This window comes from Streptomyces sodiiphilus (genome assembly GCF_039529215.1).
In the GTDB taxonomy this organism is placed as follows: domain Bacteria; phylum Actinomycetota; class Actinomycetes; order Streptomycetales; family Streptomycetaceae; genus Streptomyces; species Streptomyces sodiiphilus.
In genome coordinates, this window is sequence record NZ_BAAAMJ010000006.1 from 55,673 (window position 1) to 151,560 (window position 95,888).

General features: G+C 71.7%; 81 protein-coding genes (1 of these 81 cut by a window edge). 49 read left to right on the forward strand and 32 right to left on the reverse strand.

Going from position 1 to position 95,888, the window contains the following annotated elements:
- A protein-coding gene (locus ABD299_RS02790; RefSeq protein WP_344258531.1) for a YifB family Mg chelatase-like AAA ATPase crosses the window boundary here: on the reverse strand, positions 1 to 1,087 show its 5' portion. The gene continues 533 nt to the left of window position 1, outside the view; 1,087 of the gene's 1,620 nt are visible here — the first part of the coding sequence; the start codon lies at positions 1,085 to 1,087; its stop codon lies beyond the left edge, outside the window.
- Positions 1,087 to 1,470 (reverse strand): YraN family protein, encoded by a 384-nt coding sequence (locus tag ABD299_RS02795; protein ID WP_344258532.1) that lies wholly within the window; start codon positions 1,468 to 1,470, stop codon positions 1,087 to 1,089. The genes ABD299_RS02790 and ABD299_RS02795 overlap by 1 nt, the downstream gene beginning before the upstream one ends.
- A gap of 381 nt (positions 1,471 to 1,851) precedes the next feature.
- Between ABD299_RS02795 and rpsB the strand changes: the two genes are divergently transcribed.
- The 10 genes from rpsB (at position 1,852) to ABD299_RS02845 (ending at position 13,199) form a co-directional block, all read left to right on the forward strand.
- Entirely contained in the window at positions 1,852 to 2,781 is a 930-nt protein-coding gene (gene rpsB / locus ABD299_RS02800; RefSeq protein WP_344258534.1) for a 30S ribosomal protein S2, read from the forward strand.
- 122 nt (positions 2,782 to 2,903) lie between these two features.
- The gene (gene tsf, locus ABD299_RS02805; protein ID WP_344258535.1) at positions 2,904 to 3,758 is read left to right on the forward strand and encodes a translation elongation factor Ts; all 855 of its coding nucleotides are present in this window, start codon (positions 2,904 to 2,906) and stop codon (positions 3,756 to 3,758) included.
- 183 nt (positions 3,759 to 3,941) lie between these two features.
- Positions 3,942 to 4,712 (forward strand): UMP kinase, encoded by a 771-nt coding sequence (gene pyrH / locus ABD299_RS02810; protein ID WP_344258536.1) that lies wholly within the window; start codon positions 3,942 to 3,944, stop codon positions 4,710 to 4,712.
- A gap of 34 nt (positions 4,713 to 4,746) precedes the next feature.
- Positions 4,747 to 5,304, forward strand: a complete 558-nt coding sequence (frr, locus tag ABD299_RS02815) for a ribosome recycling factor (protein WP_344258539.1) — start codon at positions 4,747 to 4,749, stop codon at positions 5,302 to 5,304.
- The gene (locus tag ABD299_RS02820) at positions 5,261 to 6,283 is read left to right on the forward strand and encodes a phosphatidate cytidylyltransferase (RefSeq protein ID WP_425581237.1); all 1,023 of its coding nucleotides are present in this window, start codon (positions 5,261 to 5,263) and stop codon (positions 6,281 to 6,283) included. Before frr ends, ABD299_RS02820 begins: the two co-directional genes overlap by 44 nt.
- A gap of 55 nt (positions 6,284 to 6,338) precedes the next feature.
- The gene (rlmN, locus tag ABD299_RS02825) at positions 6,339 to 7,445 is read left to right on the forward strand and encodes a dual-specificity RNA methyltransferase RlmN (protein WP_344258542.1); all 1,107 of its coding nucleotides are present in this window, start codon (positions 6,339 to 6,341) and stop codon (positions 7,443 to 7,445) included.
- 184 nt (positions 7,446 to 7,629) lie between these two features.
- Positions 7,630 to 8,697, forward strand: a complete 1,068-nt coding sequence (locus ABD299_RS02830; RefSeq protein ID WP_344258543.1) for a thiamine ABC transporter substrate-binding protein — start codon at positions 7,630 to 7,632, stop codon at positions 8,695 to 8,697.
- Positions 8,698 to 8,786: 89 nt separating this feature from the next.
- Entirely contained in the window at positions 8,787 to 10,394 is a 1,608-nt protein-coding gene (locus ABD299_RS02835; RefSeq protein WP_344258654.1) for an ABC transporter permease, read from the forward strand.
- 29 nt (positions 10,395 to 10,423) lie between these two features.
- Positions 10,424 to 11,449, forward strand: a complete 1,026-nt coding sequence (locus tag ABD299_RS02840; protein ID WP_344258544.1) for an ABC transporter ATP-binding protein — start codon at positions 10,424 to 10,426, stop codon at positions 11,447 to 11,449.
- A gap of 169 nt (positions 11,450 to 11,618) precedes the next feature.
- Complete coding sequence (locus ABD299_RS02845) at positions 11,619 to 13,199, forward strand: family 10 glycosylhydrolase (protein WP_344258545.1); 1,581 nt, start codon at positions 11,619 to 11,621, stop codon at positions 13,197 to 13,199.
- A 79-nt stretch (positions 13,200 to 13,278) separates the two neighbouring features.
- On the opposite strand, the gene ABD299_RS02850 is transcribed toward ABD299_RS02845, so the two are convergent.
- The gene (locus ABD299_RS02850) at positions 13,279 to 14,433 is read right to left on the reverse strand and encodes a hypothetical protein (RefSeq protein WP_344258547.1); all 1,155 of its coding nucleotides are present in this window, start codon (positions 14,431 to 14,433) and stop codon (positions 13,279 to 13,281) included.
- Positions 14,415 to 15,137, reverse strand: coding sequence for an ABC transporter ATP-binding protein (locus ABD299_RS02855; RefSeq protein WP_344258548.1), 723 nt, complete (start codon positions 15,135 to 15,137; stop codon positions 14,415 to 14,417). Before ABD299_RS02855 ends, ABD299_RS02850 begins: the two co-directional genes overlap by 19 nt.
- 347 nt (positions 15,138 to 15,484) lie before the next feature.
- On the opposite strand from ABD299_RS02855, the gene ABD299_RS02860 reads away from it, so the two are divergent.
- The gene (locus ABD299_RS02860; protein ID WP_344258550.1) at positions 15,485 to 16,918 is read left to right on the forward strand and encodes a gamma-aminobutyraldehyde dehydrogenase; all 1,434 of its coding nucleotides are present in this window, start codon (positions 15,485 to 15,487) and stop codon (positions 16,916 to 16,918) included.
- Positions 16,919 to 16,969: 51 nt separating this feature from the next.
- Here ABD299_RS02860 and ABD299_RS02865 read toward each other — a convergent pair whose 3' ends face one another.
- A complete protein-coding gene (locus tag ABD299_RS02865) occupies positions 16,970 to 17,662 on the reverse strand; it encodes a glycerophosphodiester phosphodiesterase (RefSeq protein WP_344258552.1) in 693 nt (230 codons plus the stop codon).
- Positions 17,662 to 18,720, reverse strand: a complete 1,059-nt coding sequence (locus tag ABD299_RS02870) for an adenosine deaminase (RefSeq protein ID WP_344258554.1) — start codon at positions 18,718 to 18,720, stop codon at positions 17,662 to 17,664. The genes ABD299_RS02865 and ABD299_RS02870 overlap by 1 nt, the downstream gene beginning before the upstream one ends.
- 386 nt (positions 18,721 to 19,106) lie before the next feature.
- Between ABD299_RS02870 and ABD299_RS02875 the strand changes: the two genes are divergently transcribed.
- The 8 genes from ABD299_RS02875 to ABD299_RS02910 all read left to right on the forward strand — a co-directional run bounded on the left by ABD299_RS02875 (position 19,107) and on the right by ABD299_RS02910 (position 28,439).
- Positions 19,107 to 19,766, forward strand: coding sequence for a DUF4190 domain-containing protein (locus ABD299_RS02875; protein WP_344258556.1), 660 nt, complete (start codon positions 19,107 to 19,109; stop codon positions 19,764 to 19,766).
- A 103-nt stretch (positions 19,767 to 19,869) separates the two neighbouring features.
- Positions 19,870 to 21,468 carry an MFS transporter gene (locus tag ABD299_RS02880; protein ID WP_344258558.1) on the forward strand — a complete coding sequence of 533 codons (1,599 nt, stop codon included), beginning with the start codon at positions 19,870 to 19,872 and terminating at the stop codon, positions 21,466 to 21,468.
- 791 nt (positions 21,469 to 22,259) lie between these two features.
- Complete coding sequence (locus ABD299_RS02885) at positions 22,260 to 23,957, forward strand: carbon starvation CstA family protein (RefSeq protein WP_344258560.1); 1,698 nt, start codon at positions 22,260 to 22,262, stop codon at positions 23,955 to 23,957.
- Positions 23,954 to 24,211: a cory-CC-star protein gene (locus ABD299_RS02890; RefSeq protein WP_344258561.1), complete on the forward strand. Its 258-nt coding sequence runs from the start codon at positions 23,954 to 23,956 to the stop codon at positions 24,209 to 24,211. Before ABD299_RS02885 ends, ABD299_RS02890 begins: the two co-directional genes overlap by 4 nt.
- Entirely contained in the window at positions 24,202 to 25,191 is a 990-nt protein-coding gene (locus tag ABD299_RS02895; protein ID WP_344258563.1) for an ArsA family ATPase, read from the forward strand. The genes ABD299_RS02890 and ABD299_RS02895 overlap by 10 nt, the downstream gene beginning before the upstream one ends.
- Positions 25,192 to 25,324: 133 nt before the next feature.
- A complete protein-coding gene (locus ABD299_RS02900; RefSeq protein WP_344258565.1) occupies positions 25,325 to 25,678 on the forward strand; it encodes a DUF6247 family protein in 354 nt (117 codons plus the stop codon).
- On the forward strand, positions 25,675 to 25,965 hold the full coding sequence (locus ABD299_RS02905; protein ID WP_344258567.1) for a hypothetical protein: 291 nt from the start codon (positions 25,675 to 25,677) through the stop codon (positions 25,963 to 25,965). The genes ABD299_RS02900 and ABD299_RS02905 overlap by 4 nt, the downstream gene beginning before the upstream one ends.
- Positions 25,966 to 26,477: 512 nt before the next feature.
- Positions 26,478 to 28,439 carry a hypothetical protein gene (locus ABD299_RS02910; protein ID WP_344258569.1) on the forward strand — a complete coding sequence of 654 codons (1,962 nt, stop codon included), beginning with the start codon at positions 26,478 to 26,480 and terminating at the stop codon, positions 28,437 to 28,439.
- A gap of 102 nt (positions 28,440 to 28,541) precedes the next feature.
- On the opposite strand, the gene ABD299_RS02915 is transcribed toward ABD299_RS02910, so the two are convergent.
- From ABD299_RS02915 to ABD299_RS02935, 5 genes are all read right to left on the reverse strand, one after another.
- Positions 28,542 to 29,495: an HNH endonuclease gene (locus tag ABD299_RS02915; RefSeq protein WP_344258571.1), complete on the reverse strand. Its 954-nt coding sequence runs from the start codon at positions 29,493 to 29,495 to the stop codon at positions 28,542 to 28,544.
- A gap of 228 nt (positions 29,496 to 29,723) precedes the next feature.
- The gene (locus ABD299_RS02920; protein ID WP_344258573.1) at positions 29,724 to 30,842 is read right to left on the reverse strand and encodes a TniB family NTP-binding protein; all 1,119 of its coding nucleotides are present in this window, start codon (positions 30,840 to 30,842) and stop codon (positions 29,724 to 29,726) included.
- Positions 30,842 to 32,956, reverse strand: a complete 2,115-nt coding sequence (locus tag ABD299_RS02925; protein WP_344258574.1) for a Mu transposase C-terminal domain-containing protein — start codon at positions 32,954 to 32,956, stop codon at positions 30,842 to 30,844. Before ABD299_RS02925 ends, ABD299_RS02920 begins: the two co-directional genes overlap by 1 nt.
- On the reverse strand, positions 32,953 to 33,720 hold the full coding sequence (locus ABD299_RS02930; protein WP_344258576.1) for a TnsA-like heteromeric transposase endonuclease subunit: 768 nt from the start codon (positions 33,718 to 33,720) through the stop codon (positions 32,953 to 32,955). The genes ABD299_RS02925 and ABD299_RS02930 overlap by 4 nt, the downstream gene beginning before the upstream one ends.
- Positions 33,717 to 35,540 (reverse strand): TniQ family protein, encoded by a 1,824-nt coding sequence (locus tag ABD299_RS02935; RefSeq protein WP_344258578.1) that lies wholly within the window; start codon positions 35,538 to 35,540, stop codon positions 33,717 to 33,719. The genes ABD299_RS02930 and ABD299_RS02935 overlap by 4 nt, the downstream gene beginning before the upstream one ends.
- A gap of 117 nt (positions 35,541 to 35,657) precedes the next feature.
- Between ABD299_RS02935 and ABD299_RS02940 the strand changes: the two genes are divergently transcribed.
- Together ABD299_RS02940 and ABD299_RS02945 are read left to right on the forward strand one after the other, a co-directional pair.
- A complete protein-coding gene (locus ABD299_RS02940) occupies positions 35,658 to 35,897 on the forward strand; it encodes a helix-turn-helix domain-containing protein (protein ID WP_175541444.1) in 240 nt (79 codons plus the stop codon).
- A gap of 23 nt (positions 35,898 to 35,920) precedes the next feature.
- Positions 35,921 to 37,111, forward strand: a complete 1,191-nt coding sequence (locus tag ABD299_RS02945; protein WP_344258582.1) for a TniQ family protein — start codon at positions 35,921 to 35,923, stop codon at positions 37,109 to 37,111.
- Here the strand turns inward: ABD299_RS02945 and ABD299_RS02950 are convergent.
- The 9 genes from ABD299_RS02950 to ABD299_RS02990 form a co-directional block, all read right to left on the reverse strand.
- A complete protein-coding gene (locus tag ABD299_RS02950) occupies positions 37,106 to 37,900 on the reverse strand; it encodes a phosphotransferase family protein (RefSeq protein ID WP_344258584.1) in 795 nt (264 codons plus the stop codon). The genes ABD299_RS02945 and ABD299_RS02950 overlap by 6 nt on opposite strands.
- A 13-nt stretch (positions 37,901 to 37,913) precedes the next feature.
- Positions 37,914 to 38,375 (reverse strand): NUDIX domain-containing protein, encoded by a 462-nt coding sequence (locus ABD299_RS02955; RefSeq protein WP_344258586.1) that lies wholly within the window; start codon positions 38,373 to 38,375, stop codon positions 37,914 to 37,916.
- A gap of 35 nt (positions 38,376 to 38,410) precedes the next feature.
- The gene (locus ABD299_RS02960) at positions 38,411 to 39,997 is read right to left on the reverse strand and encodes a hypothetical protein (RefSeq protein ID WP_344258588.1); all 1,587 of its coding nucleotides are present in this window, start codon (positions 39,995 to 39,997) and stop codon (positions 38,411 to 38,413) included.
- On the reverse strand, positions 39,998 to 41,017 hold the full coding sequence (locus ABD299_RS02965) for a glycosyltransferase family 4 protein (protein ID WP_344258590.1): 1,020 nt from the start codon (positions 41,015 to 41,017) through the stop codon (positions 39,998 to 40,000).
- An 11-nt stretch (positions 41,018 to 41,028) separates the two neighbouring features.
- The gene (locus tag ABD299_RS02970; protein WP_344258592.1) at positions 41,029 to 41,577 is read right to left on the reverse strand and encodes a P-loop NTPase family protein; all 549 of its coding nucleotides are present in this window, start codon (positions 41,575 to 41,577) and stop codon (positions 41,029 to 41,031) included.
- Positions 41,574 to 42,665, reverse strand: a complete 1,092-nt coding sequence (locus tag ABD299_RS02975; RefSeq protein WP_093839565.1) for a hypothetical protein — start codon at positions 42,663 to 42,665, stop codon at positions 41,574 to 41,576. Before ABD299_RS02975 ends, ABD299_RS02970 begins: the two co-directional genes overlap by 4 nt.
- Positions 42,662 to 44,107, reverse strand: coding sequence for a protoporphyrinogen/coproporphyrinogen oxidase (locus tag ABD299_RS02980; protein WP_344258596.1), 1,446 nt, complete (start codon positions 44,105 to 44,107; stop codon positions 42,662 to 42,664). The genes ABD299_RS02975 and ABD299_RS02980 overlap by 4 nt, the downstream gene beginning before the upstream one ends.
- A 121-nt stretch (positions 44,108 to 44,228) precedes the next feature.
- Entirely contained in the window at positions 44,229 to 44,588 is a 360-nt protein-coding gene (locus ABD299_RS02985) for a hypothetical protein (RefSeq protein ID WP_344258598.1), read from the reverse strand.
- Positions 44,581 to 45,051, reverse strand: a complete 471-nt coding sequence (locus ABD299_RS02990; protein WP_344258601.1) for an ATP-binding protein — start codon at positions 45,049 to 45,051, stop codon at positions 44,581 to 44,583. The genes ABD299_RS02985 and ABD299_RS02990 overlap by 8 nt, the downstream gene beginning before the upstream one ends.
- 220 nt (positions 45,052 to 45,271) lie before the next feature.
- Here ABD299_RS02990 and ABD299_RS02995 point away from each other — a divergent pair, with 220 nt between their 5' ends.
- From ABD299_RS02995 to ABD299_RS03015, 5 genes are all read left to right on the forward strand, one after another.
- Positions 45,272 to 46,120 (forward strand): helix-turn-helix domain-containing protein, encoded by an 849-nt coding sequence (locus ABD299_RS02995; protein WP_425581238.1) that lies wholly within the window; start codon positions 45,272 to 45,274, stop codon positions 46,118 to 46,120.
- Complete coding sequence (locus ABD299_RS03000) at positions 46,117 to 46,335, forward strand: DUF397 domain-containing protein (RefSeq protein WP_344258603.1); 219 nt, start codon at positions 46,117 to 46,119, stop codon at positions 46,333 to 46,335. Before ABD299_RS02995 ends, ABD299_RS03000 begins: the two co-directional genes overlap by 4 nt.
- Positions 46,336 to 47,421: 1,086 nt before the next feature.
- Complete coding sequence (locus ABD299_RS03005; protein WP_344258604.1) at positions 47,422 to 47,793, forward strand: hypothetical protein; 372 nt, start codon at positions 47,422 to 47,424, stop codon at positions 47,791 to 47,793.
- A gap of 4 nt (positions 47,794 to 47,797) precedes the next feature.
- Entirely contained in the window at positions 47,798 to 48,046 is a 249-nt protein-coding gene (locus ABD299_RS03010) for a type II toxin-antitoxin system RelE family toxin (RefSeq protein WP_093839572.1), read from the forward strand.
- Positions 48,047 to 48,158: 112 nt separating this feature from the next.
- A complete protein-coding gene (locus ABD299_RS03015; protein ID WP_344258605.1) occupies positions 48,159 to 49,262 on the forward strand; it encodes a TniQ family protein in 1,104 nt (367 codons plus the stop codon).
- Positions 49,263 to 49,390: 128 nt separating this feature from the next.
- On the opposite strand, the gene gabT is transcribed toward ABD299_RS03015, so the two are convergent.
- Together gabT and ABD299_RS03025 are read right to left on the reverse strand one after the other, a co-directional pair.
- Positions 49,391 to 50,740: a 4-aminobutyrate--2-oxoglutarate transaminase gene (gene gabT / locus ABD299_RS03020; RefSeq protein ID WP_344258656.1), complete on the reverse strand. Its 1,350-nt coding sequence runs from the start codon at positions 50,738 to 50,740 to the stop codon at positions 49,391 to 49,393.
- A gap of 164 nt (positions 50,741 to 50,904) precedes the next feature.
- Positions 50,905 to 52,245: an ABC transporter ATP-binding protein gene (locus tag ABD299_RS03025; RefSeq protein WP_344258606.1), complete on the reverse strand. Its 1,341-nt coding sequence runs from the start codon at positions 52,243 to 52,245 to the stop codon at positions 50,905 to 50,907.
- A gap of 231 nt (positions 52,246 to 52,476) precedes the next feature.
- On the opposite strand from ABD299_RS03025, the gene ABD299_RS03030 reads away from it, so the two are divergent.
- The 4 genes from ABD299_RS03030 to ABD299_RS03045 all read left to right on the forward strand — a co-directional run bounded on the left by ABD299_RS03030 (position 52,477) and on the right by ABD299_RS03045 (position 58,401).
- A complete protein-coding gene (locus ABD299_RS03030) occupies positions 52,477 to 54,861 on the forward strand; it encodes an ATP-binding protein (RefSeq protein ID WP_344258607.1) in 2,385 nt (794 codons plus the stop codon).
- A 181-nt stretch (positions 54,862 to 55,042) separates the two neighbouring features.
- Positions 55,043 to 56,611: a PucR family transcriptional regulator gene (locus tag ABD299_RS03035; protein WP_344258608.1), complete on the forward strand. Its 1,569-nt coding sequence runs from the start codon at positions 55,043 to 55,045 to the stop codon at positions 56,609 to 56,611.
- Between the two features lie 83 nt (positions 56,612 to 56,694).
- Positions 56,695 to 58,011: an AAA family ATPase gene (locus ABD299_RS03040; RefSeq protein ID WP_344258610.1), complete on the forward strand. Its 1,317-nt coding sequence runs from the start codon at positions 56,695 to 56,697 to the stop codon at positions 58,009 to 58,011.
- Between the two features lie 15 nt (positions 58,012 to 58,026).
- Entirely contained in the window at positions 58,027 to 58,401 is a 375-nt protein-coding gene (locus ABD299_RS03045; protein WP_344258612.1) for a hypothetical protein, read from the forward strand.
- A 164-nt stretch (positions 58,402 to 58,565) separates the two neighbouring features.
- Here the strand turns inward: ABD299_RS03045 and ABD299_RS03050 are convergent, their stop codons facing one another.
- Positions 58,566 to 59,891, reverse strand: coding sequence for a M14 family metallopeptidase (locus tag ABD299_RS03050; RefSeq protein WP_344258614.1), 1,326 nt, complete (start codon positions 59,889 to 59,891; stop codon positions 58,566 to 58,568).
- 350 nt (positions 59,892 to 60,241) lie between these two features.
- Between ABD299_RS03050 and ABD299_RS03055 the strand changes: the two genes are divergently transcribed.
- Positions 60,242 to 61,696 carry an aldehyde dehydrogenase family protein gene (locus tag ABD299_RS03055; protein ID WP_344258616.1) on the forward strand — a complete coding sequence of 485 codons (1,455 nt, stop codon included), beginning with the start codon at positions 60,242 to 60,244 and terminating at the stop codon, positions 61,694 to 61,696.
- A 142-nt stretch (positions 61,697 to 61,838) separates the two neighbouring features.
- On the opposite strand, the gene ABD299_RS03060 is transcribed toward ABD299_RS03055, so the two are convergent.
- Entirely contained in the window at positions 61,839 to 64,715 is a 2,877-nt protein-coding gene (locus ABD299_RS03060) for a beta-glucosidase (protein WP_344258618.1), read from the reverse strand.
- A gap of 312 nt (positions 64,716 to 65,027) precedes the next feature.
- Here ABD299_RS03060 and ABD299_RS03065 point away from each other — a divergent pair, with 312 nt between their 5' ends.
- From ABD299_RS03065 to ABD299_RS03080, 4 genes are all read left to right on the forward strand, one after another.
- Positions 65,028 to 66,701 (forward strand): extracellular solute-binding protein, encoded by a 1,674-nt coding sequence (locus tag ABD299_RS03065; protein WP_344258620.1) that lies wholly within the window; start codon positions 65,028 to 65,030, stop codon positions 66,699 to 66,701.
- An 86-nt stretch (positions 66,702 to 66,787) separates the two neighbouring features.
- Positions 66,788 to 67,843: an ABC transporter permease gene (locus ABD299_RS03070; protein WP_425581239.1), complete on the forward strand. Its 1,056-nt coding sequence runs from the start codon at positions 66,788 to 66,790 to the stop codon at positions 67,841 to 67,843.
- Positions 67,840 to 68,763: a carbohydrate ABC transporter permease gene (locus tag ABD299_RS03075; protein WP_344258623.1), complete on the forward strand. Its 924-nt coding sequence runs from the start codon at positions 67,840 to 67,842 to the stop codon at positions 68,761 to 68,763. Before ABD299_RS03070 ends, ABD299_RS03075 begins: the two co-directional genes overlap by 4 nt.
- A gap of 118 nt (positions 68,764 to 68,881) precedes the next feature.
- Positions 68,882 to 70,894, forward strand: a complete 2,013-nt coding sequence (locus ABD299_RS03080) for a beta-galactosidase (RefSeq protein ID WP_344258625.1) — start codon at positions 68,882 to 68,884, stop codon at positions 70,892 to 70,894.
- 111 nt (positions 70,895 to 71,005) lie between these two features.
- On the opposite strand, the gene ABD299_RS03085 is transcribed toward ABD299_RS03080, so the two are convergent.
- Positions 71,006 to 73,042 carry a glycoside hydrolase family 31 protein gene (locus tag ABD299_RS03085; RefSeq protein WP_344258627.1) on the reverse strand — a complete coding sequence of 679 codons (2,037 nt, stop codon included), beginning with the start codon at positions 73,040 to 73,042 and terminating at the stop codon, positions 71,006 to 71,008.
- Between the two features lie 117 nt (positions 73,043 to 73,159).
- The gene (locus ABD299_RS03090) at positions 73,160 to 74,206 is read right to left on the reverse strand and encodes a LacI family DNA-binding transcriptional regulator (protein WP_344258629.1); all 1,047 of its coding nucleotides are present in this window, start codon (positions 74,204 to 74,206) and stop codon (positions 73,160 to 73,162) included.
- Positions 74,207 to 74,511: 305 nt separating this feature from the next.
- On the opposite strand from ABD299_RS03090, the gene ABD299_RS03095 reads away from it, so the two are divergent.
- From ABD299_RS03095 to ABD299_RS03105, 3 genes are all read left to right on the forward strand, one after another.
- The gene (locus ABD299_RS03095) at positions 74,512 to 76,446 is read left to right on the forward strand and encodes an acyl-CoA dehydrogenase family protein (RefSeq protein WP_344258630.1); all 1,935 of its coding nucleotides are present in this window, start codon (positions 74,512 to 74,514) and stop codon (positions 76,444 to 76,446) included.
- A 309-nt stretch (positions 76,447 to 76,755) separates the two neighbouring features.
- The gene (locus ABD299_RS03100; RefSeq protein ID WP_344258631.1) at positions 76,756 to 77,940 is read left to right on the forward strand and encodes a helix-turn-helix domain-containing protein; all 1,185 of its coding nucleotides are present in this window, start codon (positions 76,756 to 76,758) and stop codon (positions 77,938 to 77,940) included.
- Positions 77,941 to 78,188: 248 nt separating this feature from the next.
- Positions 78,189 to 78,632, forward strand: a complete 444-nt coding sequence (locus ABD299_RS03105; protein WP_344258632.1) for a hypothetical protein — start codon at positions 78,189 to 78,191, stop codon at positions 78,630 to 78,632.
- 745 nt (positions 78,633 to 79,377) lie between these two features.
- Here ABD299_RS03105 and ABD299_RS03110 read toward each other — a convergent pair.
- The 3 genes from ABD299_RS03110 to htpX all read right to left on the reverse strand — a co-directional run bounded on the left by ABD299_RS03110 (position 79,378) and on the right by htpX (position 81,666).
- Positions 79,378 to 80,040 (reverse strand): GNAT family N-acetyltransferase, encoded by a 663-nt coding sequence (locus tag ABD299_RS03110; RefSeq protein WP_344258633.1) that lies wholly within the window; start codon positions 80,038 to 80,040, stop codon positions 79,378 to 79,380.
- A gap of 101 nt (positions 80,041 to 80,141) precedes the next feature.
- Positions 80,142 to 80,723: a PspA-associated protein PspAB gene (gene pspAB, locus ABD299_RS03115; protein ID WP_344258635.1), complete on the reverse strand. Its 582-nt coding sequence runs from the start codon at positions 80,721 to 80,723 to the stop codon at positions 80,142 to 80,144.
- A gap of 49 nt (positions 80,724 to 80,772) precedes the next feature.
- On the reverse strand, positions 80,773 to 81,666 hold the full coding sequence (htpX, locus tag ABD299_RS03120) for a zinc metalloprotease HtpX (protein ID WP_344258636.1): 894 nt from the start codon (positions 81,664 to 81,666) through the stop codon (positions 80,773 to 80,775).
- A gap of 193 nt (positions 81,667 to 81,859) precedes the next feature.
- Here htpX and dxr point away from each other — a divergent pair, with 193 nt between their 5' ends.
- The 7 genes from dxr (at position 81,860) to ABD299_RS03155 (ending at position 90,708) form a co-directional block, all read left to right on the forward strand.
- Positions 81,860 to 83,128 (forward strand): 1-deoxy-D-xylulose-5-phosphate reductoisomerase, encoded by a 1,269-nt coding sequence (dxr, locus tag ABD299_RS03125; protein ID WP_344258637.1) that lies wholly within the window; start codon positions 81,860 to 81,862, stop codon positions 83,126 to 83,128.
- A 106-nt stretch (positions 83,129 to 83,234) separates the two neighbouring features.
- Positions 83,235 to 84,539 (forward strand): M50 family metallopeptidase, encoded by a 1,305-nt coding sequence (locus ABD299_RS03130; RefSeq protein WP_344258638.1) that lies wholly within the window; start codon positions 83,235 to 83,237, stop codon positions 84,537 to 84,539.
- 118 nt (positions 84,540 to 84,657) lie between these two features.
- The gene (gene ispG / locus ABD299_RS03135; RefSeq protein WP_344258640.1) at positions 84,658 to 85,812 is read left to right on the forward strand and encodes a flavodoxin-dependent (E)-4-hydroxy-3-methylbut-2-enyl-diphosphate synthase; all 1,155 of its coding nucleotides are present in this window, start codon (positions 84,658 to 84,660) and stop codon (positions 85,810 to 85,812) included.
- A gap of 135 nt (positions 85,813 to 85,947) precedes the next feature.
- On the forward strand, positions 85,948 to 87,318 hold the full coding sequence (locus ABD299_RS03140) for an acyltransferase family protein (protein WP_344258641.1): 1,371 nt from the start codon (positions 85,948 to 85,950) through the stop codon (positions 87,316 to 87,318).
- A gap of 111 nt (positions 87,319 to 87,429) precedes the next feature.
- Positions 87,430 to 88,236 carry a GNAT family N-acetyltransferase gene (locus ABD299_RS03145; protein ID WP_344258660.1) on the forward strand — a complete coding sequence of 269 codons (807 nt, stop codon included), beginning with the start codon at positions 87,430 to 87,432 and terminating at the stop codon, positions 88,234 to 88,236.
- A gap of 78 nt (positions 88,237 to 88,314) precedes the next feature.
- Positions 88,315 to 88,893 (forward strand): GNAT family N-acetyltransferase, encoded by a 579-nt coding sequence (locus tag ABD299_RS03150; RefSeq protein WP_344258642.1) that lies wholly within the window; start codon positions 88,315 to 88,317, stop codon positions 88,891 to 88,893.
- Between the two features lie 111 nt (positions 88,894 to 89,004).
- Positions 89,005 to 90,708: a proline--tRNA ligase gene (locus ABD299_RS03155; protein ID WP_344258643.1), complete on the forward strand. Its 1,704-nt coding sequence runs from the start codon at positions 89,005 to 89,007 to the stop codon at positions 90,706 to 90,708.
- 6 nt (positions 90,709 to 90,714) lie between these two features.
- Here the strand turns inward: ABD299_RS03155 and ABD299_RS03160 are convergent, their stop codons facing one another.
- Genes ABD299_RS03160 through ABD299_RS03170 form a run of 3 tightly spaced genes read right to left on the reverse strand, consistent with a single transcriptional unit; the run spans position 90,715 to position 92,724 of the window.
- Positions 90,715 to 91,617 (reverse strand): aminoglycoside phosphotransferase family protein, encoded by a 903-nt coding sequence (locus ABD299_RS03160; protein WP_344258644.1) that lies wholly within the window; start codon positions 91,615 to 91,617, stop codon positions 90,715 to 90,717.
- A 4-nt stretch (positions 91,618 to 91,621) separates the two neighbouring features.
- Positions 91,622 to 92,215, reverse strand: a complete 594-nt coding sequence (locus ABD299_RS03165) for a ferritin-like domain-containing protein (RefSeq protein WP_344258645.1) — start codon at positions 92,213 to 92,215, stop codon at positions 91,622 to 91,624.
- Positions 92,212 to 92,724: a hypothetical protein gene (locus tag ABD299_RS03170; RefSeq protein WP_344258646.1), complete on the reverse strand. Its 513-nt coding sequence runs from the start codon at positions 92,722 to 92,724 to the stop codon at positions 92,212 to 92,214. Before ABD299_RS03170 ends, ABD299_RS03165 begins: the two co-directional genes overlap by 4 nt.
- 270 nt (positions 92,725 to 92,994) lie before the next feature.
- On the opposite strand from ABD299_RS03170, the gene rimP reads away from it, so the two are divergent.
- The 4 genes from rimP to ABD299_RS03190 all read left to right on the forward strand — a co-directional run.
- Positions 92,995 to 93,495, forward strand: coding sequence for a ribosome maturation factor RimP (gene rimP, locus ABD299_RS03175; protein ID WP_344258647.1), 501 nt, complete (start codon positions 92,995 to 92,997; stop codon positions 93,493 to 93,495).
- Positions 93,496 to 93,497: 2 nt separating this feature from the next.
- The gene (gene nusA / locus ABD299_RS03180; protein WP_344258648.1) at positions 93,498 to 94,514 is read left to right on the forward strand and encodes a transcription termination factor NusA; all 1,017 of its coding nucleotides are present in this window, start codon (positions 93,498 to 93,500) and stop codon (positions 94,512 to 94,514) included.
- A 102-nt stretch (positions 94,515 to 94,616) separates the two neighbouring features.
- The gene (locus ABD299_RS03185; RefSeq protein WP_344258649.1) at positions 94,617 to 94,895 is read left to right on the forward strand and encodes a YlxR family protein; all 279 of its coding nucleotides are present in this window, start codon (positions 94,617 to 94,619) and stop codon (positions 94,893 to 94,895) included.
- Positions 94,896 to 95,049: 154 nt separating this feature from the next.
- Positions 95,050 to 95,888 (forward strand): translation initiation factor IF-2 N-terminal domain-containing protein (locus ABD299_RS03190; RefSeq protein ID WP_344258651.1); only part of this gene is annotated, 839 nt, incomplete at its 3' end.

A 95,888-nucleotide genomic window follows, 5' to 3' on the forward strand; every position in this document is an offset into this window, starting at 1 on the left:
GCATCCGCAGCACGCCGGCCGAGCGGGCGACCACCACGTGGCCGGACTCCAGCGGCTGGCGGAGCGCGTCCAGTACCCGGCCGCTCATCTCGGCCGCCTCGTCGAGGAACAGGACGCCACGGTGGGCGAAGGACGCGGCGCCGGGCCGGGGCAGACCGCTGCCGCCGCCGACCAGCGCGGCCATGGTCGCGGAGTGGTGCGGAGCACAGTAGGGAGGGCGGTCGATCAGCGGGCGGTCCGCGGGCAGGGTGCCGCCCACCGAGTGCACCGCGGTCACCTCCAGAGCCTCCTGCCGGGTGAGCGGGGGAAGGATGCCCGGCAGGCGCTCGGCCAGCATGGTCTTGCCCGCCCCCGGTGGCCCGGAGAGGAAGAGATGGTGGCGTCCGGCCGCCGCCACCTCCAGCGCGCGCCGGGCCACCCGCTGCCCGGCCACCTCGGCGAGGTCCGGCGGCCGTCCGTTCCCCGCCGGTCCGCCGGGCAGTGAGAGCCCGGCCGCCTGCGGATGGCCCCAGACGCTGCCGGCCGCGGGTCCGCCACGGCTCCCGGAGAGCGCGGCGGGCTCCTCCGGGACCGGCTCGCCGGCCAGCACCGCGATGAGCTGGCGCAGTGTCCGGACCCCGAGCACGGAGACCTCCGGCACCAGTGAGGCCTCGGCCGCCGTCTCCTCGGGCACGACCACCTGCCGGTACCCGGCCTCGGACGCGGCCAGCACGGCGGGAAGCACTCCGCGGACCGGTCGGACGCGGCCGTCCAGGCCGAGCTCGCCGATCATCACGAGGTCCTCGACCGACTTCGGGTCCAGGCGCTCGGAGGCCGCCAGCACACCGGCGGCCACGGCCAGATCGAAGCCGCTGCCCGACTTCGGTACCGAGGCAGGGCTCAGCCCGACCGTCAGCTTCTTCTGCGGCCACTGGGCCCCGGAGTTGAGCACCGCGGACCGGACGCGGTCCCGGCTCTCGCTGAGGGACTTGTCGGCGAGACCGACCAGGGTGAAAGCGGCGACTCCGGGTTCGAGGTCGGCCTGGACCTCGACCAGAACGCCCTCCATCCCCACCAGGGCGACCGAGCAGGTACGCGCGAACCCCATCACAAAGCTCCCTTGGCGTGTTCCACGACCGGTCCGCCACGGGCGGGCAGCAGCACACCGATCAGATCGATCCGCACTCCGCCGGGGGGCGGGGCGCGGTGGACCGGAAGCCAGCACTCGCCCAGCCATCGCTGGGCGAGCAGGCGCAGACGTTCGGCCTTGTGCCGGGTCAGCGCGGCCATCGGGTGCTGGTAGGCGGCCGCACGGCGGGTCTTGACCTCGCACACCACGAGCGTGCCGCCGTCGGCGGGGTCGAGGGCGACAATGTCGATCTCCCCCGCCCGGCAGCGCCAGTTCCGCGCCAGGACGGTGACTCCCGCGGCCCGCAGCCGGCGCACGGCCAGGTCCTCGCCGTAGCGGCCCAGCGCTCCTCGCTGATTCATGGCTCCACCTCCGGGACCGACTGTCGCCGTGTCGCGGGCGAGGGGTGCGCGGCGGTGGACAGCCGGCCGGCTGTGGACAACCCCGTCACGCGTCCGGGTGGTCTCCCTGGGGCGGTCACCCAAGGTTCCGGGTCTGTCGCCCGGCGCCCTCACGGTCCCGTACACTTCTGGTGGCGGTCCGGGTCACCGGGCCGACCTCGCATGCCCCGCCGTCGGGCGTCCGGGCCTCACCGTCCGGGCCGTCGTGGCGGCCGCGCACCTCGGTCCTCGGAAGCGGTCTGTCGGCAGACCCTCTCCCTGGTACGGCGCGTCGGGGCGTCAGGAGCGCCGGCCGGGCCAACCGGCCGGCGCTGACAACCGAGCACCATAAGGAGAACGGCCATGGCCGTCGTCACGATGCGGGAGCTGCTGGAGAGCGGCGTCCACTTCGGGCACCAGACCCGCCGCTGGAACCCGAAGATGAAGCGTTTCATCTTCACCGAGCGCAACGGCATCTACATCATCGACCTGCTCCAGTCGCTGTCGTACATCGACCGCGCCTACGAGTTCGTCAAGGAGACCGTCGCCCACGGCGGTACCGTCATGTTCGTCGGCACCAAGAAGCAGGCCCAGCAGGCCATCGCGGAGCAGGCGACCCGGGTCGGCATGCCCTACGTCAACCAGCGCTGGCTGGGCGGCATGCTCACCAACTTCTCCACCGTCCACAAGCGGCTCCAGCGCCTCAAGGAGCTCGAGCAGATCGACTTCGAGGATGTGGCCGCCTCCGGCCTCACCAAGAAGGAGCTGCTCGTCCTCTCCCGCGAGAAGGCGAAGCTGGAGAAGACGCTGGGCGGTATCCGCGACATGCAGAAGGTGCCCAGCGCCGTCTGGATCGTGGACACCAAGAAGGAGCACATCGCCGTCGGCGAGGCCCGCAAGCTCAACATCCCGGTCGTCGCGATCCTCGACACCAACTGCGACCCCGACGAGGTCGACTACAAGATCCCGGGCAACGACGACGCGATCCGGTCCGTCACGCTGCTCACCCGCGTGATCGCCGACGCCGTCGCCGAGGGGCTCATCGCCCGCTCGGGCGCCGCCGAGGCCAAGGGCGGCGAGAAGCCGGCCGGCGAGCCGCTGCCGGAGTGGGAGCGCGAGCTGCTGGAGCGGGCCGAGGCCAAGAGCGCGGAGGAGGCGGCCCCCGCCGAGGCCGTTGCCGCCGAGAAGCCCGCCGAGAAGCCCGCCGAGGAGCAGCCGGCTGCCGCCGAGCAGCCGGCCGCCGAGCAGCCGGCCGAGGCCGCGGCGCCGGAGCAGCCCGCCGAGCAGGCCTGACGCACACCGCGACCCGGGGGTACGGCGGGTGCGGGGCCTGACCGGCCCGGCACCCGCCGTACACCCCGTGCAGCGGGTCAAGCGACCAACCGCATCGATTCCGGGAAGAGAATTACGTAACCATGGCGAACTTCACCGCCGCCGACGTCAAGAAGCTCCGCGAGCTGACCGGCGCCGGCATGATGGACTGCAAGAAGGCGCTGGACGAGGCCGAGGGCAGCGTCGACAAGGCCGTCGAGATCCTGCGGGTCAAGGGTCAGAAGGGCGTCGCCAAGCGTGAGAGCCGCACCGCCGAGAACGGCGCCGTGGTGGCCCTGATCGCCGACGACAAGACCTCCGGCGTGCTGGTCGAGCTGAAGTGCGAGACGGACTTCGTCGCCAAGGGCGAGAAGTTCCAGGCGGTGGCCCAGGCCGTCGCCGAGCACGTCGCCGCCACGTCCCCGGCGGACATCCAGGCGCTGCTGGCCTCGGAGATCGAGTCCGGCAAGACCGTGCAGGCGTTCGTCGACGAGGCCAACGCCACGCTCGGCGAGAAGATCGTGCTCGACCGGTTCGCGCAGTTCTCCGGCAGCTACGTCACCTCCTACCTGCACCGCACCAGCCCCGACCTGCCCCCGCAGGTCGGCGTGCTGATCGAGCTGGAGCCCGGCTCCGCCTCGGAGGGGGAGCGGGCGCAGGTGTCCAAGGACATCGCCCAGCACATCGCCGCCTTCTCGCCGCGGTTCCTCACCCGTGACGCCGTTCCCGCCGACGTGGTGGAGAGCGAGCGCCGGGTGGCCGAGGCCACCGCGAAGGAGGAGGGCAAGCCCGAGGCGGCCCTGCCCCGGATCGTCGAGGGCCGGGTCAACGGCTTCTTCAAGGAGAACGTGCTGGTCGACCAGCCCTTCGCGAAGGACAACAAGAAGACCGTCCAGAAGGTGCTGGCCGAGGCCGGCGTCACGCTGAAGGCCTTCGCCCGCTTCCGCGTCGGAGCCTGATTCCTCCGCCGCGCCGTCGGCGGAGGAACGGCCCGGCCCCGTTAAGGTCGGGCAAAGGGCCGGGCGGGTCGTGTCGCGCACGGCTTGGACGACCGCAGTTGTGACGAGGAGGCCATTGCCGACCGAGGAACCGTGAGGGTCCACCGGCAATGGCCTCCTTCGCATGTGCACGAGGAGAGTTCCATGAACCAGGGTGCTGCCGCCGACACACCGACGGCCGACCAGGACAACACGCCCCACCGTTTTCTGCTGAAGCTGTCGGGCGAGGCCTTCGCGGGCGGCGGCGGTCTGGGCGTCGACCCGGACGTGGTGCACGCCATGGCGCGGGAGATCGCCGCGGTCGTCCGGGGCGGCACCGAGCTCGCCGTGGTGATCGGAGGCGGCAACTTCTTCCGCGGCGCCGAACTCCAGCTCCGCGGCATGGACCGGGCGCGTTCCGACTACATGGGCATGCTCGGCACGGTGATGAACTGCCTCGCTCTCCAGGACTTCCTGGAGAAGGAGGGCATCGACTCCCGGGTCCAGACCGCTATCACCATGGGGCAGGTCGCCGAGCCGTACATCCCGCTGCGCGCGGTGCGCCACCTGGAGAAGGGCCGGGTGGTGATCTTCGGTGCCGGTATGGGGATGCCCTATTTCTCCACCGACACCACCGCCGCCCAGCGTGCCCTGGAGATCCATGCCGAGGCCCTGCTCATGGGCAAGAACGGCGTGGACGGTGTCTACGACTCCGACCCGGCGCGCAACCCCGACGCGGTGAAGTTCGACGCGCTCGACTACGGCGAGGTCATCACCCGGGACCTCAAGGTCGCCGACTCCACGGCGATCACGCTCTGCCGGGACAACAAGCTCCCGATCCTCGTCTTCGAACTGCTCGCCGAGGGCAATATCGCCCGCGCGGTAAAGGGTGAGAAGATCGGCACGCTCGTCAACAACCAGGGACGCCGGGCCTGACGGCCCGTCGTATTCATCGAACCAGGAGCACGTGGTGATCGAAGAAGCCCTCCTCGAGGCTGAGGAGAAGATGGAGAAGGCCGTCGTGGTCGCCAAGGAGGATCTCGCCGCGATCCGTACCGGCCGTGCGCACCCGGCGATGTTCAACAAGATCGTGGCGGAGTACTACGGCACGATGACGCCGATCAACCAGCTGGCGTCGTTCTCCGTGCCCGAGCCGCGCATGGCGGTGGTGACCCCCTTCGACAAGAGCGCGCTGCGCAACATCGAGCAGGCGATCCGCGACTCCGACCTGGGCGTCAACCCCACCAACGACGGACACATCATCCGGGTGGTCTTCCCCGACCTGACGGAGGAGCGCCGCCGGGAGTACATCAAGGTGGCCAAGTCCAAGGGCGAGGACGCCAAGATCTCCATCCGCGGTGTCCGGCGCAAGGCCAAGGAATCCATCGACAAGAGCGTCAAGGACGGCGAGGTCGGCGAGGACGAGGGCCGACGGGCGGAGAAGGAGCTCGACGACACCACCGCGAAGTACGTCGCGCAGGTGGATGAGCTGCTCAAGCACAAGGAAGCCGAGCTGCTCGAGGTCTGAGCACCGGGCGGCGAACAGAAAGCAGCTGTCACCTGTGAACGACTTTCCCCGGGGGTCTGGTCCCGTGCCCATGGTGTCCGAGGCCGGCGGCGAGCCGGAAGACGGCCCGGCGGGCCACCGTCAACCGCAGGACCCGGACCGCCGGGCGGAGGGACCCGGCCGCAAGCGGGCCGGCCGGGACCTGCCCGCGGCCATCGGTGTGGGCCTGGGGCTGGGCACGGTCATCCTCGCCTCGCTCTTCGTCCACAAGCCGGTGTTCGTGGTGGTCATCGCCGCCGCCGTGGTGGTGGGGCTGTGGGAGCTCACCTCCCGGCTGGCCGAGCGGTCGCAGCTGCGCGTCCCGTTGGTCCCGCTGGCGGCCGGCGGTGCGGCCACTGTCGTCGCCGGCTACCTGAGCGGAGCCGACGGCGCCCTGATCGCCCTGGGCGCCACGATTCTGGCCATGCTGGTCTGGCGGATGACCCAGCGGCCGGAGAACTATCTGCGGGACGTCACCGCCGGGGTGTTCGTCGCCTTCTACGTGCCCTTCCTGGCCACGTTCGTGGCGCTGATGCTGACCGCCGGCGACGGCCCGCAGCGGGTGCTGACGTTCCTGCTGCTCACCGTCATCAGCGACACCGGTGCGTACGCCGTGGGATGGCGGTTCGGGAAACACAAGCTGGCCCCCCGCATCAGCCCGGGCAAGACCCGGGAGGGCACCGCCGGGGCGGTGGTCTCGGCCATGGCGGCCGGAGCCCTGTGCATGGAGCTGCTGATCGACGGCGGCCAGTGGTGGCAGGGCCTCGTGCTGGGCCTGGCGGTGGCGGTCAGCGCGACCGTGGGCGACCTCGGGGAATCGATGATCAAGCGAGACCTGGGCATCAAGGACATGGGCACGCTGCTGCCGGGCCATGGCGGGATCATGGACCGGCTGGACTCGATCCTGCCCACCGCCCCGGTCGCCTACCTGCTGTTCCTGGCGTTCGTCGGAGCCGGCTGAGCCTCCCCGCACACCGGGCCGGACAGCCCCGGGGGTCTGCGACACTGGGGGCATCATGCCTGCACCCGGAGAACTCACATTCGTCGCGCCGCGCGGAGCGAAGAAGCCGCCGCGGCACCTTGCCGACCTGTCGCCGGACGAGCGCCGCGAGGCCGTCGCCGAGCTGGGGGAGAAGCCGTTCCGCGCCAAGCAGTTGTCGCAGCACTACTTCGCGCGCTACACCGACGACCCGGCCTCCTGGACGGACATTCCCGCGGCGTCCCGGGAGAAGCTGGCCGGGGAGCTGCTGCCGGAGCTGATGACCGTGGTGCGGCACATCAGCTGTGACGACGACACCACTCGCAAGACGCTGTGGCGGCTGCACGACGGGACGCTGGTGGAGTCCGTCCTGATGCGGTACCCGGACCGGGTCACCATGTGCATCTCCTCGCAGGCCGGCTGCGGCATGAACTGCCCGTTCTGCGCCACCGGCCAGGCCGGTCTGGACCGCAACCTGTCGACCGCGGAGATCGTCCACCAGATCGTGGACGGCATGCGGGCGCTCCGGGACGGGAAGGTGCCCGGCGGCCCGGCCCGGCTGTCGAACATCGTGTTCATGGGGATGGGCGAACCGCTGGCGAACTACCGGCGGGTCGTGGGCGCCATCCGCCGGCTGACCGATCCGGAGCCGGACGGCATCGGGCTCTCCCAGCGGGGGATCACCGTCTCCACCGTCGGCCTGGTGCCGGCGATGCGCCGGTTCGCGGGCGAAGGCCTCAAGTGCCGGCTGGCGGTCTCGCTGCACGCCCCGGACGACGAACTGCGCGACACCCTGGTGCCGGTGAACACCCGCTGGAAGGTGCGCGAGGTGCTGGACGCGGCCTGGGAGTACGCCGAGGCGTCCGGCCGCCGGGTGTCCATCGAATACGCCCTGATCAGGGACATCAACGATCAGGCGTGGCGGGCCGATCTGCTCGGGCGGCTGCTCAAGGGGCGGCGGGTGCACGTCAACCTGATCCCGCTCAACCCCACCCCGGGGTCACGCTGGACGGCGTCCCGCCCGGAGGACGAGAAGGCGTTCGTCGAGGCACTGGAGGCCCACTCGGTGCCGGTGACGGTGCGGGACACCCGTGGTCAGGAGATCGACGGGGCCTGCGGGCAGCTGGCGGCCACCGAGCGCTGAGGGCCGCAGGGCCCCTGTTATCGTTGTTCGAACAAACGCACAGTCCGGCAGGGGAGCGCTCGCAGCGCTGAGAGTGCGGCAGATCAGGCCGCAGACCCTCGAACCTCGCCCAGGTCATGCTGGGTAGGAAGTTCGGCGTCTCTCTCGTGTTGCCCGTGCCTGCCCGCAGGGAGAAAGCAGCACGATGAAGCGGACCCTCAACACGGCCCTCGCCGTCACCCTGGGCACGGCGATGCTCGCCGCCTGCGGCAGCGACAGCGGGGACGATCAGCAGGACTCGGCGGGTTCCTCGACCGTCACGCTGGTCACCCACAATTCCTTCGAGATCTCCGACGAGGTTCTCGAGCAGTTCACCGAGGAGACCGGCTTCCGGCTGGAGGTGCTGCGGGCCGGGGACGCCGGGGTGGTGGTCAACCAGGCGGTGCTCTCCCGGGGCAACCCGCAGGGCGACGTGCTGTTCGGAGTGGACAACACCCTGCTCTCCAGGGCCCTGGACGAGGAGATCTTCACGCCCTACCGGGCCGAGGGCCTCGACGAGGTCCCCGCGGAGTTCCAGCTCGACGCGGAGGAGAACCGGGTGACCCCGGTCGACACCGGGGACATCTGCGTCAACTACGACCGCGCCTGGTTCGCGGAGCGGGACGTGGCTCCGCCGCAGACCTTCGAGGACCTGGCGGACCCGGACTACCGGGACCTGCTGGTGGTGCAGAACGCCGCCACCTCCTCGCCCGGCCTGGGCTTCCTGCTGGGCACCGCCGCGGAGTACGGCGAGGACGGCTGGCAGGACTACTGGCAGCGCCTGGCGGACAACGGCGTCGAGGTCGTCGACGGCTGGGAGCAGGCATACTACGAGCACTTCTCCGCCTCGGGCGGTGACCGCCCGCTGGTGGTGTCCTACGCCTCGAGCCCGCCCGCGGAGGTGCTCTACGGCTCGGACCCGGAGCCGGAGGAGGCTCCCACCGGCGTGTCCACCGGCACCTGCTTCCGGCAGATCGAGTTCGCGGGCCTGCTGGACGGCGCGAAGAACCCCGAGGGCGGGCAGGCGCTGCTGGACTTCCTGCTGAGCCCCGCCTTCCAGGAGGACGTGCCGCTGCAGATGTTCGTCCACCCGGTGCGGGAGGGCGTCGAACTGCCGGAGGTCTTCACCGCCTACGGCGAGCAGATCGACGAGCCCGCCGAGCTGGATCCGCAGACCATCACCGAGAACCGGGAACAGTGGGTCAAGGAGTGGACCTCACTGGTCATCAGGTAGCGCACGGCCCGGCCGGGACACCGGCCGCTCCGCCGGCCGGTCACCGGCGGCGGGCCGCCCGGCGGGACCTGGCGGTGCGGCTGGGTCTGATGGCCGTGCCCCTGGGGTTCTTCGGGCTGTTCTTCGCCTATCCCGTGGCGGCCATCGTGGCGCGCGGGCTGCGGCCGGAGGGCGACTGGGCATGGGGCCGGGCGGCCGCGGTGCTGGCCGACCCGCACATCGTGCAGGTGCTGTGGTTCACGGTCTGGCAGGCCGCGGCCTCCACCGCGCTCACCCTCGCGCTCGCGCTGCCGGGTGCCTACGTCTTCGCCCGGCTGGACTTCCCCGGCAAACGGCTGCTGCGCGCCGTCGTCACGGTGCCGTTCGTGCTGCCCACGGTCGTCACCGGTGCCGCCTTCCTGGCACTGGTGGGGCGCGGCGGGCTGCTCGACGGCCTGTGGGGGATCCGGCTGGACACCACGGTGTGGGCCATTCTGCTGGCGCATGTCTTCTTCAACTACGCGATCGTGGTGCGGACCGTCGGCGGGCTCTGGGCGCAACTGGACCCCCGTCAGGAGGAGGCGGCCCGGGTCCTGGGCGCGAGCCGCTTCACCGCGTGGCGGCGGGTCACGCTGCCCGCGCTGACCCCCTCGGTGGCCGCCGCGGCGCTGATGGTCTTCCTGTTCACCTTCACCTCGTTCGGCATCATCAAGATCCTGGGCGGTCCGCGGTACGCCACCCTGGAAGTGGAGATCTACCGGCAGACCGCGCAGTTGCTGGACCTGCAGGCGGCCGCCGTGCTCACCCTGGTGCAGTTCGCCGCGGTGGCCGGGATGCTCGGCGCGCACGCGTGGAGCGTGCGCCGGCGGGAGAGCGCGCTGAAGCTGGTCGATGCCGCGCGCACCGCCCACCGTCCGCGCGGGGCCGCTCAGCGCGCGCTGCTGGCCGGGGTGCTGCTGTCCATCGCCCTGCTCCTGCTGCTGCCGCTCGCCGTGCTGGTCGAACGTTCGCTGTCGGTCTCCGGCGGCTACGGGTTCGCCCACTACCGGGCGCTGGCCTCCACCGAGGGCGGGACCTTCGTGGTGGCTCCGTGGAGCGCGGTGTACAACTCGCTGTCCTACGCGGCCGTCGCCACGCTCATCGCGGTCACGGTGGGAGGGCTGGCCGCGGCGGCACTGACCCGCCGTGCCGGCCGCCTGGTGCGCGGCTTCGATGCCCTGCTGATGCTCCCGCTGGGCACCTCGGCGGTCACCGTCGGCTTCGGTTTCCTCATCGCGCTCGACGAACCGCCGCTGGATCTGCGCTCCTCGTGGATTCTGGTGCCGCTGGCCCAGGCCCTGGTCGGGGTGCCCTTCGTGGTGCGCGTGATGCTGCCGGTGCTGCGGGCCGTGGACCACCGGCTGCGGGAGGCCGCGGCGATGCTGGGCGCGTCGCCCCTGCGGGTGTGGCGCGAGGTGGACCTTCCGCTGGTGCGGCGGGCCCTGCTGGTCGCGGCCGGCTTCGCGTTCGCCGTGTCGCTCGGGGAGTTCGGCGCGACGGTTTTCATCGCCCGGGCCGACGCCCCGACGCTGCCGGTCGCCGTGGCCCGGCTGCTGGGGCGGCCGGGCGAGCTCAACTACGGTCAGGCGATGGCCATGAGTACGGTGCTGATGCTCGTCTGCGCCGTCACCCTGCTGGCGCTGGAACGGCTGCGGCCGGTGCGCTCCCAGGAGTTCTGACCCGACCGGAGACTGTGGGAGATCGCATCATGGCACTGCTGGAGCTGCGCGGCGTCACCGTCCGCTTTCCCGGACACACGGCGCTCGACGCGGTGGACCTGGAGGTCGCCGAGCACGAGACGGTCTGCGTGCTCGGCCCCAGCGGCAGCGGCAAGTCCACGCTGTTGCGGGTGGTGGCCGGACTTCAGGAGGCCGAAGCCGGACGGGTCCTGCTCGCCGGGCGGGACCAGACGGGCGTCCCGGCCCACCGCCGCGGGGTGGGCCTGATGTTCCAGGACCAGCAGCTCTTCCCGCAGCGCGATGTCGGCGGCAACATCGCGTTCGGCCCGCGCGTGCGCGGGGCCGGCCGCGCCGAGGCCGAGCGGCGCACCGCCGAACTGCTGGAGCTGGTCGGGCTGCCCGGGGCGGCCCGGCGGCCGGTCGCCTCGCTGTCCGGCGGGGAGCAGCAGCGGGTGGCCCTGGCCCGCGCCCTTGCCCCCAGTCCCCGGCTGCTGATGCTCGACGAGCCGCTGGGGCAGCTGGACCGTGGTCTGCGGGAGCGTCTGGTCGTCGAACTGCGCGGCCTGTTCCGGCGTCTGGGCACCACGGTGCTGGCCGTCACGCACGACCAGGGCGAGGCGTTCGCGCTGGCGGACCGGGTGGTGGTGATGCACCGCGGCCGGATCGCCCAGGAGGGGCCGCCCGCCGAGGTCTGGCAGCGCCCGGCCTCGGAGTTCGTGGCCCGCTTCCTGGGGTTCCGCAATGTGGTGGAGGCCGGGATCCAGGAGGGCACCGCCCGCACCCCGTGGGGTCCGGTTCCGGTCCCGCCGGGCACCGCGGAGGGGCCCGGCCGGGTGCTGATCCGGCCCTCGGGGGTCCGGCTGTCCTCACCGGGGGAGGGCCTGCGCTGCACGGTCAGCGCCCGCACCTTCCGCGGCGACCATGTGGTGGTGCTGCTGCGGCCCGAGGCGGGTCCGGAGCTGGAGGCGGCCTGTCCGCTGCGCGAGGCGCCGGCGGAGGGCGACGCGGTCGGCGTCGTCTTCGTGCCGGGGGAGGTCGTGCCGCTGCCCTGCTGAGGGCGTAGGGCGGACGGTTCGTCAACTTCTGTCCCTTGCGGGCGGGTTGTTTGCCGCAACTCCCTCGTGAAGATGAAAGTTTTCGTCTGGACGGCCCCTTGGTGGCGATCTAAATTGTCAGCCGCACCGCGACCGCACTTCTCCGCCACTCTCCCCCTGGGGGCCGCGCATGAGACGGATCCTGCCCACCCTGCTCGCCGGTATCGGCCTGCTCGCATCGAGCCTGATCACCGCGGCGCCCGCCGCGGCCGCGGACGAGGGCGGGGACGCGCCGCCCGAGCAGTGGCGCAGCTACTGGGTGGACGCCTTCAACGAGGGCATCTACACGCCCGGCCAGGTCTCCACGCTGGTGCAGGACGCCCTGGAACTGAACGCCAACGCGCTGATCGTGCAGACCTCGCGCCGCTACGACTGCTTCTGCGACCGGGCGCTCTACCCGAGGACCGACGCGCCCGTGGCCCCGGCTCCGTTCGACCCGCTGCAGGAGATCATCGAGCAGGCCCACGCGGCCGGCCTGGAGGTCCACGCCTGGGTCAACGTCAACACCATGTGGAACAGCACCACGCCGCCGCGGTCACCCGATCATGTGTTCAATCAGCACGGCCCGGGTGCCGAGGGCGCCGACCGGTGGCTGAACAAGAAGGCGGACGGCACGGAGCTGCAGGGCGCCAACGCCTACGTGGACCCCGGCCACCCGGACGCGGCCGACTACATCGTGCGGGCGGTGCGGAGCATCGTCAGCGAGTACGACGTGGACGGCATCAACCTCGACTACATCCGCTACCCCGACTTCAACTCGCGGACCACGCACAGCGACTGGGGCTACAACGAGGTGTCCCTGGACAGGTTCCGGCAGGCCACCGGCCGCAGCGGCGTCCCCGAGCCGGACGACGCGCAGTGGACGCAGTGGCGCCGTGACCAGGTCTCCGGGCTGGTGCGGCGGATCTACCTCGGGATGTGGGAGGCCGACCCGCAGGCGCGCCTGTCGGTCAACGCCATCACCTACGGCTTCGGCCCGCAGTCGGTGGGCGGCTGGGAGTCGACCCGCACCTACCGAGAGGTGCTGCAGGACTGGGCGGGCTGGCTCGACGAGGGCATCACGGACACCGTCGTCACCATGAACTACAAGCGTGACTGGAACCCCGACCAGGCGCGGATGTTCGACGAGTGGACGGAGTTCCTCGCCGACGAGCAGGGAGAGCGCCAGGGCGTCAACGGCCCGGCGCTGTACCTCAACGGAATCGAGGACAGTCTGGCTCAGGTCAAGAAGACGCTGGAGCCGACAGCGGCCGGGAACACGGCAGCGGGCTGGAGCGGCTACTCCTACGCCAACCCCAGCATGACGCATGTGGACGGCTCTCCGCAGGACAGGGCGGAGGAGCGGCGGCAGCTGGCCCGCGCACTCACGGAGGGGGAGGCGGCGCCGTTCGCGGAGGCCGCCGCCGTTCCCGGCATGCCGTGGAAGGAAACCCCGGCCGACGGTCACGTCACGGGTGAACTGGCGCTGCGGGACGGCACTCCGCTGGACCAGGCGGCGGTGACGCTGCAGCCGCTCACCGCCGGCGGGCAGGCGGTGACCGGGCGGGCGGACGGCACCGGCTGGTTCGGGTTCGCCCATGTCGGTCCCGGCGTCTACCTGGTGAGGGCCGAGCTGCCGTCCGGCGTGATCGGGGCCCCGCTGACCGTGGTGCGCGTCCGTGAGGGGGCCATCAGCGAGGCGGCGTTCCCCGGCCTCGTCCGGGTGCGCTGACCCGTCCGGCGGACCGCCGGGCAGGGGGCGGTCCGGGAGGCGGCGCGGTCCGCCCCCGGACCGCGTCGCTCCTCGCGGCTCATCCGCCGAGCGGGAGCACGACCAGGTGGGCGGCCACCCAGGTGAGCGGGGCGAAGGCGGCCAGCAGTACCGCGGAGCGGAGCACCGCGGCCCGGCGCAGCAGCGACCGGGACGCGCCGAGCCCGAGGAGCGCACGTGTGGTGTGCTCCCGGGCGGCGCGGGACTCCGCGGCGGCCGTGGCGATGGCCGCGGCGGCACATCCGATGATCACGACGGCTCCGAGCACACTGAGCGGGCCCAGCATCTGCTGCCCGTCCGCACGGAGCGTGGCCAGGACGGTCGCGGACGCCACACACAGCGCGCCCATCGGCCGGCCCAGCCGGTGCGTCTCCGCCTCGAGGACCCTCCCGGACAGCAGCCGCAGCGCGCTCGGTCTGCCCGCGGACAGCAGCCGGCCGCACAGCCGGGCGATGCCCGGGGCGGCCAGCAGGATGCCCGCCGCGGTCAGCAGCCAGGCGCCGACCACGCCGGGGGTGATCTCTCCCATGGCCCCGGGAAGCGGTACGGCGCCGCCGGCGGGGGGAGTGCCCCGGCCGGCATGGGCGCCCAGCGCGATGCCGGCGGTGATCAGCGCCGTTCCCCACGGCAGACCGGTGGGCACGCGGCCCTCGTCCTGCCCGGTGCCCGCGGCGGCCTCGGGGCCGGGACGCAGGCGCAGCGAGACCGTGGCCGCCGCGGCGGAGGCCAGCGGCGCCAGGGCGAGCAGGGTGAGTGCCGCCGGAACCGGGAGGGGGCTGCCGCCGGAGAGCAGACCGGAGGCCGCGCCGTTGAGCGGCAGGGCGGTGAGATCACCGCGCAGGTGGAGGAAGACGGGCAGCGCGAGGGCGCTGCCGAGCAGGGCGGCGACAACCGCCGAGGAGGCGGCCAGCAGGGGCAGCCGGGTGGGGCCGATTCCCGCCGCGTCCAGCCCGGCCCGGGGCCGGGCCGCGGGGTCGGCGCGCGCCACCGACATGGCCAGCCCCACGGTGGCGGCCAGCGGAAGGGCGCACCAGGCCAGCCGCAGGGTGGCCGAGCGGCTGTCCTCGGGGTGGGCCCCGGCGTAGGCCAGCGAGGCCAGCAGCAGGAATCCGACGGCGCCGGCCGCGGCGGCCAGCAGCAGCCAGCGGCACAGGGCCGGCGCCTCCGCCCCGCGGGCTAGGCGGAGAGCGAGCATGCCGGTGAGGTGGCGGCGCGGCCGTCGACCAGTGCGAAGGTACGGTCGGCCAGGGCGGCGGCCTCCGTGCCGTGGGTCGCGAGCACCACGGTGATGCCGTGCGAGCGTGCCGCCGTGGTGAGGGTGCGCAGCGCCTGCGTCCGGTCGGTCCGGTGCAGCGGGGCGGTGGGCTCGTCGGCGAAGATCACCGAGGGGGTGTGGACCAGGGCGCGGGCGATGGCGACGCGCTGCCGCTGGGACTGGAGCAGGGCGGCGGGCCGCTTGCGGGCGCAGCCGCCCACGTCAAGCCTCTCCAGCCACTCCATGGCCGTCCGCCGGGCCGTGCGGTGGCCGGTGCCGGCCAGCAGCAGCGGAAGTGCGGCGTTCTCCCACGCGGTGAGCTCGGGCACCAGCTGCGGGGTGTCCGCGACCCAGCCGAACTGGTCGCGGCGCAGCCGCTCCCGGGCGGCCGGAGCCAGGGTGTGCACCGGGATGCTGTTGAACCAGACCTCGCCGCTGTTGGGGACCAGGCGTCCGGACAGGCAGCTCAGCAGGGTGGTCTTCCCGCAGCCGCGGGGACCGGTGACGGCGACGATCTCGCCCTCCCGGACGCCCAGGGAGACCCCGAGCAGTGCGGGCGAGCCGCCGTGTGCGTAGTGCAGACCGCACGCCCGGAGGACATCGTTGTCCGGTGGGGCGTCGGCCGGGGCGTCGGGTGGGACCACGTCCGGGGCACCTCCGCTCGTTCTCGCAGACCTCCCCCCGGCCGGATGTAACGAGCGGCCGGGGCTTTCGTCACCTGCACGGTAGGTTCATGGTGGCTGCGAGTGGCGGTACGGCGACGGCGTGCCACACCAGTCACCCCCGGATGGCTCCACCGGGGCCCGGCGGGCGCGGAGGACATGCGCCCCTCCCGCCGTTGGCGGGTATTTTTCCCGATGAAACGCCTGGTGGGCGCAGATTTTCCGCTCTCCGGCTGTCTCCGGGCCCCCGGTGCCGCATAGGCTGGGGTTTCCACACCCGCCGGACGCAGGTCCGGCGCACATCCTGGACCCGCAACATGGAGGGTGCCGTGACCACCGAACTGCGTCGGCTGCGCAACTACATCGACGGAGAGCTCCGGGACGCCGCGGACGGGCGGACGACCGAGGTGGTCGACCCCACGACCGGCCGTCCGTACGCCACCGCGCCGCTGTCCGGCGCCGCGGACGTCGACGCCGCGATGGCGGCCGCCGAGGCCGCCTTCCCGGCGTGGCGGGACTCCACCCCGGCCACCCGCCAGCTCGCCCTGCTGCGCGTCGCGGACGCGTTCGAGCAGCACGCGGACGAACTGCTGGCCGTCGAGTGCGAGAACACCGGCAAGCCGCTGGAGCTGACCCGGCAGGAAGAACTGCCGATGATGCTCGAACAGATCCGGTTCTTCGCCGGCGCCGCCCGGATGCTGGAGGGCAAGGCGGCGGGTGAGTACATGACCGGCATGACGTCCTTCGTCCGCCGCGAGCCGGTGGGCGTCTGCGCCCAGGTCGCCCCCTGGAACTACCCGGTCATGATGGCCGTCTGGAAGTTCGCCCCGGCGCTCGCCGCGGGCAACGCGGTGGTCCTCAAGCCGTCCGACACCACTCCCGCCTCGGCCGTGTTCGCCGCCGAGCTCATGGGCCGCACCCTGCCCAAGGGCGTGTTCAACGTGATCTGCGGGGACCGGGACACCGGACGGCTCATGGTCGAGCACCGCACCCCGGCCATGGTGTCCATCACCGGTTCGGTGCGGGCCGGCCAGGAGGTCGCCGCCGGCGCGGCCAAGGATGTCAAGCGGGTGCACCTGGAACTGGGCGGCAAGGCGCCCTGCGTGGTCTTCGACGACGCCGACCTGGCGGCCGCCGTCGAGGGCATCCGGGACGCGGGCTTCTTCAACGCCGGCCAGGACTGCACGGCCGCCACCCGGGTCCTGGTGCAGGACGGGGTGTACGAGGAGTTCGTCGCCGAGCTCACCAAGGCGGCCGCGGAGGTCAGGACCGGTGACCCGGCCGACCCCGAGTGCTTCTACGGCCCGCTCAACAACGCCTCCCACCTGGAGAAGGTCGCCGGCTTCATCGACCGGCTGCCGGCCCACGCGCGGGTGGAGACGGGCGGCCACCGGGTCGGTGAGCGGGGCTACTACTACGCTCCGACCGTCGTCAGCGGGCTGCGCCAGGACGACGAGATCGTCCAGAACGAGGTCTTCGGCCCGGTGATCACCGTGCAGCGGTTCTCCGACGAGGCCGAAGCGGTCCGGTGGGCCAACGACGTGGAGTACGGCCTGGCCTCCTCGGTCTGGACGAAGGACCACCCGCGGGCGATGCGGCTGTCGAAGGACCTGGAGTTCGGCTGCGTGTGGATCAACACGCACATCCCGCTGGTGGGCGAGATGCCGCACGGCGGGTTCAAGAAGTCCGGGTACGGCAAGGATCTCTCCGCCTACGGCATGGAGGACTACACCCGGGTGAAGCACGTGATGACGGCACTGTGACCGGCGTCCGTGCCCGCACTCCGCGTCGGAGGGGTGCGGGCACGGGAGACGTCATCCGGTGGCCGGCCCGGGGTCCTGGCGGCCCAGGACCCTGCGCAGCGCGCCGATGTGGTGGGTGGAGATGGCGTCCACGCCCATGCCGACCAGCCGCCGCATGGTCGGCGGGCTGTCGGCGGTCCAGGCCGCGACCCGGTAGCCCTCGGCGTGGGCACTGCGGACCGTCTCCCGCGAGAGCAGTCCGAAGCGGATGTTCAGCCAGTGCGGGCGCAGGTCCCGCAGCAGGGACAGGCGCGGCTGCGCCGTGCGCTGCCAGGTGAGGGCGATCTCCGCGTCCCGGTCCGCCGCACGCACCGCCCGCAGCGCCGCCGGGTCCCCGCAGTAGGTGACGCGCTTGGTCGCGCCGTTCTCCTGGACCACCTCGGCCGCCGCCCTGGCGGCCGCGGCCGAGGGTTCGGGCAGGCCGATGAGCGTCCGCACCGGATAGGTCACCGCCAGCGCCTCGCGCAGCAGCGGCAGGTGAGGACCGGTCAGGGCACGCAGTTCCTGGATCGTCAGATCCTCCACCCGCAGGTTCGGGCCCCACCGCCGTCTCAGTGTCCGGTCGTGCACCACCACGGGGAGCTCGTCCCGGGTGGCGCGGACATCCAGCTTGACCACGTCGGCCCCGGCCTCGATCGCGGAGCGGAACGAGACCAGGGCGTCCTCCCGTCCCCGGTGCGGATCCCCGCGGTGCGCGATCGCCATTACTCGTTTCGTTGCTGCCACGAGGTCAGGTAACTGTCGATTTCACCGCAAAGGCGGGATTTCGCGGGCGTGTCGAGGAAGGAAACCTCCACGGCGTTGCGCGCCAGTCCCGCGAGCCCTGCCTCGTCCAGCTCCAGCAGACCGGCCGCCACCGCGTACTCCGTGTTCAGATCCGTCCCGAACATCGGCGGGTCGTCGCTGTTGATGGTCACCGGCACACCGGCCTCCGCCATCTGCCGCACCGGGTGCCCGTCCAGCGAGGGCACCGCCCCGGTGGCGACGTTGGAGGTGGGGCAGACCTCCAGCGGGACGCGCCGCTGCGCGAGGTGGGCCAGCAGTTCCGGGTCCCGCACCGAACTGGTGCCGTGCCCGATGCGCTCGGCACCCAGCGCGGTGAGCGCGTCCCACACGCTCTGCGGACCGGTGGTCTCCCCGGCGTGCGGGACGCTGTGCAGCCCGTGCGCCCGCGCGCGGTCGAAGAAGGGCTTGAACAGCGGGCGCGGCCAGCCCTTCTCCGGACCACCGAGCCCGAACGACACCAGGCCGTCCGGTCCCAGCTCACAGGCCATCCGGGCGGTCTCCTCACCGGCCCGCGGCCCCAGTTCGCTGGGAATGTCGAAGCACCAGCGCAGCTGGACGCCGAAGTCCCGTCCGGCGGCGACGCGCGCGTCCTCGATGGCCTCCATGAAGGCGGCGTCCGGGATGCCGCGGATCACCGAGGTGTAGGGGGTGACGGTGAGTTCGGCGTAACGGATGGTCTGCCGCGCCATGTCGCGGGCCACCTCGTAGGTCAGCAGCCGTACGTCCTCCGCGTCCTGGATCAGCTCCACCACGGAGATGTAGACCTCGATGAAGTGCGCGAAGTCCCGGAAGGTGAAGTACTCGGCAAGCGCGTCCGGGTCCTTGGGGACGGGGGAGTCCGGGTGTCTGGCGGCCAGTTCCGCGACGATCCGCGGCGAGGCCGAGCCCACGTGGTGCACGTGGAGTTCGGCCTTGGGCAGGCCGGAGATGAAGGCGGTGAGATCCAACGGTCCCTCCTGGTCGGCTGATCCGCTCATCGTAGGCCGCGGGACTGGCGGATACCGGGGCCACAGGGACGTACACAGGCCGTAAGGTATGGGCGCACCCCTGTGGAGGAACTGTGAGTACTGACCGGGAGCCCAACCCGTTCCGGGCCCCAGCCGCGGACGGTGGTGGCATCCCGCCGCAGGCCGGCCCGCCCGCCGGCCCGCCCCCGCCGCCCACCTGGCAGCAGCCCGGGGGATACCCGGAAGCGCCCGCGACCTGGGCGGGCCGGCAGCCCCACCCGGGGGGGTACGGGCCCCAGCCCGCTGCGTACGGGTACGGGCCCCACGCAGGTCCGTACGGGACGCACACCGGTCCGTACGGGCCTTACCCGGGGTACGGGATACCCGGGGCGCCGCCGCGCAACAGCCAGGGCACCATGGCCCTGGTGCTGGGCATCATCGGCGCGGTGCTGGGGATCACCGTGATCCTCGGCCCGGCCGGTCTCGTCCTGGGCGTCCTGGCCGTGATCTGCGGAAGCATCGGCGTCCGCCGCGTGCGGAGGGGCGAGGCCACCAACCGCGGCGTCGCCCTGGGCGGCCTGTGGACCGGCGTGGGCGCCACCCTCCTGTCCGCCGTGACGACCGTCGTGATGGTGATGGAACCCGGCGGTTTCGTCCCGGTCGAGTCCGGAGCGGGATCCTCGCGCATGGCGGAGGCGGGCCAGCAGGTGCGGTACGCCGACGGCCTCACGGTGACGTTCGCGGAACCCGAGGACGCCGGGGACGGGACGTTCGTCCTCACCGCGACCCTCGACAACGGCAGCCCCGACCCGGTGAGGCTGACCGACGGCGACTTCTTCGCCTTCGCCGACGGCGAGGAACTCTCCTCCCGCGACATCCGCAGGGAAGACCCTTCCGACATGAGGAGACTGCCCGCAGGGGCCTCCGTCACCGTCGCCCACACGGTCACCGTCCCCGCGGACACGTGGTTCCTGCAGGTGGACTTCGCCCCCGGATGGGACCACGACTTCGCCTTCTGGGAGTTCGCGCTCCCCCTCGACCGCAGTGCGGAGCCGGATCACACCACCGATGTGTGAGCGGACGGACGGAAGAAACCCGGTTGACCTCATGTCCGCTTGAGGTTCTAGCGTTCTTCTCGGCGGGCGGCACGGGGCCGCCACGAGAGAGGGGGACACCGTCATGACGGACGACACCACCACCGTCCGGGCCGGGCGCCGGGAGTGGACGGGCCTGGCGGTGCTCGCGCTGCCCACGGTGCTGCTCGCCCTGGACCTGACCGTGCTCCACCTGGCGGTGCCCGGGCTCAGCGCGGATCTGCAGCCCACCGGCAGCCAGCTGCTGTGGATCGTGGACATCTACGGCTTCCTGATCGCCGGGTTCCTGGTCACCATGGGGGCGCTGGGCGACCGCACCGGCCGTCGCCGGCTGCTGCTGTACGGAGCGGCCGCGTTCGGGGCGGCCTCGGTGCTCGCGGCCTTCTCCACCAGCGCCGGCATGCTCATCGCCACCCGGGCACTGCTGGGCATCGCCGGGGCCACCCTCATGCCCGCGACGCTGTCGCTGATCCGCACCATGTTCCGGGACCAGGCCGAGCGGCGCACGGCCATCGCGGTGTGGATCACCAGCTTCATGGTGGGCTCGGCCATCGGCCCGGTGGTCGGCGGTGTGCTCCTGGAGCACTTCTGGTGGGGCTCGGTGTTCCTGCTGGGCGTGCCGGTGATGGTGCTGCTGCTGGTGGCCGGGCCGCTCCTGCTGCCCGAGTACCGCGCCCCCGACCCGCAGCCGCTGGACCCGCTGAGCGTGCTGTTCTCGGTGGCCGCCATGCTCTCGCTGGTCTACGGCATCAAGGAACTGGCCCGTTACGGCCCGGGCTGGGAGCCGGGGCTGTTCCTGGGCGCCGGGCTGGTGGCCGGCGGGGCCTTCCTCCACCGGCAGCGCACGGTGGCCAATCCGCTGATCGACCTGCGCCTGTTCGTCCACCGCTCGTTCAGCGCCGCCCTGGTCACGGTGGGGCTGGCGATCTTCGCGATCAGCGGCACCATGTTCTTCATCGGCCAGTACCTCCAGCTGGTTCTCGGGCTCTCCCCGCTGCAGGCCGGACTGTGGCTGCTCCCGCAGGCCGGAGCGGTGATCGCCGGGTCGATGGCCGCGCCGTTCCTGGTCCGCCGGCTGCGCCCGGCGTACGTGATGGCGGCCGGGATGACCGTGGCCTCCGGCGGGCTGCTCCTGATCACCCGGGTGGACGGCGTCGGCGGGCTCGGCGCGCTGGTGGCCGGCTCCGTGCTGCTGGCCGCCGGATTCGGGCCGGCCATGACGCTGGGCACCGACCTGGTGGTCGGCACCGCTCCGCCGGAGAGGGCCGGCGCGGCCTCCGCGATCTCGGAGACCGGTGTCGAACTGGGGGCGGCCCTGGGCATCGCGGTCATCGGGAGCGTGGGCACGGCGGTCTACCGCCGGGAGGTCGCGGACGGGCTGCCGGGAGTGCCCGCCGAGGTCACCGCGGCGGCCTCGGACACCCTGGGCGGCGCGGTGGTGGCCGCGGCCCGGTTGCCGGAGGCGGTGGCCGCGGAGCTCCTGCACGGGGCCCGGCTGGCCTTCGCCCACGGCATGCAGCTGACGGCCGGTATCGGGTCGGTGCTGGTCCTGGCTCTGGCGGCGTTCGCCGGTGTGCTGCTGCGGCACATCCGGCACGACGGCGCCGAGCAGTCGGCCGAGGATGCCCCGGTGCCGGACGGGGAACCGGTGGAAGCGGCCGGGAGCGTGCGGGGCCGAGGCTGACCGCGGGCCCGGTGCTCGGAGCTGAGCAGGGACGCGAGAAGGGAGCCGGGTCCGGAGCCTCGGGGGAGAGCGCTCCGGACCCGGAACGCGGAACGACCACCGCCCGCCCCGGGGGGTCTGGGACGGGCGGTACCGGTCCGCGAGGAAGGCGGGAGTCCGGCGGCTCTCGCGTCCGGTCCGACCGTACGGCAGGACGCCGGGACGGGAACCCGGCGGCGCGGTATCCGCATCACCTCCGCACAGCATCTCCATCCCGCATCCCTCCGCCGGGTGAGGCGGGAACCGGCCCTCCGGCCCGCGGCGCAGCCGCGACTGGTCCCCGCCCGCGGTGACGTACTGGCGCCGGGACGGTTGTGGCATATGCCACACGCCCGTGCTGCCGACCGGGGGAGAGGGACGGAACGGAGAGAACGGGACGGAAGCCTCGTGTGTATTTACTCACCAGGTTCCAGGTCTCCTCATCGGCGTGTCGGGGTCCTACGATGCGGGTGCACCGGGCCCTGTCCGGTGAAGATCGTCGGAAGATTCGGTAACGGGGGCGAGTCAGTGTTGACACCTGCCACCGGCATGCCAACGGGACGGCGTGCTGTCGCCGCCCCGGCGCAGCACGCCGTGTCCGGGTCTGCCGGCAAGCCGCACGAACGGGACGTCATCGCCCGGTTTCCCGTTCCGGCCGGCTGCCCCCCTCGGCTGAAGAGGGCCGTGCTCCACCGTCCCCACTGTCTGCCTGCCGGGTGTCACCCTCGTCCGGGGCAGTGGCTCCACCTCCCAGACCCCAGAGAGCAACTCGCATGAACGCACTACCACTGCTGCTGATCGGCCTCGCGATGTTCGCGGGCGGATACTTCCTGTACTCGAAGTTCCTGGGCAACCGGGTACTCAAGCTGGATCCCTCCTTCCGGACGCCCGCGCACGAGCGTCAGGACGGCGTGGACTTCGTCCCGACCAACAAGTTCGTCCTGTGGGGCCACCACTTCACCTCGGTCGCGGGCGCGGCGCCGATCGTCGGCCCCGCGATCGCCGTGATCTGGGGCTGGCTGCCCGCGTTCCTGTGGGTCACCATCGGAACGGTCTTCTTCGCGGGCATGCACGACCTGGGCGCCCTGTGGGCCTCGGCGCGCAACAAGGGCCGCTCGATCGGCACGCTCTCCGGCCGCTACATCGGCGGGCGGGGCGCGAGGCTGTTCCTCGTCGTGATCTTCCTGCTGCTCCTGATGGTGATCGCGGCCTTCGCGGTGGTCATCAAGAACCTGCTGATATCCACCCCCTCGGCGGTGATCCCCGCCTGGGGCGCGGTCGTGGTCGCCCTGCTGGTCGGCCAGGCGGTCTACCGCTTCAAGATGAGCCTCGCCCTGGTCACCGTGTTCGGCGTCGCGGCGCTCTACGGCCTGATCCTCCTCGGTGACGCCTTCCCGGTGGAACTGCCCGACCCGATCATGGGCATGTCCCCGGCGACCTTCTGGATCGTCGCCCTGTTCCTCTACGCCGGCATCGCCTCCCTGCTGCCCGTGTGGGTGCTGCTCCAGCCGCGCGACTACATCAACGGTGTCCAGCTCTTCGTCGGGCTCGGCATCCTGTTCGTGTCGGTGGCGCTGAGCGCGCCGACGATCGTCGCCCCCGCTCTGAACGACGCCGTGCCCGCGGGCACGCCGGGCCTCCTGCCGCTGCTCTTCGTCACCGTCGCGTGCGGCGCGATCTCCGGCTTCCACGGAATGGTCTCCTCCGGCACCAGCTCCAAGCAGCTGGACAAGGAGACCGACGCCCGCTTCGTCGGCTACTTCGGGGCGGTCGGCGAGGGCATGCTCGCGCTCGGCGCCATCATCGCCGCCACCGCGGGCTTCCGTACCCTGGCCGATTGGGAGAACGTCTACCAGTCCTTCGGCGACGGCGGCGTCGGGGCGTTCGTCACGGGCGGTGGCCAGATCGTCAACAGCGGCCTGGGCCTGCCGGCCTCGCTGAGCGCGACGGTCCTCGCCACCATGGCGATCCTGTTCGCCGCGACCACCATGGACACCGGCGTGCGCCTGCTGCGCTTCGTCGTCCAGGAGGCCGGCGACGTCGCGAAGGTGAAGATCAACAACGGCGTCGCGACCCTCGTCGTGCTCGCCGTCGGCATGGGACTCACCTTCAGCCAGGGAGCCGGGGGCGAGGGCGGTCTCCGCATCTGGCCGCTGTTCGGCACCAGCAACCAGCTGCTGGCCTCCCTGACCCTGTGCATCGTCGCGATCATGCTGATCCGCAAGCGGCGCAACCCGCTGCCCGCGCTGGTGCCGCTGGTCTTCGTGTTCACGATGGCGTTCTGGGCCGCGATCGTGCAGCTCGGCAACTTCTGGGGCGACGACTGGCTGCTGTTCGCCATCGACGTCGTCATCATCGGCGCCGCCCTGTGGGTCGCCTTCGAGGCGGTCTTCGCGATGCGGCGGGCGTCCCGGGAACCGCCGGAGGCCCTGGACGCCGACGCGACGGAGAACGCTGAGCTGAAGGGGTGACATCGCGCTGGTCCTCGTTCCGGGCGGGGCTGGAGGAGTTCTACGCTGGTCCCTACCGGCGTACCTTCGCCCGCGCCCGGCGCGAGGAGGATGACCTCTTCCGGATGGTCGTCCTCGCGGAGGCACTGGGCGTGCCCGACCCGGCGGCTTACTACACCGCCGAGCTGATGCCCGCCCTCTACGAGGACTTCCACGCCTGGCACCGCCGCATGGGCATGGACCGCTCACCACTGGAGCATGTCGGGTGCTGCTAGACCTCATCACCTCGCGCAAGGTCGTCTTCGTCGGCGGCAAGGGCGGGGTCGGCAAGACCTCCGTCGCGGCGGCGCTCGCCCTCGGCCGTGCCGGGGCGGGCGCCCGCGTGCTGCTGGTCTCCACCGATCCCGCCCACAACCTCGGCCACCTCTGGGACCGCCCGATCGGCGACGAGCCCGTGCGCCTCGCCGCCCCGGTCCCCGGGGCGGGGGACGGCGCGGGGGGCTGCGTGGACGGGCTGGAGATCGACCCCGAGCGCACGGTCGAGCAGCACCTCTCCGCGGTCGCCGCGACGATGCGACGACTGCTGCCCGAGCGGATGCACGCACCGGCCGCCCGGCACCTGGAGCTGGCCCGGCAGGCTCCCGGAACTCACGAGTCGGCGGTGCTGGAACGGATCGCGGAGGCGGTGGAGCTCGGCGAGGAGGCCTACGACCTGGTCGTCTTCGACACCGCGCCGTCCGGTCACACGCTGCGGCTGCTCGCGCTTCCCGAGCAGCTCACCTCCTGGACCGAGACCCTGCTCGCCAACCGTGACCGGTCCGAGCGGTTCGGCGCCGCGGTGCGCGGTCTCGGCGGCGGGGGCGAGGAGACCGACCGGGACGCCGAACTGCGCCGGATCCTGGTGCGCAGGCGCAACCGCTTCTCCCGGCTGCGCGAGGTGGTGACGGACCGGGCGCACACCGGTTTCGTGATCGTGCTGACCGCGGAGCCGCTCCCGGTCGCCGAGAGCGTCGACGTGTACGAGAAGCTCACCGGCCTCGGCGTCGACGTGGCCGCACTCGTCGCCAACCGCCGCTCCCCGGCGGATGCGGGGGAGCTGCTCGCCCGGCGCCGGGAGCGGGAGGACGAGCACCTCGCCCGGCTGCGCCGGCAGGTCCCGGACGTACCGCTGGTCGAGGTGCCGCTGCTGCCGGGGGACCTGGTGGGCGCGGAGGCGCTCGCCGCGCTGGCCGCCCGGCTCGGCCCTTCCTTCTGACCCTCGGCTCCGCCGGTGGCAGGCCCTTCAGCTGTTTCTCTCGTTTCCCGGGGATGCCGTGTGGTGGCGGCGTAGTCTGGGGGAGTCAAGGCGATCGGAGGAGTGGATGGGCGCGGCAGCGGATCGTGAGGGTATGCCTGTCCCGGCGATGGTCCAGCCGGGGAACACTCCGGAAGAGTTGCGAGCGGCGCTGGTCCGCCTGGCGCCGGAGTCGGTGCCGACTTTCGACGCCGAGCGCGCGGAGGCACTGCGGTCGGCGCGCGAGTCGGTGAGTGCGGCGCCGATGCGGCGGTTCACCGGCCAGTGGGCGATTCAGGTGGCCATCGAGCGGTTCCCCGAGCGGGCGGCGCGACTGAGGGAGCTGGAGGCCCGTGCCGCCGAGGTGGAGGACGTCGAGGAGGCCCGGGCGATCACCTCGGAGATCGGGGCGATCCTGGATGTCGCGCGCGCTCAGGCCAGCATCGGCCAGGAACCCGGCACCGCGTGAGTCATGATTCCCCACGGCGGTGGGAGTACGAGCCGGATGCCGACCACGTCATCGCCGGCCTGCCCGCCCACGTTGTCGCCGAGGTCGAGCGCCTCGCCGGAGAACTCGTCGCTCTCGCCGAGGTCGGCATCGATGTCACCGATATCGGCGAAGGACCCCGCCGGGGTGTTCCCGGCGGGGTGCGCCGACTGCCGGTGTTGCGGGACGGCTGGCTGTACGCCCTGGCCCTGCCACGCTTGCGGCTGATCGTGATCACCCGGGTCGTGCCGCCCTTCACGGATCTGTGACCCGCCTCCTGCTTCGCCCGCATCATGCCAGGATGCGAGGCTCGGGGGCCGGGCCCGCTTCCGCCAAGTGGGCTGCCGCTTTCGGGCCCGGTCGGACCGGGGGCACTGCCGCCCGTCCCGGGCGGGCGCGGTGTAGGGCGACACCGAAGATTTCAGTCAGCACCGCTCTGACCTGGGCACTGAAACCTTTCCTGCATTGCTCCGCGAACCTTTTGTCGCACGGAACTTTTCAGTGCGCAGCTCCAGGCATCCCCGAGCCGCCTCGTCCTGCCGCTGCAGCCTGGCACGCCAAGTGGCGCACACCGCCAGGGACGAAGTGGAGTGCATCTCAGTGATCATCTGGCTCCCAGGTCCCGAACCGCCGATGCCGGGTGGGTCGCCGGTGACCGAGGGTGAGGTTGCGGCCCGAGGGCTACAGGACCCCTCGCATGCGTGCTGTTTGGTGGTGGAGTCGTTCGAGGTGTCAGCCTGTTCTGGGAGGATGGTCGTCCCAGCTGTACGAGGGGGCCGCGATGGTTGAGATCGCCTTGGGGTTCATGCAGATCGACTGCACAGGCTGTGGCGTCAGAAGGACACGGGGCGTCGTCTGCCCGGACTGTTCGAGGAAGCCGGACCCTAGGGAACAAGATGACCAAGCCAATCGACGGCGAGCCGTTACGCAGCGTGCGATCGAACTTCTCGAGCGACCGGCGGAGGTCGGCACAGTGCCTGCCGACTCGCCGGAGCTGTCAGCGCTGCTCGAACGACTCGGCCACTGGCCTCGTCAGTTTCTGACGGCACTTGAGGAGACGTGCTCGCAGCAGCCAGGAGCACGCGAACGTCTGGAAGCCGTTGTCACCGAGCTTGTGACGAGGCGAGCCGAAGTAGCCGCCATACCTCGCCGCCGCCCATGGAAGATGGCGCTTGACCAGATCTCCTCTGGTATCGACTGCCTGAGTGGTGCTGCGCGCAGCTGGCTCCTCGCCGTAAGAGCGTCAGTACCGCTTCAAGCCCAGCAGTTGGGGGAGGAGGCTCAGCAACAACAAGACCGGGCGGCAGCGGCGTTTGCGGGTGTCGGGCCGATTTGTGACACGCTCCAAGAGTTCGAGCACGCGGGTGGCCTTGATATTCGTTACGATCTGCTCCTGCGCCGCGCGGCCCTGGAGTACGGCACCAGTAATCATGCGACTCTAACCCGGCAGGCACGGCGGACGATCAGACAGCTCACAGGCGTCGATCCGTCTGAGGGGTACGGCGTCACGACAGCCTTCCTACTTCAAGACACCGCAGTCGGAGTTCTTGGTGACCGAAGCCGCTTTCGGCGGGTCTTTGCCGACGCCTTCGGCATATTCTCCAGGGGGGAAGGGCGGGTGCTCGCCCTTGCGCGCTCCGACGACTTCCTGCCCGACATCCGCCACGCCTTCGATGCCGTGACCCTTGCCGCTGCCATCGCCATGAGTTTGATGGAGCACGAGAAGTGGGAGCAGGCCACTTGGCAGGCTCAAGTGAGTCTTGCCGTGAAACTTCTCGAAGGCCCTGGTCAGGCTCTCACCTCCGCCTTGTTGATTAGCACCGGCTATCAGACGGAGTCATACAGTGAACTGCGCCACAAGAATTCCAACCACCTGCTAGTGAAGGCTCGAGAACACGCAGACCTGCGTCCCTTGCTCGAGGGCTTCAATGGTCAGCTCCGAAATGCCGAAGCGCATCTAATGCTCCGCTTCAGTTCTCACGGTGTGACACTCCTGACAAAGAGGGATGAGAAGTATCTCAGTTGGGAGGAATTCCTAGACCAGGTGATCGCTGCGGTAGAAAGTGCAGAAGCCTGTCTTCTGGCCCTGGCTCATATGCTCTCACGGCATGGAATCGCCGTGCCTGGGGGAGGTGCGAGCTCTTCTTTTTCTGCAACATCGAAGCAGATGGTTGTGGCGGCTCTCCTGCACCAGGGGTGTCGTGACATCGACGTCGACAACCAGGATCACCGCTGGACAGTTCGGCTTACTGCCCCAGGGAACCTCGAATTGCTCGACCTGACCTCCTACGCCACGCTATACCTTCCCAGAAGTGTGGAACGGTTGACTATCGTCATCATCCGTTCCGATGGAATCCATACACTCGACGGATCACTCTCTTTTCTTCGCGCGTTTCTAGAAATTGCGCCGACTGATTCTGAGCGCCCTCTCATGGCCCGTGCCCGTATGCAATGCCTGTGGACTCATAACGGCGCTCCATGGGCGCCCGCTTCGACCCTCCGGTACTACGCTGCGGTCTACGGCCTTGAAGCCCTTCGATGCAAGAAGTCAGCATCTGCGATCGCTGAACTGCGAGCCCTCAGGTCGCTGGCTGGCGAGACGAACGACCACGAGCTAGCCGACACCCTGACTGCCGCCATCCGCCTGGTCAGGCTCGAAGGCTCTCCTCGTACTCGGACTGCTCCACCGATCCGCCAGCTCCAGTCCTGGATTCAGGGCAAAGCGCCGAAACTGCCGAGCTAAAGCTGTTCTGCGTGATTTTCCCAAGTGGTTTACGCTCGGCGAGTCTTGACTGCGCTCGTCGAAGACCCCTCCATGCCATGCGCTGGCAAGCGCCTTGAGCTCTCAGCTAATGGATCCGTTGTGCCACACGTCATGATTACGCATGGCAACATCCAGAAGGACGGAGCGCAAGGCGGCGCGGGCTGCACCTCGTTCCTTCATCGCGTGACAGTTCGGGCACAAGGCAACCATCTGAGCTGGATGATCGCGACCGCCCTCGGCAATCCGCTCCACGTGATCGACCTCGAGGATGGCCTGACCATCATCGGTGACGTCGGCTGGCTGGCCGCCGCATGCTGGATTCTCACAGTGCCCCCGGGACCGCATCAGTACAGCCCGGCGTGCGGTCTGGAGTCGGATCGGGTCGCGGCTAACGCGCTCGTGTCGGCGCCCATAGGTGGCGGCCTCGCGTCGCTCTACTTTCCGGACCAGACTGCGGTACGCGGCCGTCTCCGAGTCTCCGCCCACTGGCGGCGGCGGAGAGCTGGTGATGTCCCGTTTGGCCTGGTCTAGCGAGGACAGAGCGCGGACCCGTTCGCACCGCTGGTGGCGCTTGCGACCGGCCGCCAGTACCGGTCGCTCGCACACAGGGCATAGGGGTGGTTCTGCTGGCCTTTTCGGTTCCAACGGCCGTGCTGGCGCGCTCTTTTCGGAATCGTTCTCGGCGTCGCTGATCCTTGGTTGCCGGGGCAGGCTGGCTGACGTTGAGGGGGGAGGCGTGGCTGGTGTCAGGGGAATCGGCCAGATGATCTTCGAGGGCTCGTTGGCCTTCGATGCGGTAGCGCGGTTCTTCGGCACGGCTTTGCGTTGGGGAGCAGACGGCACGGATGCGGATCTACTCTTCTCCTCAGCGTTGGCTTCCTTCGAAAGGTGCTGTGCTATCTCTCGATCAAGCTCAGTGATGCGCCGACGCAAGCGTGCGACGACGTCTGGTTGCCTCAGTTGCGTGTTGTAGACGATACGTTGGTTGGCGTTCTGGCGCGCCCGAAGCAGGCGCTGAAGATGCTTGTCGGCCATAGTTCCTCCTTCTGCCGGCGAGGTCGCGCTCGTCGATGAGATCGGTTTAGCGGGCTATTCGCGCGTGGACCTTTACAGGGAGCGGTTGACAGGTGGGGAGCTTCCCGCATGCTCCCTTCCGGGAACCCGGCGTTGTCCTGTCCCATACGTCGAGCTCTGCATCTCCGCCGGTCTGGTCAAGCGTCCTGGTGAAAGCGGAAGTGGCCAAGGCGCGACTGGTGTGCCTGGTCAGTTTACTTCTGCTCCGGCCAGGGAGCCCCTGAGCTGTCCCTTCTTCCGCTGACTGGTCTTGAACTTTTCGTAGCGGGCTTGCGCGAGTTCGCTGATGTCGATGCGGTCGAGTACGTCTTTGGTGATGGCTTCTTCGCCGGTCATGACGGCTTCGATCGCGGCTTCGCGGATGAGGTCGGACAAGGCGCAGATGCTGCCTTCCGTGCGGTCGTAGAGGTACTTGTACAGCCGGGGCAAGGTGTGGGGCTTGTGGTGGTAGAGGGCCAGATGTTCGTCGAGGGAGAGGAGGACGGTCAGCCATTCGGCGCGCTGTTCGCGGGTCTTGATGGTGTAGTTCGTCATCCTGATGAGGGTGTTGCGGCCGGCGGTCTGGTTGGCGCGGGTGCTGCCGGTGCCTTCGAGGAAGAGACCGGAGCGTTTGAGGTCCACTCCGGTGTAGACGAAGGTGGCGGCGGTGTGGTTGGCGATGTACTTGAGGTGATCGTTGACGACCTTGCCTTCGTGGAGGGAGAGGTCCATGAAGTGAGCGTCGTCGATGATGACCAGCTCGACTCCGCACAGTCGCATTTGTTCCAGGACGATGCGGGTGATGGCGGACTTGGTGGCGCCGGAGCGGTAGGGCAGGGCGAGATAGTCGGCCAGTGCGGTGGACAGGTCCTTTGGAGTGGCCTGGGAGCCGATGCTGAGGTAGACGACGGGGGTGTAGTCGACGATGTGGTCTTCGACGATGTACTGCTCGCTGAAGCGCTCGGGGTAAGCCTCGCGGAGTTCGTGTTCGTAGTCGTACGCGAGCATCTTGACCAGGGTGGATTTACCGATGGTGGCGGGGCCGTCGAGGACGATGCCGCGGCGGGCTCCGGCGGCCTGGCGGGCGTTGACGCGCATGCGGCGTCGGACCTGGTGGTGGATCTTGTCCATCGTGGGGGTGCGGACGATGATCAGGGCGCTGTGGTAGTCGTCGCGGGCCTTGTTCAGCAGGATCTTCTCTTTCCGGGAGAGGCGCTGGTAGGCGGCGAAGGTGGGCATGTCGGGCCGGGCGGGCGGGATGTCGTTCAGGTAGGCCCGCCATTCTTCCTTCGTCCGTGGTTCCGCGAGCCCGGGGTGGATGAAGTGCATCAGTCGGTCTCCTGCTGGCGGGTGTAGGGCCGCCATACCGGGGCCGCGGTGAGGGTGGAGAGGTCGATGTCGAGGTCGTCCTCGTCTTCTGGCCCAGTGGGCGGGCTGGGGACGGACTTGAGCGGGGGCGGCTCGGCGGTGATGGCGGGGGCCGAGCGCTGCTGGTCACGGGCCTGGGCCTGGCCACGGTGGCCGTCGCGGGCGGCGCGTTTGCGGTCGGTCTTGGTCCAGGTCTCCGGGGCGTCGGTGCGGTTTTGCAGGTCCCACAGGGCCTGGGCGACTTCGTCCTGGTCGGCGGGGCTGAGTCCGCGCGTGGTCAGGAGGCGTTTGGCTTCGCGCAGGGTGATGTCGGTGAAGGGCTGGATGTCGCTGAGGGCGTGTGTCCACTCCAGCACGTACCAGGTGGTGTCGCGGGGGTTGTAGAAGTAGGCGTGCAGGAGGTTCCGCGGGTCGTATCGGATGGGCCACAGGCCGCTGGGATAGGGCGAGGTGGCGTTGCGGAACTCGTACAGCACCGGGGCGTTGTAGGTCAGGCCGTTCAGTTCGACGCCGTAGGGCTGGACGGTGCGGCCGTTGTTGCTGGCGATGGGCAGCAGCTCGTAGTACATGTCCGGGTCGCGGGGGCAGTCGATGTAGCCGGCGGCGCCGATGGCCATGCTGTACGCCTCGTTGGGGGAGACGTGCAGATCGGGGAAGCCGTGGAGGGTCAGGCCCTGGTGGTGCTGGCGCTGGTAGACGGCCACGACGTACTCGGCGAAGAATTCGGTGATCTCATCGAGAGTCCAGCGGGCTTGCTGTTCGGCGGTGCGGCCCCGGTGGGCGACGTTGAAGCCTTTGTACCCGGCGACGTGTTCGGAGAACTGTTCACGGATGCGGCGGAACAGCCGTTCGACGTGGGGCTTGTCGGTGGGCTTGAGTTTGCGGGCGTCCTGGAGGTCGATCTTCCACTTCAGGCAGGCCCGGCGTACGACCTCCGACTTGTACGGCTTGCCGTGGTCGTAGAGCAGGGTATCGGGGTAGATCACGGGCCGGGCGGCGGCTTCGGCCAGGCGTTCGTCGACGGTGAGGAGACGCTCGTAGGGGACGCGGAGCATGGAGTAGCGCAGGGCGTCCGCCCAGGCCGGCCGCATGGGCTCGGGGGTCATGACGTCGGCCAGGAGCAGGCCGATGTCGATGGCCTTGGTGCCTTCTGGAGTCAGGCGCCAGGCGAGGATGGAGCGAGTGGCAACGTCGAGGGCGATCGTGAGTTCGATGCGGTGGGTGGTGCTGGTGCCCGGGTCGAAGGCGAGGACGTCCAGCGGGGTGGTGTCGAGCATGACGAGCTGGCCGGGGCGGTGGGCGATGACGTTGCCGAAGTGCCGGTCGGGCTGGTTGGCGTCCGAGGCGCGCTGGTAGGCGGGGTCGGACGGGCTGCGGGTCAGCAGCAGCTTGACCAGACGGCGGAAGACGTCCCGCTGGGGCAGCGGTACCTCTCCGGGTCCGTAGTCGGCGTCCAGGCGGTTCTGGGTCCGGCGCAGAAAGCGAAGGCCGACGGTGGAGGAGCTGTCCATCTTCTCTGCGGTGGCCTGTTCACGGATGGCCTGGACGATGCGTGGATCGATGTTCTTGAGCGGGTTGCGGATGCGGGCCTTGCGCTTGTCGACCAGCGCCCACAGTCCTTGCTGCTGATAGTCCTCCAGCAGCTGCCAGATCCGGCGCTCGGTGTAGTCGAGCTCGGCGGCCTTGTTCTGTACCCGCTGGGTATGCGGGAGATCCGGGTGATACTCCGGCTTCGGCTCTCCAGTGGCGGGGGCCAGCGGATCGCCGGAGCGGTAGCCGGTGGTGGCCTCCAGCAGGTGCGCCTCCAGCTCCAGCGCTGCCTGCCGGGCCTTGTCGGGGAGAGTGGCGAGCACCCCGCCGGGGTCGAGGGCGGGCCCGCCCGCCTCGGGGCGGTCGGGCGGCGTGGTGTGGGCGCGGAAGCTGGGGTCGGAAAGCAGCTCGCTGAGCATGATGGTCTGGCGGTGCCCGGACTCCGAGCGCAGCCGAACCAGGGAGCCGTCGGTGCCGGTGACCTGGTGGCGCTCTTCCTCGAACTCGATCCAGTCCTCGGCGGCGATGCGGTAGCGGGTGCTCACGCCTCTCCCTTCCCGGTAGTCCACACGCGGGTGTGGTCGCGCAGCGGCTGGTCGAGGTCGCAGGCGAGGCGGTTGTGCCACAGCAGGTGGTAGACAACGGGGCGGGCCAGTTCCGGAGCGGGCTGGAAGCTGACGAGATCACCGACGGCCACGGGCCGGTCGGCGAGCGCCAGCAGCGGGTCGGCCAGGTGGGCGCAGGACCGCAGAGGGCGCCGGTATCCCGCGAGCCATTCGATGTTCGCCCACCGCTGCGGGGCTATGTCCCCGACCATCTGGTAGTCCCACCCGATGCGGCGGCATGCTTCCGCGGTGCGGTCGGCCTGCTGGATGACCGACGGCTTGGACAGGCTGAGCGGGTTCTTCACGTCCACGATGAGCACCGAGCCGTCAGTGCGGCGCACGAACAGGTCGGGCGTGTGCCGCCACCGGCCGTGGGCATCGGCGCCTTCCAGGGTGAAGGGCTGGCTGGTGAAGAGAGCCACGTGCGGGTCGTGGTCCAGCAGCTTCATCCACTTCAGTTCCAGGAAGCTCTCGTAGGCCACGTGCCGGTCGCTGCTTGCCGACCAGTACAGGCCCGGGGTGTGGTGCTGACCGACGTAGGAGGGGATGTCGCGGGCGGGCGTGCAGGAGGCGAAGTCCACGGCGCTGGCGTTCTGCGCGGCGACGAGGTGCTCCGTGCCGTCCGCGTCGTAGTACCGCACGCACAGGGTCCCTGCGCCGTAGCGCAGGGGCCGTAGCGTGCGGGGGCGTGTTCGGGTGCTCATGCTGATCCTTCCGTGAGCAGGTGATCGCCCCAGGCGGTCAGGGCCTGGGCGACGGAGGTGGGTATCCAGGCGGCGAAGCGGCGGGCGCCGTCGCGGATCGATGCGGTGGTGGCGCCGGGCCAGTTGGAGGCGTAGGCCGGGGCCTCACGGATGTCGCCGCTGGTGAGGTGCTGCCACAGCCATGCGGCGGCGTGCCGGCGCCGCTGGGGAGTGACAGGGAGGCCCAGCCGGTGGCACACCGGGAACAGCACCGCGTGGGGAACCTCGGTCAGGTTAGCCAGGGCGGCCCGGCGGGCGGCGTAGTCGACCAGGCCGCGACGCCGCATCCGTGCTCCGGCCTCGCGCACGGCATCCCAGAAGGCATCCGGGCCGGGGACGCGCTTGACGACGGCACCGTAGACCCGCGCGGCCACGGCCGCGTCCATGCCCAGTACCGCCGCGGCCTCCGCCCAGCTGCCCGCCCCGGTGAGGCGGGCCAGAGCGAGCGCAGCCAGGCGCCGCCCGGTGAGTGGCGCGGTGCCCGGCAGATGAGGGGCGATCAGGTTCTGATAGTCGCCGTGGTCGAGCAGGTGCGGGATGTTCGCCGGGCGCACTCCGGCCAGGCCGGGGCGGGCACGCAGGGCTCCGGAGACCCGGTACGGGCTGGAACGCAGCGGTGCGATCAGCGTCTCCAGCCGCTCGGGCCGGGGCACCAGCCGCAGCGGGTCTGTCTTGTACGGGTTGGCCTGCCGCACTTGACCGGCGGCATCCAACCAAGACCCCAGCCACTGGCTGACCTCGCTTACGGTGGGCGAGACCAGCAAGGGCTGGGTGATCGCCAGCAGAGCAGCGGCGTGTGCGGCTGTCGGCGGGCTCTGCTGCACGCGGGTCCGCAATCCGCCGCGGTCCTCCTGGACCCCGGGCTTCTGCCGCTGCTGGTAGGCGGCGAACGCCGCGGTGACCTGGTCGGTGAGCCCGGCCAGGGCCGGGATGTCCTGGGCGGGAGCGGCGAAGCGGACCAGAGCGCACGCGTATCGCAGCCAGCCGAACCACTCGGCCGCGTCCACCGCCTGTCCGGCCACCGGCCCCGGTTTGCCGTCGGCGGCGCGGAGGGCCCCGCGCTGGGCCTCGACGAGCGCATCGGGCACCGCCACGGAGGGCAGATCGCCCAGCAACTGATCACACAGCCGACTGGTGCCGCCCGACTCGGAGCGGACGTGGTTATTGCAGCGGCCCGGGTCCACGCCCGGGGTGCGGGAGATCAGGCCCCGGGCATGTCTGGCATATCCGCGACGCAGCCGGATGCCGCACCCGGGACAGGAGTCGGTGAGCAGAACCCGGTGGCGCGGGCAGACCGCCGCGGTGCCCAGCCGCCACCACAGCGGCCACACCGGCGTCTCCACCAGGCAGCGCGGGCAGGCCCGGCTGCCGGTGAACAGCGCCCATTCGCGGTGGACCAGCGGCGTCACCGATCGCTCCGAGGTCAGGTCGAGCCCGGTGAAGTCCAAGGCGCCGCCGTCGAACGCGGCCAGCTGCATGCCCGCCAGCTCACCGGCTGTCAGTCCGGTGGCCACGCTCGCCCTATGGGCGCTGGTCTCGGTCAGCGCGATCCCGAAGAACAACGGCCGGGTCGCAGACCGGACCTGGCGGCATTCCAGTCCGAGTACCCGGACGGCGTCCCCAGGCGCGATGCCTATCTGCCAGGCCAGGCGGTCGATCCAGGAGGCGAACGCCTCACCAACCGCTGGCCGCAGCACTGCCGGAAGCCGCCGGGGGAGACCGCCGGGCAGCGTCCGCACCCGGCTGCCCCCGCGCTTCCCAGCGGTGTCCTGTGGCGGCACCGACGGTAGTGGAATGGGAGCCGCCGGGCTCACTGCCGCGTTGACCTGCATGCCTCCACCCACCCCCTAGTCTGTAGGAAATTTCCTACAGGCTAGGACTGTACTACGTTGCTGGGTGTGGAGAACTCCAATTCAGGTACGGGCGCCGGCGACCAGCGGCAGGTCTTCGGCAGCAGGCTGCGGACACTGCGTGAGCGGGCCGGGCTGTCCCAGACGGCGCTGGCCAAGCGGGCCGGGCTGGACCGGTCGTTCTACGTCGAGGTGGAGAACGGCCGGCACAGCATCTCCGTGGACCGCGTCCACGCGATCGCCGATGTCCTCGGGGTGGAGGTCCACCGGCTGTTCACCGACGACTGACGCCCGCCGCTACGGTCCACCCCGTGACCAGCGATCCGCCGCCGTCCCCGAATCCGCCCGCACTGGCCAGTCCAGGCCGCCCGGCTCCGGCGCCGCGTCGTCTGCCAGCCGTGCCCTCGCCCCTGCCCGGGGAATCGCTGTTCAGCTGGGTTGATCACCTGGCCGCTGAGTTGGACATCCCCCGTGGGGAGGCGATGCGTGCCCTCGGGCTGGAATCGGCGACGTCCCATGCCTGGCAGCTGGGCATGGTCACCTCCCGGATGACCGTCTCCCAGGCTTGTGCTGTGGAGAAGGCCACCGGGCTTGACCGCAGGGCGTTGGAGGCGATGATCTTCGAGGACGTAGTCCCCGGCCAGGTGCCTCCTCCCCGGCCCCGCCTTGTGAACCGCCTGAAGCAGTTGACGGCGTTCTGCCCGTCCTGCCTGCTCCCGCCGGGGCGCTGGCCGTTGTGGTGGGGGGAGCCATGGGCGGTGATGTGCCCGCTGCACCAGCGCTACCTGGTCAGCGTGTGCCCCGCCTGCCTGTCGCCCTTCGCCCCCGTTCGGCTTCTCAGCCGGGCGCGGGGCCGGTGCTGCGAGCTCATGGACAACCTGAACACCACAGCACGCAAGCGCAGCGGGAGGTGCGGTCAGCTCCTGTGGGCGTGTAAGCAGCCCACCGTCACCGATCCCCTGCTTCCGCGGCTCCATGACCGCTTGGTCCAGCAGTTCGCCCGACGGGAGCAGGATCAGGATGTCCGTGTGGTGTGGCAGCTGGTCCGTGCCTGCGGTGTGCGGGTCTTCGACACCCCAGACGCCGTACTGCGCGACCGCTTTCCAGCCGGAGGTGCAGACAGGGAGGACCTTCGTCGTAACTCCACGGGATTCCTTCAGCCCCACCACGCAGAGGACTTGGGACCGATCCGGCTCCGCAGGCGGGGCGTCGGGGATGCGGTGACGACTGCCGCCGAGCTCCGCGTGGTCGCGCAGATCCTGTTCTCGTCCGCTCCGGAACGGACCGCACGCGAACTCCTGGAACAGGTGAGGCAACCGCTGGGCGTCGGGTGGTTTCCCAAGGGTTTCGTCGAGAACGTACTTCCCGGCGCCAGTCGGCGTCTGCTCCCCCTGCTCTGGAGCGTGCTGAAGGCGGATCTCGCTGCCCGTGCCGTTCGGTGCCGCTCGTCGGCTACTGCCTCTCCCAGAAGAGATGGGGTGGCAGTCACGCTCTGCTCATGATCTATGCCCGCCACGGGCGGAGAGAAGGGCACGGGCGTGTGCCCGCACGGCAGTGTCGGTGGCGAAGGCGGCGTCTGCCAGCAGGTGGATGCGCCAGTACAGGTCCAGACGGTCCCGCACGGCGAGGTCTGGGGAGCCGTTCAGAGAGAGGACCGCTCCGGGGCCGGGGTGGCGCAGGCGGACGGCGAGGCGGGCGAGGTCGGAGAGGGGATCGCCGAAAGCGGCCAGCTCCCAGTCGATGAGCACCTCGGTGCCGTCGGCGCCTTGCATCAGGTGGCCAGGCTGGAGGTCGTGGTGGAGCAGGCGCGGCTGGAGCGTTTCCAGCCCGGCCGTCTCCAGCCGTGGGCGGAGTGCCTTGGCGGCTGGGGTGAGATCGGGGGCCGCATTCGTGTACGCCTCCAAGCGGCTGTGGAGGTAACCCGGCCAGGTGCTGTGCTTGGTGGCGCCGGAGAGGCGCCCGGCGTGGCTGCCGGGGATGGCGTGGACGGCGCGCAGCACAGTGGGCAGGGCGCCTGTGAGGCGGGCGGCGGGTATCGGGGTGGCGTGGACCGCGCTTTGCGCGGTCCACGCCGGCCGTACCCGGAGGTTGGCGGTGAGCAGCCGGGGAGCGGGAGCGCCGTACCTGGCGAGGAGGGTGAGGGCGGCGGCCTCGTTCGCGGCCCGGGCGGGATCGCGGTAGTGCTTGAGGATGTACGGCCTGGGCGGGCCGGGGACGTACCAGACGCGGTTGGCCTGCCCCGTGGTGATCTCGGCCGCGCCGGGCGGAATACGTCCGTCGATGCCAGCCATGGCCCTCAACCTGTCAGGCGACGTCGCCGAGGTAGGCGGTTTCGGGGTGGCCGGTGGCGAGGTTGGCGATCGGCTGGCGCAGGGTGTGCGGGAGCAGGTTGAGGGAGGGGGCCTTGTCCAGGGGCACCCATTCCAGGCCGGTCTGGAGGTCGTCGGCGGGGTGGCCGCCGAGCTGGTGGGGGTCGCTGAGGGGGGTGCAGGCGAAGACGGCTTCGATGCGGTGGTCGGCCGGGTCGCCGCCGTGGTGGGCGCCGATGTACTCGCGCAGCCACAGCATCCGCTCCACTCGCACGTCAAGGCCGGTCTCTTCTTCGACTTCCCGGCGGACGGTGTCGGCGAGTGCCTCGCCGGGGTGCTGGCCGCCGCCGGGCAGGAAGTAGCACTCGCGGCCGTCCCAGGTCGCGCGCTGGAGCAGGATGCGGCCGTCGTGGACGACGATGGCCTTGGCGGCGGTGCGGATCACAGGAGTTGTCACAGCGGGCTCCCAGTCGGCGTGCGGTGGATGTCGGGTCAGCGTTCAGTCTTGCCGAAACCGTGGGGCCGGCGGGCCATGCGACGGAAGATCATCCGCCAGGGCCCGGCCAGTCGGATGAACGGCTGGAGCGGGCTGGCCGCCACCAGCAGGGCCCGCCGTGCGGGGGAGAGTTCCGGCGGGCTCGGCGCGGCTGTGCCTGGCGGGTGCACGGTGCCATGCAGGGCCGGGGCCAGGGTCAGGAGCCGGGCGGTGAGAGCGGGGCCGTGCAGCAGTACCCCGGCAGCCGCCAGGGCAGTCCACCACGGCCCGGCCCAGGGGGAGGACAGAACTGCGGCGGCGGTCAGCGGGGCGCCGAGGAGCCAGGCGGCCTGGTCCGCGTATTCGCGGGCCACCAAAGCCCACTGGGAAGGGCGGGGCAGGCCGCGAGGGAGGTGAGTGATGGCCTTGAGATGGCGGTCGGGGCGGGCGGAGGCGGTGAAGGCCAGGGCGTGGAGGTTGGTGAGCCCGCCCGGGACGGTGTAGGGCTCGTCGAGCACGGTGGCGGAGCTGGGGGCGAGCGCGGCTCCGGCCAGGGAGAGGCGGTGGCCCGTGCCGAGGTCTTCCATCGGTTCGGGGAAACCGCCGACGGCGCGCAGGGCGGTGAGGTGGACGGCCATGCCGCAGCCGACCGCGTAGACCATAGGCCGCAGCCACACCTTCACCATCTCCGGGGCCCGCCAGACCGTCAGCTGCTGGTGGAGGCGGACGCGAGCCAGCTCGATGCCCAGCGACCGGCGCAGCTGGTAGATCCACTCCCCGGCCAGCAAGAGTCCACCAGGGCCGGAGGAGAAGCGGCGGCGGGCGGCCAGCGGCAGGCGCTGCTGCTGGATGAGGGCCGGGAACTGTCCGGTGCGCTCGCGGTGTGCCTGGGCGGTGTCGGCGAAGGCAGCCAGGGTATCCCTGTCGGGGACGGCGTCGGCGTCGTAGACGGCGACGAACGTGTGGTCCTCGTCCCGGTCCTGATCCCAGCCGAGCGGGCCGAGCACTGCGCCGATGCGGTCGAGGGCGAAGTTGAGCTGTCCGGCCTTCCGGCCGGGGGTGGCCGGCTGATGCAGGTGCACCAGCCGCAGCGAGCTCTCCGGAAGACGGGCGGTGGCGTCGGCCACGACCTGGGCGGTGGTGGCCTCGGCGTCGAACAGGCGGATCAGGAGGGCCAGCCGCTCCTTTGGCGGGGCGGCGTTGACGGCGTGGGCCACGGGCTCGCAGCGGGCGGCGGGAAACAGGCCACCCAGCCGCGCGGGCCGCAGCGGACGGGCCGCTGCCAGGTCCGGAAGGCGGGTTCGGGCTCGCTCCCGGGCAGTGCGTTCGCGCTCGGTGGTGATGACCACCACCGCGGCCCGTCCCTTCGGGTAGGGCAGGGCGGTGAACGCGGCGATCGTCTCCGGGGCGACGGCCTGTTCACGCAGCATCGGCAACAGCACCACCAGCCACGGCGCCTCCTCTCCGGCTTCAGCGCGGGAAGGGCGAGAGTTGCTCAGGAGCCAGCGGGCGCACAGCTCGGTGGCGGCCATCGCCCAGCAGGCGCGGGCCAGGAGCGCCACCAGCAGCGTGGGAACGGCGAGGGTGAACCACAGATCGGCCATTCAGTCCTCCGCGAGGAGTTGGTAAACGTGCCGGGTCTGGTCGGCGATGTGGGGCCAGGCGAAGTGCTCGGCACGGTCGCGGGCGGCAGCCCGCCGGATGGCGTGGGCGGAGCTTCCGGCCTCCGAGATCACCTTCTCTACCGCCTCGGTGGCCGCCGCCGGGTCGCCGGGCGGGACGAGGAGGCAGCCGGGGCCGATTCCGGCGTAAGTGGGGATGCCGCCGACGGCGGAGGCGACCACCGGGGTACCGCAGGCGAGGGCTTCTAGGAGGGCGTTGTTGGCGGTCGCACCGGTCAGCGGCAGCAGCACCACTGCCGCTCGCCGATACAGGCCGATCAGTTCCTCCTCGGTGATGCCCTGGAGGATGCGGGTGGCTGGCGGCCAGGACCGGGAGTCAGCCTGACGGGTGACCACGGTGAGTTCGACGTCGCGTCCGTAGCGGTGGTGGAGCCGGGCGTGGACGGCGTCCAGGACGTTCCAGTCCCGTAGCCACCAGCCCACGGTCAGCACCAGGGGCGGGCCTGCTGGTGGGGAGGGGGCGGGGGTGAAGGCGTGGGTGTCGATGCCGTGGGGCACCAGGTGCACGCGCTCGGGCGGCAGGTAGCGGGTGAAGAACTCGCGCTGGTAGGGGTCGAGGGTGATGACGCGATCGGCCCTGGGGGCGAGGTCCTTCCAGAGGTCGTGCGGGAGGAGCTGCTGGAGCTGGGCGGGCGGCTGGTGGTAGGTGACGGCCGTTGGGGCTGTGCGGCGGCGGGAGAACCAGAACTGCTCGTCCCCGTAGAGGACGTGGGCCGGGCCGCGGGCGGCGCGGATACGCCAGTCGGTGGCGAAGTGCTCGGGTGGGTAGAACGGCAGCGGGCACCGCCGGCCGATCGCCCGGTGGGCTGTAGCGGCGGCCCGCCGGGCCAGACGCCCGGCGGGCGGGGTGATCACGGGCTGGGCCTCGGGCAGGAAGGCCAGCAGGCGGTCGTAGCCGCCGTGGTCGGTGTGCCAGGGGACCCGGACGACGGAGGCGGTCACACGCATATCCGTCACCGCCCTTCTGCGGGGAGGAGATCAAGTGCCCGCAGGCGCGGGGCGATGGCCGCGGGCCGGTTCAGGCGCACCACCGGGGTTCCGCCCGCGCTGGGGATCAGGCGGGTGGCCCAGCGGGCGCGGTGGCGGCGGTGGTGGGCTGGGCCCCACCACAGGATCGAGTCGCGGGCCAGGAGGTGGCCGTAGGTTTCCCGGTTCCCGCCGAAGAGTTCCTCACCGGTTGCGGCCCGCCGCAGGGAGCGGCGCACCAGGCGGGGCAGGCAGATGCGTAAGGGCAGGTCGAGCCAGATCGTCAGCTCGGCGCGGTGAAGCAGTATCTCGGCGATGTCGCCGCCGTAGTTGCCGTCCGCGATCCACTCCTCCTGGGCGAGGGCCTGCCGGACTCGCGTGCGGAAGGCCGCGGCCGGGGCCGGGGTCCAGTTCGGTGTCCAGAAGAGGGCGTCGAGGTCGAGATGGGGCAGACCGGTGTGGGCGGCGATCGCCGCGGCGAGGGTGGACTTGCCTGCCGCGACCGGTCCCACGAGGGCGATCCGCCGGGGCGTCATGGCAGCCTCCTCGCGATGGCGTCGGCGACGCGTTCCAGTAGGTGTGGGGTGTGCACTCCAGCGGTCAGCGCCATCACCGGGGCGCGCGTGACCAGCCGGTCGATGAGAGCGCCGGCCCGGTGGCGCAGTTCCCCCACCGGGCGGGTGCGCCTGGCGAACCAGGGGGTCAGCCAGTCCTCGTCATCGGGGGTGCAGCAGACCGAAGCCAGCGCGGCTGTGGCCTCGGCGGCGGGAAAGCTGATCCTGATCTCGTGATCGTCGTTGGTGAGGCGGGGCAGGACGATCAGCCGCAACGGGGCCTCCTCCCGTACCCGGGCGCCGAAGGCGTGGGCGAAGTCCTGCGGGGTGCAGGAGACCTTGCGCGGGCTGCCGAACACTCCCGGCGGTCTCCGGTGCGGCGGCAGGCCGTAGCCGGGGCCGAGCGCGGCCAGGGTGCCGCCGGCGATGCGGACCGAGAGCGGGATGCCGACGACCGAGGCGGCGCCGCCAGTCACGGCGGCCCGGTCGGAGGCGATCAGGTCGGCCCGGCAGCGGGCGGCCAGCGCGGTGAGCACGGTGGTCTTGCCCGCGCCGGAAGGTCCGGCGACCAGCACGCCGTGACCGCCTACGGCCGCGGCCGAGGCGTGAAACAGGGCCCAGCCGCGGCTCTCCGCGCAGCGCATCGCGACTTCGCGGATCATCCGCAGCAGGTAGCGCTCACCGCGGTCGGCTCCGGCATCCAGCACGATGTGCAGCCGACCGCGCGCCTCGCGGGCGAACATGTGGTCGGCGGGCAGGCCCGAGCCGGGGGCGGGCCGCCACCAGGTCACCTCGCCTACCGCCTGCTGCACATACCTCTCCCCGCGGAACGGGGTGAGGGGCCGGGCGGGCAGAGGGGCCAGGCGCATCATGCGGTCGCGGAACAGCTCCTGGCTGTGGTGGACCCGGATCGTGGTGGGGCGTCCACAGGGGCAGGTGGGGGCCGGGGCCAACTCGGGGGAGAAGTTGAGCAGGTGGACCATCTGGTGGACCCGGAAGCCGGGGTCGGCCTTCACGGTGAACCCGTGCCCGGCGAACGGCACCACCCCGCAGGCGCTGGCCGCGCTCACAGGCCCGCCGCCTTCGCCGCCGGGGCGGATACGGCCGGCAGGGCGGTGAGTTCCTCGGGGGCGCCGGTGACCAGGCGGCGGGCGATGTCGATACCCATCTTCACCGCGTGGTCCATGTTCCCGATCTCGTACCGCCAACTCCCGAACCGGCCCCGGGGGAAGATGCCCCGCTCCTCCAGCCACGGCACTACCTGGGCCAGCACCGTGTCACGCTCGACGGTGGGCACCGGGTAGGCGTAGGGGATCATCTCCACATGCGCGCTGACGGCCTCCGCGCCGTCGGGGACGAGGCCGCAGCCGCGCAGCCCCCGCTCGCAGCAGCGGATCAGCTCGGCCACGTCGATCTGCGTGCCCGGCCGGAGAGCCGTTTCGGTCATCCACCCGCTGAACCGGTCGGTGGCGGCACCGGGGACGTTGGCCGGGGCGTACTTGGAGAAGTTCGTCGCCCGGTAGAAAGGCACGTCCGGTTGTGGGAAGTACAGCCAGGAGCGCTCGTCAGTGGTGGGGGAGGCGAAGCCCAGGCCGACCACGGCCACGGTCGTGTGGCGAAGCCTCCGGGCCGCTGCCCGCACACGGGTCGGTGCCCCGGTGGTCATCGCGGTCAGCTGGTCCAGCGGAGTGGTGGCCACCAGGTGCCGGTAGCCGATGCGCCGCCCGTCGCCAAGGACCACCCTCCGGGCGGCCTCGTCGATGGCCTGCACACGGGCACCGGTACGGACCCGGCCGCCGAGACGGGAGGCCAGGCGCTGCCAGATCGCGCCGGTGCCGCCACGGGCGGGGAAGGCGAAGGTGGCGTTCGGTCCCCACCGGCCGTCCGGCCGGGTGGTGCCGGAGAACGCGGCCAGGACCTCATCGGGGTCGATCGGGGCGACCCGCTCGGCTACCCAGCCGCTGGCCATGTCCTGAAGCGGCGTGGCCCACACCTTCGTGTTGTAGGGGGCGAAGAAGCGGTCCACCAGGGCAGCGCCGTAGGTGGCACCCAGCCAGCTGGCGAAGTCGGCGCCGGCCGGCAGCGAGGGCGGGCGGCGGGTGGCGTCCAGCAGGTCGCGCAGACAGGCGTGGGCGTCCGGCTCGGGCAGGTGGTGCAGGTGCTGCTGGAAGGGGTAGGGCACCCACCGGTCGCGGAAGCGGATGAACGACGAGCGGTCATGGTGCAGCAGCTCGCCCGGCGTGAACAGCTCGGCCAGCAGCCGGTCGAACTCCCCGAAGTGGGAGAACACCACGTGCCCGCCCAGGTCCCAGGTGAAACCGGCCGGGTCGGTGACCGAGGATGCCAAGCCGCCGCATGCGGCGGCGGCTTCCAGCAGGACCCAGTCGTGGTGGCCGAGGCGGGTCAGCTCGTCAGCGCAGGCCAGGCCGCAGGGTCCTCCGCCGAGGATCACGACGGAGCCGGGGCCGGACGCGGCAGAGGTAGACGCGGGCGTGGAACGAATGAGGGGCATGAAGCGTGCTCCCTTGACAACGGACGGTAACGACTGTGGTGTGCGCGCCCCCGGCGACCGGGAAGGAGCAGGGCCCTCGACTGAGTACCTCGCCCCTCACCGGCCCCGGGGGAGCGCTTGTTCAGGACGAAGCGGTGTCGTCCGGCGGGGACGGGCGGCGCCCGGCCCCGTACAGCAGCTCGCCGAGCGGCACAGTGCTGGCCGGGTCGGAAAGGGCCAGCACCGCCTGCTGAAGGCGCTGCGGGTCCGCGCCGAGGTGATCGACGGCGACCCGGGTGAGCTCGCGGGCCAGGCTGCTTTGCAGATACGCCTCCCACCGATGCTCGGTGACGGCGATGACCAGTGCTTCCAGGGAAGTGAAGACCTTGCGCCGCATGGTTTGCTTCGGCCCGGCACCAAAGGTCATCCACACCACGACCTCGCCGCTTTCCTCGCGGTACTCCACCCGGAACGGCATCGCGCTGGCGGAGGAGTCAGACACACCGGCCTCCTCGTGCGTAGGGCAGGTGGCACACGATCTGCTTCCCCAGCGGGGTAGCCACCACCCGCCAACCAGGCGCCAGGAGGTCCACCAGGCCAAGGCCCCGCCCGGACTCCGCCTCTGGATCATCCAGAGCGACATGGGCGGGCCGCGGCAACCGGTCGGCCTCGGGGTCGTGGACCCTCACCCACACTCCGGCGAGACCGGCCTCGATGTCGATGACCACCGGAACCCCGTCGCCGCACACCCGCACACAGTTCCCGATCAGCTCGGAAGCGACCAGCAGGACGTTCTCCCGCGTCTCCGCATCCGCCCCCGCCTCGCGAAGCGTCCGCGCCGCCAGCGCCCGCACCATCCGCAGCCGTTCGGCACTGGCGTTGATGTAGAGGGAGAAGCCCCCCGGCAGCGGCCTTAAGTAACCGTCGCTCACCGGGGCGGCCTGCTGTGGGGACAAGACGAACAAGACCGCCTCCAACCTGCGGCAACACCGGCCGCACAGCAGTGGGTCAAGTAGCCACCGGTACGGACACATTGGCCCTGCGTGGCTGCTTTCCCTCCGAGAGTGCCGCATTTCTCATCGAGGCCGCAAGGTTTCTACCCGTACGGGTGACGGAACTTCAGGATCGGGCTCGTATTGCTGCCTTGGGTAGTGCAAGACTGCGCATATGCCACACCAACCCTTGGTGCCGACGATCCGCCGCCGACGGCTGGGCACCACGCTCAGAAAGCTCCGCAACGACGCCGGGCTGACACTGGAGGAAGCAGCCGAAGCCATGGGCTGGCAGCCTCCGAAGCTGTCGAAGATCGAGAACGCCCGCCAGAAGATCCAGCCCGCCCAGGTCACCACCCTGCTCAAGGCGTACAAGATCACGGACGCCGAGGTGTTCACCGCACTGGAGAACCTGGCCCGCGACGCCGACAAGAAGGGCTGGTGGCAGACCTACAGCGGCGTCGTGTCCCCCTCCTACGCGGACTACATCTCACTGGAGGACGACGCCGAACGGATCTGTGAGTGGACCCCGCTGGTCATCCCCGGCCTCCTCCAGACCGCGAACTACGCCATGGAAACCATGGCCGGCACCACCCTCTCGCGCACCCCGCAGGAGATCACCGCTCTGGCCGAAGTCCGCCGGGCCCGCCAGGCCGTACTCTCCCGGCCCGACAAGCCGCTGGAATTCTGGGCGATCATCCACGAAGCCGCCCTCCACCAGCGGTTCGCTGTCCGGCCCGAGACCATGCGCGAACAGCTCCGCCGCCTGGCCGAGGCCGCGCAGCTGCCGAACGTCACCCTCCAGATCATGCCGCTGGACTCCACCGCCCACCCCGGAATCCTCGGCGGCTTCAGCCTGGTCAGCTTCCCCGGGCCAGCCCCCGACATCGTGCTGCTGGAGAACCTCAGCGGAGCCACTTACGTTGAAGGCGACGGCACGTCACCCTTCGCCCAGGCGGTAGAGCGCATCCGCGCCGCCGCCCTGCCGGTGGAGGACTCCCTTGCCCGCCTCTCGATACTGGAAGAAGGACACCGCACGTGAACGACGCACGGGCGCAGCTGCACGCCCACGACCTCACCGCAGCCCACTGGCGCAAGGCGAGTGCCAGCGGACCCGAACACAACTGCGTGGAGGTCACCGACCTCCCCAGCGGCATCGCCGTCCGCGACTCCAAAGACACCAGCCGCACCCCGCTGCGGTTCACCGCCGAGCGGTGGACCGACTTCCAGCAGGCCCTGACAACCGGGCTCCTCTGACTAGAAGACCGACTGGAGGACGGCGGCTGGCTTCCCCCGCCCATGACAGGGGAAAACAGCCGCCGCACCCCCTACCCCTACCCCACGGACACCTGTTCTTAAGAGTTGTCCCGTAACTCTGGAGACCGCTTGCCGGTGTCCGGTTCGACCCGCTTGGCCGGGATCCCATTGAGGCCACAAGTCCGGGCGCAACCGGACAAGCCGATCTACCTTCCGTGTCCTACTGGCCTATGCCCGGAGTTACGGGACAACGCTTAGCTCGCTCCCCCTGTCGGCTCACGACCGGCCGAGAGTCCCGGGTGACATCGCGGCCCGCGACTGCCCCTCCCCGCCAACTCCCCGGCAGAACCGCCGCCCCCCCCCAACGACCCCGGCGATCAGTCCAAGGGGCGAGCAAGCCCCGCTGGCGCCAGCTGAGTTGCACTCGCGGCACAAGCCGTGGCAGCATCACCGCCACAACCGCATACAGGCGCCATGCGGTGGGTGACGATCCACAAGGTCCCTCCTGCGGCGTACCACGTTCCACGCGTTGAGGTAGATAGCTCCACCAAATCCCTCCGCTTATCGCAGCACCTTCTAGGGCTTCTTCCCGTGCCGGTGAGGAGCCCCTTGCGCTCCCCTCATCCCGGTATTCCAGCCCCGGCTCCGGCCGGGGCTTTCTCAATGTCTCCGGAGGCCCAAAGTGACTGAGCTTGCGTCATCGCCGATCGGCGTGCCCTCCTACGTCGTCCTTGCCGTCCTCGCAGTGATCGTGGTTCTGCTCGCAGTCGTCGCCACGCTCTCCTGCACGGTGGTGGCGAAAGCCCGCCCTCAAGACCTACCTCATGTCCTCCAGAGCCTGGGACAGGTGCTGGAAGCCCTGAGTCTCTTCCTCCCTTGGGGTCATAGGGCGAGGGCCGGGTCCAAAGAGCCCGCCGACCGCCGTCGACCGGGTCGCCGGTACCGGCATTGACAGGAAGAGTGTCGGGTTCACCTGCCACCACCGCCCCAAAAACCAAGCCCGATGCCCGCTCCGCCGCGGCAGCCTGCTTCGGGCAGGCCAGGCGCCCTTGCCGGTCGCCTGCGTGCTGTGCGACGGTTGCGCGCATGGACCCCGCACAGTTCGACGGTCATGTTCGCCAGGGGCCGGTGGACACCCTCTCCCTCGCGGACGCGGCGCGGCAGCTGGACGCGATCGCGCGCTACGTTGCCCAGACCCGGGACGACCTCGCCCAGCGCGAGAAGGACGGCGACCCGCCGGCCCTTGACGCTGAGAAGGCACTGGCCTTCGCTCACGAGGCCAAGGCACTGTCGCTCACTGACGCCACCGGCGAGACCGTCGCAGTCATCGTTTCCCCGGCCGTCCTCGAAGTCCTGGAAGACGCCCTCGGACTGCTCCAAGGAGAACTGGACCGGCAGCGCGGCACCGCCGCCCCGGTGACCACCGAGGAACTGCGGGGCAAACTGAAGGGCGGATGACCTCATGAGCCAGGTCATATGGGAGCGGGCCGCGAAGAACGCCCTGACCCGGTACACCAAGGACGACCCGGCCGGGGTCGACCAGGTCCTGGACAGCGTCAACCTCCTGCCGCGCGACCCCCGCCCCTCCGGTGCACTGGACTGCGGCGGAGGCAAGTACCGCATCCACGTCGGCCGCTACCGCGTCTGGTACACCATCCGACAGAACAAGCCCGTCGTGATCGCCATCGACCTCGTCGGCCGCGTGCGATGACCCGCACTTCCGCACCACCCGCATGCCGCCGGGGCGTCCTCACCCAGCGCCAGTGAATACCCGGCGGAGCAACCTCCGCATCCTCACCACTGGCCGGAAGCGGCCACGCCGGATGCCCAGTGTCCCCGTGCCCTTCCCCGGCGAGTCCCTCGCCAGCTGGGTGGACGCCATCGCCTTGCACACCGAGATCCCCCGGAAGACTCTGCTGCGCGACTACTGGGGCCTGCCACACGGACCGGCCCACTTCCCTCACGGCATGCCCGATGGGCTGAGCGACGACGACCGCGAGCGCATCGCCGCAGCCACTGGTGTACCGACTGAGGACCTCGCCGGCATGCAGCTCGACCGCTACACCGACCAGCCCATCCCAGCGCTTCCCTACAGCCACGACGACGCATGGGAAGCAGAGGCCAGGCGTCACCTCAACAACATCCTGATCATCCCTCAATGCTCACGGTGGTGCCCACACTGCCTGAAGGCCAACGGCGGCCGATGGCTGCTGCGCTGGCGCCTCGCCTGGTCCTTCGCCTGCGTTGAGCACCAGGTCTTCCTGTGCGGGCACTGCCCCTCCTGCGGCGACACTCAAGGTCATCGCGGACAGCCGCAAGCCCGCCTGCGATGCCCTCGCATCCCCTCGCAGCGCCGCTCCAGTAGCTGGAAGCACCGCTGTGGGCACCCGCTCACCGAGACCACCGCCACACCCGTCACCGATCCACGCCTGCTGGAGATCCAGCAGAGCATCCACCACAGCCTCGGCGACGGCCTGCGCCCCGCCGCGCGATCGATCCGGCTGCTGTTCTATCACCCGCTCACGATGCACCTCATCGACCGGTTCCAGTCCCCGGAGATGTTCCACGAAGCTGATCCCGCACTCCGGACCGCTAACAACGGGTCACGGAACCGCCGGTCGTCGGCCTACCGCAGTGATGTCGACCCGCTGGTGTCTGCCAGCGCTCTCTACCTCGCGGACCAGCTCATCGCCTCCCCCGACCGGGCCTCCCGGGCGAACGCCTTCGCGGACCTCGCTCATGCCCGCTGGCTCAGGGAGCAGGAGAGGGGAGTGCAGTACTTCGGCTATATGGGGGACGTACCCATGGAGTTTCCGCGCAGCGTACGGGACGTCCCGCCCTGGGTGACTGAGCCCTTGCACGCGCAGGGACTCCTCGCAGAGCGAACCCCAGCGGTGGCACCACCGCTGGGGTTCCGCGTTCAGTAACCTACCGTGACCAAGCTGGGCAGCCATGGCCTCACCACGGCTGGCACTGAAATCTCAGGTGCGCTACTGAAGAACTCACTGAAAAGAATTTTGCGCTACTGAAATCTTCAGCGTCGCCCTACAGCGGGTCACAGCGTGGACAGGGCGTCCTCCAGGATGTCCAGGCCCTCGCCCAGCAGGTCCTCGCCGATCACCAGGGGCGGCAGGAAGCGCATGACGTTGCCGTAGGTGCCGGTGGTCAGGACGAGCAGGCCCTGCCCGTGGCAGGCCTTGGCCAGGGCGGCGGTGGCCTGCGGCGCCGGCTCCTTCGTGCCCGGTTCGACGAGTTCGATGGCGAGCATCGCGCCGCGCCCCCGGACCTCACCGATCACCGGGAACCGCTCCGCCATCGCCCGCAGCCGGGGCTTCATGATCTCCTCGATGCGCCGGGCCCGGGCCGCCAGGTCCATCTCCCGCATGGTCTCGATGGCCCCCAGGGCCCCCGCGCAGGCGACCGGGTTTCCGCCGTAGGTGCCGCCGAGGCCGCCCATGTGCGCCGCGTCCATCAGCTCGGCCCGGCCGGTGACCGCGGCCAGCGGCAGTCCGCCGGCGATGCCCTTCGCGGTGGTGATCAGATCGGGGACGATGCCCTCGTCCTCACAGGCGAACCACTGGCCGGTGCGGCAGAAGCCCGACTGGATCTCGTCCGCGATGAACACGATGCCGTTGTCCTTCGCGAACTGCGCGATCCGGGGCAGGAAGCCGCGGGCCGGCTCGATGAACCCGCCCTCGCCCAGCAGCGGCTCGATCAGGATCGCCGCGGTGTTCTGTGCCCCCACCTGCTTGCCGATCTGGTCGATCACCTGCGCGGCGGCCTCCTCCGCGCAGTTCTCCGGGCCGGTCAGCCAGCGGAACGGGTAGGCCACCGGCATGCGGTAGATCTCCGGGGCGAAGGGCCCGAAGCCGTGCTTGTACGGCATGCTCTTGGAGGTCAGGGCCATCGTGAGGTTGGTGCGGCCGTGGTAGCCGTGGTCGAAGACCACCACCGCCTGCCGCTTGGTGGCGTAGCGGGCGATCTTCACCGCGTTCTCCACCGCCTCGGCGCCGGAGTTGAACAGCGCCGACTTCTTCGGGTGGTCGCCCGGGGTGAGGCGGGCCAGCTCCTCGCAGACCTCCACGTAGCCCTCGTACGGCGTCACCATCGCGCAGGTGTGGGTGAACTGCGCCAGCTGCGCCGAGGCGCGGCGCACCACGGCCTCGGCGCTGTTGCCCACGGACGTCACCGCGATGCCGGAGCCGAAGTCGATCAGGGCGTTGCCGTCGACGTCCTCGACGATGCCGCCGCCGGCCCGGCGGGCGAAGACGGGCATGACCGTCCCCACGCCCTCGGCCACCGCCGCCCGCTTGCGGGCCATCAGCTCCTGGGACTTCGGCCCGGGGATGGCGGTGACGAGACGGCGCTCCTGGGGGAGGGACGGCCCTCCGGGCAGATCGGTCATCATGGTCATGGCGGTGCTCCTCGGCACGAAGGGGATGCTTCCTGGCTCTGCCTGGCAGGCTAGAGTCCCGGAGCACGCCCCGGCATGCACCGCCACGGAGCAGTCGCCGTGTCGTCCTGTACATCCCGGCCACCGGACGGTGCCGGGAGGGGCCGCACCTGTGCTCAGTGCTCCAGGTCGGGCAGCCGCCGCGGGGCCGGGCAGATCCGCCGGCCCGCGTCGTCGAAGACGTACAGCTGCTTGAGATCCAGCAGGATCGGCACGTGCTCCCCGACCCGGGGCTGCATCTCCGCCGAGGCCCGCACCACCATGCCCTCGGGCAGGGTGCCCGGAGGCCGGCCGGTCTCCTCCTCGGGCCGCTCCAAGGTGGCGACCGACGACGAGCCCTCGCGCTCCGTCGCCCAGCCGAGCAGCCGTCCCAGCCGTCCGGAACGGGCGGCCTCGCGGCGGGAGGCACGTGGCCGGCGCGGCTCGGGGCGGGGCGCCTCCAGCCCTTCCACCTCGGCGGCCCGGGCTCCGGTGGCCACGTGGACCAGCGACTCGTGGCCCTGGTACTCCACGTGCTGGACCACCCCGTTCATCAGGACCTCGGACGGCCGCATGTGCTGCGGCGGCGCGATCCGCAGGGCCTCGGACCGCAGCCCGACGGTGACCTCCCGGCCCATCTGGATCCGCAGCATCTGGTGCTCCGGGGACAGCGGGTGCGGCAGCTCGATCCGCTGCGGGCCGAAGTCGATGCTCATCCGGCCGCCCAGCGGTGCCCTGACGGTCGCCCGCAGCAGGTTGATCCGCGGTGTTCCGACGAACGCGGCCACGAAGACGTTGTCCGGCAGCTGGTACACCTCGCGCCCGGTGCCCGTCTGCTGCAGCACCCCGTCACGCATGATCGCCACCCGGTCCCCGAGCGACATGGCCTCCGACTGGTCGTGCGTGACATACACCGTGGTGACGCCCATGTGCCGGGTCAGCGTCGCGATCTCGGCCCGCAGCCGGGTGCGCAGCTTCGCGTCGAGATTGGACAGCGGTTCGTCCATCAGGAAGGTGGACGGCCGGCGCACGATCGCGCGTCCCATCGCCACCCGCTGCCGCTCGCCGCCCGACAGCTGGGCGGGATAGCGGTCCAGCAGGTCCTGGATGCCCAGCGTCCGGGCCGCCTCCTCCACCCGCGGCCGGGGATTGTCGTGCGGTGCCTCGATCCGCAGCGGAAAGCCGATGTTCTGGCGGGTGGTCATGTTGGGGTAGAGGGCGTAGTGCTGGAAGACCATCGCCAGCTTCCGGTCCCCGGGTGCCAGGGTGTTGGCCCACTCGCCGTCCAGCAGCAGGGTTCCCGAGGTGGGCTCCTCCAGGCCGGCGATCAGGCGCAGCACCGTCGATTTGCCGCAGCCCGAGGGGCCCAGCAGCACCAGGAACTCACCCGGTGCGATGTCCAGTGACAGGCGGTCCACAGCGGTCACGTCCCGCGAGTAGACCTTGGTCACTTCCTGAAGAGAGATGGCGCGTGTCATGTGGTGCCCCCCGGGGTCACGGCAACCCGCGAGGTCGCCGGCTCCGCTGATCCAGGGGAGGAACGTAGCGCACCCCCGTGTCCGGGGGGAACGGGTATGCACGGATTGCCGGACCGCAATGCGGCACGGACCGGCGGCCGTTGGTTCCGGTGGCCGACGGCGGCTCCTCCACTACATTGAGAGACCGGCGCACAGGCGGCCGACGGGCCGGACAGGGGGCACACCACAGCGATGAGCAGCAACCGCGCTCAGGACCCGCACGGCACGGAAGGCGGCGCCCTGCCTGCCGCCCCGGAGCAGGGCGTTCCCCCCTCCCCCCGGCAGCCGGCGGCAGCCCCGCCCCCGCCTCCGCCCCCGCTGCGGGGCTGGCTGCACACCCCCAGGCCGGAGGCCCGCCCCGGCATCTGGCGCTACGGTCACGTGCCCCGGCCTCCCCAGGACCCCGACCGGCTCGGCGACCGCGAGCTGTACGGGGGTGCGGTGCTGGCCCTGCTGACCGGCCTGCTGGCGTGGTCGCTGTGCTGGAACGGCTACATCCGGGTGTGGCTGTGGCCGCTGGAGTGGATCACCGTGGACGCCTGGAGCGGCACCCGCTTCCACGTCACCGTCACCTACGCCTACTACGTGGCGTTCGGCTGCCTGCTGGCCTGGATCTTCGGGCGGATCGGCCGGTGGCCCGAGGTCTGGCGCCGGCTGCGCCCGGCGGTGCTGCGTGTCCTGGGAGCGCGCGGCGGCATCGAACCGCTTCCTCCGGCCGCCACCCGCCGGGGGCTGGCGGCCCTGGTCGCCGGGGCCCTGGCCTGGGGGCTCAGCTTCGGCGGTGTGTGGCTGTTCTGGCTGGAGCCGCTGTGGGCCGTCGTCCCCGGCTCCTGGTGGGAGGCGGGGGACACCACCGCCTACACGGTGACCTACAACCTCTACTACCTGCTGTGGACCGCCGTGCTGCTGGCCGTCTTCGGCCTGCTGGGCAACTGGCGGGCGGCCTGGCGGCACTACCGCAGCGTGCTGCGGCCGGCCGGTGCGGCGGGCCGCGGCCGGCGGGGGGAGAACGCGGATCTGGCCGAGTGGCCCCAGGTGCGCGCCGCCGGAGCGCACCGCGCCGCCGACCGGCTGGCGGAGGAACTGCGCTCGGGCGCCATGAACGACCTCGACTACGTCCGCATCGACCACGCCTGGCAGGCGGTCAGGGCGCGGCCCACCGCGCTGGCGGAGTTCGCCGAGACCGCCGAGACCGAGGGCGCGGCCGCTCTCGTCCATCCCTCCGGCGCCCGTGATCTCGCGGTGCGGACCGCACAGCACGACCTGATGACCCGGCAGGTGCGCATCGGGCGCGCCCCGGACGAGGAGCGCAACCCCCACGAGCACCGCGGCGAGGACGTGGCGCTCGACCCGGCCGTGCTGGGCACCTCGCTGCTGGCGGTCGGCCCGCCCGGGTCGGGGAAGACCGGACGCGTGGTGCGGCCCGTCGTCGAGTCGCTGTGCCTGCAGGCGCTGGCCGGCCAGGCAGCGGTGGTGGCCGTCGGCGCGGCCAGCAGCGCGCTGGGCCCCGACGACGCGTTCGACGTCATCGTCCGGGTGGGCGACCCGGCCTCGGGGCACCGGCTGGACCTGTACGGCGGCGCGCCGGCCACCGACGAGGCCGCCGCGCTGCTTGCCGAGGCCCTCGCGGGGGACGACGACCGCACCGACGTGCGGGAGGCCGCCGCCGTCCTGGCCCAGCTCATCGGCCCCTACCACGCCGCCTACGGTCACTTCCCGGGTGTCCGGGAGCTGCGGGCCCTGCTGGACGGGGCACCGGCGCTGCTCGCCACCCTCCGCGAGGACCTGGGCCACGCCGGGGCCTGGGATCTCCAGCGCGAACTGGACTCGCGGGCGCGCCAGGCCGAGCGGCCGGACGATCTCGCCCCGCGGCTGGCCGACCGGCTCGCCCTGCTGGACCGGGCCGGGTTCGCCGCGGGGCCCGAGGGCGCCTCCCGGCGCACCCGGCCGTTCGCGCTCAGCGCCCTGACCCACCCGCTGCGGGTGCGCGTGGACCTGCCGCCCGCCGGGCACGCCGACGCGGCCCGGATCATCACCCGCCTGCTGCTGGCCCAGTTCACCGCGGTCGTGGCCGGGCGCCCGGACCGGTCGCTGTTCGCCTGCCTGGTCCTGGACGACGCCACCGCCGCGATCACCCCGGGCACCGTCAGGGGGCTGACCCATCTGCGGCCCGCCAACGCCGGCGCCCTGCTGTGCCTGCGCACCCTGGACGATGTGCCCGCCGGCCTGCGGGCGGGCCTGCTGGGCGCGGTCGGCTGCAAGATGGCGCTGTCCGGCATCACCACCTGGGACGGCCGGCACTTCGCCGAGGCCTGGGGAACCGAGTGGCGCGAGGACGCCGATGTCACCCGCACCCCGGACCGGGCGGGCGGTGTGCTCAAGCGGGCGGTGCGGTCGGTGCGCAAGCTGTTCACCGGGCGTGAGGCCACCACGGAGACGGTGACCGTGCGCCGCGTGGAGCGGGAACGGTGGTCCGCCTCCGAACTGGCCCACCGGGTCCCGCCGCGGCACGCGGTGCTGTCCCTGACGGCGGTTTCCGGGGAGCCCGGCCCGCCGGTCCTGGTCCGGCTGGGGTAGCGGCCCGGAGCCGGAACGGAGTGCGGCCCGCCGGGGCACGCCGGAGGCCGCCCTGTCCCGGGGAAGCGGACGGCCTCTGCGCGGCGGCGCTGTACGGTGGAGGAACGCAGCGCCCGGCGGGCCACCGTCCGCCCCGACGGGCTGCGTGCCCGTGGCCGCCGTCCAGCCCGCAAGGACGTCCATGCACCCGACGCTCGCCTCACTCCTGCGGCACAGCTCCCTGAAGCTGAGCGTGCTGACCGGGGAGGACCGGCTGGACGCCGAGGTCCGCTGGGCGCATGCCAGTGAGCTCGCCGACCCGGTGCCGTACCTGGACGGCGGCGAGCTGCTGCTGACCACCGCGGTGAAGCTGGACGTCGACGACCCGGGGGAGATGCGGGAGTACGTCACCAGGCTGGTCAAGGCGGGAGTGGTCGGTCTCGGGTTCGGCGTGGGCATGCACCACCCCGATGTGCCGCCGGCCCTGCTTGCCGCGGCCCGCGCCGAAGGGCTGCCCGTGCTGGAGGTGCCGCGGCGCACCCCGTTCATCGCCATCGGCAAGGCGGTGTCCGCCGCCATCGCCGCCGAGCAGTACCGGGCGGTGACGGCGGGGTTCGCGGCCCAGCGGGAGCTGACCCGTGCCGTGCTGTCTCCCGGCGGCCACCAGGCCCTGCTGGAGCGGCTCGCCGGTCAGGTGGACGGCTGGACCGCGCTGTACGAGCTGTCCGGGGCGGTCACCGCCGCGGCCCCCGCCTGGGCCGCGCGCCGCGCCGGGGAGCTCACCTGCGAGGTGCGGCGGCTGTGCGACCGGCCGGCTCCGGCCAGTGCGGTCACGGCCGGCGCCGTGGACGGGGATGGCGGGCGGGGCGAGGACCGGGTCGAGCTGCAGTCCGTCGGGACCGGCGTGCCGCGGGCCGTCCTGGCCATCGGCACCGCCGCTCCGCTGGGCACCGCCGAGCGGTACGCGGTCCAGTCCGCGATCGCGGTGCTCACGCTCACCACCGAGCGCTCCCGTGCGTTCCGGGCCGCCGAGCAGCGGCTGGCGGGCGCGGTGCTGCGGATGCTCATCAGCGGGGAGCCCGACCACGCCCGGGCGGTGGCCGGCGATCTCTACGGAGGACTCCTGGACGCGCCGCTGCGGGTGCTGGTCGCCGAGCCCGGGGACGATCCGGAGTCACTGGCGGACCTGTCGGCGGCCGTGGAGTCCGCCGCTGACCGCGCCGGCGAGACGGTGCTGGCCGCGGCCGACGGCGGCCGTCTGGTGCTGCTGGCCGCCGACGGCGGCGCGGCGGTGGCCGCCTGCGACCGGCACGCGCGAGGGGCGCAGCAGGAACGATCCGCCGGTCCGGTGATCGGCATGTCCGCCCCGGCCGGCCCGCCGGCCGCGGACACCGCCTACCAGCAGGCACTCCAGGCGCTGCTGGTGGCCCGCCGGCGAGGGCTCCGCCTGGTGGAGCACGACGACGTGGCCGCCGGATCGGTGCTGCCGCTGCTGGCCGACGACGCGGTCCGGGCCTTCGCCGACGGTCTGCTGCGCGCGCTGCGCGAACGCGACGCGCACGGCCGCGGCGACCTGGTGGCCTCGCTGCGCGCCTGGCTGTCCCGCCACGGCCAGTGGGACGCGGCCGCCGCCGATCTGGGCGTCCACCGGCACACCCTGCGCTACCGGATGCGCCGGGTGGAGGAGATCCTGGGCCGCTCGCTGGACGACCCGGACGTCCGCATGGAGCTGTGGCTCGCCCTGAAGGCCACCTCCCCCGCCAACCCCTGACCCGCCCGCCGCCCGCAGACCGGGCGTGGCACGTGTACGCAACGGCGCCAGGTCCCGGACCTGCCTGCGGTAGCTTGGCCGGTGTGACTGCGCCGGCCATCGAAGAGCTACGCCTGACCGCGTTCAAGAGCTTCCGTGAGGAGACTCTCCGGATCGCGCCCCTGACCGTCCTGATCGGCCGCAACAGCAGCGGCAAGTCCAACGCTCTGGACGGCCTGGAAGTGCTCTCCCGACTGTCACGGGGAGAGGATGTCACGGAAGCGCTGGAGAGCAGGCGCAGCGCCGCGGGCCCGGTGCGTGGAGGCCTGGCGGGCTGTGTGCCGCACGGGACCGACCGCTTCACGCTGGGATGCAGTGTTCGGACGGAACAAGGCGACCTGGTCACGCTCGACGTCACAGTCCAGGTGGAACCGGAAGTACAGATCGTCGAGGAGCGGCTGCACGGGCCCACGGCCCGGGGGGACAAGTGCCTCCTCTCCAGCGGTGAGCCGAGTCCTTACGCCGGGGACATCCAGGCAATGTGGCACAACGGCAGGCCGGGAAGGAACCCGAGCGGGCCGTTCCGCAATTCGCGTCTGCTGACCTCGCAGCTTCCGTTGCGCATTCCCGGGGACAGCGAGGGGGAGCGGGAGGCGATCGCCGCGGCGGAATCGATGCTCTCCGCGCTGTCCAGCGTCTTCCACCTGGACCCTGTGCCGCATCTCATGCGGCAGTATGTCCCGGCGCGGGACGTGCGTATCCGGCGGACGGCGGAGAATCTCTCGGCTGCTGTCGGGCGCATCGAGCGGAGTGATGAGGCGCTGTTCCGCAGGCTCGTCGAACTGTTGCGGTCGCTGACCGACCACCGGATCGAAACGCTGGTGGTGACCCGTTCCGAACTCGGCGATGTCATGCTGGCTCTGGACGAGGGGGACCGCGGACTGACTCCGGCCAGAGAGATGAGTGACGGGACGCTGCGGTTCCTGGCCATCGCAGCGTCCTTGCTGACCGGAAGCAGTGGGCTCGACCTGGGGCTTTCCAGCGCAGGGCAGCGAGCGGAACACTCTCTCATGCTGGTGATCGAGGAACTGGAGAACGGCCTGCATCCTTCCCAGGCGTCGGAAGTCCTGCGCCTGGTCCGGCAGGCCAGTGACGACAACCGTGCCCGGGTGCTGTTCACCACCCACAGTCCTGCGCTGCTCTCGGCCCTGGACAGCAGAGATCACGAGGGCGTGACGGTGTGTTCGCGCGACCGGGATTCGGGGCGGAGCCGTCTGACCAGGCTGACGGATCTCGACGGGTACCCGGCAGCCATGGCTGCCGGGTCTCTCGGTGAGGTCATCACCCAGGGGCGGCTTCAGGCGACGCGGCCTTCGGACCGGGACTTCTCGGAGTTCGACCGGATGCTCGGGATCGGCTGACGAATGGCGCGCAGGGTGGAATTCGTCGACACCTCGATTCTCTGCAATCTCCTGGAGATTCCCGGTAAATGCCAGGACCGCGAGAGAGTGATCGATGAGCTGAGGCGCAAGAGAACGGCGCGGGACTGTGATCTGCTGCTGCCGGTGACAGCGGTGATCGAGACCGGTAATCACGTCGCTCAGATCGCGGACGGGCGGCAGCGCCGAGTGTGCGCCGAGAAGTTCGCCGCTGTCCTGCGCCATGTGGTGGAGGGTACGGCTCCGTGGGCACTGAATGAGGTGGAGTGGAACGACGCCCACCTCATCACCTTGCTGCAGGGAGGCACGACAGGAAGCACTCTCGTGGAACATGCGTGCAATCGCCTGGCTGCGGGGACCTCAATATCCTGATCGAACGTGACCGGTACCTGGCGCGCACGTCCGGCGTGGAGGCGACGGTATGGACGCTTGACGAACTTCTTGCGGCCTACACCTGAAGCCGGCCATGGCCGGAAACGGGCCGGGGGCGGACGGCGTCGGCCGTCCGCCCCCGGATCACCGGAGTGCGGTGAGCGTCAGTTGGAGCAGTACTGGGTTTCCTTGCCGATGGAGCGGTACATGCAGTCCGCGTTCTCCATCAGGATGAGCATGGCCTCCCGGTTGCGGGCGGTCTCCCGGTTGATCACGCTGCCGGGCGGGTAGAAGCCGCCCCCGTAGGCGGAGCCGGGGTACATCTCGAAGGTGTACGAGAAGATCCCGTGCACCCCCCACATCCAGTCGTTGATCGACCCGTCGGTGATGTACAGGTCGCTCGACTGCTGCGGGCGGTAGCCGTTGCTGGCGGCCATCCTGGTGCCGACGGTGGCGAAGGCGTCCCGGTCGTCCCGGGTCAGTCCGGGCGCGGTGTCGTTGTAGGTGTAGCCGAACGGCCACAGGATCAGCTCGCTGTAGCTGTGGAAGTCGATGTGCGCGGTGATCTGCTGCTCGCCGCCGACGACCCGGCTGCGCACGAAGTCGGCCAGCACCTTGGTTTCGGTGGCGGACTCCGGCGCGCTGCCCCGGTAGGTCGCGCTGCCGGGGTTCCCCGAGGAGCCGCCGCAGCAGCCCCACCGGTAGTTCCAGTTGCGGTTGATGTCGGTGCCCACCGCCGTGGTGCCGGAGTTGGGCTGGCGGTTCTTGCGCCAGTTCCGCCAGGAGCCGGAGTCCTGGTCGTAGACCTTGCCGTCCGGGTTCACGGAGGGGACGATCCACAGCTCGCGCTCGTTGAGCATCCGGGTGATCCGGGAGTCTTGGCCGTAGCCCTGGCCGAATTCGCGCAGCGTGTAGATCGCCTGCTCGACCGTCAGGTGCTCACGGGCGTGCATGCCGTGGGTGAACAGCACCTCGGGCTTGTTCTCGTCCACGCCGACGTTGTTGCTGACCTTGATCGCGACGATCTCGCGGCCCTGGTGGGAGCGGCCGATGACCCGCTTGCGCATCAGGTTGGGGTACTGCTGCACGATGCTGTCGACCGCGGCGGTCATCTGCGCGTAGCTGTGGTACTGCGAGGGCGAGGAGGTGGTGAAGTCCCCTTCGGCCGGGGCGGCGGAGGGCAGCTCGGTCAGCTCGTGGCCGAGTTTGGCGATGCGCTTCGCGCGCGCCTCGTCGGCGGTGACGACGACCGAGTGGTGCAGCACCTCGTCGATGCTGACGCCCGTGGCGGCCAGGGCGGTGCGCTCCTCGGCGGTCGAGACACCGGTGACCTCGTACTGCCGCTCGACGGGGGCGGCAGCGGTACCGGATGTGCCCGGTGAGGTGTCGGGGGATGAGGCGGTGGCCTGGGCCCCGAGGGGCAGCGCCAGCGCGAGGGACAGGATGGCGGCGGCGGTCGTGGTCCGCTTGCCGCGCTTGGTGATTCGCATCGCATCTCCGTGGGTGTGCAGTGCGACGGGTGGGGGAGCGTGCGCGGGTCGCGCACGCGGCGCCCCATCGTTGCGCAGTGACATGGCCCCGTCAATGGTGCGCCGGTGAGAACACCGCCTGCGGGTCGCCGCGGTCGAGGTGGGCGCCGCCTCGCTCCTCCTGCCGGTGTTCCTGCTGCGCGCCTTCCGGCGGCATGCCCCGGCCCCGCGGGCCGCTCTGCCGAATCGGCGCACAGGATCACCGCACCGCGCCGCGTCGGACAAGACGCCCGGCGGCCGTGAGCGCCTACCGTGGACAGCGATCAGCCATCCGCACCATTCCCACCATTTCGGAAAGGCCGGGATCCGCAGTGACGTCAGCGACTTCTCCCCACGCGTTCTGGCTCGCCGGCCGGCAGGCCACCGGCGAGGACACCCTCGAAGTCACCTCACCCTGGGACGGCCGGACCGTCGGCACGGTGAGCGTGCCCACCTCCGCCCAGGTCGAGGAGGCGGTCGCCGCGGCCGCCTCCGTCGCCGCCGAGTTCGCCGCCACCCCCGCCTACGTCCGCGCCGCGGCGCTGGACCACGTGGTCCGCAGGCTCGGCGAACGGGCCGACGAGATCGCCCGGCTGATCAGCGCGGAGAACGGCAAGCCGATGAAGTGGGCCCGGGTGGAGGTCGCCCGGTGCTCCTCGGTCTTCCGCTGGGCGGCCGACGAGGCGCGCCGGTTCAACGGCGGGACCGCGCAGCGCCTGGACGCCGACGCCGGCGGCACCGGCCGCCTCGCGCTCACCCGGCGGATTCCGCACGGGCCGGTGCTGGGCATCGCCCCGTTCAACTTCCCGCTCAACCTGTGCGCCCACAAGGTCGCCCCGGCGATCGCGGCCGGTGCGCCGATCATCCTCAAGCCCGCCCCGGCCACCCCGCTGTCCGGGCTGATGCTCGGCGAGCTGCTGGCCGAGACCGACCTGCCGGCCGGTGCCTTCAGCGTGCTTCCGGTGCCGAACGAGGCGATGCCGGACCTGGTGCAGGACGAGCGGCTGCCCGTCATCTCCTTCACCGGTTCGGTGCCGGTGGGCTGGTCCATCCGCGACTCGGTGCCGCGCAAGCGCGTGACCCTCGAACTCGGCGGCAACGGCGCGGCCGTCGTCCTGGCCGACTACTCCTCGGACGCCGACCTGGACTGGGCGGCGCAGCGCATCGCCACCTTCTCCAACTACCAGGGCGGACAGTCCTGCATCTCGGTCCAGCGCGCGGTGGTGGACGACGCGGTGTACGACCGGTTCGTGCCCCGGCTCATCGCCGCGGTGGAGGCCCTGGTGACCGGCGACCCGGCCGACGAGGCCACCGACGTCGGGCCGCTGGTCAGTGAGGAGGCCGCGCGGCGGGTGGAGTCCTGGGTCGACGAGGCCACCGGGGCCGGGGCGAAGGTGCTCACCGGCGGGAGGCGCGAGGGCGCCGCCTACGCGCCCACCGTGCTGGAGGACCTCCCCGCCCACACCCGGCTGGCCCAGGACGAGGTCTTCGGCCCCGTCATGGCGCTGATCCGGGCCGGGAGCGAGGAGGAGGCGTTCGCGGCGGCGAACGACTCGCAGTTCGGGCTGCAGGCGGGCGTCTTCACGCACGATGTCCAGGCGGCCTTCCGGGCACACCGGGCGCTGGAGGTCGGCGGTGTGATCATCGGCGATGTGCCCTCCTACCGCGCCGACCAGATGCCCTACGGAGGCGTGAAGGCGTCCGGGGTGGGCCGGGAGGGCGTCCGGTTCGCGATGGAGGACTACACCTACGAGCGCGTGATGGTGCTCACCGGCCTGGAGCTGTGATCCCCAACCACCCGATGGGGTGACCGTGCCCGGCCCGGAAGGGCCGGGCACGCCGGCCCGTGGCGGTGCCTCCCGGACCGGGGAGGGTGGTACCGGGAGACACCGCGGGGCGTCCCCGTCCGGCAGCGGCCGCGAAGCCGGGCTACCGGGCGGGGAAGTCGAGCCGGACCAGCCGGACGGGTCCGCGCAGCACCACCTCCAGGTCGCACAGCCCTCGCGGCGCCTTCGGCAGGGGGGCCTCCACGACCCTGTGGGCGTAGCGGCCGCCGGTGGCCGGCACGGGCAGTGTGACCAGGCTGTGTTCCTGGCCCGGCAGCCGGAGTTCGGCCTCCCCGTCCTCCTCGGCGGCGGCCTCCAGCCGGACGGCGGCCGGACCGTCGCCGAAGTCGCACCGGCGGAACACCAGCCGGCCGGGGCGGCCGCCGCCCGGCGCCGGGCGGACCGCGTCACCGCTGTCCCTGGCGCGGTCCACCAGTGCCGTGCCCTCCTGCTCGTCGTAGCCGGCCGCCGCCAGCCCGTGTTGCAGCACCGGCCGCGGGGCCAGGGGGACGCCGTCCAGGACGAGGTCCGCCTCGGAGCGGATGTCCCGGCTGGAAGCCCCGGCCTGGAGGAGGTACCGGCCCGGCTCCACGACCCACCGCTCGTGCGCCACGTCCCAGAACCCCAGGACCTCCGCGGCGGGCAGCGTGAAGGAGATCCGCCGCCCGGTTCCCGGGGCCAGGTGGATGCGCCGGTGCGCGGCCAGCCAGCGGTGCGGGCGCGGCACCGACGGCTCCGCGGCCCGGGCATAGAGCTGCACCACCTCGTCGGCCGCGTGCTCCCCGGTGTTCGTCACGGTGAGTTCCGCGGTCAGGGTGTCCCCCTCCAGGCCGGCGGTGAGCTCTCCGTAGGCGAAGGAGCTGTAGGACAGCCCGTGGCCGAAGGGGTACAGGGGGGTTCCGTCGAAGTACAGATAGGTGCTGCGGGAGCCGATGATGTCGTAGTCCAGCAGGCCGGGAAGCGCGGCGTCGTCCGCGTACCAGGTCTGCGGCAGCCGGCCGGCCGGTGAGACGTCCCCGCACAGGACCCGGGCCAGCGCGGTGCCCGCCGCCTGCCCGCCGTGCGCGGTCCACAGCAGGGCGGGCAGCGCCTCGTGGGCCCGCGGCACCGCGTAGGGGTAGGAGGAGGTGAGCACCAGCATGGTGCGCCCGTTCGCCGCGTGCGCGGCCCGCCACAGCCGTTCCTGCTGCTCCGGCAGTGCCAGCGTGGTCCGGTCCTCGGTCTCCCGGCCGTTGATGTGCGGGTCGTTGCCCGCGACGACGACCACGACGTCGGCCGCGGCAGCCGCCTCGGCGACGGCGTCGGTGCCGCGCGCGGTGACCGTCACGGTGAACACCTCGGCCTCCTCGCCGTCACCGGCGGTCCGCAGGCCGTCGGCGGTGACCGTGACCGGGCGGCCCGATCCCCGGTGCCGCAGGAGATGCCCGTCGGTGTGCGGTTCGAGCCCGAAGGTCTCCTGCACGACCCAGCCGCCCGGCTGCCGGGCCGAGGCGCGCAGGTAGCCGTCGTCGGCGACGGACAGGTAGTGGCCGTCCCCCGCGCGCAGGGTCAGCACGCCGCCGCCCCAGTCCACCAGGTGCAGTTCGCTCGCCTCCCGCTCGGTTCCGGAGACGGTGAGCGGCGGCAGGTCGGTGCGGCCGCGCAGCAGAGCCGGGTCCAGTGCGCCGCCGTCCTCCCCTCCGCCGGCCGCGGCGTCCGACTCGGGGACGGTGACCCAGCCCCGCGAGCACCGCAGCCGCACCCGGTCGGTGCCCTCGGCGTGGAGCACCCGCGCTACTCCCGGGTGCTCCCGCAGACCGTCCAGCGGCGTGGAGCGGTGCGGCAGGGAACCGCTGTACCAGTCGAGCTTGCACTCGTCGGACAGCAGGCCCACGACGGCCACCGTGAGCCCAGGGGCCAGCGGCAGCAGGCCGTCGTTCTTCAGCAGCACCACGGCCTGCTCGGCGGCTTCGAGCGCCAGCGCCCGGTGCCCGGGTGTGTCATGGGCCGGGTCGCCGCCGCCGGGCGTGTACGGGTCGGTGTCCGGGTCGAGTTCGCCCAGCCGGATGCGCATCGCCAGCAGGCGGTGCACCGCGGCGTCGATGTGTTCCTGGCCGATCAGCCCGCGCTCCAGCGCCGTACGCAGCCGCTCCACGGTCGGGGAGGAGTCCTCGCCGTGGTCGGTGAAGCTGTCGACACCGGCCCGCAGGGCGGCCGCCAGCCCTTCCTCGTGGGAGGGGTGGTACCTCTCGGAGCCCGCGATGTTGCTCGGGGCGCCCGCGTCCGAACAGACCACCAGGGGCAGCTCGGTCCAGGTCCGCAGTTCGGTCCGCAGCAGCGGGGAGAGGTGGTTGGGCCGGCCGTTGACGAGGTTGTAGGCGGGCATCACGCCGGCCACCGAGCCCGCCCGCACCGGCCCGCGGAAGGCGGGGAGTTCGTACTCGTGGAGCACCCGGGGCCGCAGTGAGGTGGAGGCGGTGTCGCGGTCCCGCTCGTGGTTGTGCGCCAGCCAGTGCTTGAGCACGGGAGCGGTGCGCCAGTGCACCGGGTGGTCGCCGCGCAGGCCCCGGGTGAAGGCGGTGGCGAGGGCGGCGGTCAGCCGGGGGTCCTCGGCGTAGCCTTCCTCGTTGCGGCCCCACAGCGGGTGCCGCAGCAGGTTGACGGTGGGGGACCACACATTGAGGCCCACCCGGGGGTCGGTGGCGCGCATTGCCCGTGCCTCGCGTCCGGTGGCCTCCCCGATCCTTTCGATCAGCTCGTCGTTCCAGGTGGCGCCGAGACCGACGGCCTGCGGGAAGACGGTGGCCGGGCCCATCCAGGCCACTCCGTGCAGTGCCTCCTGGCCGGTGCGGAAGGCCGGCAGTCCGAGCCGTTCCACCGCCGGGGCGAACTGGTGGAGCATGGCGAGGCGCTCCTCGGTGGTGAGCCGTCCGAGCAGGTCCGTGGCCCGCTCCTCGATGCTCAGCTGAGGGTCGCGGTAGGGCGGCTGGACAGCGGTCACGGGCGGTTCCCTCGGGTCGGAGACGGGACCGGCGCGGCGGGCACCGGGGTGAGACGGGCAGCGGCCGGCAATGCTTCGAAGCGCTTCGATGCTGGGTTCGGCCGGGGTGCCCTGTCAAGACACCTCCCCGAAACGGCCGACTTTCCCCATGGGTCAACTGGGACACCAGGGGCAGCGGTGGTCGCCGAAACTTTTCCGGGCCAGGCCTTGTGTCGCCCGCTGCCCGGACTTAACCTCAGCGCAACATCGAAGCGCTTCGACCGCGATCCGCCGGTCGTGCGGCGGCACCGGGCCATGCGAAGGGTTGACGCCATGCCGAACTCACTCTCCCTCCCGAGCAGGAGAACGTTCCTCACCTCCACGGCGGTCGCCGCGGCGGCCGTCGGCGGCGTCCCCATGCTGTCCGGATGTGGTTCGGGCAACGGGGGCGGTGGCGGAGGCGGCGAGGGCAGGGCCTCGGAGGAGGAGCTGGAGAGCATCCTGCCCACCTACCGTGAGTCCGGGATCGCGGTCGACCCCGACATCCCGGGCGTGAACGGCTCCAGCCCCGGCTACACCAGCTACATACCGGTCGACGACCTGGGCGTGTCGGTGCCCGCTCCCAAGGGTTCCGGAGGCGAGTACACCGCCATGACACCCCTGTGGGGCACCGCTCCCAAGCGGGGCAACGCCTACTGGACCGCCATGGACGAGCGCATCGGCGTCACCATGAACTGGCAGACCCAGGACGGCAACACCTACGGCGAGAAGCTCGGCGCGGTACTCGCCGGCAGCGACATCCCGGACCTGGTCTGCGTTCCCGGCTGGGAGCTTCAGGGGCAGATCCCGCAGGCGATCGCCAACCGGTTCGCCGACCTGGGCCCCTACCTGTCGGGGGACGGCGTCCTGGACTACCCCAACCTCGCCGCCATCCCCACCCCGGCCTGGCAGGCGTCCGTCTTCGGCGGCGCGCTGCGCGGCCTGCCGATGCCCGCCGCCACCATCGGCGGCGTGGTCCCGTTCTACCGGGAGGACATCTTCGAGGAGAACGGCTGGAGTCCGCCGGCCAGCCCCGAGGAGTTCCTCGACTTCGCCAAGGACGTGACCTCGGCCCGCAACAAGGTGTGGGCCTGCGAGGACATGAAGTGGACCGCCTTCGTGATCTACGGAGTGGTCCCGGAGAAGCCCCAGTACTGGAAGCTGGTGGACGGCAAGCTGGTCCACCGCTACGAACTCGACGAGTACCTCGAGGCCCTGGAGTGGACGCGCAAGCTCTACGACGCCGAGGTCGTCCACCCCGACGCCCGGGCGGTCCAGGGAGATGCCCAGAACCGCTTCACCGCCGGCGAGTCGCTGATGTTCAACACCGGCAGCGGCGTGTGGCACGGCCTGGTCAGCGAGCAGCGCTCCGGCGGCAACTCCGGCTTCCGCATGAACGCCTTCGACTTCTTCTCCGCGGACGGCGGCGACCCCGTCATCTACGCGGGCAACGGCGCCAACATCTGGACGTTCGTCAACAAGAACCTCCCCGAGGACCGCGTCAGGGAAGCGCTGGAGATCGCCGACTTCTGCGCCGCGCCCTACGGGACGCTGGAGAACCGGATGCGCCAGTACGGCCTGGAGGGCACCCACTACACCGTCGAGGACGGCGTCCCCGTCCGCACCTCCCAGGGCGAGACCGAGGTCGCCCCCGAAACCTACGTCTTCATCGCCTCTCCCGGCGCCGTCGTCGCCCACCCGGACCAGCCCGAGGTCGTGGAGAACAGGTGCGGCTGGGAGCAGCGGCAGATGCCGCACGTGGTGGAGCCGCTGTTCTACGGCCGGCAGATCCAGGAGCCGGACCGCTTCACCAACCTCTCCGACCCCTTCGAGGACCTGGAGGACGACGTGGTGCGCGGCCGCGCCTCGCTGCGCGACATGCAGGACGCGGTCGCCGAGTGGCGCCGCACCGGCGGCGACGGCCTGCGCGACTGGTACCAGGAGCTGATGGACGAAGAGGGCGCCTGACCCCCTGCCCCCCCACGTGACGCGGGCGGCGGTCCGGACGGCACCACGACGCCGGCCGGGCCGCGGCCAGAACCGAGGAGAACCCCGTGTCCCAGAGCACGGTCCCGCCGCCCCCGCGGGAGGACCGCGGCACCGCCCCGCGGAACCGCACACCGGGGCTGCGGGTCCCCGGACGCCGCCGCCCGAAGGGGCCGCCGGTTCCCCGGGGCGGCATCACCTTCCGGCACCGCTTCCGCCGGGACCGCACCCTCATCGCCATGACGCTGCCGGCGGTGCTGCTGCTCCTGGTGTTCGCCTACATCCCGATCGCCGGCAACATCATCGCCTTCCAGCACTTCAGCCCGTACGTCGGCGACGGCTTCCTCGACTCCATGGCCAACAGCGCCTGGGTCGGGTTCGAGCAGTTCGAACGGATGCTGGGCGACAGCTACTTCTGGAACGCGCTGGAGAACACCCTGGTGTTCGCCTTCCTCCAGCTGGTGCTGTTCTTCCCCATCCCGATCGCGCTGGCGATCCTCATCAACAGCATCCTGCACAGCAAGGTCCGCGCCTGGGCCCAGGCGGTGCTGTACCTGCCGCACTTCTTCTCCTGGGTGCTGGTCATCACCGTCTTCCAGCAGATCTTCGGCGGCGCGGGCCTGATCGCCCAGCACGTCCGGGCCAACGACTGGGGCAGCGGCTTCGACCTGATGACCGACCCCGGTTTCTTCAAGTTCCTCATCACCTTCCAGCTCATCTGGAAGGACGCCGGCTGGGGCATCATCGTCTTCCTGGCCGCGCTGTCCGCCGTCAACCACGAGCTGTACGAGTCCGCCGCCGTGGACGGTGCCGGCCGCTGGCGCCGCATCTGGCACATCACGCTGCCCGCGCTGCGCCCGGTCATCGCCCTGCTCCTGGTGCTCCAGGTGGGCAGCGCCCTGACCGTCGGCATGGAGCAGTTCCTCATCCAGCGGGCGGGGGTGGGCTCCGGCGCCGCCGAAGTGCTCGACACCTACGTGTGGAACGTCGGCATCAAGAACGGCCAGTTCAGCTACGCGGCCGCGGTCGGCATCGTCAAGGGAGTCTTCAGCCTCCTGCTCGTCCTGGCCGCCAACAAGGTCGCCCACGCGATGGGTGAGCAGGGGGTGTACAAGAAACAATGAGCGTGCTCGTCGAGGAGAAGGAAGAGACCGACCGCAAACGCCCGGTCTGGGAGGAGCAGCCCTCCCCGGTCGGCATCGCCGCCAAGGGGGCCATCCTCGCCATCGCCCTGCTGGCGATCCTGTTCCCCCTGTGGATCGTCGTGATCACCAGCCTCTCCGACGCGCAGACGATCACCCGGGCCGGCGGCCTGGTGATCATCCCGCAGGGCATCACCTTCGACGCCTACCGGGAACTGCTCAGCGGCGGACAGGTGGCCCGCGCCATGGTCATCTCCATCGGGGTGACCCTCGTCGGCACGGCGTTCAGCATGACGGTGTCGGTGCTGGCCGCCTACGGCCTGACCCGGATGGGCTCGCTGTGGCACCGCTCCATCCTGATGACCCTGCTGGTCACGATGTTCTTCGGTGGCGCCGGGCTGATCCCCACCTACCTGCTGATCCAGTCACTCGGGCTGATGAACACCTACGCCGCGCTGATCCTGCCGATGGCCGTGAGCGTCTTCAACATCCTCGTGCTGCGGGCCTTCTTCATGAACGTCGGCCAGGAACTCATGGACAGCGCGCGCATCGACGGGGCGGGGGAGTTCCGCATCCTGTGGCAGATCGTCCTGCCGCTGTCCCGGGCGGTGCTCGCGGTGATCGGGCTGTTCTACGCCGTCTCCTACTGGGGCAACTGGTTCAACGCCTTTCTCTACATCCAGGACCAGGAGAAGCTGCCGCTGCAGAACGTCCTCCAGCAACTCGTCGTCCGGCAGGACCGGCCGTCCGGCATGGCCCAGACCATCGGCACCGGTCAGATCCCCAGCCTGGCCGTGCAGACCGCCGTGATGGTGCTGGCCCTGCTGCCGGTCGCCATCGCCTCCCCCTTCGTCCAGAAGCACTTCAAGAAGGGCATGCTGATCGGCGCCATCAAGGGCTGAGCCGCCGCGCCGCACGCCCCCGCGGAGGGCGCGCGGCCCGGCGGCCCGGTGCACGCAACGTCCGGCGGGCCGCGGCCGAGCCCCGGCCCGCACCGACCTCCCGAGGGGAAGCACACCGATGGCAGCGCTGACCGACGTCACCCGCGGACGCCTGCTCTACGGCGGCGACTACAACCCGGAGCAGTGGCCGCAGTCCGTCTGGGCCGAGGACGTCCGGCTGATGAAGGAGGCCGGGGTCAACCTCGCCACCGTCGGCGTCTTCTCCTGGGCCAGGATCGAACCACGGCCCGGCGCACGGGACTTCGACTGGCTGGACCGTGTCCTCGACCTGCTGCACCAGGCCGGCATCGGAGTCTGCCTGGCCACCCCCACCGCCTCGCCGCCACCGTGGATGGGCGCCCGGCACCCCGGCACGCTGCCCGTCGACGAGAACGGGCAGACCGTCTGGTACGGCTCGCGCAACCAGTTCTGCGCCTCCTCCCCGGTCTACCGCGACCACGCCCGGCGCCTCACCGAGGACCTGGCCCGCCGCTACGGGGGTCATCCCGCGCTGCGGATGTGGCACATCAACAACGAGTACGGCACCTCCTGCTGGTGCGACGAGACCGCCCGCCACTTCCGCCGGTGGCTGCGCACCCGGTACGGCTGCCTGGACGGGCTCAACGAGGCATGGGGGACCGCTTTCTGGAGCCAGCGCTACGACGCCTGGGAGGAGGTCATCCCGCCGCGCCGCGCCCAGTACCTGATCAACCCGGCCCAGCAGCTGGACTTCCGTCGCTTCACCAGCGACGCCCTGCTGGAGTGCTTCACCGCCGAACGCGACGTGCTCGCCGCGCACAGCCCCGACGTGCCGGTCACCACCAACTTCATGCCGCTGTTCGCCGGCCAGGACGGCTGGCGGTGGGCGGCCGAGGAGGACGTGGTGTCGGTGGACGTCTACCCGGACCCGGCCGCCGGCCACCGGGACCCGGCCGGGCCCGCCCACGGCGCACTGGTCCACGACCTCACCCGCTCGCAGGCCGGCGGACCCTGGATGCTCATGGAACAGGCGGCCGGCGCCGTCAACTGGCGGGCGGTGAACCGCCCCAAGCCCGAAGGGGTGATGCGCCTGTGGTCGCTGCAGGCAGTGGCCAGGGGCGCCGACGCCGTGTGCTTCTTCCAGTGGCGCCAGTCCCGCCAGGGCAGCGAGAAGTTCCACTCCGCGATGCTCCCGCACGCCGGGGAGCGCTCCCGGACCTTCCGCCGGGTCCGTGAGCTGGGCGGCGACCTGGCGGCGCTCGCCGAGGCGGCCGGCAGCGAGGTTCCGGCCGCCATCGCCGTGCTGCACGACTGGAACGCCTGGTGGGCCTCCTCCCAGCAGGGACGGCCCTCCGCGGAGCTGGACTACCCCGCGGTGCTGGCGGCCTGGTACCAGGCGCTCTGGGAGGAGAACCGCACCTGCGACTTCGCCCATCCCGAAGCCGCGCTCGACCGCTACCCGATGGTCGTGATCCCGCACCTCTACCTGCTGACCGACGAGGCCCTGGACAACCTGACGGCGTACGTCCGCTCCGGGGGGAAGCTGGTGTGCGGCTTCTTCTCCGGAGTCGCCGACCGCGACGACCGCGTCCGGGAGGGCGGCGTGGACGCCCGGCTGCGGGACCTGCTGGGCCTGGCGACCGTGCACGAGTGGTGGCCGCTGGCCGCGGGTGAGAGCACCGCGCTGACCGGCGGCGGCAGCGGCACCCTGTGGAGCGAGGACCTGGAGACCTCCACCGCCCGGACCGTCACCGCGTACGCCGGGGGCGAGCTCGACGGCCGTCCGGCCATCACCCGCAACTCCTTCGGCGCGGGCACCGCCTGGTACGTCTCCACGCTTCCCTCCAGGACCGTCCTGCGCGAGCTGCTGTCCGCTGTAGCCGACGCCGCCGGGATCGCCCCGGTGCTGCCGGGGCTGCCCGAGGGGGTCGAGGCCGTGCGCCGCGGCCGGCTGCTGTTTCTCCTCAACCACACACGGGAGCAGGTCACCGTCCCCCTGCACCGCCCCCACACCGACCTGCTCCCCGGCGGCGGCACCCACGCGTCCGAGATCCCCCTCGGCCGGTACGGGGCAGCCGTCCTCACCCCCGCCTCCGAAGGGAGCCGCACATGAACCACCCCCACCGGCGACGCCCGGTTCGGCGTCTCCTGCCGCTGTGACGGCCCCAGGGCCGGCTTCTCCCGGAAACTTCCGGGAGAAGCCGGCCCCGCGGCTCGCGGCGGGTCAGCCGCGGACGGGCAGCCGGGCGCCGTCGCGCAGGAACAGCGGGATCCGCTCCAGCGGCGCCGGCACGGTCACCGTCCGACCGCCGCCGTACGTCTCGTCCGTCCACGCGTCCGTCCAGCGCGCGCCGGCCGGCAGATACACCGTGCGCTCCCGGGCCCCGGCCTCCAGCACCGGCGCCACCAGCAGGCGGGGGCCGAACAGATAGCTGTCGGCGGCCTCCCAGGCCGCCCGGTCCGCCGGGAACTCCAGGAACAGCGGCCGCATCACGGGCAGGCCCTCCTCGTGGGCGGCCCGCATCTGCTCCAGCACATACGGCTTCAGCCGCTCCCGCAGCCGCAGGTAGTCCTCCAGGATCTCCCCGGCCTCCCGTCCGTAGGACCAGACCTCGTTGGGCCCGCCGGTCATGTCCGGGCCCAGCGGCATCCCCGGGTCACGGAAGCCGTGCAGCCGCATCAGCGGGGACAGCGCGCCGAACTGGAACCAGCGCACCATGACCTCCCGGTACTCCGGGTCGTCCGGGTCCCCGCCGTGGAAGCCGCCGATGTCGGTGTTCCACCACGGAATCCCGGACAGCGAGGTGTTCAGGCCCGCCGCGATCTGGCGGCGCAACGTGGCGAAGTCCGTGCCGATGTCACCGGACCACAGCGCCGCCCCGTGCCGCTGACTGCCCGCCCACGCCGAGCGGTTCAGCGTGATCACCTCGTCCTCGCCCGCCGCCAGCAGCCCTTCGTGGAAGGTCCGGGCGTTCTCCCGCGGATAGAGGTTGCCGACCTCCAGGCCCGGACCCGCGTGATAGCGCAGGTTCGCCTGGAACCCCGGCTTCAGCTCCGGCTCGCAGGCGTCCAGCCAGAAGGCCGTGATGCCGTAGGGCTCCAGGTAGTTCTCCCGGATGCGGGACCACACGAACTCCCGGGCCTCCGGGCTGGTCGCGTCGTAGAACGCGACCTGCACCGGCTCGGCGACCTCCTTGTCCGGCCAGTCGGCGTGCGCCATCGGGCCGTACTCGGTGCCGATGAAGTGGCCGCGCTGCTCCATCACCGGATGGTTCTCGCTCAGCGGCGACACCGACGGCCACACCGAGACGACCAGCTTGACGCCCATCTCCTCCAGCTCCCGGACCATGGCGGCCGGGTCCGGCCACTCGGCCGGGTCGAACTTCCACTCGCCCAGGTGGGTCCAGTGGAAGAAGTCGCAGACGATGACGTCCAGGGGCAGCTGCCGCCGCTTGTACTCCCGGGCCACCGAGAGCAGTTCTTCCTGAGTGCGGTAGCGCAGCTTGCACTGCCAGAAGCCCGCCGCCCACTGCGGCAGCATCGGGGTGCGGCCGGTGACGGCGGAGTAGCGGCGCTGCCCCTGGGCCGGGTCGCCGGCGGTGATCCAGTAGTCGATCTGCCGCGCGCTGTCCGCGACCCACCGGGTGCCGGTGTTCGCCAGCTCGACCCGGCCGATCGCCGGGTTGTTCCACAGCAGGGTGTAGCCGCGGCTGGAGACCAGCACCGGGACGGTGACCTCGGCGTTGCGCTGCACCAGGTCGAGCACCGCGCCCTTCTGGTCCAGCAGCCCGTGCTGATGCTGGCCCAGGCCGTACAGGCGCTCGTCCTCGTAGGCGGCGAACCGCTGCTCCAGCCGGTGGTAGCCGTTGCCCATGGGCGTGTACAGGCGGGGGCCGGGCCACCAGAAGTGCGCGCGCTCCTCGGCCAGCAGTTCCTCGCCGCTGTCGCTGCGGGTGAAGCGGACCATGCCTTCGGCGCTCACCTCGGCGGTGAGGGCGCCGTTGACGAGCAGGCCGCGGCCTTCGTCGATCTTCACGGCGGCGGACGCCGCGGGTTCCGGGTCCGGCAGCAGCGCGCCGGGCAGGCCGTGCAGCACGGGCCCGCCGAGACGGGCCCGCACCCGCACCGAGTCCGGCCCGTGCGGCTCGATGAGAAGAGTCTCCTGGCGCCCGGTCCACTCCAGCGCGCCGTCGAGCTCCCGGAAGGTGCCGACGGTGGGGGAGGACTGGGCGAGCGATACGGCAGCCGAGGAATCGTTCACGTGTGTCCCGTCTTCGAGATCGAGGGAAGGCCTGGAATCGACTGGAACGGAGGACGTGCCGGGATGGCCCCGGCGGGACCGTGAGGGGCGGCGCACGGCCCCCGCCGGGAGCCGGCTTCAGCCGGGCAGCGGGCCCGCGGCGGCGGGTGCCGGACCGGTGCTCGCCCGGACGGTCAGCCGCGGAGGCAGCAGCTCGACCTGCTCCGTACCGGTCATGGCGGGGGCACCGCCCAGACCGGCACGGGTCATGACCATCTCCACCGCCCGGCGCCCCATCTCCTGGGCGGGGATCGCGACGGAGGTCAGGGCCACGGAGGTCTGGCCGGCGACCTGGTCGGGACAGATCGCCACCACGGAGATGTCCTCCGGCACCGCGCGGCCCTGCTGGCGCAGCAGGGAGAGCAGCGGCTCGATGGCACTCTCGTTCTGCACCACGAGCCCGGTGGTGCCCGGCCGTTCGTCGAAGATCCTGGCCAGAGTCCCGGCCACCGACTCGTAGCTCCCCTCGCAGGGGCGGTGCAGCACCCGTACGCCGAGCTCGGCGGACTTCTCGCGGATCCCGTCCAGGGTCCGCTCGGCGAAGCCCGTGTGCCGCTCGTACACCGCGGGCGCCTCCCCGACCACTGCGATGTCCCGGTGGCCGTGGCCCGCCAGGTGCTCCACGCACAGCCGCCCCGTGGCCGCGAAGTCGAGATCCACGCAGGCCAGACCGCGGGGGTCGGCGGGCAGTCCGATGAGCGCCGCGGGTCTGCGCGCCTCGCGGACCAGCGGCAGCCGGTCGTCCTCCAGCTCCACGTCCATGAGGATCATCGCGTCCGCGAGGCCGCTGCCGACCACCCGGCGCACCGCCTCGGGGCCTTCCTGGCCGGTCAGCAGGAGAACGTCGTGCTGGTGCTCACGGGCCGTGGTGGCCACCGCGACGGCGATCTCCATCATCACCGGCACGTACATGTCGGTGCGCAGCGGCATCATCAGGGCGATGATGTTGGACCTGCTGCTGGCCAGCGCCCGGGCTCCGGCGTTCGGGTGATAGCCGAGCTCCCTGATGGACTGCTCGACACGCTGCCGGGTGCCCGAGGAGATGGTCCGCTTGCCGCTGAGGACGTAACTCACGGTGCTGGCGGAGACGCCGGCGTGCCGGGCGACCTCGGCGAGGGTGACCATGCTGCTCTCCCGGTGGCCTGAGAAACGTGTGAAGCGCTTCGATGAGAGGGTTGGTACGGAGGTCGGCAACCCTCGGGCAGTACTGCCGGAGATGACCCTAGACCGGTGACCGGTGAGTGTCCAGGGATCTATCGAAGCGCTTCAACATTCGGCCCCGGCGCGTTCCTGCCGCCACTCCGGTGGCGGTGTCCGGAAGGGGCAGGCTTCACCGCGAGCCGGTACACCCTGTCCCAATCGGGTACATACGGTCCAGTAGCAGTGATCGTACGTGCCCTCTGTCCGCCGTCCCGGCGAGGTGAGCGAAGTTGACCGCCACACAGGCCACACCGGTGTCCGAGCAGGAAGCCCGCAGGGTCGCGGAGGCAGCCCGCGATCAGGAATGGAGCAAGCCGAGCTTCGCCAAGGAGCTGTTCCTCGGCCGCTACCGGCTCGACCTCATCCACCCGCACCCCGTCCCCGACGAGGAGACGGTCCGGCGCGGCGAACGGTTCCTGGCTCGGCTGCGGGAGTTCTGCGAGACCTCGGTCGACGGCGCCCTCATCGAGCGGGAGGCCCGCATCCCCGACGAGGTGATCAGGGGACTCAAGGAACTCGGCGCGCTGGGCATGAAGATCGACCCCGCCTACGGGGGAGTCGGGCTCAGCCATCTGTACTACAACCGGGCGCTGGCACTGGTCGGTTCGGTCAGCCCGGCCGTCGGCGCGCTGCTGTCCGCCCACCAGTCGATCGGGGTGCCCCAGCCGCTGAAGACCTTCGGCACCGAGGAGCAGAAGCAGCGGTTCCTGCCCCGCTGCGCGCGCAGCGACATCTCCGCCTTCCTCCTCACCGAGCCCGACGTCGGCTCCGACCCGGCCCGGCTGGGCGCCACGGCCGTTCCGGACGGCGACGACTACCTGCTGGACGGCGTCAAGCTGTGGACCACCAACGGCGTCATCGCCGACCTTCTGGTGGTCATGGCCGATGTCCCCGCGGGCGCGGGCCACCGGGGCGGCATCACCGCGTTCGTGGTGGAGGCGGACTCCCCGGGCATCACGGTGGAGAACCGCAACGCCTTCATGGGCCTGCGCGGCATCGAGAACGGCGTCACCCGCTTCCACCAGGTCCGGGTGCCGGCCGCCAACCGCATCGGCGAGGAGGGCGCCGGGCTGAAGATCGCCCTCACCACCCTCAACACCGGCCGTCTCTCCCTGCCCGCGCTGTGCGTGGGCGCGGGCAAGTGGAGCCTGAAGATCGCCCGCCAGTGGTCCGAGACGCGGGTGCAGTGGGGCAAGCCCGTCGCCAAGCACGAGGCCGTCGGCTCCAAGATCTCTTTCATCGCGGCCACCACCTTTGCGATGGAGGCGCTGCTGGACCTGTCCTGCGAGATGGCCGACGAGGAGCGGCACGACATCCGCATCGAGGCGGCCCTGGCCAAGCTCTACGGCAGCGAGATGGCCTGGCGCATCGCCGATGAGCTGGTCCAGATCCGCGGCGGCCGGGGCTACGAGACGGCCGAGTCCCTCGCCGCCCGAGGCGAACGCGGCGTGCCCGCCGAACAGTTGCTGCGCGACCTGCGGATCAACCGGATCTTCGAGGGATCGACGGAGATCATGCACCTCCTGATCGCCCGGGAGGCCGTCGACACCCACCTCAAGGCCGCCGGCGACCTCATCGACCCGGAGAAGTCCTTCAACGACAAACGAAAGGCTCTCTTCCGGGCCGGGGGCTTCTACGCCCGCTGGCTGCCCGGGCTCGCCGCGGGCCGCGGTCATGTCCCCCTCACCTACGGGGACTTCCGCGTCTCCGGCTTCGCCGACCTCTCCACCCACCTGCGCTACGCCGAGCGCACCTCCCGCAAGCTGGCCCGCTCCACCTTCTACGCCATGTCGAGGTGGCAGGGAAAGATGGAGCGCAAGCAGCGCTTCCTGGGCCGCGTCGTGGACATCGGCGCCGAACTCTTCGCGATGAGCGCCGCCTGCGTGCGTGCCGAGCGGATGCGCAGGACCGGGGACCGTGGCAAGGAGGCCTACGAACTGGCCGACGCGTTCTGCCGCCAGGCCCGGCTGCGCATCGAGGAGCTGTTCACCGCCTTGTGGCACAACACCGACGGCATCGACCGCCGGGTGGCCCGCAGCGTCCTGGCCGGCCGGCACACCTGGCTGGAGGAGGGTGTTCTCGATCCCTCCTCCGAGGGCCCCTGGATCGCCGACGCCACCGCGGGCCCCTCCCGCAAGGAGAACCTCCACCGCACCATCGACTGATCCCCGGAGCCTGGCCGGAGAACCAGGAGAGGCGGCTGCTCTCGCCCGTTGCCGACGGGGAGAGCAGCCGCCGTCGCCCGTGGTGAGGGAGCAGAGCCAGGTTGCTTTCGACCCGGAGCCGCCGCGACCGCCCTCGCTGTCGGACGGACCATCTCCTCTTTCGGCACTCTGCCCGGCGAGTGCGTGACGACGGGGGCGGGCGGTCATGCCAAGCCCTCACCACAGCGAACGGGGCCCNGGGGCCGTTCGCTGTTCCCGCGTCAGCGACGCGGGTACGGTTCTGAGTACCAGCACAGAACGGAGACCAGCATGCCACATCGTGGCGCCGAGCACACTGGTGCTCGAATCGCCAGGGTCCGGAAAGTTCGCAGGCTGACGCAGCGGGAGCTGGCGGACATCGCCCCCGTCTCGTACTCGACCATCACCAAAGTGGAACAGGGCACTATCCCTGCCTCGGCTGCGGTGATCGGCGCACTGGCCCGCGCCCTGTCCGTACCGGTGAGTGACCTCACCGGCCAGCCGTACCTGCACGATCTGGAGCGCGATCAGCTCGACGGCCTCATCCAGCCCATCAGAGAGGCCCTTGACGTCTACGACCTGGGGGCCGACCCGCTGATCTCTCCTCGGCCTCTGGACGTCCTGCACGCCCACGCGGACAGCCTCTGCGCCGAGATCCGCGACACCAACCTGCGCCGGGCAGCGACAGAGCTGCCCGGCCTCATCCAGGAAGTGACCACTGCGGCACACCTGGCCGGTGAAGACCGGGCCTGGGAGGTGCTGGCGTCGACCTACCGGACGGCATACGACGTCGCCACGAAGCTGGGCTACGCGGACCTGTGCACCGTGGCACTGGACCGCATGGACTGGGCGGCCACCCGCGCCTCCTCCCCGATTCTGGCCGGCATGCGGCAGTACATGCGCGCACTGCTCTACCTGCGCAGCGGGCAGTACCGAACAGGGCAACGGCTCATCGAGGTGGCGCTGACAACGCTTCAGCACGCCCCGCCCGGCCTCGCCCGGGATGCCACCACCGGTCAGCTGCACCTGGGCGCCAGCATGCTGTACGCCAACGCCCAGCGCGCGGACGACGCCGAGGGGCATCTGCGGGAGGCCGAGCAGATCGCCGCACGCACAGGCGCTGTGGAGCGCCTGAACTGGCTCGCTTTCGGGCCGGCGAACGTGAACGCCCACCGAGTCGCAGCGTTGGCCGGGCTGAACCGGTACGACGAGGCGGTACAGGTCGCGGAGAGGATGACGATTCCCGAAGACTGGCCCAGGTCCCGGGCCAGCCGCCACCACGTGGAGGTGGCGCGGGCCAAGCTTCTCACGGGTAATGCGACTTCCGCCTTCGAGTCGCTGGTAGCCGCGCGGAAGGCCGGCCCGCAGCAGACGAAGTACTGCTGGGTGGCCCGGGAGACGTACCTGGGCCTGGAAGCGTCACGCCGTCAGCTGCCGGGCACGCTCGCCCACTACGGAGCCTGGCTCGGCATGTGACAAACAGTCACGCCGTGGCCTCAGCTGCCAATCACTGTTGGTAGTTGGGGCCCTTTTCTTCGTGAGGATGTGACCACCAGCACAGTCCGCCACACGGAGAGATACGTGATCCCCCAACACAAAAGCACATGGCCCTGGAACAGCCCGGTTCGGGCCTTGATTCGCTGCCCCCGGTGCGGAGCCCTGGTACGCAGAGGCGAGGACCACGCTTGCTCCACGCCCAGCGAGGGCAAGCAGGAGGCCGGCCGGTGAGCCCGTCCCTCTTCCCCTCCGTCGACCTCCGCGAAATCCACCACCTCACCCTGCGGGCCCTGGACCCGGAGGCCTCCCGCACCGTCCTCGCCAACCAGAGCGCCATCACCGAAACGACCACCCACCTGCGGACCCACCTGCGGGCCCTGGTACGGGAGGTCGCTTCTCTGTCCGTACTCGGACCGGCAGGAGCCCCGGAACGCAAGCGGGCCTCCGACCTCCTGCAACTGGCCGAGGTGCAGTTGGTTCACCCGCCCGACACGCAGGCCGTCCTCCCCCTCCAGGCCGCCCGCACCCGTCGCCTGGCCATGCTGTGCCGGGACATGGCCGGCGTCTACCGCACCGTGCGGGAACTCGACGCCCGTCGCTGGTGGGTCGAGATCACAGCCCCCTCCGTCGGGTACTGGTGGAACGGGGCGGTACGTGGATGGACGGCCTAGCACGCCGCGACGCTGGGCAGAGGACAGCAACTGGAACAGCCGGACCCGCGGCGGCCCGTAGAGCGCCTCCCCGGACGGGAAGGCATTGCCAAGGTGTGGCGGCTCCCGCACGGACAGCCGGCCCGCCATCCGCCCGGAGAACCCCGCTACACCACCCGGACGGCCCCCTGAGTTGTCAGTCATGGACTCATCAGCTGATCACCGAGGTGCTCTCGGCTGGGTCACAGGCGCCTGCTGGATGGGCTGCCGGCGAACCGGCGTGGAGGTGCGCTGGATCGGCCCGGCCCGCTTCAACGGTCCCTACGGACTCATTGATACCAGGCTGTTCGCCTGCGCGGATTGCATCGACCGCATGCACCGCCAGGCCGTCGCCGAGCTGTACGCCAGCGCTGAGCCGACCGAGCTCCCGCTTCCGCCATCTCGGTACAAGAGGGCCTTCACAGCCCTTGTGGCAGAAGCGGGCGTCCGGGCCTTGTTCCTCGACACGCAGGGCCCGGACACCACCCAGGCGACCGCAGGGTCAGGGCCGCGCCACACCCCCGCTCCGAGCCGCGGCGGCACACACCCGCTGCTCGGAGCGGGCATCAATCACATCGCGCCCTGGCACAGAACAGAAAGGAGGCGACCCGTCGATGGCCGCTCACCGCTCGGCGTCGTCAACGACCGACGCCACGACGCGGTGAACCGTGAACGGCACGCCCTCCTTGCGCCTGGCCGCCTACCAGCGGGACGCGCTCCGCTCCGCTCAGCCGGGCGGCTCGTTCCCGGCTGTCCCGAACATCTCGCGGCAGGGGGCCAGGCCGTGTACCTCGGCCTCCACCGTGCGGTGCGCCTGCCAGGCATCGCGGTCGAGCCGCAGCCGGTGCTGGGCGCGGGCGCGGCCGGAGACCGCTGCCACGGTCATGCCGTCCGGGCGGTAGCCCAGGCGGCGCGAGACACCCAGGGAGCGGGGGTTGTCCGTCATGGCGGCCGAGGTCAGATACCGGGCCCCGAGCCCTTCGAACGCCAGGTGCGCCACTGCTGCCCGCATCTCGGTGCCGATGCCCTGGCCCTGGTGCGGGAGGCCCAGCCAGGAGCCGGTCTCCGCCTCGCGGGTCACGGCGAAGTCGGAGGCGGCCAGGTCCTGCCGCCCCACGACGGTGCCCTCGTGCAGCACCGCCAGGCTCAGCGTCCACTTCTCCGGCCGCCAGTCGGCGACGGTGCCCAGCACGTGCTGAAGGGTGGCGCGTCCGCGCTGCGCGGGGGTGGCGTCGGTCCACGGGTAGGAGAAGGGCATCTCGCCCTCCTCGTGCACGCCGCCCGCCGCCACGTCGGCGAGTTCGTCCAGCAGCGGCCCGTCCGGTACCCGGAGCTCAAGCCGGGGCGTGGTGATTCGCAGACCGTACAGCGGCCAGTATCGCGAGGTCATTCCACGACCTTGCCGCCCGGAGCCGGGGAGACCAACCGGTTTCCGTCTTCTGCCGGGCGATTCCGGCCGGGGCGATCCCGGCCGGGCCCTCCGGGCCCGCCCTACAGTCCCGGGGCACCCCAGACGGGGAACCAGCGGCTGAGGTCCTGCTCGATGCGCAGGTCGTCGGTGAGCAGGCCGCGGATCTGGAGCTCCAGGCCGTTGTCCCGCCGCTCGCCGCCCCCGGGCTGCGGCGCGAAGGGGTAGAACGTGCCGCGCTTGTAGAGGTAGACCAGGGCCAGTGGACGCTGCCGCTCGTCGCGGAAACCGACCAGGGAGCACAGCAGCTGCGGGCCGAAGCCGCCGTCCTTGAGGGAGGTGTTCGCCGCGTGCAGGTCGTTGACGACGGCGGTGACGTCGTCGGGGGAGTGGCGGGTCAGCAGCCACGTGTAGCCGTAGGAGTCCTGGCTGAATTCGACCGGTGCCGTGCGGCTCGCGTCGGCGTCGAGCAGGCCGCGGATCTCGTCCTGGATGCGGGAGAAGCCGCCGCCCTCGACGCTGGCGAAGCACACCGAGCCCAGGCCGGTCGGGGTGAACCCGGCGCTGGACTGGAGCGTGATGGCGGCCGAGGGGACCGCGAAGAGCTGGTCCAGGTCGGGGCGGACCGGCTTGCTGCGGCCGAAGAGGGCATCCAGAAAGCCCACGTGGGTCAGTCCTTCCGGGAAGGCGGGAGAGGAGAGGGGGAGCGTACCGTCACGGGCGGCCGAGCTCGGCGGAGATCCGGCCCAGCTGCTCCAGCCGCCGCTCCAGGGAGGGGTGCGAGTCCAGCAGCTTGCTCAGGCTCTCACCGGTGACGGCGGGGGCGAAGAAAAAGGCGTTGAAAGGTTCGGCGCGGCGCAGGTCCCGGGTGGGGATGCGAGCCATCTGCCCGGAGATCTTGGTGAGCGCGGAGGCCAGCGCGGACGGCCGGCCGGTCAGGAGCGCGGCACCCCGGTCGGCGGCCAATTCGCGGTAGCGGGACAGCAGCCGGGTGAGCAGGAAGCTGATCACATAGACCAGGGCGCTGACCAGCGGGATCAGCACGAACAGGATGTTGTTGTTGCGGCCGCCGCGGGCGATGCCGCCCCACAGCGCCATCCGCGTCATCATCCCGGCCAGCACACCCAGGAACGAGGCGATCGTCATCACCGCCACGTCGCGGTGCGCGACGTGCGACAGCTCGTGTGCCAGGACACCCTCGAGCTCGTCGCGCTCCAGCCGCCGCAGCAGCCCGGTGGTGACGCACACCAGCGACTTGTTCCGGCTGCGGCCGGTGGCGAAGGCGTTGGGCACGTCGGTGTCCGCGATCGCCACCTTCGGCTTGGGCATGTCAGCCAGCGCGCACAGCCGGTCCACCGCGCCGTGCAGCTCGGGGGCCTGCTGGGGGGTGACCTCGCGGGCCCCCATGCTGTAGGCGGCGATCCTGTCGCTGAACCAGAACTGGGCGATGAACAGACCGCCGGCGATCAGGATCACCAGCGGCCAGGCCTCGCCCAGCAGCGCGATCAGCACGCCGACGAACACCACGTAGAGGAGACCGATGAGGAACATCGTGGTCACCATGCGACTGGTGAGGCCACGGTCGGGGGCGAATCGCGTGCGCGCCATGTCTCCCTCCCCGGACGAGAAAAATGGAGCCGGGCCTCCCTTTCGGACAAGTGTACGCGGCATGTGCCCGGCGCCCCGGTGGCCGGAACGCGTGCCCGGCCCGTTGCGGAACGTCCCTTCCGCCCCGTCGGAGCGGGCCGGGAGCGGGAGGCCGCCTGGACGCGGTGGGTGGGGGAACGGACACAATGGGGGAATGACCAACAGCGCCGTCCCCCTTGCCGATCCTCATCTGCGCCCCTCCGCCGGAGCGCCCGGCGGGCCCCGGGAAGTGGTCATCCTCGGCTCCACGGGATCCATCGGCACCCAGGCCATCGACGTGGTGCTGCGCAACCCGGCACGGTTCCGGGTGACCGGGCTGGCCGCCTCCGGCGGGCGGCTGGAGCTGCTGGCCGGGCAGGCGCACCGGCTCCAGGTGCGGGCGGTGGCCATCGCCCGCGACGACAAGGTCTCCGAGCTGCGCCAGGCGCTGCGGGCCCAGTACGGGGTGGGGGAGCCGCTGCCGGAGATCCTGGCAGGCCCCGACGCGGCGACCTGGCTGGCCTCCACCGAGTGCCACACCGTCCTCAACGGCATCACCGGCTCCATCGGACTCGCCCCGACTCTCGCCGCCCTGAAGGCCGGCCGGACGCTGGCGCTGGCCAACAAGGAGTCGCTGATCGTCGGCGGCCCGCTGGTCCGGGCCGCCGCCCGGCCCGGGCAGATCATCCCGGTCGACTCCGAGCACTCCGCGCTGTTCCAGGCCCTGCTCGGCGGCACCCGGGCCGAGGTGGCCAGGCTGGTCGTCACCGCCAGCGGCGGCCCGTTCCGCGGCCGCAGCCGGGCCGAGCTGAGCCGCGTCACCGCGCAGGACGCGCTCGCCCACCCCACCTGGGACATGGGCCCGGTGATCACCGTCAACTCGGCCACGCTGGTCAACAAGGGGCTGGAGGTCATCGAGGCCCACCTGCTCTACGACATCCCGTTCGACCGGATCGAGGTCGTCGTCCACCCGCAGTCCTACATTCACTCGATGGTGGAGTTCACCGACGGCTCCACCCTCGCCCAGGCGGGCCCGCCCGACATGCGGGTCCCCATCGCCCTGGGCCTGAGCTGGCCGGACCGGGTGCCGGGGGCCGCCCCGGGCTGCGACTGGACGCGCGCCCACACCTGGGAGTTCTTCCCCCTGGACACCGACGCCTTCCCGGCGGTGCCGCTCGCCTGCCATGTCGGTAATCTCGGCGGTACCGCTCCCGCGGTGTTCAACGCGGCCAACGAGGAGTGCGTGGACGCCTTCCTCGCCGGCCGGCTGCCGTTCACCGGCATCGTGGACACGGTGGCCCGGGTGGTCGAGGAGCAGGCGGAGGCCGGTTCCGGAACCACGCTGACCCTGCCCGGCGTCCTCGACGCGGAGACCAGGGCGCGGCGGCGGGCCCGCGAACTGGCGGGGACCGGCGGCCTGGCCACGGCCGAGGCCGCCGGGTGAGTGTTCCCGCGGCTCCCCTGCCGCCGCGGGGCGGGCAGCGGGTACCGTTGCGCTCCGCGCGCGGGGTGAGACGGGCGGAGTCGGATGTGAACGAAGAGGGTGCGGCATGACCACCTTGATGACGGTGCTGGGGATACTCGTCTTCGTCTTCGGGCTGCTCTTCTCCATCGCCTGGCACGAGCTCGGGCACCTGAGCACGGCCAAGATGTTCGGCATCCGGGTGCCCCAGTACATGGTGGGCTTCGGACCCACCCTGTGGTCGCGCCGCAAGGGCGAGACCGAGTACGGCATCAAGGCCATCCCGCTGGGCGGCTACATCCGGATGATCGGCATGTTCCCGCCCGGCGACGACGGCCGCGTCCGCAAGCGCTCCACCTCCCCCTTCCGGGGGATGATCGAGGACGCCCGTGCGGCCGCCTACGAGGAGCTGAAGCCGGGCGACGAGCGGCGGCTGTTCTACACGCGGGCCCCCTGGAAGCGCGTGATCGTCATGTTCGCCGGCCCGGGCATGAACCTCATCCTGGCCGTGGTGATCTTCCTCGGCGTCCTGATGTCCTTCGGCATCAACACCCGCACGACCACCGTCGCCACGGTGTCCGAGTGCGTGATCTCGCAGAGCGAGCAGCGTGACGAGTGCCGGGCCGGAGACCCCCCTGCCCCCGCCAACGCCGCCGGCCTGGAGCCGGGCGACACCATCGTGGCGTTCAACGGCGAGCCGGTGGACGACTGGGGCACTCTCCAGGCCCGCATCCGCGAGACCGTCGGCCCCGCCACCCTCACCGTCGAGCGGGACGGCGAGACGCTGGTCCTGCACGCCGACCTCATAGAGAACCAGGTGGCCAGGACCGACGGCCGCGGCGGCTACGTCGAGGGTGAGTACGTCACCGCGGGCTTCGTCGGGTTCTCCCCGGCCAGCGGCGTCGTCCGCCAGGACTTCCCGCAGGCGGTCGACCGGATGGGCGACATCATGACGACCGGCGTCCAGGCGCTGATCAACCTGCCCTCCAAGGTCCCCAACCTGTGGGACGCCGCCTGGGGCACCGCCGAGCGCGACCAGGACGGACCGATGGGCGTGGTCGGCGCGGCCAGGGTCGGCGGCGAGGTGTTCACTCTGGACATCCCGCCGGAGCACCGCATCGCGACGATGCTGTTCCTCGTCGCGGGCTTCAACCTCTCGCTGTTCCTGTTCAACATGCTTCCGCTGCTCCCGCTGGACGGCGGGCACATCGCGGGAGCGATGTGGGAGTCGGTGCGGCGGTTCTTCGCCAAGGTCTTCCGGCGGCCCGACCCCGGCCCGTTCGACGTGGCCAAGCTGATGCCGGTCGCCTACGTGGTGGCCGGGCTGTTCATCTGCTTCACCCTGCTGGTGCTGGCCGCCGACATCGTCTCGCCGGTGCGGCTGGCGGGGTGACCGCCGGGCCGCCGTGGGGGCGCATCGATGTGCTCACGGGGCGTGGCGTGCCGTAGGCTCTTGACCCGGAGCCCGCCCATCCCGGGACCTCGATCGCACCGTGGGGTTGCACGAACCGATGACAGCTATCTCGCTCGGCATGCCGTCCGTTCCGACCAAGCTGGCCGACCGCCGCGTCAGCCGCCAGATCCAGGTCGGGTCCGTGCCGGTGGGGGGTGACGCGCCGGTCTCGGTCCAGTCCATGACCACCACGGTCACCGCCGACATCGGGGCCACACTGCAGCAGATCGCCGAGCTGACGGCCGCGGGCTGCCAGATCGTGCGGGTCGCCTGCCCCTCCCAGGACGACGCCGAGGCGCTCCCGGTGATCGCGCGCAAGTCGCAGATCCCGGTGATCGCCGACATCCACTTCCAGCCGCGCTACGTCTTCGCCGCCATCGACGCCGGCTGCGCCGCCGTCCGCGTCAACCCCGGCAACATCCGGCAGTTCGATGACAAGGTCAAGGAGATCGCGAAGGCCGCCTCCGACGCCGGGATCCCCATCCGGATCGGGGTGAACGCCGGATCGCTGGACAAGCGGCTGCTGGCGAAGTACGGCAAGGCCACCCCGGAGGCGCTGGTGGAGTCCGCGCTGTGGGAGTGCTCCCTCTTCGAGGAGCACGGCTTCCGCGACATCAAGATCTCCGTCAAGCACAACGACCCCGTCATCATGATCAACGCCTACCGGCAGCTGGCCGCGCAGTGCGACTACCCGCTGCACCTCGGCGTGACCGAGGCGGGCCCCGCCTTCCAGGGCACCATCAAGTCCGCCGTCGCCTTCGGCGCGCTGCTCAGCGAGGGCATCGGCGACACCATCCGGGTGTCCCTGTCGGCGCCTCCGGTCGAGGAGATCAAGGTCGGCAACCAGATCCTGGAGTCCCTCGGTCTGCGGCAGCGCGGCCTGGAGATCGTCTCCTGCCCCTCCTGCGGACGCGCCCAGGTCGACGTCTACAAGCTCGCCGAGGAGGTCACCGCGGGCCTCACCGGCATGGAGGTGCCGCTGCGCGTCGCCGTCATGGGCTGCGTCGTCAACGGTCCCGGCGAGGCCCGCGAGGCCGACCTCGGTGTCGCCTCCGGCAACGGCAAGGGACAGATCTTCGTCAAGGGAGAGGTCATCAAGACCGTCCCCGAGTCCAAGATCGTCGAGACGCTGATCGACGAGGCCATGCGGCTGGCCGAGCAGATGGAGAAGGACGGCGTCCTCTCCGGCGAGCCGGAGGTCTCCGTCGGCTGACCGGGCACGACGCGCAAGGCGCACCCCCCGGCGGGCATGACGAGGCACCGCCGGGGGCACCCGTAGGGCCAAGGAATCACCCCCGCGCCGGGACGACGGGCCCGGGGGCACCCGCGAGCCGTGGCAGGTGTGCGCATGCCCCGTGTTCCCCGTGGCCCCCTCGCCGCGCTGCGCCGGACGGCCGAACAGACCCCGGCACGCCGCAACCGGCAGATCGACATGCTGCGCGCGCTGGCGCTGTGCGCCGTCGTGCTCGGCCACTGGCTCGTCATCGTGGTCGTCCACGACGAGGGCGGCCTCGACGGTGACAACCTGCTCGGCATCCTGCCCTGGACCCACTGGGGCACCTGGGTCTTCCAGGTCATGCCCGTCTTCTTCGTCGTGGGCGGCTACTCCAACGCCGCCTCCCTGGTGTCCCACCGCGAGCACGGCGGCGACGCCACCACCTGGCTGCTGGGACGCACTGATCGTCTGCTGCGCCCCACCACCGCACTGCTGATCACCCTGGGCGCGGGCGCCACCGTGGCCACCCTGCTCGGCGCCGACACCGACACCATCGGCACCGGCGTGTGGCTGGCCTCCATGCCCTTGTGGTTCCTGGCCGCCTACCTGGCCATGGTGCTGACCACCCCGGCCGCGCACGCCCTGCACCGGCGGGCAGGGCTGGCCGTGCCCGTGCTGCTCCTGGTCCTGGCGGCCGCCGCGGACACCGCCCGGCTCGGCCTCGACGTCCCGGCCGTCGGCCAGGCCAACTACCTGCTGGTCTGGCTGGCCATCCACCAGCTCGGATTCTGCTGGCGGGACGGGCTGCTGCCGTCCACGGCCCGCGGCTCGGCGCTGCTGGCCGCCGCCGCGCTGGCCGCCCTCGTCCTGCTGGCCGCCCTGCCGTTCAGCCCCTACCCGGTCAGCATGGTGCAGGTGCCCGGGGAACAGCTCCAGAACACCGCCCCGCCCACCCTCGCCCTGGCGGCACTGGGCCTCACCCAGACCGGTCTGGCGCTGCTCCTGTCCGGTCCGACCAACCGATGGCTGGCCCGCACCGGCCCGTGGACCGCCGTGGTGGCCGCCAACTCCGTCGTGCTGACCCTCTTCCTGTGGCACATGACGGCGGCCATGATCGGCGCCCTGGCCCTCTACCCGACCGGGCTGATGCCGCAGCCCGCCGTGGACACCCCCGCCTGGTTCCTGCTCCGCATCCCCTGGCTCCTGGCGCTCACCGTGATCCTCGCCGCGATCGTCGCCCTGTTCGGGCGGATCGAGACGCGCACCGGTCCGTCGAGCAGCGGCACGCGCGCCACCGGCCCGGGCCTGCCGCCGTGGGGCTGGACCGCCCTCACCGTCACCGGCCTGTCGGCGGCCGTCGCAGGCCTCCTCGGCATCGCCCTGGCGGGCGACGTCTACCACCGGCCGGGCGGCCTGCCCACAGCCGTGTTCCTCGCGTACTTCGCCGGAGCCGGCCTGCTGCGGCTGGCCCGGGCCAGGGCCCCGCGGGACCCGTCCGCATAGCCCGCCCCGGGCCGGTACAGTGCCACAACGCCCCCGACCGCCACCGACGCCCCAAGGTCCCGCTTCGTGCTCATCACGCCGCCCACCACCCGGGTCATCGCCCCCACGGAGATGGCAGACGCCCTCGCCGTTCTCCAGCGTGAGCCCGTGGCCAACGCCTTCGTCACCGCGCGCGTCCTGGAATCGGGGCTCGACCCGATCCGCCTCGGCGGCCAGATGTGGGGCTGGTACCACCGCGGACGGCTCGACGCCCTGTGCTATGCCGGGGCCAACCTGGTCCCGGTCGGTGCGGGCCCGGCCGCCGTGCGGGCCTTCGCCGAACGCGCCCTGCGGCAGGGCAGGCGCTGCTCCTCCATCGTCGGCCCCGCCGACGCCACCGCGGACCTCTGGTCCCACCTCGAACCGCACTGGGGACCCGCCCGGGAACTGCGGCCCCGGCAACTGCTGATGGCCACCCGGACCGTACCGCCGGGCATCCGCCCCGATCCGGCGGTACGGGCGATGCGCAAGGGCGAGATGGACCTGGTGCTGCCGGCCGCCGTCGCCATGTTCACCGAGGAGGTGGGCATCTCCCCGCTGGCCGCCGAGGACGGAGGTCTCACCTACCAGGCGCGGGTCGCCGAGACCGTCGGCGCGGGACGCTGCTTCGCCCGCGTCGAGGACGGGCGGATCGTCTTCAAGGCCGAGATCGGCGCCGTCACCCCGCAGGTCTGCCAGCTCCAGGGAGTGTGGACCGCCCCCGAGTACCGCGGGCGGGGGCTGGCCACCGCCGGGATGGCCGCCGTCGTCCGTCACGCGCTCACCGCCACCGCGCCGGTCGTCAGCCTCTACGTCAACGACTTCAACGCCCCCGCACTCGCCGTCTACCGCCGGCTGGGCTTCACCGAGACCGGCACCCTGATGAGCGTCCTGTTCTGACGGCCCGTCCCGGGCCGGCGGCAGGGCAGCCCGCCGCGGAACGAGACTTCCCGCGTCCGGGGCGTTAGCCTCCCCGGCATGACTCCCTCCTCAGCGGGTGCGGCCCCCGACGCCGACGACGCTGTCATCACCCCCCTCGACCTGGCCGCCAGGGTCGACGAGGCGCTCGCCGTCCAGGCCCGCGCCTTCGGCCTGACCGACGAGGAGATCGGGGTGCGCCGGCACATCGTGCTGCGGCACCTGGCGAACCCGCAGGCCCGCGCCCTGGGCGCCGTGGTCGGCGACGGGCCCGGCGGGGGCGAACTGGTGGGATTCGTCTACGGCATGCCCTGCGAACGCTCGCAGTGGTGGTCCACCGTCGTCGAGCCGTATCTGCGCCGGGCCGGTCACGACAGCTGGCTGGACGACTCGTTCACCATCACCGAGCTGCACGTCCTGCCCGCCTATCAGGGACACGGCATCGGACGGCGGCTGATCACCACGCTCACCGACGGCGTCCCCCAGCCGCGGTCGCTGCTGTCCGCGATCGACACCGAGAGCCCGGCCCGCGGCCTCTACCGCACGCTCGGCTACCGCGACCTGGCCGTCCGGGTGATGTTCCCCTCGGCCTCCACCCCGTACGCGGTCATGGGCGCACCGCTGCCGCTGCGCCGCTGAACCCGGCCGACGGCCCGGCCGCGGCAGCCACTAGCCTCACCACCATCCCTCCGCGGCCCCGCCGCGGATCCGTCCGTCCTCCACCGCACGTCAGCACGCAGGAGTTCCCCCATGGCCGCCCGAGTCACCCGCCTGTCCCAGTCGATGTTCAAGACGCTGCGGGACGCTCCGGCCGACGCCGAGACCGTCAGCCACCGGCTGCTGGTGCGCGCCGGGTACGTGCGGCGGTCGGCGGCCGGGATCTGGAGCTGGCTTCCCCTGGGCAAGCGGGTCCTGGAGAACGTCACCCGGATCGTCCGCGAGGAGATGGACGCCATCGGCGGCCAGGAGGTCCTGCTGCCCGCCCTGCTGCCGAAGGAGCCCTACGAGACCTCCGGCCGCTGGGACGAGTACGGGGACCAGCTCTTCCGGCTGGCCGACCGCAAGGGCGCGCAGTACCTGCTCGGCCCCACCCACGAGGAGATCTTCACCCAGCTGGTGCAGGACCAGTGCTCCTCCTACAAGGACCTGCCGGTCATCCTCTACCAGATCCAGACCAAGTACCGGGACGAGGCCCGTCCGCGCTCGGGCATCCTGCGCGGCCGGGAGTTCCAGATGAAGGACTCCTACTCCTTCGACACCGACGACGCCGCGCTGGCGGAGTCCTACCGGCTGCACCGCGAGGCCTACCGCCGCATCTTCGAGCGGCTCGGCCTGGACCACCGGATCGTCACCGCCGTCTCCGGCGCCATGGGCGGCTCGGCCTCCGAGGAGTTCCTGGCCCCGGCCGCGGCGGGCGAGGACACCTTCGCGGACTGTCCGGCCTGCGGATTCGCGGCCAACACCGAAGCCGTCACGGTGACCGTGCCGGGCGCCGACCCGGCCGGCCTGCCGGACACCGAGGAGCTCGACACCCCGGACACCCCCACCATCGAGACCCTCGCCGAGCATCTGGGCGTCCCCGCCTCCGCGACCCTGAAGAACCTCCTGGTGAAGGTCGATGGGGAGATCACCGCCGTGGGCGTCCCCGGTGACCGCGAGGTGGACCTCGGCAAACTCGCCGAGCGACTGGCCCCCGCCCGGGTCGAGCTGGTCACCGCCGAGGACTTCGCCGGCCGGCCCGACCTGGTGCGCGGCTACGTCGGCCCGCAGGGCATGGCGGGCACGTCCTTCCGCTACCTCGCCGACCCCCGCGTCGCCCCCGGCACCTCCTGGATCACCGGAGCCAACAAGCCGGACACCCACGCCCGGCACGTCGTGTGCGGGCGGGACTTCGAGGTGGACCGGTACCTGGACGTCGTGGTGGTGGAGCCCGGGGACCCGTGCCCCTCCTGCGGGGCGGGGCTGCGCCTGGAGCGGGCGATCGAAATCGGCCACATTTTCCAGCTCGGCCGCAAGTACGCCGACGCCTTCGGGCTGGACGTCCTGGGCCGGGACGGCAAGCCTGTCCGTGTCACGATGGGCAGTTACGGCATCGGCGTGTCCCGCGCCGTGGCCGCGCTCGCCGAACAGACCGCGGACGAGCACGGACTGTGCTGGCCGCGCGAAGTCGCGCCGGCCGATGTGCACATCGTCGCCGCGGGCAAGGCCGTCCAGACCGAACTGGCCCTCGAACTGGCCGGGCGGTTGGGCGACGCCGGTGTCCGGGTCCTGGTCGACGACCGGATGGGCGTCTCCCCGGGCGTGAAGTTCGCCGACGCCGAGCTCATCGGGGTCCCCTCGATCCTCATCGTCGGCCGGGGCGCCCCGCAGGGCCGGGTGGAGCTGAAGGACCGCCGCACCGGGGAGCGCGAGGACCTGACGACCGAGGAGGCACTGGCCCGGCTGCGGGCCTGAGGGCGGTCACAGCCAGGCGGCGAACTCCAGCAGCAGCTCGGCGTCCTGCCGCTGCCCGGCCGCCAGGTGGCGTATCGCGGAGTCCACCGCCCGGTACAGCGCCCACCCGCGCAGCCGCTCCGGTGTCACCTCGACCGACTCCGACAGCGCGGCCACCCGGCGCCGGGTGAGGGACGCACCGCCGGGAGAGGCGATCAGGTCGTGCAGCCGGTCCCGGGCGAGGCGGGCCAGGTCGAAGGCCCGCTCGCCCACGACCGGCTCCGGCCCCACCGCCAGCCACGGGGACCGCCCGGAGTCCGACGCCAGCACCGCGCCCTGCCGCAGGTCACCGTGGAGCAGGAACCGTTCGGTGGCCGTCTCCAGCAGCCGGTCACGCTCCGCCAGCGCCTCGTCCACCAGCGGGCGCAGCTCGGGCTCGACCGCCGCCGTCCGCATCGCCGCGGCCCCGGCCGCGGTGCGCTCCGCCACGGTGGGAAACGGGTACTCGCCGGGGTCCACCCACAGCCGGTGCCCCGCCGAGACCGTCTCCAGCATCGCCTTCGCCTCCGGCAGCGACCGGAGCGACACCTCGCCGTGCGCCCTCTCCAGCAGCAGTGCGCCGCTCTCCGGCGCGCACCGCAGCACCCTGACCGCGCCCCGGCCGTCCCACCGCCGCAGGGCCGCGTTCTCCAGTTCGGCGGGGGAGCCCGGGGCGGACACCTTGAGCGCCGCCGGGCTGCCGTCGGCGCACCGGACCAGGACGATCAGGCCGGCGCGGCCGCCCGGCGCCACCACCCGTTCGGCGGTCAGCTCCCAGCGCCCGAGCATCTCCTCCGCCAGGGCCGGCAGCGACGCGAGCCAGTCACCGGCGGGCCCTTCCTGGGCGCGGACCAGCCGCAGCGGGGGTTCGAGACGCAGTGCTGATGCCATGCCGCTACAGATCCTCCTCGGTATCGGTGGTTCCCGGCCCGTCGCGCCCGTCGCCCACGCCGGACGCGGTCCGTCCGGGAGCGTGCTCGGGCAGGCCGGGGAACGGCGTCGCGCCGCCCCGCCAGCGGGTGGCGCGCACGGCGGCCTCGCGCAGCGACGCGGCGGCCTCCAGACGGGCGCTCCCCCCGGTGCTGCGCACCAGGTCGGCGTAGACCGCGGCGAGCCGCTCCTCCAGCTCGGTGGCCAGCCGCACCGCCTCGTCCCTCCCGGCCACCTCGAAGGGCAGTGCGTAGGCGACGGCCGCGGGCTCCGGCGTTCCTCCCAGGGCGCGCACGGCGCGGTGCAGGGCGTCGCGTCGTGCGCGGTGCGCCGCGTGTGCCTCCCGCGCGTGCCGGGCGAGGTCGCCGTCGAGGCGGCCGCCCACCACGCCGTAGCCGTAGACGGCCGCGTGCTCGGCGGCCAGCGCGGCCTGGGTGGCGTGCAGGGCTTCGGCGCGGGGGTCCTCGGCGGAATGCCGGGCCGCGGCCCGCGCCGGGTGTTCGGTGTCCAGGGTGAGCTCCGGGGAGGTGGTGGGACGGCGGTGTGCTGAGCCCGTCATCCGGCGCGGGCCTCGGCCAGCAGATAGGCGTGCGAGGACCCGGCGGCGGCCAGTGAGGCCAGCAGCCGGGCCAGCTCCGGCGGGGCGCCGTCCAGCGCCCGCAGCCGGGTGCCGGCGGTGCGGCGCTCGGAGTCGGCCAGCCAGGACAGCGCCCGCTCCGGCTCCGGCGGCACCGGCCCGGCGGAGCCGTCCGGGATGTCCTCGGCCAGCACGTCGAGATGCCGGGCCACGGCGGCACGCAGCGGGCGCAGGGTTCCGTCGAGCGCGGGGTGTGAGGCCGCCACGGCGTCGTAGGAGGCGAGGAGCGCGCTGCTGTCCCGCGCCGTGCGCCTGCGCAGCCGTACGGCGGCCACGTCGTCCTCGGCGAGTGCTCCCGGCCCCCCGTCGGCGGACGGCCCCCCGCACCCGGCCGACGCGGCGCCGGCCGCCAGGACGCCGGCCCCCGCCAGCACGGTCCGCCTGGGTACCCCGGAGGGGGCGGGCGCGGCGGGCGCCACGGCTGAAGACATGGTGTGCGCGCGTTCCCCGTTCACAGCTGGTCCGTCCGTTGGTCAGGCGATTGCTACCGGCAGCGGCCCGCCCGGCACCGGCAGTGCCCGCCGCCCGGTGAGCGTACCGGTGTGCGAGGCATGTCACGGCGCCGCCCCGCTCTCCGGCGTGCCAGGACGCCCCGGTCGGACGGTCGGCGTAGGGTGCCGTAGGCGATAGGCTGTTGCGGGAGACCGGAGCACGGACAGAACACGTTCGACAACAGCAGACGCGGCCGAGGAGTCACCCGGATGAGCACCACTCAGATCGACAGGCTGCGGGAGCTGCTGGACCCCCTCGCCGTCGAGCGCGGCATGGATCTGGAGGAGGTCACGGTCTCTCCGGCCGGCCGGCGGCGCGTTCTGCGGGTCGTCGTCGACACCGACGAGGGCGTGGAGCTGGACGCCTGCGCCGAGCTGAGCCGGGCCGTCTCCGAGACGCTGGACGAGACCGACATCATGGGCGGCGCGCCGTACGTGCTCGAGGTGACCTCCCCCGGCGCCGAGCGGCCGCTGACCGAGCTGCGGCACTACCGCCGCGCCGTCGGCCGTCTCATCACGGCCCGGCTGCACGAGGGCGGCGAGCTGACCGCCCGGATCGTCGCCGTGGACGACGACGGCCTGGACCTCCAGGTGCCAGGTGTGAAGGGGCGCAAGCCCACCGCTCGGCGGATCGCTTTCACCGACATCGCGCAGGCGCGGGTGGAAGTGGAATTCAGCCGCAAGGCCGCCGAGAGCCAGAAGGAGGCGTAGCCGTGGACATCGACATGAGTGCCCTGCGGGGACTGGTCCGGGAGAAGGAGATCTCCTTCGACGTGCTCGTCGAGGCGATCGAGTCGGCCCTGCTCATCGCCTATCACCGCACCGAGGGAAGCCGTCGCCGGGCGCGCGTGGAGCTGGACCGCGCCACCGGCCATGTGACGGTCTGGGCCAAGGAGGACCCCGAGGACCTGGCCGAGGCGGGCGAGGGCGCCGAGCCGCGGGAGTTCGACGACACTCCCGCGGGCTTCGGCCGGATCGCCGCGACCACCGCCAAGCAGGTGATCCTGCAACGTCTGCGGGACGCCGAGGAGGACATCACCTTCGGTGAGTACGCGGGCCGCGAGGGCGACGTGGTCACCGGGGTGGTGCAGCAGGGCAAGGACCCGCGCAGCGTCCTGGTGGACATCGGCCGGCTGGAGGCCATCCTGCCGCCCCAGGAGCAGGTCCCGGGCGAGGAGTACACGCACGGACTGCGGCTGCGCACCTACGTGGTCCGGGTGGTGAAGGGCCAGCGCGGTCCCTCGGTCACCCTCTCCCGGACACATCCCAATCTGGTGAAGAAGCTGTTCGAGCTGGAGGTGCCGGAGATCGCCGACGGGACGGTGGAGATCGCCGCCATCGCCCGTGAGGCGGGGCACCGGACCAAGATCGCGGTGAGGTCGCTGCGCCCGGGCCTGAACGCCAAGGGCGCCTGTATCGGCCCGATGGGCGGCCGGGTCCGCAATGTGATGGCCGAACTGCACGGTGAGAAGATCGACATCGTGGACTGGTCGGACGACCCCGCGGAACTGGTCGGCAACGCGCTGTCCCCGGCCCGGGTGAGCAAGGTCGAGGTCGTCGACGCCGCGGCCCGGTCGGCCCGGGTGACCGTGCCCGACTACCAGTTGTCGCTGGCCATCGGCAAAGAGGGGCAGAACGCCCGCCTCGCTGCCCGGCTGACGGGCTGGCGCATCGACATCCGGCCCGACACCGAGCAGCCGGAGCGGCAGCCGGCCCAGCCGGGGGAATGACCACGGTCCCGAAGGTGTTGCACAGATGGCTGATCCTGTCCGTAACGGGCTGTGAAAACGGCCCGATCCGCGGGCAGCGTGCGCGGGGAGGTAGAATTCTCAGTGTCCGGCCGGACCAAGGCCCGAGCCTGCCCTGAGCGGACCTGTATCGGGTGCCGCCAGCGCTCGGCGCGGGCCGGTCTGTTGCGTGTGGCGCTGGTGGGGGATCGCTGTGTCCCCGATCTTCGCGGTACGCTGCCCGGCCGGGGTGCGTACGTGCATCCCGTGTCGGCGTGTGTCGAGCTGGCGGTCCGCCGTCGGGCGTTCCCAAGGGCCTTCCGGACCCTGGGGCCGCTGGACACCGCGGAACTGCGGCAGATGGTCGGCCAGGAACAACCGTAAGACGCATCGCACGGGTCCTCCGTGCGGTGCTGGTACCTCGCGAGTCGGAAGTAGGTCGAGATTGCGATGAGCACTCGATGAGTACGCGATGAGTACGCCCATGAAGTAGCGAAGGTCCGGCGGACGACCGACCCCGGACCGTAGAAGGAGCGAAGTGGCTAAGGTCCGGGTATACGAGCTCGCAAAAGAGCTTGGCGTGGAGAGCAAGGTCGTCATGGCCAAGCTCCAGGAACTGGGCGAGTTCGTCCGTTCGGCGTCCTCCACCATCGAGGCGCCGGTTGTCCGCAAACTGACAGATGCCTTCGACGGGTCGGGCAAGAAGACCGCGAAGCCGGGCGCGCCCCGCAAGCAGGCCGCACGGCCCGGCGGCGCGCCCAAGCCGGGCGCTGCGGCGCACCGTCCTGCCGCCCCCCGTCCGGGTGGCGCGGCCGCCCCCAAGCCGGGGCCGAAGCCGCCCGCGGCGCCCCAGCCGCCGGCGCCGCCGGCCCGTCCCGCCCCGGCGGCGAAGCCCGCCGCGGCGGGCCCCGAGTTCACTGCCCCGAGCGGTGAGGCCGCGCCCANGAAGCCCGCCGCGACGAGCCCCGAGTTCACTGCCCCGAGCGGTGAGGCCGCGCCCAAGCCGGGTGCCCCCCGGCCCACCGGTCCCAAGCCGGCCGGTGCGCCCAAGCCCGGTGGCCCCAAGCCGGCCGCCGGCCCCAAGCCCGGTGGCGCCAAGCCGGGCGGTGCCAAGCCCGGCGGTCCCAAGCCGGCCGGCCGTCCGGCAGGCCCGCGTCCGGGCAACAACCCCTTCACCTCCGGTGGTTCCACCGGCATGGCGCGCCCCCAGGCGCCCCGCCCCGGTGGTGCCCCGCGCCCGGGTGGTCCCGGCCAGGGCGGTCCTCGCCCCGGCGGTGCGGGCCAGGGCGGCCCGCGTCCGCAGGCTCCCGGCGGCGGCCGCGCGACCCCGGGCAACATGCCGCGACCGCAGGCGGGCCCCGGCGGGCCGCGGCCCGG

Bases quoted from the DNA above. Each gene is read 5' to 3' on its own strand.
- ABD299_RS02795 (WP_344258532.1), bottom strand. From the start codon at position 1,470: ATGAATCAGCGAGGAGCGCTGGGCCGCTACGGCGAGGACCTGGCCGTG.
- rpsB (WP_344258534.1), top strand. From the start codon at position 1,852: ATGGCCGTCGTCACGATGCGGGAGCTGCTGGAGAGCGGCGTCCACTTC.
- tsf (WP_344258535.1), top strand. From the start codon at position 2,904: ATGGCGAACTTCACCGCCGCCGACGTCAAGAAGCTCCGCGAGCTGACC.
- pyrH (WP_344258536.1), top strand. From the start codon at position 3,942: ATGAACCAGGGTGCTGCCGCCGACACACCGACGGCCGACCAGGACAAC.
- ABD299_RS02820 (WP_425581237.1), top strand. From the start codon at position 5,261: ATGAGCTGCTCAAGCACAAGGAAGCCGAGCTGCTCGAGGTCTGAGCAC.
- rlmN (WP_344258542.1), top strand. From the start codon at position 6,339: ATGCCTGCACCCGGAGAACTCACATTCGTCGCGCCGCGCGGAGCGAAG.
- ABD299_RS02830 (WP_344258543.1), top strand. From the start codon at position 7,630: ATGAAGCGGACCCTCAACACGGCCCTCGCCGTCACCCTGGGCACGGCG.
- ABD299_RS02835 (WP_344258654.1), top strand. From the start codon at position 8,787: ATGGCCGTGCCCCTGGGGTTCTTCGGGCTGTTCTTCGCCTATCCCGTG.
- ABD299_RS02840 (WP_344258544.1), top strand. From the start codon at position 10,424: ATGGCACTGCTGGAGCTGCGCGGCGTCACCGTCCGCTTTCCCGGACAC.
- ABD299_RS02845 (WP_344258545.1), top strand. From the start codon at position 11,619: ATGAGACGGATCCTGCCCACCCTGCTCGCCGGTATCGGCCTGCTCGCA.
- ABD299_RS02850 (WP_344258547.1), bottom strand. From the start codon at position 14,433: ATGCTCGCTCTCCGCCTAGCCCGCGGGGCGGAGGCGCCGGCCCTGTGC.
- ABD299_RS02865 (WP_344258552.1), bottom strand. From the start codon at position 17,662: ATGGCGATCGCGCACCGCGGGGATCCGCACCGGGGACGGGAGGACGCC.
- ABD299_RS02870 (WP_344258554.1), bottom strand. From the start codon at position 18,720: ATGAGCGGATCAGCCGACCAGGAGGGACCGTTGGATCTCACCGCCTTC.
- ABD299_RS02875 (WP_344258556.1), top strand. From the start codon at position 19,107: ATGGCCCTGGTGCTGGGCATCATCGGCGCGGTGCTGGGGATCACCGTG.
- ABD299_RS02880 (WP_344258558.1), top strand. From the start codon at position 19,870: ATGACGGACGACACCACCACCGTCCGGGCCGGGCGCCGGGAGTGGACG.
- ABD299_RS02885 (WP_344258560.1), top strand. From the start codon at position 22,260: ATGAACGCACTACCACTGCTGCTGATCGGCCTCGCGATGTTCGCGGGC.
- ABD299_RS02900 (WP_344258565.1), top strand. From the start codon at position 25,325: ATGCCTGTCCCGGCGATGGTCCAGCCGGGGAACACTCCGGAAGAGTTG.
- ABD299_RS02910 (WP_344258569.1), top strand. From the start codon at position 26,478: ATGGTTGAGATCGCCTTGGGGTTCATGCAGATCGACTGCACAGGCTGT.
- ABD299_RS02915 (WP_344258571.1), bottom strand. From the start codon at position 29,495: ATGGCCGACAAGCATCTTCAGCGCCTGCTTCGGGCGCGCCAGAACGCC.
- ABD299_RS02920 (WP_344258573.1), bottom strand. From the start codon at position 30,842: ATGCACTTCATCCACCCCGGGCTCGCGGAACCACGGACGAAGGAAGAA.
- ABD299_RS02930 (WP_344258576.1), bottom strand. From the start codon at position 33,720: ATGAGCACCCGAACACGCCCCCGCACGCTACGGCCCCTGCGCTACGGC.
- ABD299_RS02950 (WP_344258584.1), bottom strand. From the start codon at position 37,900: ATGGCTGGCATCGACGGACGTATTCCGCCCGGCGCGGCCGAGATCACC.
- ABD299_RS02960 (WP_344258588.1), bottom strand. From the start codon at position 39,997: ATGGCCGATCTGTGGTTCACCCTCGCCGTTCCCACGCTGCTGGTGGCG.
- ABD299_RS02970 (WP_344258592.1), bottom strand. From the start codon at position 41,577: ATGACGCCCCGGCGGATCGCCCTCGTGGGACCGGTCGCGGCAGGCAAG.
- ABD299_RS02980 (WP_344258596.1), bottom strand. From the start codon at position 44,107: ATGCCCCTCATTCGTTCCACGCCCGCGTCTACCTCTGCCGCGTCCGGC.
- ABD299_RS03005 (WP_344258604.1), top strand. From the start codon at position 47,422: ATGGACCCCGCACAGTTCGACGGTCATGTTCGCCAGGGGCCGGTGGAC.
- ABD299_RS03010 (WP_093839572.1), top strand. From the start codon at position 47,798: ATGAGCCAGGTCATATGGGAGCGGGCCGCGAAGAACGCCCTGACCCGG.
- ABD299_RS03015 (WP_344258605.1), top strand. From the start codon at position 48,159: ATGCCCAGTGTCCCCGTGCCCTTCCCCGGCGAGTCCCTCGCCAGCTGG.
- gabT (WP_344258656.1), bottom strand. From the start codon at position 50,740: ATGACCGATCTGCCCGGAGGGCCGTCCCTCCCCCAGGAGCGCCGTCTC.
- ABD299_RS03025 (WP_344258606.1), bottom strand. From the start codon at position 52,245: ATGACACGCGCCATCTCTCTTCAGGAAGTGACCAAGGTCTACTCGCGG.
- ABD299_RS03030 (WP_344258607.1), top strand. From the start codon at position 52,477: ATGAGCAGCAACCGCGCTCAGGACCCGCACGGCACGGAAGGCGGCGCC.
- ABD299_RS03035 (WP_344258608.1), top strand. From the start codon at position 55,043: ATGCACCCGACGCTCGCCTCACTCCTGCGGCACAGCTCCCTGAAGCTG.
- ABD299_RS03050 (WP_344258614.1), bottom strand. From the start codon at position 59,891: ATGCGAATCACCAAGCGCGGCAAGCGGACCACGACCGCCGCCGCCATC.
- ABD299_RS03065 (WP_344258620.1), top strand. From the start codon at position 65,028: ATGCCGAACTCACTCTCCCTCCCGAGCAGGAGAACGTTCCTCACCTCC.
- ABD299_RS03075 (WP_344258623.1), top strand. From the start codon at position 67,840: ATGAGCGTGCTCGTCGAGGAGAAGGAAGAGACCGACCGCAAACGCCCG.
- ABD299_RS03080 (WP_344258625.1), top strand. From the start codon at position 68,882: ATGGCAGCGCTGACCGACGTCACCCGCGGACGCCTGCTCTACGGCGGC.
- ABD299_RS03090 (WP_344258629.1), bottom strand. From the start codon at position 74,206: ATGGTCACCCTCGCCGAGGTCGCCCGGCACGCCGGCGTCTCCGCCAGC.
- ABD299_RS03100 (WP_344258631.1), top strand. From the start codon at position 76,756: ATGCCACATCGTGGCGCCGAGCACACTGGTGCTCGAATCGCCAGGGTC.
- ABD299_RS03110 (WP_344258633.1), bottom strand. From the start codon at position 80,040: ATGACCTCGCGATACTGGCCGCTGTACGGTCTGCGAATCACCACGCCC.
- htpX (WP_344258636.1), bottom strand. From the start codon at position 81,666: ATGGCGCGCACGCGATTCGCCCCCGACCGTGGCCTCACCAGTCGCATG.
- dxr (WP_344258637.1), top strand. From the start codon at position 81,860: ATGACCAACAGCGCCGTCCCCCTTGCCGATCCTCATCTGCGCCCCTCC.
- ABD299_RS03130 (WP_344258638.1), top strand. From the start codon at position 83,235: ATGACCACCTTGATGACGGTGCTGGGGATACTCGTCTTCGTCTTCGGG.
- ispG (WP_344258640.1), top strand. From the start codon at position 84,658: ATGACAGCTATCTCGCTCGGCATGCCGTCCGTTCCGACCAAGCTGGCC.
- ABD299_RS03140 (WP_344258641.1), top strand. From the start codon at position 85,948: ATGCCCCGTGTTCCCCGTGGCCCCCTCGCCGCGCTGCGCCGGACGGCC.
- ABD299_RS03145 (WP_344258660.1), top strand. From the start codon at position 87,430: ATGGCAGACGCCCTCGCCGTTCTCCAGCGTGAGCCCGTGGCCAACGCC.
- ABD299_RS03150 (WP_344258642.1), top strand. From the start codon at position 88,315: ATGACTCCCTCCTCAGCGGGTGCGGCCCCCGACGCCGACGACGCTGTC.
- ABD299_RS03155 (WP_344258643.1), top strand. From the start codon at position 89,005: ATGGCCGCCCGAGTCACCCGCCTGTCCCAGTCGATGTTCAAGACGCTG.
- ABD299_RS03160 (WP_344258644.1), bottom strand. From the start codon at position 91,617: ATGGCATCAGCACTGCGTCTCGAACCCCCGCTGCGGCTGGTCCGCGCC.
- ABD299_RS03165 (WP_344258645.1), bottom strand. From the start codon at position 92,215: ATGACGGGCTCAGCACACCGCCGTCCCACCACCTCCCCGGAGCTCACC.
- ABD299_RS03170 (WP_344258646.1), bottom strand. From the start codon at position 92,724: ATGTCTTCAGCCGTGGCGCCCGCCGCGCCCGCCCCCTCCGGGGTACCC.
- rimP (WP_344258647.1), top strand. From the start codon at position 92,995: ATGAGCACCACTCAGATCGACAGGCTGCGGGAGCTGCTGGACCCCCTC.